Here is a 115343-nt window from a genome sequence, read left to right as displayed (position 1 = left end):
TAATGAAGAAGAATAAAATTGATGTTATTGAAGGCTATGGAAAAATAAAACCTGGGAAAAAGGTTGATGTTGATGGTACTGAGTATAGTGCAGATAATATTATTATAGCTACAGGTGCTCGATCTCGTGAGTTACCAAGTTTACCGCAAGACGGTGAAAAAGTTATTGGTTATAGACAAGCCATGAGCTTAAAGAAACAACCTAAGAAAATGATTGTTGTTGGCTCTGGAGCTATTGGTGTAGAGTTTGCATATTTTTATAACTCTATGGGAACTGAGGTTACTATTGTTGAATACTTACCCGGTATTGTTCCTGTTGAAGATGAAGACGTTTCAAAACAATTGGAACGTTCTTTTAAAAAGTCTGGAATTAACATCATGACTTCTGCCGAAGTTACTAAAGTTGATACTTCTGGTAAAGGTGTAAAAGCCACTGTTAAAACTAGCAAGGGCGAAGAAGTTCTTGAAGCAGATATTATTTTAAGTGCCGTTGGTATTAAAACAAATATTGAAAACATTGGTTTAGAAGATGTTGGTATTGTAGTTGATAGAGATAAAATTATAGTGAACGATTTTTATCAAACAAATATTCCAGGTTATTATGCTATTGGAGATGTGACTCCTGGTCAAGCTTTAGCGCATGTCGCTTCCGCGGAAGGCATACTTTGTGTTGAAAAACTTGCTGGACAACATGTTGAAGCCTTAGACTATGGCAACATTCCTGGGTGTACTTATTGCTCTCCTGAAATTGCTTCTGTGGGTTTAACTGAAAAGCAAGCAAAAGATAAAGGTATTGATATTAAAGTTGGAAAATTCCCTTTCTCAGCATCTGGTAAAGCAAGTGCTGCTGGAACTAAAGATGGATTTGTAAAAGTGATTTTTGATGCTAAATATGGTGAATGGTTAGGTTGCCATATGATTGGTGCTGGTGTTACCGATATGATTGCTGAAGCCGTTTTAGGTAGAAAATTAGAGACTACAGGTCATGAAGTTTTAAAAGCAGTGCATCCGCATCCTACAATGAGTGAAGCTGTTATGGAAGCTGTTGCCGATGCTTATGATGAGGTGATACATTTGTAAACGCCCCTCCAAGCCTCTCCGAAGGAGTGGAACACTTACTCAAATTATAAAAACAAAAATGCGATTCTTGAATTTAAGAATCGCATTTTTTATTTAAAACTTATAGCCAACCCCAACGCTTATCCTATTATCTCTAAAATTATTACTCGATCTTTGCACATCAAAATCATGCCTAAAGCGTGTATCAAAAAACAGGTTTTTTGTTATGTAGTATTCTATACCTAGAATACCATTCCATTTTTTGAATCCAGAAATATCATTCACTAAAGATGCCGATAAGACTTGCGTTCCAGCATATATTTTAAACTTCTTACTAAGATGGCGCTTTAATAATACAGGAACTGTCAAATAAAACTCATCAACAGATTCTTTAAAGCCATTATTAAAGAGTCTTTCTCTTTTTTCAGACCTCAAATTTAATTCTAACTGTAAAGACCAATTGTCACTGAGCTTAAAATCTGATAAAAAACCTATATAGGGTAAACTAGGCGTATAATCTAAATTACTGTTGTTGGCTTGAAATTCATAACCAGTACGCAATCCAAAAGTTACTTTTTCATCTTTTTGCTGTTCAGATTCTGTTTGAGCTTGTAAAGAAAGTATGGAAATAAGACATGCAAATAATAAAATAGTTTTTTTCATAATTTGTTGATTAATTTAATTATGGTTCTAAACTATCTTAGAAGCTCGTTAATGAATCACAATTCAGTCATAAACAAATTATAAAATCTGGTTAATTATTTCTTAAAAAACTTAAAGAAATTATAAAAAACTCTGAATAGCCAACTCATAACTTTGTAAGCCAAAACCAAGAATCACGCCTTTTGTATTGGGAGATATATAAGATTGATGCCTAAACTCTTCCCTACTAAACGTATTGGATATATGCACTTCAACTGTGGGCGTTTCAATAGCTTTTACAGCATCGCCTATACCAACAGAAGTATGTGTATATGCCGCTGCATTTAAAATGATCCCGTTATAAGTAAAACCTACTTCATGAAGTTTGTCAATCAACTCCCCTTCTATATTTGACTGAAAATAATCAATTTCTATATTGTTATATTTACCTTTAATCTCTTCTAAAAATTCTGTAAACGTAAGGCTACCATATATATTAGGCTCACGCTTACCTAATAAATTGAGGTTTGGACCATTTATGATGATGAGTTTTTTCATGCCGTAAAGATATTACTTTTTCGTTTTCAAAATATCAATTTGTGTGGTTTCATTCAACTTCAAATTAGAAAGCGCCTTTATTGAAGTATTCCGATCTTGAATTTCTACAACCACCGTATTAGGAGCAATATTGCCTTCATTCAAGGCCTTAATAACAACGGAAGTTTTGTCAGTGTCCACGTTCACGATGAAAGTTTTCTTTTCTCTACTAGCCTTATAGCCTTTTAACATCTCCTTTTTGTTTACCCAAATAGATATGAGGTCTCCATCTTCTTTACCACCGTCATAAACCGTAAATTTTATTTTATCAGATCTTGTAAATAAACTTAAAACTTCATCTTTACGCAATATATTCATATTCAAAGAATCCATCATCTTTCGTAAATTGAGTTTTTGTTTTAGACTATCTGGAACTCTTTTCGACTTTTTAATCTTATCGGTAACTTTCGTTAATCTCTTTTCTAATTTATCATATGCATTCAATAATATTTCACCATCAATGCATTTTGTGTTGTCAGAAAACAAGCCAATAAAATTGGTCTTAATCTTTTTACTTTTACCAAAAACAAAGTTCTTTACTGAAGCATTCAAAAAACAAAAATCGTTTTGAGAAATTGGAGATTTGGTATATACAATACCCGTTTCTTTAAAGTTTAATTCTTTTTTATTTCTATCATATTCCCCAAAAATATTGGATCGCGTTTCATGAATGCCTCCAATATCTGTTATTGAGTATCCTTTTACGTCTTCTTTATTAACTAAAAAATTAACTCTATAAGATATTATTAATGTGTCATTTAACTTAACCCCACCTACATACTCATATTTTTCTTGTGATAAACTTGTATGGTTGAATATAAAAGCAAACAAAATAAGCAAGCAATATCTTATCATTAAAGTATTTTTTTATAAATTGTACTCACAAACATAAACCAATTAATTATGAAAATTAAATTATTACTTTCATTCTTGCTTATCGTTTTGGTCTACTCTAGTAGCTATGCCTCTTTCCCAGTTAAAAGAACAGTTAAAACGCAAACAAATACTGAAATGAATTCTTCTGAAAATAATGAAGAAATTTATACGCCTCTTGCAGTGGCTGCTGGTCAGGACTTGACAGTTGGTATAATACTTTGGTTCTTCTTAGGATGGGCAGCTGGACATAGATGGTATTATGGAAAACCTACAGGTTGGAATATTTTATTTATTCTAACTGCCGGTGGACTTGGCGTATGGTGGGTAATAGATTTAGTTAATATGATTCAAGGTGATTTTTAAAAGATTATATAAAAAAACTCATTCTATTTTAGTAAATAGAGCTAGTTTATTAGAATATAAAAAAGCAAAAATAGAATTTCAAACAATTTCATAAATAAATTAACTCAAGCCCCATATTATCCTTAAAACATTCCCAATAAATGTTATTTTTGTTTTAATGAAATGGCAAAACGCGCTTAAAGATTATCAACTTTATTTAAAAATAGAACGAGGCCTATCGGATAATTCTATTGATAATTATTCTCGAGATGTTAAGAAATTAATCGATTATCTAGAAAACAACGAAATTATAATTTCTCCAATATCAATAAAATCAAATGCTATTCAACAATTCATTTATGAAGCTGCTAAAAAGGTTAATGCACGTTCTCAATCACGTTTAATTTCAGGTCTACGAAGTTTTTTTAGTTATTTAGTTTTTGAAGATTACAGAAAAGACAACCCTCTAGAATTGATAGAATCACCAAAAATTGGTCGAAAATTACCAGACACATTAGAAGAAGTAGAAATCGATCAACTTATTGCTGCCATAGATTTAAGTAAACCAGAAGGTGAGCGTAATCGAGCAATTCTTGAAACTTTATATGGCTGCGGTTTACGGGTTAGTGAATTAACCAATTTAAAAATTTCAGACCTATATTTTGATGAAGGCTTCATTAAAGTTACTGGCAAGGGAGATAAACAGCGATTTGTGCCTATTGTTGGTTCAACTCAAAAATACATCAATATCTATCGCAAGGAAATAAGGTTACATCTGAATATCCAAGCTGGTCATGAAGACACATTGTTTCTAAATAGGCGGGGTAAACAACTTTCTAGAGCTATGATTTTTACAATCATAAAACAACTCGCTGAAAAAATTGGACTTAAAAAGAACATCTCACCTCATACATTTAGACATTCATTTGCTACGCATTTATTGCAAAATAATGCTGACTTAAGATCTATTCAGCTTATGTTAGGTCATGAAAGTATTACAACTACAGAAATATATGTTCATCTTGATAAAAGCCATCTAACGTCTGTTATAGAGAAATACCATCCAAGGAAATAGTTGTTGTGCGAGAAACAAAAAATCCAGCTTACGCTGGATTTTTTACCCTTGTAATTTATTAAAAATTATTTTGCAATATTAACCGCTCGTGTTTCACGTATTACAGTAACTTTAACCTGTCCTGGATAAGTCATATCTGTTTGTACCTTTTGTGAGATACTAAAAGACAAATCGGCTGCTTTTTGGTCGTCAACTTTTTCACTTTCTACTATAACTCGAAGCTCTCTTCCTGCTTGAATAGCGTAAGCCTTTTTTACACCTTGGAAACCAAATGCAATATCTTCTAAGTCTTTAAGCCTTTGTATATAACTATCTAACACTTGACGTCTAGCTCCTGGTCGTGCTCCAGAAATAGCATCACAAACCTGTATGATTGGTGCTAACAATGATTTCATTTCAATTTCATCATGATGTGCTCCAATGGCATTACAAACATCTGGTTTTTCACCATGCTTCTCTGCCCATTGCATACCTAAAATAGCATGTGGTGTTTCCATATCTGCTTCAGCATCTGGCACTTTTCCTATATCATGAAGTAAACCTGCACGTTTTGCTAATTTTGGGTTTAGTCCTAATTCAGCAGCCATTACACCACACAGTTTGGCAACTTCACGTGAATGCTGTAATAAGTTTTGACCATAAGAAGAACGGTATTTCATTCTACCAACAACTTTAATAAGCTCTGGATGTAAGTTATGAATACCTAAATCGATAACCGTACGTTTTCCAACTTCAATAATTTCCTGATCGATTTGCTTTTTTGTTTTCTTTACAATTTCTTCAATTCGTGCAGGATGAATTCTACCATCTGTTACTAATTTGTGTAAAGATAAACGCGCTATTTCACGACGTACTGAATCAAAACATGATAGAATAATAGCTTCAGGAGTATCGTCAACAATAATTTCTACACCAGTAGCAGCTTCTATTGCACGAATGTTACGCCCTTCTCGACCAATAATACGCCCCTTAACATCATCAGATTCAATATTAAAAACTGACACACAATTATCCACAGCTTCTTCTGTCCCTATTCTCTGTATAGTGTTAATAATGATTTTTTTAGCATCTTGCTCTGCAGTTAGCTTCGCTTCTTCAAGTGAGCTTTGAATAAAAGCCATGGCATCATTCTTAGCTTCACCTTTCAAAGATTCTACCAATTGCTCTTTAGCGTCTTCTGCAGAAAGACTCGATATAACTTCTAGTTGCTCTACTTGACTTTTATGAAGTCTATCAAGCTCAACTTGTTTCTTTTCTAAAAGATCTTGTCGGTGATTATAATCTTTAATTTTATTCTCAATATCAGAATTCAGCTTTTTATTTTTTGCTACTTCACTTGAAATTTGAGACTCTTTATCACGTGTTCGCTTTTCAGCCTCTGCCATTTTTTTATCCCGCGACAAAATAACTTTTTCATGTTCTGCTTTAAGCTCAAGAAATTTTTCTTTAGCTTGAAGAATCTTGTCTTTCTTCAAAGCTTCACCTTCATTATTGGCCTCTTTTAAAATAGCCGTAGCGCTTCTTTTAGCATCTTTAATAAGTTTTGATGCATTATTTTTCTCTAAAGATTTGGCTATAATAAAGCCAATTATAAGTCCAAGCAGTATGCCTCCGATAATTAATATAATAGGGTTCTCCATTATGTTTAGTTAAATTGTATATATAAAAAAAGCCTACACCGGTATAAAGTTTTGTATAAACTCCTTAAAAACAAGTTTAGGGCTAACAAGCTGATCAAGGATCTGCGACTAAGGCAGCATGCTTTTACAACTTAAACTCACCCTTTTTAAAGAATTAACGTTGAGTTTATCAAAAAAAATAACCAATGTAGGCAGTAACTTTTAGTTTATTTTAAAGAACGTTAAGAGACTAAGTGTGAATGTAGCAATTCGTTAAGCGCATTTAATTTTCCTTCTAAATGCTCACTCACATGCTCTTTATCTATAGACTTCTGTTCAACTTGAGAAGCAAATTGTAAAGCACACATGGCCAATACATCTTGTTTATCACGAACAGAATAACTTTGCTCAAATTGCTTTATCATAACTTCAATGTTCTTTGCCGCTTTACGCAACCCCTCTTCTTGAGTTGCTTCAATAGTTAAAGGATACACCCTATTCGCTATAGATAGCTTTATTTTAAGCTTTTCTGACATTGAATTTATTTTACATTAATTTGCTAATTGCCCAATACAATGGTCAATATCTCGTATTAATGCATTTATTTTAAGCTTAGTTTCTCTTTTATTATCGTCACTACCAAGCATTGAATTAGCAATTTTTAAAGCTTCATATTTTTCTTCCCAAGATGCCACATGCATTTTTTGGGTTTCTATTTCTTGCTTCGAGTATTGTAACTCTTCATTCAATTTAGAATTAGTAAGCTTTAAGATCTCTAGTTTGTGTAATACTTTACTAATTTTGTTTTCTAAAGAATCTACAATATCTTCAATATTACTCATTTACTAAAATCAATACTTATCTCACAAAGTTAACATACCTAGCTATAAATTACAATTGTTTTTCAATAAAATTTCTATTGTTTCGGTTATGACTGATTATTAGTGCTATGGCTTGATTTTTGAAGAATACTTTGCAAATTCGAATCAAATTAATATTTTAGCTTTAATCCTTTCCTATGAGAATAATCCTAATTGTTTTATATTTTTTACCAGTATTCACAAATGCTCAAAACAACTATCCTCAAGAATATTTTGGAAGCCCTTTAGAAGTCCCTTTGGTTTTATCTGGCACATTTGCTGAGTTGCGATCAAATCATTTTCACTCTGGATTAGACATAAAAACGCAACAGCGCGTTGGGTTAAACGTTCTAGCATCTGCAGATGGATTTGTTAGCAGAATTAAGGTTTCTCATTATGGTTATGGCAAAGCATTATATATTACACACCCAAATGGTTATACAACGGTTTATGCGCATTTATTAAAATTCTCTCCAGAAATTGAAGCCTATGTTAAAAAAATGCAATATGAAAAAGAATCTTATGAAATTGAATTGTTTCCAAAAGCTGAAGAGTTAGTTGTCAAAAAAAATAGTATTGTAGCTTTTAGTGGTAATACTGGAGGTTCTGGAGGCCCGCATCTGCATTTTGAAATTCGTGATAAAGCAGAACGCCCGATAAATCCAATGCTTTTTGGTATTGACATAAAAGATACCATCAATCCATTTGTAACTGCAATTTATGCTTATCCTTTAGACGAACATGCTCACATAAACAATGTAACTTCTAAACAGAAATTACGTTTAATTCCTTTACAAAATGGCGATTATACACTTGAAAATATTGAAGCCTTTGGCAAAATAGGTTTTGGTATTGTGACTAACGATCGACAAGATATGGCAGCAAACAAAAATGGCGTTTATAACATTCAAACTTTTTTTAATGGTAGTAAATATTATGAATTAGATTTTAAACGCTTCTCATTTGATGAAACCAAGCACATTAATAGGTTAGTTGATTATCAACATTACAGAACAAAAAAACAGCGCATTCAAAAATTATTTAGCGATAAAAACCCTTTAAGCATTATAAATACAGAGCCTCATAACGGTTATTTATCTATTGAAGATAGCACCTATTCTGTTTTTAAAATTAAAGTGAATGATTATAAGAATAATGCCTCTTGGATTACTTTAAATATAAAAGGAAGCAAAAACGACTCTTTAAAACCTTTAGAAAAAAAAGTTACCCCATATTTTATCAAAGCAGACCAAACTACGAATTTAAAAGAAGGTAATATCTCTGTCGATATTTATCAGAATACATTCTACGAAGATTTCTACCTAGATTTTAATGCTAAAAATGACACCCTAGTACTACACAAAGATATTATACCTACACAAAAAAGATTAAAAATTAGTTATGATATAAACAACTATCTAGAAGCTGATAAAAACAAACTTTACATAGCGAAATTAATAGGCTACAAAAAGTATCCTTCATATTCGTCTACAAAAAGAGAAAGCAATATACTATCAACCTACACAAAAACGTTAGGGACATTTGCCCTTGCCCTAGATTCTATTAAACCCAAAATATATAGTCCAAATTTTAAAGATGGGAATTGGTTAAGCAAGTACCGATACTTAAAAATAAAAATTAGCGACAAACATTCTGGCATTTCAAATTATAGAGCCACTGTAAATGGGAAATGGATTTTAATGGAGTATGATTATAAAAAAAAGACCTTAACCTATGATTTTAATGACGGCATTATTACAGATACCAAAAATAATTTAAAGCTAATTGTAACAGATAATGTTGGAAATAGTTCTACTTTTGAAACACAATTCTACAGAAAATAAATTTATTGACTTTTGAATACAAAACATTTATTAACTATTGTCCTAACAACTATTTTCTCCTTTTTTGGATATTCTCAAACAGCAACGATTAAAGGTGTTATTTTAGATGAACAAAATAAAGCGGTAGTTGGTGTAAGTATAAAAGCAGGTTTAGACGGAACCGAAACAAATGATAATGGTTTTTACATAATAAAGATCCCTGCAAATCGGGATGTAGAAATTGAGTTTTCTCATATTTCTTATAAAAAAATAGTGAGTGCTTTTAACCTAAAGAATGGTGAAGAATATGAGTTCAATCCTGTAATGAATGCTTCAATTGAGCAAATTGCGCCAGTGGTTATAACTGGTAATAGACAAAAGGAGGTTGAAGGTATTACAACCTTAAAGCCAGAAACTATACGAAAAATACCTGGTGCTAATGCAGGAGTTGAAAACCTTTTATTAACACTTCCAGGAGTAAGCAACAATAATGAATTAAGTACCCAATACTCTGTTCGTGGGGGAAATTATGATGAAAATTTAGTCTATGTAAACGGTATAGAAGTCTATAGACCTTTCTTAATTCGTTCTGGACAGCAAGAAGGATTGAGCTTTGTAAATACCGATTTGGTTCAGAATGTCGATTTTTCATCTGGTGGTTTTCAAGCTAAATATGGAGACAAATTATCATCTGTTTTAGATATCACCTATAAAACACCTTATCAATTTGAAGTAAATGCAGATTTAAGTTTGTTAGGTGGAAGTCTATCGGTTGAAAATATTAGCAAGGATTCTAAATTCTCTAGCATTGTTGGCGTTCGTTATAGAGATAATGGATTATTAGTAAACGCTAAAGAAACCGAAACTAATTACGATGCTGCATTTGCTGATGCTCAAGCATTTTTTACATACAAATTTACAGATAAATTTCACCTAAGTTTTCTGGGCAATGCTTCTTTAAACAAGTATGGGTATGAGCCTCAAACTAGACAAACCAACTTTGGAACATTATCAGACCCAATTGCGCTGTTGGTGTTTTATGAAGGGCAAGAAAAAGATCAATATCAAACCTTATTTGGTGCTTTTAAAGGAACTTATTTCGTAAACGATAATCTTAACTTAAAACTTATTGCTTCTACCTACCATACTACTGAAGAAGAATATTTCGACATTTTAGCACAGTATCGCTTAGGGGAAGTAAACTCAAATATTGGAGATGAAAATTTGGGAGAAGTTGAATTTAGTGAAGGTATTGGAAGCCAACTTAACCATGGTCGAAACGACCTAGACGCCTTAATAACCAATATTGAGCATAAAGGTGATTTCAGAATCGATGACAATCGTATTGAATGGTCTGTTAAATATACTAATGAAGACATTCAAGATCGATTAATAGAATGGGAAGTTATCGATTCGGCAGGCTTTTCAATAAGACCCCCTAGAACAACACCAATAAACGAACAACCTTATGAATCTTTCAGCGGACCTATTGAACCATTCCAAAATGTTAGATCAACTAACAATGTTAAAATTGACAGACTCCAAGCTTATGCGCAATGGAGTAAACGATCTACTTTAGGTATTAGTGATGTTTGGTATAACGCAGGAGTTCGAGTTCATAATTGGTCAGTTAGTGGTGATGGTATATCATCTTCAAATCAAACTGTTTTTAGTCCACGTGCACAATTTACAATAAAGCCTTATTGGCAAAAAGATATGCTATTTCGTTTGGCTGCAGGTTTATATTACCAACCTCCGTTCTACAGAGAATTAAGAGATTCGTTGGGGATTGTTCAACCAAATGTAAAGGCGCAAAAGTCTATTCATTTTGTTTTAGGAAATGACTATAGCTTTAAAATGTGGGATAGGCCATTTAAACTTACTACGGAAGCATATTATAAAAACTTAAGCGATGTAAACCCATATACGCTTGAAAATGTAAGAATTAGATATAGGGCAAGAAATAATGCTAAAGCCTATTCATATGGTTTGGATATGCGCTTAAATGGTGAATTTGTACCTGGAACAGAATCATGGTTTAGCTTTGGGTATTTAAAAACTGAAGAAAACATTGAAAATCGCGGTTATATAGCACGACCAACTGACCAGCGTTTAAAATTTGCTGCTTTGTTTCAGGATTATGTGCCTAACATTCCTAGCATGAAAATGTATTTAAACTTAGTTTACAACACGGGGCTTCCAGGAGGTTCACCGAGTTACGCAGACCCTTATGTATATCAAACTAGGTTGTCAGATTACAAACGTGCCGATGTAGGTTTTCAGTTTGTTTTGGTTGATGAGAACAAGCAATTTAATAGTGGTTGGAAAAAATCATTTAAGGAGCTTTCCTTTGGGGTTGAAATCTTCAACATGTTCGACGTTCAAAATTCTATTACCAATACTTGGGTTAGAGATGTATATAGTAAACGTCAATATGCTATTCCAAACTTTTTAACTCCTAGAGTTTTTAATGTGAGAACAACCATGAAGTTTTAAAAATAAAATGCTCAAAACAATACTAAATATTTTCTTCTGTATTTGTTTTATCAATATTTCCCTTGGTCAAAAATCAATATTTAGAACAGGTAACGCCACATCAAAACGTTTTTATTCTGAAATTAAATACAAGAATTTAAACGGTAAAATCATAATCCCTGTTGTTATAAAAGGAGAGACATATCAATTTCTCTTTGATACCGGTGCTCCAAATCTAATTTCAGAAAACTTATGGAAAGAATTAAATTTCAAAAAAGGCAAAGACATATCAGTATCTGATGCGAATCAAAAAAAGGAGCAAATGAGACTTACCACACTGCCGCTAATAACAATTGGAGATGTCTCTTTTAAAAATACCGGTGCTTTAGTATTTAATAATAAAGACAATTTAGTATTTGATTGTTTTAAAATCGATGGTATTATTGGTAGTAATTTACTCAGAAAATCTATCGTTCAAATAAAATCGAAAGAAAGTAAATTAATAATAACTAACGATTACAGAAAATTAAATCTTAGTAAAAAGAATGCCTCAAAACTAACATTAGTTGGTAATCAAAGTAGTCCATACATAAATATAAAACTTAAAGGAGAAGAAACGGCAACAGAACTCCTATTACTTGACACTGGAGCAAGCGGGTTTTATGACTTAAATAAAAAAAACTTTCAAGTCATGATGCCCAAAGACTTAATTAAAACAATTTCGGAAGGACAAGGAACGTCAAGTATTGGTATGTTCGGCAATGCAGATAATAGTATACAATATCGGGTACTTGTACCCGAACTTATTATTAATAGCCAATCATTCAAGAATGTAATAGCCATAACTGGCGATGATAATAATTCCAGAATAGGGTCTGATATTATTAAATACGGAAACATAACTATAGACTTTAAAAAAAGAATGTTTTATTTTGATGCTTTTAAAATGATAACTGATCTCAATGAAAAATTATTAGGTTTCACTCCTACTATTCAAAACAATAAACTGGTAGTTGGAATTGTGTGGGATGAAAAATTAAAAAACAAATTGAATTTTGGTGACGAAATTTTAGAAATAAATGGTGTTGATTTTTCTAATGTAGATTTATGCGATTTAATCACCGAAGAATCAATCTTTAAAAAATCCGATTCCCTTAATATTTCGATAAAGAACAACAATGGCGATATTAGCCATTTGATTTTAGAAAAACGTTGAAATGCTCAAATAATCTAGCTCCAGATATTAGGCGTTTACCAATTCCTTTAATACATCAACCACATAATCAACCTCTTCTTTTGTGTTATAAATACTGAAAGAGAAACGTATAGAGGGTTTATCTAAATCTTCATCGGATAAAACTTCAGCTAAAACATGAGACCCCTGACTGCTCCCACTTTGGCAAGCACTACCTTTTGAACAAGCAATACCTTTTAGATCTAGTTGAAAAAGTAACATAGCTGATTTTTTAGCATCAACTGGTAATGATATATTTACTAAAGTATAGGTGCTTTTTTCAAGATTACCAGAAGTTCCATTGAATTTAACACCTACTAAATTACTAGTAACTTTATCAATAAAATAAGCTTTCAAGTCCTTGATATAATTACTTTCATTAATCATATTTAAATTAGAATAATGAAAAGCTTTATCTAAAGCCGCTATATTATGAATGCTCTCAGTTCCAGCACGAAGCCCTCGCTCCTGCTCTCCTCCAATAATTAAAGGTTTTAGTCCGGAGTTCTTTCTAACAAAAGCGAACCCAACACCTTTAGGTCCATGAAATTTATGAGCGCTTGCCGCTAAAAAATCGACTTGGATTTCTTGTAAATCGAGCGGATAATGCCCAACAGATTGCACCGCATCGCTATGAAATAAGGCATTATTAAGTTTACATAAATCTGCAACACGTTTAATATCTAGAATATTACCTATTTCATTATTAACATGCATTAAACTTACCAACGCTTTCTTTGAACTAGCTAGCAATTGTTCAAGATGTTCATAATTGATCTCTCCATTATTATCTAAATTCACAAAAACAACTTCTAAATTATACTCTCTTTGTAATTGTACAACAGTATGCAAAACGGCATGATGCTCAATTCTTGAAGTGATAATATATTCTATTTCTAAATCTCTAACAGCGCTTCTTAGCACTAAATTATCAGCTTCTGTCCCTCCAGAAGTGAACACAATTTCTGATGCAGATATATTTAAATGCTTAGCAATGTCTTTTCTTGATTTTTCAATTAAAGATTTAGATGATCTACCAAAACTATGTGAAGATGAAGCGTTTCCAAAATTATTTTTAACAACATCAATCATGGTGTTAATAACCTCATCTCTAATTTGAGTGGTTGCTGCATTATCAAAATAAATATGTTGCATCTGTTTTTATTTGTAGCAAAAATACTTGAAATAAAATTATTACCAATAAGGAGCGTTATAAATAACAATTCTATTATTTTTGCCTAAAACCCAGATAATGCGAAAGATTTTTTTTGTTTTAATAAGCCTTGGATTCTCTCTACTGTTTTCATGTGATGATGGTGACATATTGACCGTTGAATTCGATTTTGATGAAGCCTTTCAAGCTTGTGGGGATTTAGTCTTTTACAAAACTAAAAGCGATCCATCGGAGTCGCTGTCATTTGAGGTTAATGATGTGGATTTTGAAGATTTATTTGCTGTTACGGCTGGTGAATCAGTTGAAATCACCTCTAATTCCAATACTTTTAACTATCGCACATACAGCAACACCACATTACCTTCAGACTTATTTTGTAATAATATTCCATCTTCCGAAATTAATATAACGCAAGATTTTGAGAGCACCAATGATTCTGCCATCTTTACAACTTCGCTGATGGAAGATGATAATGATGGGATTCCAGCAGAGTTTGAGGACATTAATGAAAATGGCGATTTAGAGGATGATGATACCGATGGTGATGGCATTCCCAATTATTTAGATGAAGATGATGATGGTGACAATGTTTTTACAAAAACAGAAAACCCAGATTATACTGAAACTGATGGCCTTTTGAATGCGCAGGACACTGATGGAGACACCATTCCAGATTATTTAGATACAGACGATGATGATGACGGGGTTTTAACCAGAGATGAAGAAAGTGTTGACCAGGATCAAAATCCAACCAACGATATTAGAGACCCAAATGTTGGTCCCGATTATTTAAATAAAGACGTGGCTTTAACCGAAACAGCTATTGCATATAGAGAGCATACTATATTTCAAACTTATTCCATAAGCTTAACTATAGAAGGCGTAGATTTAGAAATAATAAGTCAAGACTTTGATTTTGGAAATTTAGAAAACAGCAATTTATCTACAAGTAGAAAGTTGACTCCAACGTTTTAAGAAGTAGGCAAAACATTTTGATAAATATAGACTTCTGTTGCTCCGAAGCCGTATTTTTTATATTCAGCGTCGTAAAATTTCACATTGTTATAGCGTCCAAAAAGATAATCTAGCTCCATTTTTAAAACGCCTTCACCTACGCCGTGAATAAATACTATTTTTTGAAAATGCTTCTTTATTGCAAAATCTAATTGTTTCCTAGCTGTATCTAATTGAAGGGTTAGCATATCATGGTTTGTCATCCCTCTTGAAGATTTAACCAGTTGGTTAATATGCAAATCCACCTCCATAGTGGGCAAATATTTATCTTTTACTTTCCTTTTCACCTGCTTTCTTTTACCAGATCCTTCCTTCTCAGATATAATGTTACTTAAGTTATCCGATGCAGATAACATAGGTTTAAGCGATTCCTTAGTAGCATCAATAACTAATTCATGTTTAGTAAACTCTAGTGAAAATCCATCAGACGTTTCGATGATGATGATGCTATTAGAAGCTATATTTTTAACGATTCCTGATAAATCCTCATCTAATACTAAAACCGCGTCGCCTATTTTAAAACCCACAACCTTTATTTTTCATCATTATAAGTATCTTCATCCTTATCATTCTTACTAGGAATAGTTCTAGCTATCCTATAAACTCCTATCATTAAAACAATTATACCCATAATTAAAACATATTGGTTCTGATCGGCTCCAACTTTCGAATACATGGCTATAATAGCTCCTAAAAATATAAGAATGTAGTTTAAATATTTCATAAATGTTAACCAAAAAATTTATCATGCAAATTACGTGAAAATGAATTCTAAATTAAGTAAATAACTATCAAAATTATCGATAAGTGGTCGTTTAAGCGCATTTTTTATCGTTCAAATGCGTATTTCCAATAAAAAAACAATATATTTGCCCCCGTAAATTGTGATGTCTCTCAAATCATGTCTCAAAGGTTAATGACCATTTTACTGTTCGCAGTAAATCTAGCATACGCTCAACTCTCAGTTAGCAATGACAACTATGTCTTTGTTAGTGATCAAGTGGTCTTCGTTGAAGACGATGTTAACCTAAACGAATCTAATAGCCGAATCTATCTTCGAGACGAAGGGCAACTTATACAAGGCTCAGGAACAATAGCAAATTCTGGAGAAGGAGAATTAAGTGTCTATCAAGAAGGCAATGTTGGCGCCTACGAATTTAATTATTGGTGTTCTCCAATTGGCTCTAAAGATGACACATCTACAAATAACAATTTCGGAATATCACTACTTAACGATATTACAGGCTTAACTACTTCCACTCCAGCTACATACAATAGAACATCATCTTACAACGGCACATCTAGCCCTTTAAACATAGAGCCCTATTGGATATGGAAATTCCCAACAGCAAATGGCTTTTCTGGCTGGGTCCATGTACAAGGAAACACAAGTATAAGACCTGGAGAAGGATTTACAATGAAAGGTACAACTGGTTCTAATAACATGCAATCTTATGATTTTAGAGGCAAACCAAATAATGGAACAATTAACAATAACGTTGAAAATGAACAGTATACATTAGTAGGAAACCCATATCCATCCGCTTTAGACACCTTAGAATTCATACATGACACAAATAATGCAACTACTATTAATGGAAGTTTGTACTACTGGGAGCAAGACTTAAATACGAATTCTCACAATCTTAGTGAATATAGCGGCGGTTATGCCACTTACACTATAAATAGTGTCGGAACTCTTGAAACCTATGTTCCTGCTGCTTTTAGCACATACGACAACGATGGTAATATTAATGGCATCGGTGGCGGAGCAGTAAGTGGTAAACGTCCGCGTCGATATATTCCTATTGGGCAAGGTTTTATGGTAGTAGGAATAGCTTCTGGTTCTGTTGAAACTAAAAATAGTCATCGGGTTTTTGAAAAAGAAAGTGGCTCCAATAGTGAATTTTTTAAAAGTTCAAATACAAAAGAAACTAAAACACAACCCTCTTCGCATTTTTCCATTATACCAGAAGATTATAAACGTTTCAGAATTAATGTTGATTTTAATAATTTATATACCAGACAACTCGTTGAGACATTCCATGAGAGTGCAACAGACGGGTTTGATTACGGGCTAGAATGCACAATAAACCCAGAGGGGATTCTAAGTTCTGATGCATATTTATCCTCAGAAAACAATAATTATGTTGCTGAGGCCTTAGTGTTTAATCAAGATTTGCAAATACCTTTAATTATTAAAACAGCAGTAAAAAGCCCCGTAAATATTAGAGTTGTAGATGTCCAAAATTTTAACAGCGCTTCTATTTACCTATACGATAAGGAGAATAACACGTTTACCGATTTAACAAGACAGCCATTTCACATAAATTTAGAGACAGGGACTTACGCTACTCGGTTCGAAATACGATTCAGCCAAAGCACTCTGAGTAATGAAAGTTTAGTGGAACATGTTGACTTGAATGTTTTCCAAAATAATAGGTTATCATTATTAAAGGTTCTAAACCCTAAAAATCTAAATATTCGCTCGATTGTGTTATATGATGTTTTAGGAAAAAGAATTTTTGATAAAAAAGAAACGTATTCTAAACAAACATACAGCTATTCTACCAAAAATCTAAGTAATGGCGTTTACATTGTGAATGTAACACTATCTAACAATCAAAATATCAACAAAAAGATTATGTTTCTAACAGTTATTAAATCATTTAGAGTATTCAAAAAATATTCCTAACCTTTTAGTATTTTAGCTCCTTAATGAAGCCCATGGAAGGATTAAAAGATTATATGTTACCCTGCTTAAACAAAAAGCTGTTTGGCGTTGAGTGCATGGGCTGTGGCTTACAACGATCGGCGTCTTTAGTTTCTCAAGGTGAATTTACCGATGCCTTTCATATGTATCCTGCCGTATATACTTTAATCTTGTTTTTTGGCGTCATTATTTTAAATGCTATTAAAAAAATTAAGTATGCTAATAAAATAATTATTATTTTGGCATTAATTAATACAGCTGTAATAGTAACAAGCTATATTATTAAAACTTTTTTATAAATAAATAACAACAAAAATGGAACAACAAAAATTACCTAATGCTACTATAGCACTTGTACTTGGAATAATTTCTTTTATAGCTTGCTGTTGCAGCGCTGGAATTGGCGGATTACTTTTTTCTGGAATAGCTTTGTTTTTAGTAAAAAAAGACACCAAACTATATGCTGAAAATCCTGAGTTATACAGCAATTTTGGTCAATTAAAAACGGCAAAAATTATCGCTATAATAGGATTAATTCTAGCTGTACTTTCGTTTATACTATCGGCATATCAAATTATGTCTGTTGGTGGATGGGATGCATACATTGAACAACAAAAAGATGTTATGGAACAATTAGGCATTGGAAGTTAAGTCCAAAAATCTATATATAATAAAAAAGCGACCAAATTGGTCGCTTTTTTATTAATTTACAAACTATTAAAATATTTACTTTTCAAATTGTTTTAATGTTTTTACAATTATAGAAACACAGTCTAATAATTGATCTTCTGTCATAACCAAAGGTGGTGCAAAACGGATAATATTACCATGAGTTGGTTTAGCCAATAATCCGTTATCACGAAGTACTAAACAGATATTCCAAGCAGTATCACTATCTTCATCATCATTAATAACTATAGCGTTTAGCAAACCTTTGCCACGAACCAAGTTAACAATTGTACTGTTTTTTATGTATTTATTTAACTCAGTTCTAAAAACTTTACCTAAATATTCTGAATTCTCAGTAAGTTTCTCTTCTTTAACTACTGTTAAAGCAGCAATCGCTACGGCAGCGGCAACAGGATTTCCTCCAAAAGTACTTCCGTGATTACCAGGTCTAATAACATTCATAATCTCGTTATTAGCTAAAACCGCAGATACGGGATACACTCCTCCGCTTAATGCCTTTCCCAAAATTAACACATCTGGTTTTACATTTTCATAATCTACAGCTAACATTTTTCCTGTACGCGCAATACCAGTTTGAACTTCATCTGCAATAAACAACACATTATATTTTTCGCATAATGCCTTCGCTTTTGCTAAATATCCTTCACTTGGAACATACACACCAGCTTCACCTTGTATAGGTTCTACTAAAAATCCAGCGATATTTGATGAGCTTTCTAAAGCTTCTTCCAAAGCATTTAGATTATCATATTCAATTTTAATAAAGCCATCAGTAAAAGGCCCAAAGTTTTTACGTGCAACAGGATCGTTAGAAAATGAAATAATCGTTGTTGTACGTCCGTGAAAATTATTTTCACAAACGATGATTTGAGCTTTATTAATATCGATACCCTTTACTTCGTAAGCCCATTTTCTACAAAGCTTTAAAGCAGTCTCAACAGCCTCTGCTCCTGAGTTAATTGGTAGCACTTTATCAAACCCAAAATATTGTGTTACAAACTTTTCATACTTACCCAGCATGTCATTATAAAATGCACGAGACGTTAATGTGAGTGTTTGCGCTTGATGCGTCATTGCATCAACAATTTTTGGGTGACAATGCCCTTGATTTACTGAAGAATACGCCGATAAAAAATCGTAGTATTGTTTACCTTCTACATCCCAGACATGCACACCTTTACCTCTACTTAATACTACTGGTAATGGGTGGTAATTCTGAGCGCCATACTTGTTTTCTAATGCCATCGCTTCTTGCGACGTAATGTGGTCTAAAACAGCCATTTTAATTTAATTTAAATTGATAAAATAACCATTCCTTCTGCACCTTTATCCTTTCGAAATCCCGATAGTTATGGGGACGAAAATTCAGCGTGGGAGAGAAATCATCCCTAGGAGGGCGCAAATTACTAAATATTAATTGTTCTACAAAAATCTTATTCGCTCATCCTTCCGCTTAAAGAAGATACCTGCAACTCTAATCGTTTAACTTCTCTTATTATAGCATTTTTATCCATTTGCAACCAAGCAAAAACTTTTAACATACTAACACCAAACAAAAATACAAGTCCTCCAACTCCCCACTTAATCATTTCATTGGTAACATCAGTATCAAAAAATTGAATCGTACAATACACAAATAATCCAAAGAATATTAACGTCATAATGTTCATTAAATACATGATCCATTTGTTTTTTCCTTGAAACAAACCACCTACCATTTCGAAAACGTTTTGCTCATCTAATTTATCGTAGAATTTTGCCTCTTCTTGTGTTAATGTTTCCTTTATTAACTTGTCAATGTCTTCCATATTAGTTTTCATAATCTCTATGTTTTATTAATTGTTTTAATTTTTCTCTTGCGTGAAACAATCTTGATTTTGCAGTGCCTACCGATATATTCAAGATGCCACTTATTTCTTTTAATGAATAGTCTTGCACATAAAACAACTTTATGACCATTTGTTGATTCTTAGAAAGTGTTTTAATGGTTTGTAATAATTTGCTTTTTATTTCTTCCGAATTATGTTCTTCAGATTCTAAGATTTCCTCTTCATGCTTCAAAATTTCAAGGTTATCGCGAATGCGCTTATTATTCTTTAGCCAATCTAACGATTTGGTATACACTATTCGCGAAGCCCAACTTCCAAAGCTCTCTGGGTTCTTTAGATTATCTATTTTATTAATAATAACTCCCCAACTATCTTGTGCTATATCTTTAGCAACATCGGCATCTTTAACCAACCAAAAAGCTTTACTACAAAATGATTGGTGCCAATTCTTGACCAATAAGGTCAGTGCTTTTTTGCTACCGTTTTGGTAATCCAATACCAACTTACCATCGAAAAAACGTTGCTTTTTATTCATTAATTAACTTCAACTTACACTTTAAAGACCTGTAAAAACTAAAAAGGTTCATTTTATTTTTAATTAAACTGAAAATCTCTTAAAGTTAATAGAAATAAAGTCATGATTATTTGATGCTATTATTATTTTTGCAGCATGTCTAGAAGAAAAGCAAAAAAACAAGTTTTTGAAAACGTAGAAGTAATTGATGCAGGAGCGAAAGGCAAGACTATTGCCAAAGCACCTGATGGAAAAGTTATTTTTCTTCCTAATGCCGTTCCCGGAGATGTTGTAGATGTTCAAACTTTTAAAAAGCGTAAATCTTATTATGAAGGGAAAGCTACTAATTTTCATAAATTATCAGATAAACGAACTGAGCCTGCTTGCGAGCATTTTGGCACCTGTGGCGGCTGCAAGTGGCAAGACATGGCTTACGAGCATCAATTATATTACAAACAAAAAGAAGTAACTAATAACTTAACACGAATAGGACATATAGAACTACCTGGCGTCACACCCATTTTAGGTTCAGAAAAACAATACTTTTATAGAAATAAAATGGAGTTTTCTTTTAGTGACAGCCGCTGGTTAACACTTGAAGAAATTCAATCTGACGAAGATTTGGGCGAAAGAAACGCTTTAGGTTTTCATATTCCTGGAATGTGGGATAAAATTTTAGACATCAATGCATGTCATTTACAAGCAGACCCTTCAAATGCTATTAGAAATGCGGTGAAGCAATTTGCTATTGAAAACGATTTAGAATTCTTTAATACCAGAAATCAAACAGGTTTGCTGCGCACTATGATGATTCGTACATCTAGCACAGGCGATATCATGGTACTGATTCAGTTTTTTAAAGAAGATAAAACGAAGCGAGAACTATTGTTAGATTTTATTACTGAATCTTTTCCGCAGATAACTTCATTACAATATGTGATTAACCAAAAAGCCAACGATACCATTTACGATCAAGAAGTTATTTGTTATAAAGGTCAAGATCACATTTTTGAAGAAATGGAAGGTTTAAAATTTAAAATAAATGCTAAATCTTTTTATCAAACCAATTCAGATCAAGCTTTTGAACTTTATAAAATAACACGCGATTTCGCAGGTTTAACTGGCACTGAATTAGTTTATGATTTATACACTGGCACAGGCACCATCGCTCAATTTATTGCTAAACAAGCACTTAAGGTCATTGGTGTAGAATCTGTTCCAGATGCTATTAATGCGGCAAAGGAAAATGCACAATTAAATAACATTAATAACGTTGAATTCTTTGTTGGTGATATGAAAAATGTTTTTAATGATGAATTCATCAATTCGCACGGTGAACCAGACATTATAATTACAGACCCCCCTCGGGACGGTATGCACAAAGATGTGGTACAACAAATATTAAACATTGCACCAAAAAAAGTAGTTTATGTAAGTTGTAATAGCGCTACACAAGCAAGAGATTTAGTATTAATGGATGCCCAATATAAAGTAACAAAAACCCAAGCTGTCGATATGTTTCCGCAAACTTTTCATGTGGAAAATATTGTACTTTTGGAAAAAAGGTAAATTAATTAATGAAAAAAATAAGCCTACTTTTTGCGCTGGTATTTTTAATAGCAAATTATAGCTGCGAACGCGACGACATCTGTCCTGAAAGTACTCCTACCACACCCCGCCTTATTATTGATTTATATGACCTTGGAGATCAAGAAACCCAAAAGAATGTTTTCGATTTAAGAATTCAAGGTGTAGGAAATGATAATGCATTACCAGGATTTGATGTTGCATCTTCTGCAAACTCAATTATACTGCCATTAAGAACTGATGCCTCATCAACCCAGTATAAATTGCATATTGATTATTCTTTTGACGACAATGGTACGCCCGAGGACACATCTGATGATATTATTGGAGGAAATGAAGATATAATAACCATAAGTTACACTACCGAAGAAATATATGTGTCTAGAGCATGTGGCTATAAAACAATTTTCAAAAACGTGTCAATTTTACTTGATACTGATGACACAGACCCTTGGATATTATTAAGAGAAGCTATTAACGACAATCAATCTGTAGAAGATGAAACAACGACGCACTTTAATATATTTCATTAGTAGCATTGCTCTTTTGCTTCTATTTAGTGCGTCTGTAAACGCACAAAACGATAGCATTCCTAATACTGTAAATGATTCCATAAAAATTAAGCAGAAATACGGGTTACGTTTTGGCGCTGATATAGGAAAGCTTGCTCGTTCTTTTATTGATGACGACTATACTGGTTTTGAAATTATTGCTGATTACCGCTTAAAAAATCGATTGTACATAGCAGGTGAAATAGGTATCGAAGAAAAAACGACTATAACAGACTATCTTGATGTAACAACTAAAGGCACTTACCTTAAAGGAGGTATAGATTATAATTTATATCAGAATTGGTTAGATATGGATAACATGATTTTTGCAGGGTTCCGCGTTGGAGCAAGCTCATTTAGCCATACAAGAAACAGTTTTCAAGTATACAGCACAGACCAATACTGGCAACCGCAATTCACATCTACAGATGGCGCTAAATTCAATGATTTAACTGCTATTTGGATAGAACTTATTATAGGTTTAAAGGCAGAACTTTTTAACAATCTATATTTAGGACTTAATGTGCAACTAAAAGGGTTAGCTAGCGAAACAGAGCCAGCAGGATTTGAAAACATTTATATAGCTGGCTTTGGAAAAACTTTTGATAGCAGTGGTATAGGTGTTGGCTATGGATATACCATATCCTATAGAATTCCTCTTTATAAAAAAGACAAATAAACTTTTAGAATACGTTGGTTACACATTAAATAAGAAGTGCATGACATCACCATCTTTAACAATGTAGTTTTTACCTTCAACACGCATTTTACCAGCTTCTTTTACCTTGGCTTCGCTTCCATAAGTTACGTAGTCATTATAACTTATTACTTCAGCACGAATAAAACCTTTTTCAAAATCTGTATGAATAACACCTGCAGCTTGTGGTGCCGTTGCTCCAATATCTACTGTCCAAGCACGTACTTCTTTAACACCAGCAGTAAAATAGGTTTGTTGATTTAATAATTTATAAGCCGAACGAATTAATTTCGCAGAACCTGCCTCATCTAAGCCAATATCTTGAAGAAACATTTGGCGTTCTTCATAATCATCCAATTCATTAATATCTGCTTCTGTGCCAACTGCAAGAACTAAAACTTCTGCCTTTTCATTTTTAACTGCTTCCTTAACTAAATCAACATAAGCGTTTCCATTTACAGCAGAACCTTCATCTACGTTACACACATACATAACTGGCTTATCTGTTATAAGTTGAGAAGGTTTTACAAAATCATTATAATCGTCTTCACTAAACTCTAGGGCTCTAACGGATATTCCTGACTCGATACCAGCTTTTATTTTCAATAAAACTGCTTCTTCCTTTTGAGCTTCTTTATTTCCTGTTTTTGCAGCACGCTTTACTTTATCTAACTTTTTTTCAACCGTTTCTAAATCTTTTAGTTGAAGTTCCATATCGATAGTTTCCTTGTCCCTAATAGGATTTACATTCCCATCAACATGGACAATATTATCATTATCAAAACAACGTAAAACATGAAGAATAGCGTCCGTTTCTCTAATATTTGCTAAAAACTGATTCCCTAATCCCTCACCTTTACTTGCTCCTTTAACCAATCCTGCAATGTCCACTATCTCTACTGTCGCTGGCATTACGCGTTCTGGATTCACCATTGACTCTAATTTTTCTAATCTTGGGTCTGGAACATTTACCACTCCAATATTAGGTTCTATGGTACAAAACGGAAAGTTAGCACTTTGCGCTTTCGCATTAGACAAACAATTAAATAGAGTTGACTTCCCAACATTTGGTAATCCTACGATACCTGCTTTCATAATAAAACATTTTTGCGAGTGCAAATGTAATCATTTCCTTAGTTATTATTTGTAACATTTTTTGGCTTTAATCGTTGGATATATACAAACCGTCACAAATGAAAAAAATTGTTGTTTTAACCATCTTCATATTTAGTTTCGTTAATGTTATATCCCAAAATTTAACAGCAAAACTAATTGATAAAAACACTAAAAATCCGATTCAGTACGCTACCATAAAAACAGGTGAATACAGCGGTGTTATTTCGAATGAAGAAGGATACTTCACTATAAATTACGAAAATGACAAGCTAAAATCTGTTATAATATCCTGTTTAGGTTATCAGAATAAAACCCTTAGCATTCAAGATATTAAATCATTAAATTTTGTTATAACTTTAGATGAAGCTATTAACGAACTTAATGAAGTTTATATAAGTAATAGCAGACCCAATGCCGACTCTATTATAGCTAGAGTGAAAGCAAAAATTCACGAAAATTACGACACCGATCTGAACAAATACACTGTTTTTTATAGAATAACAGATTACGTCGATTTTAAAAGCTTAGATTTTGAAATCGAAAAAGCATCACATTTTGAAAAGCAAAGCTTAGAAGATGCAAACACTAGTTTAAGTGCCCTATCGAAGAAAATTAGGGTGAGTGATATTAAAAGTTTTTCTGACTTTAAAGGTGAGTTTTATTGCATTAATAAAGACTCTAGCAAACTAATAATAAACAAAGCAACCAAGTTACTAGATTACAAAAACGATTTTTCCATTGATGATATTCAGAAGAAAGCACAAAAAATTGTACTTACCTATTTAGATACAACCAAAACATATAAGCTTAAAACAGGACTTTTTAAAATTGAAGATTCATTATCTCTTAAAAATGAAGACTTTAAACAAGAAGAAAAGAACGAATATGAAATAAAACACCTTAATAATGACACCCGAAGACTTTTAAGAAGGTCTCAATTCTACAAAAACTCATTTTTGAATAATATTTTACAAACAGATTTATACAATTACACATTTGGAGATTTTACCTATAATAATGGAGAACTAACATATATCATCAATTTTGCACCTAGAAAGGGAAAAGCAAAATATGAAGGTAAACTTTTTATTACCGATGAATCTTATGCTATCACACGAGCAAACTATGCATATTACAAAAATCGACATGGTCAAAAACTCAATCTGCGCTTATTATTAGGTGTTAAGTATATTGCTAACGTAAGTGAAGGAACACTTATATATGAAAAAAATAGCAGCAACAAATACTATCCAAAATATTTAAAACGTACAACTGGTAGTTATTTCTATGTGAATAGAGATTTAAAATTTATTGAAAATAGTCGTGCAAAAAACAAAATAGGTTTTAGTTTCAAAATTGAAGGAGATAACCGAAACAAAGAAGAGCTACTTTTCACTTCAAATAGTAAATTAGAATTAACGGATTTCAAATCTATAAAACAGGATAGTATTATCACTTATAAAAAACTTAGCAAGTTTGAAAAAACTATTTGGAAAAATGAAGAAACTTTAGAACCCTTAAAAGAGATGAAAGAGTTTAAAGTAGGCGAATAATATTTAGTTAAATACTACAATCTGCAAGAATAAATTAATCTTTCCTTTTTTTAAATTTTTTACTATTATTAGAAAGATACCGCATCTAAAAAGTTTTAGTAAAATGCCTTTTTATGCAAAAAAACAGTTTATAGATTTTATTTATAGTTAGTTGTTATATTTTTTATTATCAATGTATTACATTACGCATAGTAAACAATTAATTCAATATATTTAAATTTTAAAATTACTAGCACCTCTACCTCTTTTCTACCTAAAACCAATCAATTTAAAACACACTTTACCGATTTTAACTGTTATTTTTAAAGTATTATTTTTACAAGTATGTAACGTTTTTAAAATTTAGACTACTTACACTATAACTAAACCATCGCATTGAATAAAGACCTAGAACATAGCTTTGTTGAATTACTTGAAAAGCATCAAAACATCATACATAAAGTATGCAGATTATACACCAATAATTATGATGCTCATAGCGATTTATTTCAAGAAATAACCATTCAACTATGGAAAGCATATCCAAAATTTAGAGGCGACGCTAAATTTAGCACCTGGATGTATCGTGTGGGTCTTAACACAGCCATAACTCTTTACAGGAAATCTAAACGCTCTATTAGAACGCAAGATTTTGAAGGTGTTGAGTTTAAAATGAAGGCCGAGGATTATGATGATACCGAAGAACAACAATTAAAACTGCTTTACAAAGCAGTACATAAATTAAATGATATTGAAAAAGCCCTTGTTTTTCTTTACTTAGAAGATAAGGACTACAGAGAAATAAGTGAAACAATGGGGATTAGCGAAGTTAATGCACGCGTGAAGATGAATCGCATTAAAAACAAACTAAGAACCATACTAAATCCGTAAAATTATGGATGAATTAGATTTATTAAAAAAAGACTGGAATAAACAGCAGCCTGAAGATAAACAATTTTCAAGCAAGGACATCTACCCAATGCTTCAAAAAAAGTCATCTTCAATAGTTAAAACCTTGTTTTACATAAGTATTGCTGAGCTTATCTTATGGATATTAATCAATACCCTGCCCTATATTTATTCGGAAGAATACAGAAACAAACTAGACGCTGTTTATACAAACGAATACGTATTCACAGGAATTACAATTTTTAGCTACGGCATTATTTTGCTATTTATTTACTTGCTTTTCAAATCACACCGATCAATTTCAGTTACAGATAGTGCGAAAAAATTAATGGAAAGTATTTTAAGAACTAGAAAAATAATCAAGTACTATGTGCTTTATAATCTAATCATTGCTGGCATTTCATTATTAATCGGTTTTTACTATGCCTTTAAATTAGACCCAAAAGCCTCAGAAGCATTCGAAAACCTTAACAACACGCAATTAGCGCTTATAAGCCTCTTAATCATTGGAATTACAGCAATATTCATCCTTGTTATTTGGCTATTTTACAAACTTATTTACGGGCTACTACTTAAGCGTTTAAATAAAAATTACAAAGAACTCAAGAAACTTGAGATCTAAAAGAACTTATCAACTTGAATAACATCACCAACCTGCATGTTATTTAATTGAACCTCACCCACCCTAACCCTAACCAGGCGCAAAGTTGGGTAACCAACCACAGATGTCATTTTTCGCACTTGCCTAAATTTTCCTTCGGTCAAAGTGATAGAAACCCAAGAGGTTGGTCCATGCCTATCATCGCGTATCTTTTTTAATCGCAAAGGTAAATTTGGCACACTATTCAAAATAAAAACGCTACACCGTTTGGTTTTGTATTTCGCACCGTTTAAACCAATATCAACACCTTTAGATAGTTGATTAACAGCTTCCTGAGAAACAATTCCATCTATCTGAGCATAATATTCTTTCTCAACCTTTCTACTATTAATATAGTCACTCATTTTACCGTCTGTTGTAAGCAACAATAAGCCCTCAGATTTTTCATCTAATCGACCTATAGACATAATGCCTTTTGGGAAATCAAAAAGATCCCCCAAAAACTTTTTGTTTTGTTGTTTTGAGGCATTACTCATAAACTGGCTTAAGTAACCATAGGGTTTATAAATGATAAAATTATTATGAATTATTTGTTTAAATGATTCCATTTAAAATATTATGAATCAATTCTTTGGTTGGTTTATTTTCGTTTATCTTATTTCTTACTAAATCATAAGTCATTTTAAAATCACAACCTGTTTTATAATGACTACAACCGTACGCCGTTTTACCTTTTATTACAATTCCTCTTTTACATTTTGGGCAAGACAAGTGATTTGAATTTTCTTTTTCAGTCGTTTTTTTAAGTTCAATTTTAAGTTTGAAATCATCATCGAAACGAAGCAATCCTTCAATAATTTCGGAATCTTTTTTAAACCCTTTTAAATTAACTGTAGTACCTTTTGTAAGCAATCTTAAGTACTGTTTGTCCGAAATTTTTTTATCTAAAAACTTAAAAGGCAAGACAAAGTCGCATCCTGATTTATATTGGCAACACCCATACCCTGTTTTTCCTTTTAAAAGCGCGCCTGTTTTACACTTTGGACAAACTTCTGACGTAACTCCTGCAACTTTTTTAACAGCTGCTTTAGATTCACGTTTTTTAATCGTTATCGCATGCGAAATATTAGCACGCTTAGTTTCACTCCGAACTTCATACACCAAAGCGTCCACCATACGCTTCATATTTTTTATAAATGCACCAGCACTATAGGTGCCTTTTTCAATATCTTTTAATTGCTTTTCCCAAGAACCTGTTAATTCTGCCGATTTCAATAAATCGTTTTGAATAGTATCTATCAACTGAACACCAGTAACCGTGGGCAATACTTGCTTCTTGTTACGCTTGATATATTTTCTTTTGAAAAGAGTTTCAATAATATTAGCACGTGTTGATGGACGTCCGATACCGTTTTCCTTCATTAAATCCCTTAATTCATCATCTTCTACTTGCTTGCCTGCTGTTTCCATAGCACGTAATAAAGATGCTTCTGTAAACTGATTTGGAGGTTTGGTCTCTTTTTCTAAAAACGACGGTTCATGTAGTCCCTTTTCACCTTTTACAAACTGAGGCAGCAATTTATCATTAGCCACACCTGATCCCGTAGAGTTTTCAAACACAATACGCCACCCTTTCTCTAAAATCTCTTTTCCTGTGGTTTTAAACAGCACCTTAGCGGCATCACCGATAACAGTGGTATTCGACACTACACAGTCATCATAAAACACCGCAATAAAGCGTTTTACAATAATATCGTACACCTGTTGTTGATTGTACTGCAAATTGGTTTGCATTCCCGTTGGAATAATAGCATGGTGATCGGTTACTTTTTTATCATTGAAAACTTTAACTGACTTTTTTATTTTCTTCCCGAGCAACGGTTGTGTTAACCTAGAAAAGTTTTTGAGCTTCTTTAAAATGCCCGACACTTTAGGGTAGATATCGTTTGGTAAAAATGTTGTATCGACTCTTGGGTAAGTCACCACCTTCCTTTCATACAATGCTTGAACAATCTTTAAGGTTTCATCTGCCGAAAATCCAAACTTGGTATTACAATACACTTGTAAGCCCGTTAAATCGAACAATTTAGGTGCATATTCTTTTCCTTTCTTGTTCGTAATAGATCGAATTTCAAAGTCACTTTCTTTTACCTTATTCGCTAAAACCTCACCATCTTCCTTTTTCAAAAACCTCCCTTCTTCATAGCTAAACAAGGTATCTCGATACATGGTTTGTAATTCCCAATAAGGTTGTGGTTTAAAATTTTCGATATCTTTAAACCGATTCACCACCATAGCTAAGGTTGGTGTTTGTACGCGACCAACTGATAGTACTTGTTTATATCCACCATGCTTAACCGTATACAGTCGTGTAGCATTCATACCCAATAACCAGTCTCCTATTGCTCTGGAAAAACCAGCATAATACAAATTATCGTAATCTGAAGCTGGCTTTAAGTTTTCAAAACCCTCTTTAATAGCCTCTGTAGTTAAAGATGAAATCCATAAACGAAGTACTTCACCCTTATAATTCGATTCATTCATTACCCATCTTTGGATAAGCTCTCCTTCCTGCCCTGCATCACCACAGTTTATAACGACTTCTGCTTTATCGAATAAACTTTTTACAACTTTAAACTGCTTTTGTATACCCGAATTTGCAACCACCTTAGTTTCAAATTTTTCTGGAAGCATGGGTAAATTATTTAAATCCCAACTTTTCCAATAAGGCTTATAGTCATTAGGCTCTTTTAAAGTACATAGATGTCCAAAGGTGTAAGTAACCGCATATCCATTACCTTCGTAATAGCCATCACGTTTGGTGTTTGCTCCCAAAACCGAGGCAATCTCCCGTGCTACACTAGGTTTTTCTGCGATACAGACTTTCATTCCTATTTAATAATATGAACTTGCAAAATAGAAGTTTTGACATGGATTTTAAAGTGTAGTTATCAAGAGTTATTAACTACTTTTATGTAATGAATGCTTCAATGCCGATGAAGTAATTTATATCAATAAATGCGAGATTATTTAATAAGTAATGAACCCTGAAACATCAGTTAATGTTTCCATAAAAACTATTATATCTGCTTTTTCTTGAGTAGTTAAGCCTAAAGGTTCGCTTGAGAGTGTTTGATTTTCTATATTTAAGCCCATTCCAGCACCGCCTCCGTGGTTATAAAATTCCATAACATCTTCCAAAGTATTAAAAGTACCATTATGCATGTAAGGTGCAGTTACTGCAATATTTCTAACAGTTACTGTTTTAAATGAGTTTTCAAAAAACGGATATTTATCCACCATTAAACCATTAGCCATCCGTCCAGGATCAGAATCTTTTATGGGATTAATAGTATCTAAGCCCATTGTAACACCCAACACTTCAGATTCTGATTCGGTATAAAATGGAGGCACTGTGCCATTAAACATGGGTGCAAAATGACATGTTCCACAAGCTCCCTTACCCATAAATAGATTAAAGCCTCTTTTGGCTGCTTCTGGATAATTGGCAGTTTGGTTTCGAACGTACTTATCGAAATCACTATTAAAAGACTTTAGCGAGTTAACATAAGCGGCTATAGCATTACTTATTGAACGACTATTAATATCTTTCTTACTAATGCCCCCGTAAGCTTCATTAAAAAGCTTTCTGTACTTAGGCTTTCTATTAAGTTTTCTCTCAATTTCTGGGAAAGTTGTATTAAATTCTACATCACTTTCAATAACATGTGCCACCTGTTTTTCTAAATTATACTCACGCATATCCCAAAAATAACGTGTTGAATAACCCGCGTTAATAATTGAAGGCGAGTTTCGTTGTGTAAAAACATCTTCTTTATTTGTTTTACTTTTAGGTAATCCATCGCCAAAACCTTTATTTGCATCATGGCAGCTAACACAAGACATCTCTCCTACTTTTGATAGTTGGGGGTCTTCAAATAACAATTTCCCAAGTGCTACCGTCTTAGGGTTTTCTAATGGGAGATATACAAATTCTGAGTAAAAATCGGTGTTTAAAAAATCTTCCGCGAATAAATTATCAGCTTTATAATTCTGAGCATGAAACTTGAACTTATTGACTTTAATTTTATTTAAATTTTGAAATTCTAAAAGGTTTGAATACAACGGATTTATAGTCTCTTTTAAGAAAGTTAATCGGTCAAATTCATTAAAATTGGATGTTTTTTTAAGTGTCTTTGCTCCTTTTTTAAATAACTTTTTTATTTCGGCATACTTTTGTTTACCATTTTGATTCAAAGTCGCTTCGAAATAAAGAAAAACTGTTTCCATACTTTTAAAACTCTCATAACTCTCTTCTAAAGCGTTCCCGCAACCTGGTGTGTCAAATCCAGTTAAGCCTAAAGTAAACACTCTAACCATACCAGATCGAATAGCTTCAATTATCTGGTTCTCTTTCAAATTGCTTGGAAACTGAATTTTCTTGATATAAGCAACCCGTTCTTCTAGCTCTTGCACCAATTCTTTAATTTCTGGCAAACTTTTAATAGCTTCATCATCAAAAAGATGTTCGTCTAAGGTTTGTAATCCTTTTGGTTCTAATATTTTACCACCACCAAAACGTTCACTAAATTTAGGTAACGGCCCACCGTTAATAAAGGCATAATTATAAGATGGGTTATAGTAATCGAATAAAAATTCAATCTTTTTATAAGCCAAGCGTGTGTTAATGAGCTGTTCTCTAAGATTATCAATTGTCTCATTGGTAGTAACCTTTTCTGTTAAAACAACTAGATTTTCGAGTTCGCTTTGAAAATTATTCAAATATAGTAGATAATAATCAGATGTTACAGATACAGTAGGAGAAACACCTACATAGACTTCAGATTTACTACTTGAAATTGTAAAAAAACAGAATAGACTAATTATAATAACTAGAATAACTTTTTTCATGTTATTTATTATTAAGACTTTAGGGTATCAGTTTACCACTCGCGTTTTTTATTCAACTCTTCCAAATCTTCAAGTTCTTTTTGAGGAATCACTTTGAGAAATGACGGATGTTGCTCAATAGCATATTCAATTCTTTTTACAATTTCTTCTGTGGTTTCGTTGTCGTAATCAATCTCTAAAGGTTCCTTAATTTCAAAGGTTTGTAGTATATTCTTCTTTTTAATACGCAATCCTTTTTTATCAAACGAACGTCGAAATCCATCTATAACAATTGGTACGACTACTGGCTTATACCGTTTAATAATATGTGCTGTTCCCTTTCTAATAGGTTTAAAAGGCGTGGTAGTTCCTTGCGGAAATGTAATAACCCATCCATCATCCAGCGCTTTTCCAATATTAGAAATATCGCTCATTTTTACTTGTCTTTTCACATCTTGCCCTTCGGCTCGCCACGTACGTTCAATACTAACAGAACCCACATACGCCAGTATTTTTGGCAATAAGCCCGCTTTCATGGTTTCTTTAGCCGCTACATAATAAATATTCAATTTAGGGTTCCAGAGATACCCCACATTTTTAATTGAATCTACGCGACCACTTAAACTTGCATTAAATACATGGAACATAGAGACGACATCTGCGAAATATGTTTGGTGATTAGAAATAAATAAGACGTTTTCATTTGGTAAGGTTTTAATGATTTCAGACCCTTCTATTTGTAATTCATTAAAGCCTCGAAAGCGACTATGAGTTATAGCTCCTAAAATACGAATGAGCCACTTTTTTACAATTAGTATATGTCCGAATGGATTTTTTTTAAACAATCCCATAAATCACGCGTCAAATTAGTTAGTTGATGCAAATGTAATAAAACTATCAATTTAGATACCTTCTTTTAACAGGTCTTTAATTTCACTTAGCATCATTGCAGTCGCACCCCAAACAGTATAGCCATTTAGTTTAAAAGCTGGTACCTCAACATCAATATTGTATGATGTACTTACCTTTTTATTAATAATAGACATATCATCTAAAAAATGTTGTAAAGGCACTTCAATTATTGATTCCACCTCATCCTCTTGCAATATAAATTGGGGTGTCTTTTTTGTAATTCCAAGGAATGGTTGTACATAAAAATTACTTGGTGGAATATAAACTTGAGTTAACTTCAAAACTATATCTATTTGGTTTTGAGGAACACCAACTTCTTCAAAGGTTTCTCTTACTGCCGCAGCTTCTATCGAGGCATCTTGCGTTTCTAATTTACCTCCCGGAAACCCAACCTGAGCAGAATGAACACCTTCGTAAGTCTTTCTTAAAATTAAAACAAAATGAGTTTCATCTTGACAATCCGGATAAAACAAAGCGATTACACCTGCCTTTTTAGCTTGCTTAATTGCTTCTTTTTGCTTTCTTAAAAGTGCTTGACGGAATGGAGGAACCATTTTAAAATGAGAAGTTTCGCCATTAAGCGTTATATTTTTTACTTTTGATACCGATTTCAAAAATTTATCAAAATTCATTTATGCGCCTGCTATTACTTTTAAGTATTTTCTTTTTACTTCTGAATTGTGAAGATAAACAATCTAAGCAAAAAACTAATCACGAAACTACGGTCACAAAACCTGAATTAAGCAAAAAAGACACGTTGATTCCTGATACTTCCGAGCCTGAAAGAGCATTTCTAAAACTAGATTCTAAAAATGCAATGGAATTCTTTCTACATTACGAAAAAGAGAATAAGGAAAACAAAGTGCGTATGACTACCGATTTTGGAGTTATTGACATTTTATTATTTAATGAAACGAAATTCCATCGTGCCAATTTCATCTTTTTAACAAAACAAAACTATTTTAATAACACACAATTTTACCGTGTAATAAATAATTTTATAGTGCAAGCTGGAAATAGTGATGACAAAAAAACAGCTCGAAAACGTGCTAAAATTGGTAGATACTTACTACCTACAGACACAAAACGAGGGTTCAAACATGATAGAGGTGTTATCTCAATGCCAAGTGGCGAAATAGACAATCCGCATAAACTAGCATCACCATTTGAGTTTTTTATAGTACAACAAAAAGGTGGCGCACATTTTCTAGATGGAGACTATACCATATTTGGAAAAGTTATTAGAGGTATGGATGTAGTAGATAAAATAGCAGCGGTTGAAACAGATGATGGAGATTGGCCTGACAAAAATATATTTATTAGGAAAGTTGAAATTTTAGATTAGCTTATTTTGCTATTACCATATATGGTTGGCAAGGCAATTTTAAATTTTACAGCTAATAACCTAACAGTTATAACGACCAATCCCGCAATTACAAACACCCAATTATCTTGAATTGGTAACAGGCGAAGTAAAAAATAAGTCATACCGCCTAAAATACACGCAGTGGCATAAATTTCTTTTCTAAAAATTACAGGAATTTCATTACAAAGAATATCCCGAATAACGCCACCAAAACTTGCGGTCATAGTTCCTAATGCAATACATATAATAGGGTGTAAATCGGCATTTAATCCTTTATCTATACCAACAACGGTATAAAGCCCTATACCAATGGTATCGAATAAAAACAATGAAGTTCTTAGATAATTTATTTTACTTCTAAATATCATGGCAAAAATTGCTGAAGCTATAACGACATAGGAAAATGTCATATCTTTCATCCAACTTACCGGAGTGTCCCCTATGAGTAAATCGCGAAGTGTTCCGCCTCCAACTGCTGTTACAAATGCAATTATTAGAATACCGAATAAATCCATCTTTTTATTTATGGCAACTAGAACGCCAGAGATAGCAAAAGCAATGGTTCCTAAAATGTCGATTGCGTAGAACATATTTCGTTTTTATAATAAATAGATCCCTCGACTATGCTCGGGATAAGTGACCTCTAAAACTTTGTTTAACAAAGTCAAGAGTCTACTTACATGTTTTGAGTGTAGTAATTATAATCTTTTAAAATGACATCGATAAATTCCATGTCCGTTTTTTGTTTCATTTCTTTTATATCTACTACTTCTACTAATTTCTTTCTTAGCTTTATTAAAGTTTGATAATCTTTTGAAGCTTTTGCAGTTGTAAAAGTGTCTTTTATAATGCGTGCATCATTATCTGAAAGCTTAATAACGTTTGGATAAGTAGGTTTATAATCACTATGCAAATTTTCTAAAATGGTATGACTAATATTAACATTGTTTTTTAAAGTGATAACGGATGTTCCTGCTGTCATGTCTCCCAATCTCTGATTTTTTGAGCTTGTTATAATTGCAATTAATGCTACAACACCAGACATCATATTTAAGTCTATTATTCTAAAAAACCAACGAATCATAAAATCGGCAAAAGATGCTTGATAGCCATCAATTTTAACCACTTTAATTTTCATAATTCGCTTACCAGGCGTCTGCCCATCTAAAAGCGTTTCAAAAGTTAAGGTATAAACAATAACAGGTAAATAAAACGTTACATAAACAGCTGCTTGCGACCAACTATCCATATCCTCAATAAGTTCATTTATTTTGAATAAGTTAAATATTAATTGATAAACAACAATGATATATGCTATCTTGATTATCCAATCAATGCCATAAGCAAGTATGCGCTCTCCTACGCTTGCCGCATTAAAATTTATATTAACATTTTGAGTCGTTTTTATTTGTAACTCTACCATGAATTATTTTAAAATTCTATCGACAAATCTAGTATAAATTATTGTAAGCGCTAAACCACATTTCACCATTAAATATTAATTCTGAATAAAAAAAATTATGTAGTTTTGAATCTGCATGAGAGAAGTTGCTTTTATTAAACAAAACAAGGAAAAATGGCTGAATTTCGAAAAAGCTATTTTTGGAAAAACTTTAAAAAATCCAGATGAATTAGCCTCTCTTTATATTCATTTAGTTAACGATCTTTCTTATGCACAAACCTACTACCCCAAAAGTAAAACAATTCTATATTTAAACAACTTAGCCGCTAAAGCTTTTCAAAAAATTTATAAAACCAAACGTGAAGACACTAATAGGTTTGTTCATTTTTGGAAAATTGAAGTCCCTCTAATCGTTTATCAATACAGGCGTTATGTATTGTATGCTTTTATCATATTTTCAACTTTTGTTAGTATCGGTGCTTTATCGGCAGCTTACGATGACACCTTTGTTCGTATTATTCTAGGTGACCATTATGTAAATATGACGCTTGAAAATATTGAAAAAGGAGATCCAGTTGCTGTTTACAAAAGCGGCAGTAATTGGGGAAGTTTTATAGGCATTACACTTAATAATTTATACGTTGGCATAAAATCTTTTATCTATGGTGTTTTTGGAGGCTTAGGCACTGGACTCGTTATGCTGTATAATGGGATAATGCTTGGCTCGTTTCAATACTTTTTTTATAGAGAAGGTGTGCTATGGGAAAGTGTACGTGGTATATGGATACATGGTGCCATGGAAATATTTGCCATTGTTATTGAGGGTGCTGCAGGTTTAATGCTTGGAGCGAGTATTTTGTTTCCTATAACGTATTCCAGAATGACATCTTTCAAAATGGGTATGAAAGATGGTGTGAAAATTTTAATAAGTACCTTCCCTTTTACTATAGCAGCTGGATTTTTAGAAGGCTTTGTAACTAGATACTCTAATACAATGCCCAATTGGTTATCGATTGGTATTATAATTACCACACTAAGTATTATTTCATTTTACTACTTAATATACCCCTTTATATTAAACAGAAAACTTAAAAAAACGCATGCAATTATATAAGACAAGAGGTTTTAGCGATTTTTTTCAAGATACATTCGCATTTCTAAAACAGGACGGTAAACATTTTTTTAAACACTATTTTATTATAAATGGTGCATTCTTACTAATCTTAGTTGTACTTGGATATTTCTTTACAAAATTTTACACCGATTTTATCTTTGGTGGTCTTTTAGAGGGTAAAAGCACAACGCTAGTGGATGAATATATTAATGAAAACCTCGGCCTTTTTATTGTCATGCTTTTAGTATTTGTAGTAGTGGCTCTAGTTGCTGGTATGGTTTCCTACGCATATCCAGCTATATATTTAAAATTATATTCTAATAAGGATGGTAGTCACTTTGAAACCTCCGATATTATAAGTTCATATAAGGCAAATTTAGGTAAACTAATAATCTATATATTAACTAGTATTCTTATCGCTATACCTCTATTTATGGGTTTTATTATTGGAGCATTTGCTCTAGCGATTACTATTATAGGCATTTTAGCCATTCCATTACTTATCGGTGCTTTTATGCTTTTCTATAGTATGACACTTATGGAATATATCGAAAATAAAAAAGGAATCTGGGATAGCTTTGGTTATTCATGGCAATTATTAAAATCTAAATTCTGGGCAGCAGTTGGTTGTGTAGGCTTATTTTATTTAATAAGTTACATAGTGCAAAACATTATAGGCTTGATTCCTTACTTATTTGGTATGGCTAGCTTATTTACAACTGTTGATTCTGGAGGGCCAAGTCAAGAAGAACTAGGTTCTACCATGACAGTTATCATGCTAATAGTTTTCTTTTTAACCTTTATTGTTAGTGCTATTTTAGGAAGTATTGTACAATTAAATCAAGGTATTATTTTTTATAGTTTAAAAGAAGACAACGAAAATATTAATACTAAAAGCATAATAGATCAAATAGGGTCTGGTGAATAAAACTGTTAGTCTACATATCATTATTTTGCTTTTTGGGTATTTCTGCCTTGCAAATACTTCAGAATTTAAAGCACTAGATGCGAGGGTTATTATTGTTGAACAAGACAGCTTACAGGTAGACACATCAGCTATCTCTCCGCGGTATTTTGAAAACCTAAATGATATTTATACAGGTGAAGATTATATTTATGAACGCTCTGTTGAAAGTTCTGGGTGGTGGACACGTTTTAAACAATGGCTAAGCGACTTTTTTAGAGATTTATTCAGTATTAAAAACAAAGGACAAGCTTCAGACATTACAGATATAGCCATTAAAGTAGCGGGGGTTATTATTTTTTTGCTTGTCATCTACTTTATTTTTAAAGCGGTTATGAATGATGAAGGTTCTTGGGTCTTCGGAAAATCTTCAGATAAAAATATCATTCCTGTAACAGATATTGAAAATAACATTCATGTTACCAATTTTAAATCACTAATAAAAGCTGCTGAAAAAGATCAGGATTATCGTTTAGCAATACGGTATTACTATCTATGGCTTTTAAAATCGTTAACTCAATCTGAAATTATTGAATATGATGTTGAAAAAACTAATAGCGATTATCACAACGAAATTTCTTCAGAAAATATAAAAAATGAATTTGCATATACCTCCTACTTATACAACTATATATGGTACGGCGAGTTTGATGTAAATGAAGAACAGTTCAGTAAGGCAAAAAAAGCTTTTATTAAATTTTTAAATTTTATAAAAGCATGAGCAAAACCGTAAAAATATACGTTGGTATTCTTGTGGTACTTTTTATAGGGATTTTAGCCATCGAATTTTCTAAACCAAAACCTATAAGCTGGATAAAAACCTTTAATGAAACTCATAAAATTCCATATGGGACTTATATTTTACGCAGTGAATTAAATAAATTATTTCCCGATACTGAAATTAACAATATTAGAGTCACACCATACGAATACTTTGATGAACTCTATAACTGGGAAGACAGCACTTATACTACTTCTGGAACTTACATGCTCATAAATGGATTTGCTGATTTAGATGATGTTTCCTCACAAGAATTACTGGACTATACATCACATGGAAATGATGTTTTCTTATCATCAAACTATCCGCCTCAAAAAATATTAGACTCCTTATTTATAGACGTTAGCTACGATTATAATTTTAAAGGAAAGGCGCAATTTAGTTTTGCAAATCCTGTGTTTAAAAAAGATTCTATTACTATTGAAAAAGGTATAAGCAACTACTATTTTTCAAAATTAGACTCAATAGCAACCACAGTATTAGGATATCAAAAATTTGATTCTATCAATCATATAAACTATGTGAAAGTAAGTCACGGTTTAGGGAATTTTTATTTACACCTGCAACCTGTTACATTCACTAACTATCATTTACTAAAAGGGAATCACAAAAATTACGCGGCTTCTACATTATCATATATTGAAGATGACACTATTCATTTCGATTCTCGAAATAAAATTGGTGCCGATTTAGGGCATTCACCGTTACGATTTATACTTGGCGAACCTGCTTTAAGATGGGCTTGGTATTTGGCTTTAATAAGCTTATTATGCTTTATGATTTTTAATGCTAAACGAAAACAACGCATAATTAAAGTTATAAAGCCGCTAGAGAATACCACTGTTGCCTTCACCAAAACTATTGGTAATTTATATTATGAAACCAAAGACCATAATACCATAATTGACAAAAAAATTACTTACTTTTTGGAATATTTAAGACGCGTATTTTACTTAGATACTCAAATTTTAGATGATAAATTCATTAAGAATTTAAGTTTAAAATCTGGTAAGAAACAACCTGAAATTAAAAAATTAATAACCATAATTAGACAATTAAAAGCAAAACGCGAATGTTATGAAGGTGATTTGCTAAGATTAAATAGAGCTATTGAAGATTTTTATACCAAATAAACATGGAGGATTTAAATAAAGACCAAGAAACTAACTTAGAAAAGAATAAAGCACAACAAGATTTTGAAGAAACTTTGGCTGGTAATGACGCGCCAATTGAAGAAAATTTAGATTTTAAGAATCGAATTGATTTAAGCGAATTACTAGAAGGCATTAACCTTATTAAAAATGAAATAGGCAAAGTTATTGTTGGTCAAAAAGCGATGATTGATATGCTTATTGCTTCTATTCTCGCGAACGGACACTCTCTAATTGAAGGAGTACCTGGAGTTGCTAAAACTATTTCGGCTAAACTTCTTGCAAAGTCTTTAGATATTGGTTTTAGTAGAATACAGTTTACACCAGATTTAATGCCTAGTGATATTTTAGGGACTTCGGTGTTCGATATGAAATCGTCGGAATTTGAATTCAAAAAAGGTCCTATATTCTCTAACATGATTTTAATTGATGAAATAAATCGAGCACCCGCAAAGACCCAAGCCGCTTTATTTGAAGTTATGGAAGAACGTCAAATTACTATAGATGGTCATAAATATGAAATGAATTTACCATTTATTGTCTTAGCAACACAAAACCCCGTAGAACAAGAAGGAACGTATAGACTACCAGAAGCACAGCTAGATAGGTTTCTTTTTAAAATAGATATTGACTATCCAAATATTGATGAAGAAGTTGAAATTATTAATAGAGAACAGGCTTTACAAGGTGGTGTGAAAACTGATAAAATAACTGCACATCTTAGCAAAGCTCAAATTGAAAAATTTCAAGCATTGGTAAATCAAATTATAATTGAATCGCATCTAGTAAAATATATTGCCGATATTATTGTAAACACGCGAAGCAATCCATTTTTATACTTAGGGGCATCACCAAGAGCATCTATAGCTATATTAAAGGCAAGTAAAGCTTTTGCAGCCATGAACGGTCGTGACTTTGTAACTCCAGAAGATATTAAACAAGCTGCAATTCCTGTATTACAGCATCGTGTTATTGTAACACCAGAACGCGAAATGGAAGGAGTTACAACCAAACAAATTATAAAACAAATTATTGAGGCTGTTGAAATACCTAGGTAATGACTAATGGCTAATGACTAATGACTAATGAAATCAATGTCATTCAGAACATTCCGAATATATTCGGAGTTGAAGAATCTCACTTTTAACTTTTAACTTTTAACTTTTAACTTTTAACTTTTAACTTTTAACTTTTAACTAAATTAGTGAAACGCCTTAAACCATTCTACATACAAAATCGCTTTTTTTATATCTGCATTGGTATGATGCTTTTGTTTGTTATTGGTTTCGTTTTCCCTAGATGGTTTAATATTGCCAAAATACTTTTATTAATTTTCCTTGCTGTTACTCTTTTAGATGCTTTTATTCTTTTTTTTACAAACAGGGGAATTAATGGAACTAGATCGCTTCCTGAAAAATTTTCTAATGGTGACCAAAACCCCGTTGCTCTTAAAATTGAGAATTTCTATACATTTTCAGTTTATACTTTAATTATTGATGAAATCCCAGAACAATTTCAGGTTAGGAATTTTCAAATAGAAAGAAAACTAACCGCTTCCAGCATCACAGAATTACAATACAAATTAAGACCAACAGAGCGCGGCGAATATCATTTTGGAAAACTAAATATTTATGTCTCCTCTGTTTTCGGACTAATTTCCAGACGTTTTAGTTTCGACGATGCCGCAATGATTCCCACCTACCCTAGTTTCGTTCAATTACGTAAATATGATTTATTAGCTATAAGCAATAACTTGCATCAATACGGTATAAAAAAAGTACGCCGATTAGGTCATACCATGGAGTTTGAGCAGATAAAAGACTATGTTTTAGGAGACGATTTACGGACTATTAATTGGAAAGCAACGGCAAAGAAAAATCAGTTAATGGTTAATCAATTTCAAGATGAAAAATCACAGCCAGTTTACTCTGTTATTGATAAAGGACGCGTTATGAGAATGCCTTTTGATGGCTTATCTCTTCTAGACTATGCCATCAATGCATCGCTTGTTATTTCTAATGTAGTCTTAAAAAAACAGGATAAAGCTGGAATTTTTTCATTTTCTAAAAAAGTGGAGAACCGTGTGGTTGCTGAACGCAGAACCTCACAAATGAATTTAATTCTTGAAAGTCTTTATAATATTAATACAGATTTTTTCGAAAGTGATTTTGGCCGTCTCTATGCAGACATCAAAAGAAATATTACGCAGCGCAGCCTAATTTTACTTTATACCAATTTTGAAACTTTAGATGGTTTACATAGACAAATGCCGTATCTAAAAGGTATTGCAAAGAATCATTTACTAGTGGTAATATTCTTTAAGAATACAGAGCTTAATAATTTAATTATAGAAAAAGCCGAGACTATACAACAAGCCTATGACAAGGTTATAGCAGAAAAATTTGCTTTTGAAAAACGCCTAATAGTAAATGAACTAAAAAAATATGGCATCTATTCCATATTAACAGCTCCAGAAGACCTAACCATTGATACCATCAATAAATATTTAGAGATTAAAGCTCGAGGATTGTTATAAAATTCAATTTAAATTTTATAGTTTTTTAGTGCATCTTAAATTTCTTTAATCCATTTGTACCTTTTATTCTATCATTTTCATTAAGAGATAATACTTTAAAATTGCTCTTCATAAAAAAAGAGAACTAACCCATTTGGTTCAATGATAGAAAAGCTTCTATGTCCCCAGGCTTGATTTACTATTTCTTGTTTAAATGGAATACCCTTTAATTTATATTTTTCGTATAGCTCATTAATGTTCCAAACTTGAGTGCACATATAAACGCCTTGCGGTATTCTATAATCTAAGCCAGGGTTTTTATTTTCTTCATTGCTTGGACGGTGTAATATTTCAACTAGTCCCTCGCCAATTTCGAATAGAGTTCCTTTATCATTTTCATTTCTGTCCCAAGAATGTCCTATACTAAATTCTAACGTGTTCTTGTAGAAACTATGTGTTTCTTCATAATTATTGGCAAAGTAAGTGAATCGAAATTTTCCTTTATTCTCTTCCATAATATTATCATTTAACTATGCTTGCATTCCAATATTTACTCTTATTATATATTTGAACGCTATTTTTATCATAGTTTTTGTTTATCATAAATTTAATTTTTAATTAACATTACTTATCATAGTTTTTATTGATAGATTTTATATTTTTATAGCCTTAATTTATTACTATGACAATCACCCAATTATATTATGTCTTAGCTGTAGCTGAAAATCAAAATTTCACAAAAGCTGCGGAAAAGTGTTTTGTGACTCAACCAACATTGAGTATGCAAATTCAAAAACTTGAAGATCAGTTAGATGTTCAGATATTCGATAGAAGTAAAAAACCAATTGAGTTAACTGACGTAGGACGAAAAATTGTGAACCAAGCAAGAAATATTGTTAACGAATCTTACAGAATACAAGATATTGTAGATCAGCAAAAAGGGTTTATTGGTGGCGAATTTAAATTAGGTATTATCCCTACGGTTATGCCAACGCTACTTCCAATGTTTCTAAAAGCATTTATAAAGAAGCATCCTAAAGTAAAATTAAAAATAGAAGAACTATCAACCGAAGAAATTATTGCTAGAATTAAAGATGGTCATTTAGATGCGGCAATTGCTGCTACACCACTAGAAGAAGACGTTATTAAAGAGCGTGTGCTTTACTTCGAACCATTTGTTAGCTATATTCCTAACGGCCACCGATTACATACCAATAATAAAATTGATGTTGCCGATTTAGACATTAATGACATGCTACTTCTTGAAGATGGTCATTGTTTTAGAGACGGTGTTATTAATTTATGCAAAGTTTTTAAAAATAATCCTGATGATAAATTTCAATTAGAAAGTGGTAGCATAGAAACACTAGTAAAATTATCAAACGAAGGTTTGGGCATGACGCTTCTACCCTATTTACACACTTTAGATATTAACGATAAAGAGAAAGAAAATTTACATTTCTTTAATGAACCTACACCTGCAAGAGAGGTAAGTATTATCTACCACAAAAGTGAATTAAAAATGCAAATAATTGAGGCGCTCCAAGATGTTATATCTGGAATAATTCGAGGTGCCATCGCTTTTCAAAATGTAAAAATTATAAGCCCTCTACCCAAATAAGGGATAAAAAAAGAGCGACCCGTGGGTCGCTCTTTCTATGGTTTTAAATAAATTAAACATTGATTTAATTCCGGGTTTTGCTGTACAAGAGATTGAATAAACAATTTTAGTTCTTCAATTTCATAAGGTAATAATCGGGTTAAAGCCTTCTGTACTTCTTTGCAAAACAACGATACGTCAAAACTAACTTTATTAAGCACTGTTTTGGTATACTCTAGCATTGCTCTTGCCATAATTAATATTTAGGAATTTGGTTTGAAAAAGTAATGATATACTATAGGCAGCGAATTTAAAGATTTAACTCCTAAATTTAAGAAAAAATTGCTTGCCAATTAAAACTTTGTTAAACTTTAACAGTTTAAAATCTATTATCACCATCCAACAAATCTCCTAAACCTCCCAGAATACTACCTTCTCCTTTGTCCTTGCCTCCAACTCTTGGTGCAGAAGCTAAAACTCTACCTGCCAATCGACTAAATGGCAATGACTGTACAAAAACGGTTCCTGGTCCTTGAAGTTTAGCAAAAAACAAGCCTTCACCACCAAATACAGTATTCTTTATCCCTCCAACAAATTCAATGTCGTAGTTCACGGTCTGATCAAAACCCACAATACACCCAGTATCAACTCTTAATGTTTCTCCTGCCAATAGTTCTTTTTTAGCCATAGTACCCCCAGCATGCACAAAAGCCATTCCATCACCTTCTAATTTTTGCATAATAAAACCTTCACCACCAAAAAGACCTCGACCTAATTTTTTAGAAAACTCAATACCAACGCTTACCCCTTTAGCAGCACATAGAAATGCATCTTTCTGACAAATAAATTTACCGCCAAACTCGGTTAAATCTATTGGTATAATTTTACCGGGGTACGGCGATGCAAACGACACATTTCGCTTACCTACTAAATTATTATAAAAAGCTGTCATAAATAAGCTCTCGCCAGTTAATATACGTTTTCCTGCCCCAAGTATTTTTCCCAGAAAACCACTATCTTTTTGAGATCCATCACCAAATATGGTTTCCATTTTTATACCATCATCCATCATCATAAAACTTCCTGCTTCGGCTACCACACCTTCTTGCGGATCGAGTTCAATTTCTACGTATTGCATTTCTTCTCCGTAAATTCTATAGTCAATTTCGTGTGCTGTCATTTTTTATGTTTTTTGTTAATTTGCTTATATGTTGATTTGTTTTGTATTTTGTTACAAAGTTTTACAAATTCCAATTAGCGCTAAAAAGTATTTCATAGAATTTTCTTAGAGATACGTGAGGTTTTTATGGAACTAAACAACTTAATACTGCGACTGAATTCTGGCGACTTAAAAGTAAAAAGCTAGCTTTTTACTTTTATACTCCATTCAAAATTAAATGTTGAAACTACAATGCCATTCTCGTTCACGCCAACTGATTTCATCCAAATTGTTACCCCTTCGCCAGTTTCAATGGTTTTTTTCAATGCCTCATCTATTAAATGTCCGTCTTCACATGTAAAAGTGATTCTACCTGTTGCCTTTTTTGTAAAGGTGCTGTTGTTAGAGGCTACAAGCATAGAAATTCTTTCGTTACATTCCTGAATCTTAGCCATGACAATTGCACCTGTAGATAATTCTGCTGCCATACCTTGTACTACCCAATACATTGATTTAAAAGGATTTTGATTAATCCATCTATGTTTAACTGTTACTGTACATTTCTCAGAATCTAAATATTTTGCCCTAACTCCACAAAGGTAAGCTGAAGGCAATTTAAATATATTGAAAGTATTTATTTTACTGGGAGTCATCACCATAATTCATATATTTTATTCGAATGTATTGAAAAAAATTCAATCTAAATAATGTTAAATTTATGTTAAATTTTAGTACTATGCGTAACAAAGTACCTTTTTTTAGACATATATTTGCATAAGAAACTATTATATGTTTTAATCAATCATAAAAAATCATGCTAGATAATCATCAAAAAAACATCGCTACTTTTATTCACCTTTCTACATTTAGTAGGTTTATTATTCCTTTTGGAAACTTTATTGGCCCTATTATATTGTGGGTCGCTAATAAAGAAAAATCCGAATTTATAGACAGCCATGGGAAACAGGCTATCAATTTCCAAATGAGTATTTTTCTATATGCTGTTATTATAGGTACACTTACTATTCCATTTTTTATTTTTAAAGTATTTAATGGAATCGATTTTATTGATTTTAATAGCTTTCATGATTTCCATATTAATATAGGCAAACCCTCTCCTCTACTTTACATTGGTGGTGGATTAGGTGTATTAGCTATAATCGGTTTTATTATAGAATTAGCTTTAATAGTAGTTGCAAGTCTAAAAGCAAGAGATGGTCAGCTTTACAAGTATCCTTTAACAATCAATTTTTTAAAATAAATTTCATCAAAATAATCATCAATCACATCAATCAAAAAATGAACAGTTTCACAATATTAAAACGCTTTAGAATATGAAATGAGCCACTAAAACCTTTAAATAATTAATCAAAGTTTAATGCGAGTTACATTTTACTTCTAAAACAATAAAATACAACAAATGAAAATAGAAAACACAAAAGCACAAATGCGTAAAGGAGTTCTTGAATTCTGCATACTATCGGTGTTAAAAGACAATGACGCGTATGTAGCAGAAATTTTGGACACACTTAAAGACGCTAAGTTGCTAGTAGTTGAAGGAACTATTTATCCTTTGCTCACGCGACTTAAAAACGCGGGACTTTTAAATTACAGATGGGAAGAATCCACATCTGGACCACCAAGAAAGTATTATGGTTTAACCGAAACAGGTAAACTATTTTTAAAAGAATTGAATACAACTTGGAGTGAATTACACAATGCAGTAACAATAGTAACAAGTCAAAAAACAACAAAAAAATGAATAAAACAGTCAACATAAATTTAGCAGGTATATTTTTTCACATAGATGAAGATGCGTACTTAAAATTACAACGCTATCTTGAGGCTATAAAACGTTCATTTACCGACTCTCAAGGTCGATCTGAAATTATAGCTGATATAGAGGCTCGTATTGCCGAACTCTTTAGTGACCGTGTACAAAACGACAAACAAGTTATTAGAATAAAAGAAGTAGACGAAGTCATTTCAATTATGGGACAACCAGAAGATTATTTGGTTGACGATGAGATTTTTGAAGATGAACCTAAAACTTCATATAGAGCCAAATCGGCACCTTCAAGAAAATTATTTAGAGACACAGACAACTCTTATATTGGTGGTGTATCCTCTGGATTAGCACATTATTTTGGCATCGATACTATTTGGGTGCGTCTTGCTTGGATTGTATTAATTTTTGGAGCTGGAACAGGTATCCTATTATACATTTTGCTTTGGGTATTAGTACCTGAAGCAAAAACTACTGCTGAAAAAATAATGATGACAGGCGAACCTGTGAACATTAGTAACATCGAAAAAAAAATTAAAGATGGATTTGAAAGCGTAACAGATGTTGCCAAAAATGTAGGCGACTCTGTTGGAGCCGCAGCAAAAAATGTTAGTGATACTGTATCAAATGCGGCCAAAAATGTCGATTTAAAAAAACCAGCAAATTCAATAAAATCGTCATCAAAAACTTTTTTTGATACACTAGGAGATGTTATTATGTTTTTCTTTAAGGTATTCGCCAAATTTATAGGTGTTCTCTTAATGATTATTGGAGCTTCTACTCTAATAGCCTTAATTATAGCTTTATTTTCTTTAGGTGTTGCAGACATAATTCATATCCCAGGTCTTGACATGGTAGATATTGTGAATGCTGGAGATACACCCGTGTGGCTAGTTTCTTTATTAACGTTTTTTGCAGTGGGTGTTCCGTTCTTTTTCTTATTCTATTTAGGATTAAAGATTCTAATTAACAACTTAAAATCTATTGGTAATATTGCGAAATTCACCTTACTTGGGGTTTGGCTTATTTCAATTATAGGTTTAGTGGTTGTTGGTGTGCGTCAAGCAAGTGAACACGCTTTTGATGAGTCTGTAATTGAAAAAAACGAACTCAATATAAAAGCAAATGATACCCTTAGCGTAAAAATGATAACAAACGATTTATTTGAGACATCTGGGTATAGGAATAATGATTCTTTTAGAATTGCACATAATGAAGATGGCGAAAAGACTATTTATTCTTCAGATATAAGAATTGTTGTTAGATCAACTTCCGACTCAATTGGGAAACTAATAATTGATAAAAATGCAGATGGAAGAAGTTATGAAACAGCTATAGAGCGAGCTAAAAATATTAATTATAATTATACGATTAATGATAATGAAATACAGCTTGATTCTTATTTAAACACAGACACTAAAAACAAATTTAGCGATCAAGAAGTTGTTGCTTTTTTATATCTACCAGAAGGTGCTATTGTTAATTTTAGCAACAATACAAAGTCATATCTACACTACCGAAGATATAATAATACCATTGTAACTTCAAATGATGTAAATCAGTATTTAAAAATTCTTGATGAAGATATTGAATGTTTAGATTGCCCAGAAGAAGATACGTTTGAAGTAGATGTCGATATTAAAAATGAGGGCTCTGGTCTAAAAATAAACAATGAAGGGGTTGAAGTTAAATTAGATAGTGCGAGTTTAAAGATTAACGCAAACGGAATAAAAGGAGAAACCGAAAATGTTAATATGAAAATTAGCGAGGAAGGCGTTTCCATAAAATCTGAAGACAACTAACAATTCATCATAAAAAATCAACAGCTCAGAAATTTATGCTTTAAGCTAAACGTAATAGTATAGATATTTGAACAATAAATTAATAATCATCAAAAAACGAACAGTTATGACAACTCTAGCCAAAATTATAGTAACCACATTACTTAGTTTAACATTATTTTCCTGCAACTTCGATATGAACTTCAACACTGGGGTTCGAGGTAATGGAAACGTTGAAACCGAAGAAAGATTAGTAGACAAATCTTTTACAACTATCCATGCATCCGAAGGTCTAGATGTATATTTAACCCAAAGCGATGAAGAGAGTATCGCAGTTGAAGCAGACGAAAATCTTCATTCACTTATTTTAACAGAAATTGAGGATGGAATTTTAAAAATTCACACTAAAGAAAATATAGGAAAGGCGTCAGCTAAGAAAATACATATAAGCTTCAAAGATATTTCTAAAATTGTTTCCACAAGTGGTAGTGATGTTCATTCAACAAACACCATTTCCGTGGAGCGTTTAGAATTAAAATCAACGAGTGGTAGTGATATGAATTTAGAGATTAATACAAATACTTTAGATTGTAAATCAACGAGTGGTAGTGATATGCGACTTTCAGGGCAAACAGAAAAGCTTATTGCCGAAGCAACCAGTGGAAGTGATATAAAGGCAGGTGATTTAATGGCTGAATCTAGCCAGGTAAAAGCCACAAGTGGTGCAGACATTACAGTAAATACCTCTAAAGAACTTACAGCAAAAGCTACCAGCGGTGGTGATATTAAATATTATGGAAATCCAGAAAAAGTAGATAAATCTGATGGTGTTTCTGGTAGTATCAAGAAAAAATAACCAACAACCAATAACCAACTAGTTTTAAGCCATTTCAAACTTTATCTAAAGTTTGGAGTGGTTTTTGTTTTATATTTGTTATAATCAATTCATTATTATGACAAATAAAAAAGTACTCTTCACATTTCTTATGCCTTTATTATTTTCTTCTACAGTAATAGCTCAAAATGGAGAAAAAATAAAAGGTAATAGAAGCGTTATAACCAAACAGACTGATATAGGTGCATTCCATACCATTGTACTAGATGAAGATTTTAAAGTTGAAATTATTTACAATAAAAACCCATCTGTTGAAATTGAAACAGATGAAAACCTACACGATGTTATTGAATTTAAAGTTAGTGACAGTATACTTACTTTCAATAAGAACATGAGAATTGTATCTAAAAAACGATTAAATATACGAGTAGCTTACAACAATATTTTTAGACATATTGAAACTACTGATAATGCAGAAATAAATTCACTCACAACAGTCAACATAAAAAATGGTACTTTAAAAACTACCGGATCTTCAAATGCTGCCTTAACGATTAGCACAAATAGTTTTGACTTTGAGGCAAGCGAAAAGTCTAAGGTTAAATTAAATCTCACATCCAAAAGTTGTTCTATTAACATGTTTGGAAGTTCAAAATTAGAAGCTCTAATTAATGCTCCAAATACAAAGGCTACTTTATTTCAACGTGCCGATGCGAATGTAGAAGGTGTAAGTAAAACTGCAGACATCGATTTAGATAATAACGCACGATTTAATGGTAAAAACTTCACTATTAATACTTGTAATATTATTTGTGAAATAAGTAGCGATGCTTATCTGGAAGTGTTAGACAGTATAACTATTGAAGCTGCTGGTTCTAGCTCAATTTACTTATACGAAAACCCTAAAATTATTATCAATAAACTTACAGATACCTCTAAGCTTCAAAAGAAAATTAAGTAAACTTAGATTAGTCGGGATGACAGAACTAACTAGTACAATATAAAGCATTCAATATCAATATTTTAACGCTATTAATTCAGTATGATTCACCGAAATGTACACTAAAGTCAAAAAGAACTATTTAAAAACAAAATTGTTTGTTTTTGCTATCATAAAGATACAAATTTTATTAATACTAATGAAATTATGTCTTTTGATAATATTTACTAAATACTAAAAACAAAATCCCACATAATAACCATGCTGGCAGTGTTACAAAAGACAAAAAAACATCAAATTGAACAGATATAAAATAAAATATTCCGAAACTAATCAACCATGCATAGAACACGGACTTATTAAAAGTAATGCCAGTTACTTCTGCGTAATTTTTAGTAATACCAATCTTTTTAGCAAAGAAATGCTCAAACACGATGATCGCTCCAAACGGTGCTAAAATGAAACCATATAGTGCTACAAAACCTAAAAGCTTCATTGCGAAAGCAGGAAATAAACCCGCTATTGTAGCTACTGTTCCTGCAAGTATTGTCACTTTAGCTGTTGATAGTTTTGGCAAAATAGCCTGAAATGCTAATCCAGCTCTATAAATTGTTGGGTTAGCTGTTGTCCAACCTGCTAATACTACGGCAATAATTCCAAAAATACCTATGGCATTATTTGCTAGAGGTCCTGGAGCTACTGGAGGCGCATCGCCTACACTTAAAAAAGCTTGTGCTTCTGGAGATTTTAAATAAACTGCATATAATAAAGCTGCAGCTATCCAAGCCATATAATGCCCTACATACATTCCTGCCGCTGTTGCCCATCCTGCTTTTGCTTTTTTAGCAAATCTAAATACCGATAAATCAGACATTCCAATATGCATAGCCCCATTAGCAAACCATGACCAGATAACGACATGCCAAAATGTGAATTTTATTTGTCCTGGAAATGGATCCGCGCCTTCTCCCCAAATATTCCAGAAATCAGAAAAACTACTTACACCCAATTGATTAAGTGCTACAATACCACAGACTATAAACGCAACAACAATAAATGGAGACATCCAGTTAGCTGCTTTTGTTACGGTATCATATCCACGTGCCGCAATTATTGATATAACAGCACCAATGAGTATAACTATAATAACCCAAGTAAGTCCATTGGGCATGGTATCAGTTAATTTAGGCATGGGCATATCAAATGGAATACCAACCGCAGTAGCTGAAACAGTAATCATAGAGCCTGCCAAAAAACAGAACAGAATACCGTTGGCTAAATTATAACCAGTAACTAATTTTTTTCCACATATTTTTTCTAATTGAAAATATAACGTCAATCTGTTTTTAACTCCGATTTCTGCCGTTAAAAACCGCCAGCTTAAAACAGCAAGCAAATTTCCTATCAGCAATCCTATAATCAAATCAAAAGCACTAACACCAGCAGTTAAAAATAATGGGCCAATCATAAATTCTGTTCCAGCTGCATGCTCTCCTGCGTACATACCTATAAAACTTTTCCAACCTTTTAATTTTGACTGTGGTACTGGGATTCTTTCAAATTCTCCTCCAGACATTTCTTCTAAAATGTCTTCTTCTCTATGATATTGTGTCATAATTTTGGTTTAGTTAGTTTTTTACTAATTGTTGAATATTATATATCTACTTATGAAATTAATTAAATCGTTTTTACGAAAGTATACCGTACTAATTAAAACTCTATCCAGTACTGTGCCGTATATATTGACTAGGAAACAAAAAAGCACAACCAAAATACTTAGTTGAGCAATAATATATGTAATTGGATATTAATAATACTTTGCATACACTACACGTGTATGTAAATACTCCTCCATACCATGTTTTCCATCAGCACCACCTACTCCAGATTTTTTCCAACCAGCGTGAAAACCTTGAATAGCTTCAAAGTGCTCTCTGTTTACATAAGTTTCACCAAAATGCAAACCATTTGTCGCACGCATAATATTATTATAACTTTTTGAAAATATGGATGACGTTAATCCAAATTGACAATCATTAGATAATGCAATAGCTTCATCTAAGGTATCAAATTTCATAACTGGTAATACGGGTCCAAAAACTTCTTCTTGAATAATTTCGGACTGTTGTGAAACATTCGTTAAAAGTGTTGGTTCGTAGAAATAACCTCTATCAAATTTTTCATGACGCTTACCGCCTACTAAAACTTCAGCACCTTCCTTTTTAGCAAATTCAACCATCTCAGAAATTTTATCGATCTGAGATTTAGATACTAAACTACTCATGTCTGCATTTACACCTGTTAAAGCATCTTCAACAGTAACTTGACTCATTTTTTTAGTTATTTTATCAACAAACTCGTCGTAAATACTATCATCTACATAAACGCGTTCTGCACAGTTACAAACTTGTCCGCTAAAAATAACTTTTGATGCTACTATTGAGTTAACCGCTAATTCCATATTCGCATCTGCACAAACAATTGCTGGCGCTTTTCCTCCTAATTCTAAGGATACTTTAGTAATATTTTCAGCAGCTGCTGTTATAATTTGCTGACCTGCACCAACACTTCCTGTTAAGCTAATAATTCCTGTAATGGGGCTTTTTGAAAGTGCGTTACCAACCGTTCTTCCTGCTCCACAAACAAAATTCAAAACACCAGCAGGTAAATCAATTTTTTGAATAAAATCTGCAAACTCCATGACTGTATTTGGTGCTTCAGAACTAGGTTTTATAACACATGTGTTTCCAGTGATTAAAGAGGCCGCCACTTTTCTAGCCATTACGAAAAACGGGAAATTCCAAGGACAAATACCTACAGCGACTCCAATTGGCACTTTATGAAGGTAAATGTGTTCTTTTTCACGATCACTTTGAATAATTTCTCCTTCAATACGTCTTGCCCAACCGGCATTATAGTCAAAATAATCTGCTGTTACATCAATTTCAACTTGAGCTAAACCAATAACTTTGGCTTGCTCTTTTGACAATGTCTCAGCTAAAAACACTCTATTTTCTCTAATAACATCAGCCATTTTATGTAAAAAACTCGCTCTTTGTATTGCTGGTAATGCTTCCCATGCTGGCTGAGCTGCCTGAGCTGCTTCAAGTGCATGATTTGCATCTTCAATGGTGCCTGTAGAAATGGTACTTATCACTTCTTCGGTACAAGGATTTAATATTTCAATTACTCCTGTAGCCTTCGAGTCTACAAATTGCCCGTTTATAAATTGCTTGTAATGTTTCATGTTGTTTTAGTTGAATTAATATTTTTTTAATGTGTCATCTAATGGTTAAAAGCCCATTTAAATATTTGGTTTCATCATTTACGTACGCTAATCAAATAAAATACAGGTTATTTAATCAAATGATTAGGGAAATCCGTTGTCTGCTCGCAGCACAGTTGTTCCATGACCTGTTGAAGTTCTGTTTTTAATAGTGATATAGTATGATTTCCTCCTTTTTTACCTAGCGCAGATACGCCGTACATAAAAGAGCGCCCCATAAAAGTAAACTTAGCACCACTAGCCATAGCTCTTGCTACATCAGGACCTGAGCGGATACCACTGTCCATCATCACTTCTATTTGATCGCCATATTTCTCAGCAATTGTTGTTAATGGTTTGATGGTTGATTGTCCAGCATCCAATTGACGTCCGCCATGGTTAGACACTATAATACCGTCAATACCTAAACGTATGGCTTCTTCAGCATCATACTCCGAAGCCACGCCTTTAAGCACTAGCTTTCCTTTCCACATATCGCGAATTGGTTTTATTTTTTCTTCGTTTAATCGACCACTAAACGTGTCATCCATAAACTTACCCAATTGGGTTAAATCTAAACCTTTAGGCATATAAGGTTTTAAAACCTCAAAATTTGGAATACCGTGTTTTAGGGTTTGTAAACTCCAATCTGGTCGTCCAATAGCTTGTAAAATATTACTCAGATTCATTTTTGGTGGCATGGCCAATCCGTTTCTTATATCCCTTGGTCTAAAACCAAACGTCGGTACATCGCAAAGAATAACTAAAACTGGACATTCTGCAGCTTGTGCACGGTTAATAATATCATCTCTTAAAGCATTCTCTGTGGGATGGTATAATTGAAACCAAGCCTTACCTTCAGTAAGTTCACTCGCACGTTCTATACTGGTAGTAGTAACCGTACTAAGAATAAAAGGAATATTATGCTCAAAAGCTGCTTTAGCTAAAATTTCTGGTGCATTAGGCCACATTAAACCTTGCAGACCTACAGGTGCTATTCCAAAAGGAGCATCATACTCTATACCAAACAATTTTGTTTTTAAGGATGATCCATGATGCGTTCTTAAATAGTTTGGCTTAAGTTGAACGTCTCTTAATTCTGAAGTATTTCGAATGAGGTTAACATCCTCATTGCACCCACCATCCAAATATTCGAAAGCAAATTTAGGTATCTTCATTTGAGCTTTGATTCTCAAGTCATCAATAGAGGGGTAACGCGTATCAATCTTTATAGCCATAGTGTTTTTTTATGATAAAAACTTTTTTCTTAAATCTTCTACTTGTTCGTCATTAATAGGCACCATTTCTCCTAAAGAATTCCCTAGAACAATTGATTTAGCACTAAACTCAGCAACTTCCAAATAATCAAAAGTTTGCAATAACTTATCACCAGTTATAATCACTGAGTCATTTTCAATAATTAAAGCGGTAGCACAGTTATCAACGATTTCTGAGTTGTTATTTTTTCTAAAATGGTCACCGTATTTTACAGTATTAATATCTTGTAAAAAGATCCAACTTTCAGGAATGGTACGTACATTTAAATATTCTCCTGTAACCCCAAAGGCCATTAAATATGGTGATTGTGTCATGATAATAGAATTTACTTCCGGGTTACGATTGTAAATTTCTTGATGAATCCAAGTGGCTCTACTCGGTATTTTTCCAGCTTCTCTTTTTCCATCCTTAATTTGAACAATATCATCAATATCTAAGTCCCAACGGTTAATACCTGTTGGCGTAATAAGGAAGTCATTATCTTTCCAACGCATAGATACTGTTCCATAAGAACTAATCATTAAACCTTGCTGACACGAACGTTGTACAATCTTACTTATTTCTAAACGTTTCTCAACCTCGTCAGAAGTATATACCGTACTTTCCATTTCTGGTAAAACTCCTGTAGCTTGGGCTTCAAATTCATCAATTTGAGCATCACTTAAATACTTAGGAGTACCTATTTGAGAACCATATAAAATGGTGCTTGCACAAAATTCTAAAGCTTCAAAACGCTCATAAGCATCGGTTAAATCAGTACCACCTAAAACAGTACCATGATTTTCCATGATAATGGCCATATAGCCTTTTTTAAATTCATCGCCAATAACATCTCCTAAATCTTCACTACCCGGAAGTCTATATTTAGCGTAGCCTATTGGCCCACAAATATGTCTTGCTTGAGAGATGATGTTGGTATTAGGAATTTGACGTACAATACTAAAAGAGACTAATGCCGGTGGATGTGCATGTATTACAGATTTTATATCTGGTCTTGATTCATAAATCGCCTTATGAAATGGAAACTCTGAAGAAGGCTTGTGCTTTCCAACGATGGTACCATCTTTTTTAACGCAAATAATATCTGATGCTCTTAAAGATCCTTTATCTATTGCAGACGGCGTTACCCAAATATCTCCTTTATCATCAATTATAGAAATATTACCACCTGAAGTTGTGGTCATGCCTCTTTTATAAATTCTATCTATAATAACAGTAATCTGATCTCTGGGATGTATTAATTTTATGTTCTTAGACATGTTAATGGATTTGGAAATGAAATTTTTTGAGACTATTATACCTCAATATTGTTTGTTGTTATTTATAATAAATTTACCCACTTACAATAAAAGGCACATGCTTTTTAAGAGCATAATTCTCTTTTAAAAATTTTGAGTTCAGTTTATTATCAGAAATTGAAATGGCTGCGCCTAAGGCAGAACCAAGCGATGCATCTGTGGTACTTAGTTTTTTGTCTCTAAAGTGATGAGATAATAACTTGATATAAATATCATTATTACTGAATCCCCCGTCTACATATATTCGTGCTATACTATTCTCGCCTAAAGCTTCTTTGATGCATTTCATTTGTAAAAACACCAACTCAATCATTAACTGATGATAGGCGTGCTCATACTTATGATAAGATATTTGGGTTGTCGAAGGCATATTTTCATCTACAATACTTTCCCATTTATAACAATGTTTAAAGTCTTGCATGATTTCAAAATACGTATCATAATCAAACTTAACGGTGCGATGGTGATCATCATTAACTCCAAAATGTTTATCAAGCTTAGCTACTTGAAGCTTGTATTCATTACCCAAAAATATACGCGAGGCCTTAACAGGTTTCCCGTTAATCCGCATATAATTAATGGTGTCTTTACTAAAAAGATCATCTGAAATAGGGTTTTCTGTGAACGGGTTGAAAACAATACTCCATGTGCCAGTGGATACTAAAACAAATTTTTTCTTGATGCTTCTTACATAAGGAAGCAATGCTGAAGAACTATCATGAATACCAACACCAATTTTTATGCGATTGCCATTGTAATTCATGTTAATACTTGTTTCGGTAGAAACAATTGGTGGTAATATTTTATCAAAACCTTCATGATATACCCAACTGTGGTAATCCTTTTTTCCATAATCCCATAATGCGGTATGGCAACCTATACTAGTGTATTCGCTTAAAGGAATGCCTGTAAATATGTAACTGAGGTACTGCGGTAAATGCAACGAATATTTTATTTTATTATATACCTCTGGTTTCGTTTTTTTTAACCAATACAACTGCAATCCAGAGTTTAACATACTCAAGTCTACGCAACCGGTAGCTTTAAGAAAAGCTTCTTTTGGACCATAGTCTTCAAAAAATGAAGTTACTACTTCCTCTGGTAACGGTTTGGTATAATTGTATAATGGTGTTAAAGGATTCCCATGTTCATCAATATGCACCAAACTAGCCCCATACGTTGAGAAATTAATAGCTTTAACCTCGTACTCATTTGATTTTAAAATACTATTAAAAACTGCTTTTAGCCATTCTTGTAATGCTGGAAGGTTTTCTGTAGGGTGCCCATTTTCATCTTCTATTTCTTCAAAAGAAATGTACTCTTTATGCACTTCCTTAAAGTTTTTATCAAATAGAAAAAACTTCTTATTGGTTTTACCAATATCAAAAACTGCGGTGACCTTTTTTTTCATACCACAACCATTAAAGTCCTGTAGCTACAGTGTTTTTACCTCTTTCTTTAATAAGCCCGCCTCTAATATCTAAAGCTCTATAAGCCTGTATTGGACTTAAAACACCTCCCGTATTTAAACGCGCTTTTTCAAGTAAAGGTCTCACATCTGTTCTATAAGCTTCTTGCAAAATTTCTTGACATTTTACTACATCATTATTTTCTTGTGCGGCTTTTAATGCGGCTTGATCAATAAGTAATGCTTTGGCATACGCCTCTTGAATAGCTTCCAAAGATTGAATTAAATCTTCCAAAGGATCTTTTACATTATGACTGGCGTCAATCATCCAAGCTAAATCTGGATTTTGAGGATTGTTTTCCATGCCGTATACCAATTCATTAAAAATTAAAAACAAGGCATAAGGTTTGATACTGCCAACCGTCAAATCATCATCGCCGTACTTGCTATCGTTAAAATGAAAACCTCCAAGTTTACCCTTCAATTGCAAAATAGATACAATTTGTTCAATATTACTGTTTGGCAGGTGATGTCCTAGATCTACTAATGTATAGGCTTTTTCACCACATTCATTAGCAAGCATCAAAGAAGCTCCCCAATCTTGAATTACAGTGCTGTAAAAATTAGGTTCGTAAGGCTTGTACTCAATCAGCATTTTCCAGTCATCAGGCACACCTTTATAGATGTCTTTCAAACTGTCTTGTGTGTTTTGAAAAGCGGTTTGAAAATTATTTTGACCAGGAAAACAAGAACCATCTGCCAACCATACGGTCAACGCTTTTGATCCTAATTGGTTTCCAATATTGATGACGTCTAAGTTGTGGGCAATAGCTTGTTCTCTAACAGCCTGACTTGTATTGCTCAATGAACCGTATTTGTAACTCTCCTTTGCGTTTTTTTGATCTTGAAACGTATTTGAATTTACAGCATCAAATGTAATATCTAATGATGATGCCAATTCTTTAATAGCCTTATAATCTTCTGGAACATCCCATGGAATGTGTAAAGAAACAGCCCCTGCAGTTTGCGTAAGCGCATGCAAAACCCCAACATCTTCAATTTTTTGTTCCAAAGTAGAAGGTTCTCCATAACATGAAAAACGTCCAAATCGTGTTCCTCCTGCTCCTAAGGCCCAACTTGGAATGGCCACTTGAAATTTCGCCAATTTTGAAACAATAGTTTCAACATTATGGCCTTTGTTGGTAAGCTGATTCGCTAAAAAGTCGTAATTGTCTTTATGTGAATGAATACCAGAATTATTAAAATCAAGTAATTGTTCTTTTTTTATTTTCATTATTTTATTCTTAAACATTTTAAAAAGACTCCATAAATCTACTCAAAATTCATGAAGCCTCTACACTAAACTGAACTGAACTAACGCTATTAATCTAATTCAAAATAATTATCTTACAAATGCATTGGCCATACCGCCATCTACATTAATTATATTTCCTGTTGATTTATCTAAGATTGCAGCTACTGAAAATACCCCGTTTGCAATATCATCTGGTGTTATTATAGCATGCAATAAATTTCTTTTTGCATAAAAAGCAGGCAATTCTTCCACGGTAATTCCGTTAGCTTTTGCTCTTCCTTCAGCCCAAGCACCTTCCCAAATTTTACTACCTACAATAACGCCGTCTGGATTTACAACGTTCACTCTTATCTTATCTTTACCTAATTCGGCTGCTAATAATCTCGACATATGTTGTTGCGCTGCTTTTGCTGTTCCATAAGCCACGTTATTAGGACCAGCTACCAAACCATTTTTACTTGCAATTGGAATAAAGTCGCCTCCTAAGCCTTGTTTGCGCATAATAGCAGTGGCTTGTTTGGCCAAGTCAAACTGTCCTTTTACCAAAATATTTTGTAAGATACTCCAATCTTTATCTGTGGTATCTTCCAAAGGTTTTGAAATGGCTAATCCAGCACTGTGAACCACAATATCTACACCACCAAACTCTAAACATGCTTTTTTATAGGCTTCAGCTATTGAATCTGTATTGGTTACATCACAAACCGCATAGGTAGAAACATCTCTTTTATAAGTAGCATTTGCAGCAACCAATCTATCTTCAGCAATATCTGTAAGCACCACATTGGCACCTTCTGCAGCTAATTTATCTGCAATGGCTTTTCCTATACCACCACCAGCTCCTGTAACTAATGCCACTTTTCTTGATAAGGGTTGCTCTTTAGGCATACGTGATAATTTGGCTTCTTCTAACAACCAGTATTCAATATCAAAGGCTTCTTGTCTTGGCAAAGACGTGTATGAGGTAATGGCTTCTGCCCCTCGCATCACATTAATAGCATTAATATAAAATTCGCTAGCAACTCGTGTGGTTTGTTTGTTTTTTGCAAAACTAAACATACCAACTCCTGGATAAATAATGATTACGGGATTAGCATCACGTACGGCCGGACTGTTATCTTTTTTACAGGTATTATAGTAATCTGCATATTCAGCTCTATACCCTTCAAAGGCAGGTTCTAATTTTTTTAAGATGGCATCAGCGTCGCTTAAATCTTCGTTCTTCTCTAAAGTTAAAACTAGTGGCTGAATCTTTGTTCTCAAGAAATGATCTGGGCAAGAGGTTCCCATAGGAGCCAATCTTTCTAAATCATAACTATTAATATACTCCATAACCACAGGATCATCTGTAAAATGGCCAATCATTCTATTTTCTGAAGAACACAATCCTCTTAATAAAGGCATTAATTGTGCTGCTTTATCCAAACGTGCTGCTTGTGGCAAACTTGTAATACGTTGTCCCCCAAAAACAATCCCTTTTTCTTTTATTTTTTCTTCGATATAGTCAGAAGCCATTTCAATTACCTCTAAACTATTCATATAACATTCATACGACGTGTCTCCCCAAGTAAATAAACCGTGAGAACCTAAAACGATTCCGCGGATACCTGGATTATCTGCTAAGCATTTTTCCAATTGCAAACCTAAGTCGAAACCAGGACGTTGCCAAGGTACCCATCCCATAGTATCTCCCCAAATTTCTTTGGTTACTTGCTCGCTATTTTCAGCGGCAGCTACAGCAATCAAAGCATCAGGATGTAAGTGATCTATATGTGCAAATGGTAATAAGCCATGCAAAGGGGTATCTATTGATGGTGCTTTACTATCTAAATCGTAAATACAATGATTAAATAAACCAACCATTCGATCTTCATCTTCTAAACCTCCATATACATTTTTTAAATCGCGCAACCTGCCAGTATACAACCCTGCAATACCCGCTCTGTTTAAAGTACCAATATCTCCACCTGAACCTTTTACCCACATCACTTCAACGTCTTCATTTGTTAAAGGGTCTTTTTCAATAGTTTTACAACTCGTATTTCCTCCTCCGTAATTCGTGATTCTTAAGTCGGCTCCTAGTATATTAGATCTGTATAAAAATAATCCTACTTGATCATCTCCGTATGAATCTGCTTGTTTAGCATCCCACAAATAATCTACATGGTTGAATTTGGCTACTGTATTTTTCATAAAAATTAAGTTAAATTCTAAATTATATAACAAAAGTAATACTACCTTTTAGTCTTTCTATCCTGTAGTGTCATGCTTACATGATTTTTTATTAATAATAAATAACTTTACGTTGAATAATTTTTATAAACCATTACAACGCAGTACTAATGGATGCAATTGGTAAATTTTAATACAGTACACTACAGGATACTTTCCGTATAAATTAAGATTAGTTTTGAAGTCTATTAGTGTTCAGGTTTGAACTAAATTAATTTCTACAAAAAATATATGGAGAAAAACAATCTTACATTGGGTGAATTTATTATTGATAATCAAAAACATTTTAAATATTCATCAGGAGAACTTTCCCGATTAATAAACTCCATACGATTAGCAGCCAAAATAGTGAACCATGAAGTTAACAAAGCAGGCTTAGTAGATATATTAGGTACTGCTGGTGATACCAATATCCAAGGAGAAGATCAGCAAAAGCTTGATGTTTATGCAAACGAAGTATTCAAATCCGCATTGATAAATCGTGAGATAGTGTGTGGTATTGCAAGCGAAGAGGAAGAAGATTTTATTACCGTACAGGGAAAACACAATGCAAATGACAATAAGTATGTTGTTTTGATCGATCCTTTAGATGGTTCTTCAAATATTGATGTTAATGTATCTGTTGGAACTATTTTTTCTATATACAGGAGAATAACGCCTTTAGGCATGCCTGTAAAAAAAGAAGATTTTTTACAAAAAGGAAATGAACAGGTAGCAGCTGGTTATATTGTTTATGGCACATCCACCATGCTTGTTTATACTACAGGACATGGTGTAAACGGCTTCACACTTAATCCTGCCATTGGAAGTTTTTATTTATCTTACCCAGACATGATGTTTCCAGAAAGTGGTAATATTCTTTCTATAAATGAAGGTAACTATGCCCATTTCCCTCAAGGTGTAAAAGATTACATTAAGTATTGTCAAGCTGAAGCTAAAGATAGACCTTATACATTTAGATATATAGGCTCTATGGTCTCAGATTTTCATAGAAATATGATTAAAGGAGGTATTTATATGTATCCAGCAAGCTCCAAGACACAAAAAGGGAAGTTGCGTTTGCTATACGAATGTAACCCAATAGCGTTTTTAACAGAACAAGCTGGTGGTAAAGCAACTGATGGATTTAAAAGAATTATGGACATTGAGCCTACTGAACTACATGAACGAGTTTCATTTTTCTGTGGTAATTCCGAGATGGTAGAAAAAGCTGAGGAATTCTTGAGTAACTATCAAGAAGATTAGGGAAAAATTTATATTAATAAAAATATTTAACTTATGTATTTTAGCAGGGTTAATCAATTAAGTTAACTTGTGTAATTAAAAGAAGGTCAACATGGACATTTTTAAATACTTAGATATTGATGAAAACTCACGAAAACCAAAATATATCCAAATCGTAGATTCTGTAACACAGAATATTTCTCTGGGGAATTTTTCAATGGACGATAAAATGCCGTCCATCAACATGTTAAGTGAGGAGTTTTATTTATCCAGAGATACCGTTGAGAAGGCGTATAAAATTTTAAAAGAACGTAAAATTATTACTTCTGTAAGAGGGAAAGGATTTTATATTGCTAGAACAAATTTAAATTCAAAAATCAATATTTTGTTTCTTGTTAATAAATTAAGTTCTTACAAATTGCAAATTTACAATGCGTTTAATCGCAGTATTGGCGCGAATTCACATACAGAACTCCAAATTTACCATTGCGATGAGACTGTATTTTTGAATTTATTAGAAAAAAATAAAGGAGCATATGATTATTATGTTATCATGTCTCATTTTAAAAGTGATGCTTTTAAACATATTAGTGCGCCGGATAACGTTCTACAAGCCATCAATAAAATTCCGAAGGATAAGTTGATTATGCTAGACAACCTTAATAATAAAATTGAAGGACAAATAGTTAAAGTTTATCAAGACTTTGAAAATGACATCTACGAGTCCCTAATTAAAGGCTATAAAAAAATAGTAAAATACAAGAAACTGATGCTGGTATATCCTGCTAAATCTGTGTACCCATATCCTAAAAGAATTGTACATGGATTTAGAAAATTTTGTATTGCAAAGTCCTTAGATTTCGAAGTTATTGATGAAATATACGATTATATGATTCTTAAAAATGGTGATTTATTCATCACCATTGTCGAGGATGATCTGGTAAATTTAATCAACCAAATACGAGACAATGAATTTGAAATAGGAAAAGATATTGGAGTGCTTTCTTATAATGACACGCCTTTAAAAGACCTTCTTGGAATTTCAGTACTGTCTACAGATTTTAAAACGATGGGAGAAACTGCAGCTCAAATGATTTTGAATAAGGAAAAAGGGAGTGTAAAGAATCCTTTTAGGTTTATTGATAGAGCTTCTATGTAATTATTCTTAAATAGAAATTAAAAGAATCTAATTTAAGGATCTGTTCTTTTGTTTACACTAAACACTAATAACATTATATTTATAATAATAAGTAAAGAAATAATTTTTATAATTATCATGGTTAGAAACGTCTTTTATTATATAAAATTAAACTAAAATAATCGTATTCCCATCCTGTACTATCCTGCCTATCATAATCACTTTTTATATGCTCTTCACTGTTACTAAATTTTGCATCTTATAGGCTTCTTTAATGGTAAACTGATATCTAGAAGCGTTCTCTCTTACAAACCAAAACCCAGCGGTTGGCAAATTCAATTTCCATGGCTAGTTGTTCGATTTAAAATAAGATGGTACAGAATAAAAAGATAGCTATTTAGTCTAGAAATAATTTTTAAATAAAAAAACCCATGATTAAAATAAATCCTGAGTTTTAAACTTTCACGGTGTTAATACCTACTATTAATACGCTGTGAAAAATATAGATTCATTAGAAATAACAACTATTCTTTTACAATTTTAAAGTTTCTTACAGATTCATTTATAACTACTTTAACTATATAAATACCTGTTTTTAAACTAGAAATATCTAACGAAAAGTCTCGACTGTTTACAGCAGATTTTAGTACCTTTTGTCCTAATAAGTTATAAATACTTATGTCTTTAATTTCGTTGATTGCTGATAGGTTTATGATATCTTTTACAGGGTTTGGATACACATTTAAACCTTCTAAACTCAATGCATTATCATCAAGCCCTAAAGTTGCACTTCCATCAAAGTTGTAGTTAAAACGTCTGTCTGGTGCGGCTTCTCCATCTGTAAAAAAGGCGCTCACATCGTTTAAATTTTGTGGATTATCAGCCCATTTAAAATGGAATTCTGGTATGGTTCCTTGAGAAATCCCCAAGAGTGCAAATGGGATCGCTATCTCTATTTCATTTCCACTAACATGGTAACTAATAGTAGTTGCAGTATCCCAACTTCCTCCTTCATATTTTTGTAAACTCGTTTCACTTGATGAGACTGGTGATTTATTGAGCATCCAATCATAACCTTCCCAACCGGTATCGTTATTTTTATCTATGTCAATAAAAAGCAGCATCCAATTTTGATCCGTATTGGCCGTAATACTATTTGCTGTTTCAGCATAGAAATAAATGTTATCATTGTCGTATGTAACTCTTGATGCAATAATATCATTTCTTCCTGTAGTATTTGTATAGGTTACCGTAGGGTCATAACCAGCAAAATCTCGATGCGTTACATCACCTGTTGGGTCTTTAAAGAGTGGCGTTACATCAGTCCATTCGTCAAACGATCCGTCTATAGTAATTGTTTGTTCACCAGAAAAAGTTTCTGGTGCCGCCATTCCTTTAAATTTTCTGATATTTGAGATTAATTGGTAATAGAAATTATCGGTATGTCCACCCTTCATAGGTGCCATATCTCTGTTGAACTCTTCGGTAAAAGCATCAACAAAATAGGAGTCACCATTCTTTATAGGGCGTCCGGCATAGGTACTATTTCCTTGATTCCAAATAAATCGTTGTGCTAACCATTCGTTCCATTGTGTAACCATAATTATAGACGGATCTACATCTAAAGCTCGTGCCCATTGTTCGCTAGCATGAAGCCCTTCACCAGTATTATCTGTCAAGTAATCTGAATTAACAGTAGGTTGAGAACCACCGCTATAACTTGTACCCTTCGTATTATTAGGATGAGAAGCAACAGCAACAGGTATTTGATCAGCAACTCCTGGATCGGTACTCCAACCATAGTCTTGAGGATAGGTATCGAGCCATTGCCATTGATTAGGTAGTCTTGGATTAGTCCAAGCCCAACTGTTTTTTGTAGTGAAAAATGACTTAACTTCTGGTCTTAATTCAGCATCATTTTCATCACCGAGTATCAGTGGTTTTCCTTCCCATTGAAACCAGAGATCTTCATACAACTGACCTGCGTAAAAGTCGTCATACAATTCGTTCATTACTCTACCACTAGAGAAATGAGTTGTAAATACGATCTTTGGCGTAGCGATGCCTTCCAATCTCATTTGAAGTGAAATGTCACATATCGCTTTTACAGTTTCGAGATAGGTATACCCATTGGTCACATCAAAATAGAGAAAGTCGACTTTTGCATTGCTAAGCATCTGTAGATCTCGACGTATTACCCAAGGATCTTCAGAACGATAATACCCAACTTCTGGTTCTCCCCAAAAATGAAAATGATTTTGAGGTCCCCATGCATTGTTACTATCACTTAATGGATCGGATGGATAATTAGGAAGTATCTTTGTAATATCATATACTTTATCGTCATGGAAACCATGCCAGGTATAGTAAAAAACACCTACTAGTTTATCGCTTCGTTTTGAGCCTACATCGTCATAGGTTGGTAATTCTCTGCCTAGCCCATCAGTAACCACCCAATTGTCTACATAATCTTGATTTGATGCAGGAAGATTTCCTATAGCAGGATCTTCTACATAAAAGCTATTGATTACTTCTGGTGCAGCAGCATAGTCATCATTTCCATATTGATTGGCAGTAATACTCACAACCCCAGGTAATCCTGTGAGCGTAACTATATTTCCAGAAATAGTTGCAGGCCCTGAAACTACCGATAATTCAACCGCTAAACCTGAAGAAGCAGTTGCGATTACTCCAAAAGGAGCATCAGACACTAATTTTTTAGGAATCGGGTCAAAGCTTATGGACTGCTCTCCAGTAGTGGTTTCTATTTTAACATAATACAACTGTAAATTTGCGTCGCGTTGTGCAATGGCTATTTTTCCTTTTTCTGGAACATGTCTCTCTGTAAAAGTTCCAAGAGTCGACTCATCTGGAGCAATGATACTTCCCGAAGTGTATATACCTGTATCTAAACTACTAAGGTCAACTCGAAAGAAAGGTTTGTCATTGATGAATACATAGATAGAACTACCATAATCTTCGGCTATTAAATTATATTTTGTTCCTAAAACGTTGAGTACATCCGTGGGTAACGGAACGTTTATTCTAGTCACAGGCATAGGGTCGCTAATACTTCTTGGAGCGCCTGTAAACTGCACAATCATCTCACTTCCACCTGAACTCGGATAAATAGCAATTCCTGTTCTGTTAAAACCCGGATCGCCAGTTGCTGGTTCTTGCGGGTCTTCAATACTCCCGGCACCAATTGCACCAATACGAAGCACAAGACCACCTCTATTAGAACCGCCAGCCAACATCATCTCCGCTTCAATACGGCTTGGTGTATCATATTGACTTATTGATTTCAGTATGCGTTTGGTTACCCACTCATATTTCAAGTAGCCATTTGCTATGTCGCTTGCCTCGAATATATTTTCTTGTATTGCTTCCCATTGTCCATAAAATGCAGAATCATCCCAAGTACCAGAACCTCCGGTAAAATCTTGTTCATATCCTGGTTTAAAAGTTGTAGGTGGGCGTTGATCCCATTGTGCGTTTAGCCCTAATGTACAAGCAAACACAAAATATAATGTTAATTTAAATCTATGGTTTTTCATTTTTCTCACGGTGTATCTATTTACAGCAATTCCATTGAGTATCGAATTTTTAGTTATGGATGTTTCATGGGATTCTTACTTTCAAGTATTAAAAATAAATCCTTTTTATTTGCCCCCTAATTATCGTCATATTTAATCAAAAAAACCCAAGATTAAAATAAATCCTGAGTTTTAAACTTTCACGGTGTTAATACCTACTATTAACACCGTGAAAAATATAGATTAATTAGAAATAATAACTATTGCTTTACAATTTTAAAAGTTCCCACATTATCATCAATAGCCACTTTAACTAAATATATACCGCCCTTAAGGCTAGACATATCTACAGAATATTTAATACTGTTTACAGATGTTCTCAAAACCTCTTGTCCTAATAAGTTATAAACACCTATGTTTTTAATTACATTGGTTGCAGATAAATTTATTCTATCATTTACTGGGTTTGGAGCATAACTAAATCCAAATTTTGTTAAGTCTTCAACACTCAAAGAAGAAAGATCAATTCTATCAGTATTACCTGCTGCTACGTGCGCTTCTATAGCCGCTTTGTGTTGTACATAAAGCGCTTTTTCTGCCGGGTACCAGTTCAAATCTCCCATAGGTAGGCCTTCTAAAGAAGCCGTAAGCATTTCTGCATTGGTATACACTCCGTTAAATACAGGCCATACTAACGTTTCCCATGGTTTATCACCGTTATCTGGATACCAGTGCCATTGTGCCCATTCGGTTACAGGAGGAAAACCACCTACATCTTTACCCATAGCATGAATTTGAGTTGCTGGATTGGTCCATTGAACATACCTGTCTGAGTGCTCATAAATCTTAGCATCTACGAATTGTGGATCTAGATCTTTAGTTTCATTTCCAAATTTAAAGTTAGGGTAATTGGTTTTATCTGCAAATAAAATCGTTTCTCTAGATCTCATAGTTAATTCTGGATTCGTTTCATCATATGTTGAATCCCATAATAAAGGCATATAAGTTAATGGAGGAACACCATCAGCCTCTTGAATTACATTCAATTCATCAAGCAATGTATAGAAACCAGGATTTCTATAATGCAAGTTATATTGTGCATATTGCACTCTTGATGAAGGTAAGGTCTCCCCTGGTATCAGCCTATCAGCATAGATCAATCCCGGTTTTGGAGCATTTGCATCTCCACCTGGCATTGGCTGCCATGCTTGCGACCATGGTTGTGTTTGGCCATCGAAAATAATATTATTGGTAAAAATCCAAGTGTCTTCCCAAAGATTCCAGTCAAACTGACTTTTTTGCATAACCCAAGTATTGTGATCCCATTTAACCAATCCATCTTTTGCTTTAGTAAAACCTGCGGCATACATTCCTGTTGGAGCAGCTACGAATGTGTTGTTTTCTACAATCAATTCTTTCATTCCATCTCCTGTTGGAGCTTCTTCTGTTGTAAAGAAGTGTCCGTCGTTTGGACTGAGTTGATTTCCGCAATTAACCGCTAAATTATTAGTGAAATGCACGCTCGCATTGGATTGATATATCCTAAACCCAGTACCCGACGAAACTGGGTATAACACACAATTGTCTATCACAACGTTTGCAGCCTCACCAGACACAGCCATGAAAGTAGGTGGTATGTTACCAGAAAAATCAGCATTGATGATATACACATTTTTAAGGGTAATATCTCCAATGGCATTAAACATCTGTGGAAAAACAGCACCGCCATTAGCGCCTGTTTGCAATTGTGCTGGAGCAGCACCACCAACTGGTTCTTCACCAATAATTTGTAAATGATAGCCGCTATTCTCTATGGTTGCGTTAAGTTGATAAAACGCTCCGGCTTTTAATTGATAGATTCTATCGCCTCCGTAGGTGTTAATGGCGGTATTCAAGGTTCCAATACCCGGATCTACAATAAGCACTTCTTGTGCATTTGCCGTTGTTATTGCAACAAAAGTTACAAATAATAAAAATTTGGTAATTGTTTTCATACTTATATAGTTTTAGTTAAAAATTAAAATGAATGTTTAAAATGAGTAGCGAAACCCTAGATCTGCTGTCCACCCATAATTTTCTGCAGACAGGGGGCGTTGATCCCCTCTATATGATTTAGTTTCAATAATATCGTTTAGGTTTGCAAAATTTCCTATTATTTGGAAACCTTTGAACTTCCCAAATAGTTTTTGAGATATTTGTAAGTCCCATCTATAAAATTCCCTTTTAAGAATATCCTGCTCTGGAAATTGTGGATGGGTAGATTCTAGAATGCCTCCATTAAATTGGAATGACAGCCAAACATTTAAGCCTTTTCTATTAAAACCAAGCGATGTATTAATAACGTGTTTTGGTTGCAAAAGCATCGGGCCAGAAATTAAAGAATCAATACGTACAGTTTCAACAGTAGGTCTCCCTCCATTAGGATCTTCTATAACAATGTCTTCTATTCTTGATACAGGAAAAAAGGTTTTTGATTCAGTATAGGTATAATTAGCCGATACAGTAAAATACCTTAAGAAATTTGAGAGATACCCAAAAGAAGCTTGCAAATCGAGTTCAAAACCTTGCAATGTGATTTCATTAGGATGGTTTTCCGGACGACTCACATTAACTTGTGATGCATCTGGAAAAGGATCTATTATAGGATCCCCTTGTATTCTTGTAAACGACCTATTCCAAATTTGATTATTCACATTTTTATAAAAGCCACTGATGGATAACAACCCTAGTTTTCGATCATGAAAAGTGAATTGTGCATCAAAATTTTTCCATTGTTCTACTTCTAAATCTGGAGATTGCGATTGATATGAAAAAGGTTGAAAACCTGTATTTGTATAAGAACTTGGAGATATTTGACTAAAAAGAGGGCGGCTTAACGTTTCTGTATAGGCCAAATGGGTGTAAAACCATTTTGTTGGACTTATACGCAAATGAACCATGGGTAATATAAAATCATTTGCTCTTGTGGCAGTTGAATCTCTTCCAGGAAGTGGATCGTTGACAGGACCAGGAAGCGTGGGTTGAAACGCCAAAAACCCCTTCATAGACGTATTTGTTTTTTCATACCGTACACCTGGCAAGAACATAAGCCAATCGCCTACATTAAACTCTGCCATCACATATCCTGCATGGTAGGTTTCTACTATATCTTGATCATTTAATGCTGAAGATGCAATATTCTGACTAAAACCTAACTTTTCTTTAGGGTAAAATTCAGACCAAACTTCTTGACCCTGATCATACCAGAAATTTGAAGTATTTACCCATGAATCCGTTATTTGATTTAAACGATCAAAATTAAACGTAGATCCAAAATTATAACTCCCGTTTAAAAAGTCATCTACCCTACCGCTTTGCATGCCTTCAGCAGTAATTTGTTCTGTAATTGGATCTTGAACGATCCAAGGAAGGTTCTCATCTGCAGCTACATCAGCCCTAAAAAATTGGTTTGATTGAGCATTTACAACACCTGAGGTAACATCTCGTAATCTATCTTTCTTGCGGTAAGCGTATCCTGTTTTAACACTGGCTTTAATATCATTACCTAAGTTAAATGGAATCGTTAAATTTAGGTAGGTATCCAAATTTTTATCCGTCATAAACTCAGATGATTTACCTAAACTATTTAATAAAAAGGTATCAATATTTTGATTATTATCATTATACAAAAGTGGTATCTCTGTTGGACGTAAATCTTTTCTAAAAGGTTGGTCAAACACAACACCCTCCTTTACTAATTCTGCTGCATTTGGAGCATCATACCCCCATGTTCTTGAATTTGGATCATTGACTTTTCCAGAAGAAATCGACACCCCATAATCTAACTTTAAGCCCCCCCAATCGGACTCTCCGTTTAGTGCCGTTTGAAATATTTCATTCACTCTAGTCGTATTATAACTAAAATTGTAATTAATAGCACCCGCTCCTACTGAAGTATAGCTTTTTGACTGTGAATCTCCTAAACGATTAGATTTGTTATACAAAACATAATATCCAAATTTTGTGATGGAATCTAGTTTATAATCAAGAGATAACATTACAGATTGTCTCTTGTTAGTCCGATTAACTAAGTTAAGAGCTGTACGTCTTGCAAAAAAATCTAAATTCCCTTGGTTAGCGGCATCAGCTTCATAGCCAATAGCTGCACCCATGGTTTGTGTACTTCTGTTAGCACTTTCTGTACTTAAAGAAATAAAAGCACCAAGTTTATCTTTAAAGAATCGATTTCCTATTTCTGCTTGATACTTATAATTACTATATTCTTTGTTCAAATCGTTATAACCGCCAGTAGCCATTATATTACCATGTAGCCCTTTTCTAGTTTCACGTAATTTAAGGTTGATAGTACCTGCAACAGAATTAGCTTCCATATCTGCGGTAAGTGACTTATATACTTCTGCACCTTGTAAGGCATATTGTGAAACCCCAGATATATTTGTTTCACGACCATTACCTCCAGTTGCCGCCATTTTAACACCATTTAAGGTAACTGCTGTGTATTTTGGTGCAAGTCCACGTACTACGAGTCCATTTCCTTCTCCTCCTGATCTTGTTACAGAAACACCTGGAAGACGACCAATCGCTTCCACTGAGTTCGCATCAGGGTTTTCCTGTAATCTATCTGCAGCGACTACATTTTTTATGGTGTTAGAGTTTAACTGCTCTTGAATAGCCTTTTTTTGCCCTTTTGCCTGTAAGGTTAAAACAACTGCGTCTAATTGGCTTAAATCTGGTATCATTGTAACATTGATAACCTTTTTACCATTTATGTTTATTTCTTGAGCCGCATAGCCTATATAGGTAAAAACCAGTATGGCATTTTTTTCAGAAACACTTAAAGAAAATTTTCCATCAAAATCAGCTGCAGTTCCCGTCGTGGTTCCTTTAACTAAAACACTCACAAAGGGTAAAGGGGCTCCATTTTCGTCTATTATCTGCCCTTTAACCTGTAATTCTTGTCCAAAAGCCATGGCTGATAAAAAAAGTGTTAAAAATGTTAGGTAGTAATATTTCATTAATTTGTTAGTTTGTTAATGTTAAAAGCTTCTTTAAATATTATTATTCAATCTACTGTGCCAAAGATATCAAGCATTTTAAAATATACTATCCTGCACTATCCTGTAATACTCCATTTTTTCAATCGGCCTCCATATCTATTGGTAGCTTCTAGTATTGTGTAATCAATATTGTTCTGCTCAAGTATTTTTGCGGCAGCTAACCCCGATGCTCCAGCTCCTATAATAATTACTTTACCATTATAATTATATGTCTTATCTATGGCCGTTTGTTCTGGTAGTTTTTCTTCTGCTCTTGCTGCCCAATTAACGCAACTTGTGATGGTAATAGATATTGCTAGAAGAAAGAATGCTGCTTGTAAATTTTGTTTACCCATGTTTTTAATTAATAACATTTGTTTGGGTAAATGTAAGTGAGTCTTAATTGAAATCATTTGACATATGTCACAAACTACTTTTTCCCTCTTATTCGGCTTAAAGTTTCTCTACTTACTCCTAAATACGAAGCAATATCAGTAAGAGAAACCCTTTGCAATATTTCTGGTGAATCATCAATTAGTGCATTGTACCTTTCTTGGCTTGTCATAAATTTTAGTTGGTAGAGACGCTCTTCAATACATAATGTATGCTCAATGGTGAGGGCATTCAATAAATGTATGATTAAGAGGTCTGACTTTGACAATTCTTTTATTTGTTTAATATTGAATCTGATAAAACTGGAGTCTTCTAGTAATTCAATTGTTTCTTTTGAAGGGAAACCTTCAAAAGTTGACATCGTTGCAACAGCTTCGTCTTCGAATGCAAACCAAGTACAAACTTCTTTTGAATCTTTTGAGTAATATGATTTAACAGCTCCTTTCAGAAGGATGTAAAAATAGTTATGTGTTTTTCCTTCCGATATTAATTGAGTGCCTTTGGTGGATTTCAAAAAAGAAGAATGATAAGTGACAGAATTCAGAGAATCTCCATTTAAGCTGGGGAAGTGATGTTTTACTACTTTTTCAATCTCTGAATATTTCATTTATTGTTATTGGCTACAACGTTTAGTATAAGAGCAGTAGCGTATTTATACTACTTTCCTTTCGGATTGCAAGATATTGAATTAAAACAAAAAACGGTTCAAGTTTACACCTGAACCGCTATTGCTTTTATGCCTTGTTGTAGCCAGTTATTTATTCATCAGTTAATAATTTGTCGATAGAATAATACCCAGACAGTATGGCTCCTGGCACTCCCATTTGCTTATACGGGTCATTAATTTCTCCGGCAAAATAAACCTTGTTATCTAAAGGTTGATTAAGAACCTTTAGAGTAGATTTTTTTTCTTGAAAAGCCTGAGTCCAAGTACCTTGAGTAAATTCATATTGGCCCCAATTTTCATAGATATATTCATTCATGTAAGTTTGAGATGCTTTGCCATCAAACATTTGGTCTAATTCTTTAATTAATTGGTTGATAATATCTTGTTCTGAATTTAAGGCATAATAATTCTCTGTTTCATCTCCTGCGCACAAAAATCCTAATACATTGGTTTCAGTATTTTTCCCGAGTGCGATGTCATAGAAGACCTTTTCTCCACTTTTTACCTTGCAGTTAATAGCATCAGGATAGAATTTTTCAGAGAATTTAAGGGCGATTTTAAATCCTGTGTTGAAGGTGATGGATTCAATTGCCTTCTTTTTTTCAGAGTTTAACTCAGGAGTAAAGGAAATATTATTTGATTTCAATACGCCTATAGAAACTGTAACTAGAACTTTGTCTGCCTCATAGGTTTTACCATCTGATGTTATTATTACAACCTTTTCTCCAGAATAGTCGATGGATTTTACAACTGAGTTATAAACTATATTTTGGGTAACATCTTTGGCAATATTGTCATTTACAAAATCATACCAAGTCGAGTTTTTGAATTTGGATTCAGGCATGAAACTGTACATGAAATTTCTAGTGAATTTAGATACTGGCTTTAGTTTTTTACCATTCCATATTGCAGCACTTACAAGTTTGTAAGGTACTAATTCTTCATCGATTTGATCTCCAGTTTTTCCTTTGAGTACATTTAGAACTCTTGGATTACTGTGAATCCATTCTGCACCTATATCAATAGGGAAGTCAGCAAGAGTAGTGTCTTTTTTTAATAGACCTGCAAAAACAACTAAAAATATTCTCGAATTTTTTGCTTGCGGTACTTTTTAAAAGTTGTAAAGGTGTTAATATTATAATAAAAACACAATTATAATAAAAACACAAGTTGCTTTTTCAGAATTTAGTATAGTGTGCAGAGATTTTTAATAAAAGCATGACAGTACAGGACACAATCTTTGCGAGTATTTATTTAATTTGCTAATATATTTCGAAGAAAACAATTTAAATGAAAATTAATAAACTTTTCAGTCCGTATTTCTATTTACTTGGGCTGGCCATCATACTTGCTGCTTGCAATAGCCAAACCCAAGGAATCCAGACTCCAATTTCAAGAGAAACACTTGCTCAAGGTTTTGTCAATCCTGCTGACTCCGTACAAACTGCGGTTTACTGGTACTGGATTTCAGACAACATCTCGAAAGACGGTGTGGTAAAGGATCTTCATGCCATGAAAAAAGCGGGCATCAACCGGGCTTTTATTGGAAATATTGGTCTGAATGATGTGGCTTATGGCAAAGTAAAAATGCTCAGCGAAGAGTGGTGGGAAATTCTCCATCTCGCACTAAAAACAGCCACGGAATTAAATATAGAAATCGGAATTTTTAATTCCCCAGGTTGGAGTCAATCGGGTGGGCCTTGGGTAAAAGCAGCCAATGCAATGCGTTATCTTACGGCTTCTGAAACAAAAGTAAAAGGACCTGCACAGTTCTTTCAAAAATTAGAAAAACCCATTGAACTGTTTCAGGATGTAAAAGTATTGGCTTATCCGGCACCAAAAGACAATAATTTGGTGTTGTCTCACAAAAACGCAAGCATAAGTACTTCTCCTCAAATTGACAATATAAAATCGCTTACCGATAGCGACACCACAACTGGTGTGGCATTTCCCGATGGAGATACTTTTACTATTAACTTTGAAGCAAACAAAGCATTTACCGCTCGTAGTCTCTCTTTGAAAAGCACAAATAACTCAATATACAGCAATGTGCAATTACAAGCAAAAGACTTACATGGTAAGTATATCACAGTCAAAGACTTTACATTTAATCGTGTCAATGACAATATAAGTGTTGGATTTAAAGCCTATGCTCCTTTGTTGATTTCTTTCCCTGCTGTTACAGCCAAAAGCTTCCGTTTGATCTTTAAAGATGCAACCCCAACTGGTTGGTCTTTTCCTCAAGCCAATACGAATAGCGGATTGGTAGATATAAAACTAATGACTGCACCACGTCTTGAAAATTATGCAGAAAAGACCTTTGCAAAAATGTATCATACCCCATTGCCAAGCTGGTCTGATTACCAGTGGGCACAACAGGATGAAGTGCACGACAAAGACTTTCTAATAGACCCAGAAAAAATAATGGACATTAGCCAATTCATGGCGGCCGATGGTACGCTTAACTGGCAGGTACCCGAAGGAGATTGGATCATCATTCGAACAGGTATGACCCCAACAGGAACAAAAAACTCGCCTGCTTCTCCTGAAGCAACAGGATTCGAAGTAGATAAAATGAGTAAAGAACACGCTGCCTTGCATTTCGATGGGCATATGGGTGAAATATTAAGACGAATTCCAGCAGCAGACAGAAAATGCTTTAAAGTGGTGGTTCAGGACAGCTACGAACAAGGAGGACAAAATTTTACAGATGGTTTTTTGGATCAATTCAAAGAGGTTTATGGTTATGATGCACTCCCCTATCTTCCAGTTTACCAGGGTATGGTAGTCAATAGTCAACAAGCTTCCGATCGCTTTTTATGGGACATGCGTCGCTTAGTAGCCACCAAAATCGCCTATGACTATGTGGGCGGCTTAAGAGACATCAGTCATGAAAACGGATTGACCACTTGGTTAGAAAACTACGGACACTGGGGATTCCCCGGAGAATTTCTGATGTATGGAGGCCAATCGGATGAAATAGGTGGGGAATTCTGGAGTGAAGGTACTTTAGGCGATATTGAAAACCGGGCTGCTACTTCTTGCGGACATATTTATGGAAAATCAAAAATATGGGCAGAATCAAATACCTGTGGTGGACGCGCCTTTAGTCGTTATCCAGCAATGATCAAGCAACGTGGCGACCGCTTTTTTGCCGAAGGCATCAACGCCACCTTATTACATGTATACATACACCAACCTTATGAAGATAAAAATCCGGGTATAAATGCAGGTTTTGGAAATCCTTTTAACCGCAAAAACACCTGGTTCTCACAATTGGACGTGTATACTCAATATCTAAAGCGTACCAATTACATGCTACAGCAAGGATTGAATGTAGCAGATGTTTGTTATTTTATTGGCGAAGACACCCCTAAAATGACTGGTGTAACAGATCCGGCGCTTCCTGTAGGTTATCAGTTCGATTATATGAATGCCGAAGTCATTGAAAGAGACATGACCGTTGAGAATGGTTTGATCACCTTGCCACATGGCACACAATACAAAATGATGGTGCTGCCTAAAATGGAAACCATGCGTCCTGAATTATTGGCGAAAATCAAAAAATTGGTCAATGAAGGCATGGTTGTTTTAGGGCCCGCACCTAAGCGATCCCCAAGTTTACAAAACCAGCCTCTAGCAGATCAACAAGTTCAGGAAATGGCTTCCGAGTTATGGGGTGATGTAGATGGCGTAAACATGAAATCACGCAAATACGGAAAAGGAAGTATCCTAAATGGAATGGATATGACTGAGGCCTTGGCTTTGATTAATGTTGCGCCCGATTGTAAATTACCAAATGACAATCTAGTCCATTACGGTCACCGTACCTTAGGTAATCAGGACATCTACTTTCTGACGAATCAAACAAATGAGGAGCAAATTATTACTCCAGAATTCAGAGTTACAGGAAAACAACCTGAATTGTGGGAAGCGACAACAGGTTATTTCCGTGATCTTCCAGCATACGAACAAAAAGGAGAAATTACTGCAGTACCACTAAAGTTCGCACCAAACGAAAGTGTATTTGTGGTATTCAGTAAACAAGCTGGCAAAGCAGAAACAACAAGACTGGAATCCAATTATCCAAAGGCTGAATTAATAAGCAATTTCAACACACCCTGGACCGTCAATTTCGATGCTACACAAAGAGGCCCCGAAAAACCTGTGGTTTTTGAAACGCTGTCCGATTGGTCTATTTCAACTGATGAACGCATTAAGCATTATTCAGGAACTGCTTTTTACAACAACACTTTCCAAATCGATGAACGCACTAAAAACGAAAAGATCACTATTGACCTAGGTGCATTAACCGCCATGGCTAAAGTGTCCATAAATGGCAACTATGTAGGTGGTGTGTGGACAGCACCGTATCGTTTGGATATCACCGATTTTGTAAAAAAAGGTAAAAACATAGTTAAAATTGAAGTAGTGAATACCTGGGTAAATCGCGTTATAGGTGACATGAAATTGCCTGTGGAAGAACGCCAAACATGGGCACCACATCTTCCCTATAATGCCGAAAGTCCTTTGCAAGCTTCTGGATTGTTTGGGCCGGTTAGAATTTCTAGTCAAGAATAGTATAAAACATTAGAAGTATGCGTAAAAAGGGCCTAATTCTTATTATTTACGGTAGATGATGAAAAGTTTTATGCAGTAAGTGTATTCTTGGAGATAATTTTTAAATAAAACAGCAGTCACATAGTACTTTCTATACACTCATCTGTATTATATATAATACAGCAATGGCCGATCGTATGAACGGAAGATTTATGCGCTGATAATACGTATAGAGAGCCGGATAAAAATTATGAGTATTCAAGCTAAACTAGACATTAAATTGACTATTAATAAATCAAACATACTATTCCTACTACTGGCTGTATTAAGCATTACCTGCAATATACAGGCTCAAAACAATATTGCTAAAAATCAAGAAGAGACAACTGGTTTCCGCGATATCTATACCGACACTTGGGTTGGTTCAGATGCCTTGGGACGCACCATGCCCTCTTTTGAAGAAGTAGGTTCACTAAAAAAAAATCAGCGGAGAATAACTGGCATATTTTACATTACTTGGCATACCCAAGACAATGCAAAATTAGCAGCACCCTATACCGCAAATGTTACTGAAATTCTAAAAAAAGACCCATCAGCTAGATTCGATGCTCATCATGAATTATGGAAGGATAAGATGTATCATTGGGGAGAACCTGAAATGGGCTATTTTCTGAGTCAGGATGCATATGTAATCAGAAAGGACATGTCCATGTTGGCCGATGCAGGTGTAGATGTCATCATATTTGATGTTACCAATGCAGTTCGTTACTGGGATGAGTGGGAAGTTACTTTTAAAACCATGCAACAAATGAAAGCAGAAGGGAATAAGGTTCCGAAATTCTGTTTTTGGGCATTTAATGGACCAGTCATTACGGTGGTTCAGGAGTTATACGAAAAGATCTACAAAGAAGAAAAATATCCAGACCTATGGTTCTATTGGGATGACAAACCGCTTATACTCTATAACGGAAATCCTGAATTGGATGCCAATCAAAAAGGTACCAAACAACACCCCAACCCAAATTACGATCCTCTAGCAAAAACAGATCCAACACATCTTCACTATAAAGACCCAGATTATACTGCGGAATTCTATTTGGACTATACCAAAGAAGTAAAACAGTTTTTTACGCAACGCACCATGTGGTGGGGTTATTATGAATGGGGCGGAGAACGTTTTGTGGGAACAGAAGACAACTGGAGTTTTGGCTACAATCTCGATGACGATAAAGTAAAATCATTGCCTATCGAATCCTTGCTTTCTACACATAAAGGAAAGCGGGAACAGGCCGCAGTAACGGCAGCCCAACACCCGGTTACCATGGGTGATGGCGGTATTGGTGTAGGAAAGTCGTGGTCTCGACAAAATGGTCAGCCAGCATTGAATGCATATGACATGCCCGAACCAACGTATGTTCCTTGGTTAGGAAAAACCGTGGAGCATCCTGAAGACTATGGTATCTATTTTCAAGAACGTTGGGATGAGGCCATTGAAGCCGATCCCGAATTTTTGTACATCAACGACTGGAACGAATGGACGGCTGGTAAATATTTTCCCAATGGTGAAGGAGGAATTACGCGCGATACTACCCAACATACCATGCACTGGCTTGGAAGAGAAAATGACTTTGTTTTTGTGGATCAGTACAATGCTGAATTCAACAGAGGGATTCATCCTGGAAAAGGAGGCTATACCGACAATTATTATATGCAAATGGCGCAAAATATCCGTCGTTACAAAGGAGTACGCCCAATCCCTGTTAATCATGGATACCAAAAGGTTAAAATTGATGGAGAATTTGAAGAGTGGAATAAGATTGAAGTAGAATATCGTGACACCAAAGGAGACGTGTTTCACCGGGATCATCCCGGATATGGAGGATTGCATTATACCGATAACTCAGGAAGAAATGATATAATTGCCAGCAAGGTAGCAGTAAGCAAAAAAGACATAGCCTTCTATGCCGAAACCAATCAGGATTTAACTTCACACCAGGATGAAAACTGGATGCTCCTGTTCATTGATGCCGATAATAACCCCGAAACGGGGTGGTTTGGTTACGATTATTTGGTGAATAAAGAAGTTGTTGACAAAGAGAATACAGTGCTGATGCGATATGATGAGAATGAGAACAAATGGATAACGCATAGCACTGTAGAGTACGCTTATAAGGGAAATCGCTTAGAACTCAATATCTCTCGCGAGCAACTGGGACTTACCGAAAATCAATTCACATTCGATTTTAAATGGAGCGATAATCCTGCTGCTCTGAGCGATCCTATAGCATTCTGTACCGGAGGCGATACGGCACCTAATCGAAGGTTTAACTACCGTTGTATTTGGAAATGAAGCAAACTACAAGATTGAAACTATATTTAATAAAAGAATTGGAAACACTTAAATAAAACACTTAAAAATGAAAAAATGAAAAACATATTACTGGTTTTTGTACTGTTATTTAGTACAACCATAGCAAATTGTCAGAAGAACTATCTTGAAGAATCAAATGAAGATATTGTCCAGCGCATGAAATGGTTTACCGATGCTAAATACGGTATGTTTATACATTTTGGCCTGTACAGTCAACTTGGGGGAGTCTGGCAAGGGGACATTGTTGAAAATTATGCCGAATGGATACAAGCCCATGCAGATATTACCTCACAAGAATATGCTATGTTAACACATACGTTCAACCCCACTGATTTTGATGCCGATCTTATTGTTTCAACAGCAAAAAAAGCAGGAATGAAATATCTTGTTGTTACAGCAAAGCATCACGAAGGATTTTGTTTATGGGATAGTAAGTACACCAATTTCGACATAGCAAACACACCTTTTAAACGTGATATTTTAAAAGAGCTGGCAGATGCCTGCAGCAAGTATGACATCCACTTTGGCACATATTACAGCATTATCGATTGGCATCACCCGTCTCAGGAAAGAAACTTAGACAATTCAGGGCAAGAGCGCTGGGCTAATATTCGAATGAAAACCGGTAAGAAACAGCAGTATATTACCTACATGAAAAACCAGATTAAAGAACTCATAGAGAATTACGACACAGAACTCATATGGTTTGATGCAGATTGGGTACAATGGTGGGACATGGCTTCGGGCATCGACTTGTACAATTATATCAGAGAACTAAAGCCAGAAATTATAATAAATAACAGAGTAGCAAAGAGAGAGATGGGTTTTAAAATGGATTTTGGAACTCCCGAACAGTTTCACCTTGAAAATAAGGTGGAGTATGTATGGGAGGCTTGCTACACCATGAATAATTCATGGGGCTATAAAGAAAGTGACAAAAACTGGAAGGATGCGCAAACTGTATATGATAAACTTATAGATATCAATCACAAAGGCGGCAATCTTTTACTAAATGTGGGACCTGATGGAAATGGGAAGATCCCCAAAGCCTCAGTCGATATTTTATTGGAGGTTGGCAAAATGTTAAAGGAGTAATAAAAATACAAGGTATTTGAAAAATGGAGAAAGCCCAGTGCCTAACAAAATGTATAAAAATAAAAACAGAACAAAATGTATAAAAAGATTAATTTAATTATTATTTGCGTATTTATGTATGCTGTTGCATACACACAGGTCGATGAAAATGTTTTTCGGGAAGAGAACAGTGAAAATACCAAGGCTGGAGTAAAAACAGGACAGGTAATGGATATGCACCTGAATTTTAATGCTGACTGGCATTTTTATTTAGGTGAAATCCCCGGGTTCTATGTTCCTGAGTTTGATGATACAGACTGGCGTGTTTTGGATGTTCCGCATGACTGGTCTGTTGAAGGTCAATTTTCGAAAGATAATCCCAGTGCCAGTTCCGGAGCTTATCTCCCGACAGGTATAGGTTGTTATCGCAAAACTTTTGTGTTGCCCAAAGGGTCTGAAGGGAAACGAATAAAAATCCGTTTCGATGGAGTGTACATGAACTCTTCGGTCTATGTGAATGGTGTGTATCTTGGTAACCGACCTTATGGATTCAGTACTTTTGAATATGATTTAACCCCTCATTTAAAATATAATGGTGGCACCAATGTAATTGCCGTAAAAGCAGATAACTCCCTGTTGAATAACAGCCGTTGGTACACCGGTTCCGGCATTAACAGAAACGTTCATCTTTTTATCACAGAACAACAGCACTTTAAGTCTTTTGCCACGTTTTTTCGCACCGCCTCAATTAGTGATGGTGTTGCCCGGTTAAAGGTCGATTGTGAAATTATCTCTAACAATTACCCCGAAAGTATGGGCATTAAGTTTCAGCGTTTTCCCGAAGACTGGAAAAAAGTGATTAAGGATACAGAGATAAAAGTTCTTTTAAAAGATAAAGATGGGAAGATTGTAAATACAAGCACAGATAGCAGAGAGCTTAGTGATTATACTTCAATAAAATCTTCTCTGGAATTTGAAGTGAAAAACCCAATGCTTTGGTCGGATAAAAGTCCTTATCTATACACACTGGAACTTCAATTATGGATTGAAGGCGAACTAATTGATACAGAACAGCAGAAAGTTGGTATTAGAACCATTGAGTTCAATAGCAAGCAGGGTATGTTGGTAAACGGCGAGAAGGTTATCGTTAAAGGGCTTTGCTTGCATAAAGGTGCAGGTTCGTTTGGAACAGCGGTACCCAAAGACGTTTGGCGTTACAGGTTTGAAAAACTGAAAGAAATGGGCTGTAATTCCATCCGCACACACGGTCCAGTTGACCCTGTGTTTATTGATGTTTGCGATGAAATGGGCTTTTATTTGATGACTGAAGCCTTCGATGAGTGGAACAATACCTGGCAATTTGGCTGGTCGGAAGACCCGGCTGGTAAAATGACCAATACTTACCATAAATTCTTTAATCAGTGGGCTGAAACTGATTTAAAAGACATGATAAAACGCGACCGTAACCATAGCTCCGTTTTTATGTATTCGGTGGGTAATGAGATACCTGACCAACGGTATGCCGATGGTGTGCAAACATTGAGAAAGTTGATAAACTGGGCTAAAGAGGAAGATGATACCCGGATGGTTACCGCGACATGCGATTGGGCACCCTGGGCCAATTCAAGCGGTTTACTTGATAGTATGGACATTGCCGGTTACAACTATCCCGACCGTTATTTCAAAGAACATTACAGGGAGGAACACGCCCGCTATCCTGACCGCATTTTGTTGGGTGCAGAAAATTACGAAACACTTGAAAACTGGTTGGCAGTACGCGACAATCCCTATGTTGTAGGCCTGTTCCTATGGGTCGGTATCGACTATTTGGGAGAATCGCTGAACTGGCCTCGCCGTGGATGGGAATGGGGACTGATAGATATTGCTTCCTTCGAAAAAACGATGTACTACTATTGGCAGGCTTTCTGGTCTGAAAAGCCCATGGTACACATTGCAGTAAACCTGAAAGAAAAAGATACTTTTAAATGGCGTTGCTACAATGTGGCTTCGCACTGGAATTTTAATCCCGGCGATGTAGATACGGTTTTTGTTTACAGTAATACCCAAAAAGTGGAGCTGTTTCAAAATGGCAAAAGCCTTGGCGTAAAAACAGTAAACCCCGACACTTATCAGGCAATTTATACTGTAAATTATAAAAAAGGGGAACTGACAGCAAAAGCCTATAAACAGAAAAAAACTGTGGCAAGCCATACTTTAAAAACTGCCGGTGAACCCAAACAGTTATCATTAAAAAATGAACGAAAATCAACAACAAATCTAGAAGACAGTCTAATCTTTTTAACACTTGAGGTACAGGATAAAAAAGGGATAAGACACCCCTTTGCTGACAACGAAATAACTGTTGAGGTCAGTGGAGCAGGTGAACTGATTGGATTGGATTCCGGAGATCAATTTAGCCATGAACTGTATAAACAGAATGTCCGTAAAGCTCATCAAGGGCGTTTACTTATAACCATACGCCCAACAGGAACAGGAAAAATTAATGTGGCATGTAAAACAGACGGAATATCATCTGCAAATATAAATATAACAAATTAAGCACTAAGGAGCTGTTGAGAAATAGTCAGCTTAATTCGGGACAGTCCCTAAGTGCAATTTATAGTTGCTTACGCAATAGTGCTGATATTCAAACAATAATCGCAGACCTGTCAGGTCTGCGATTATTAAACTTTTTCGACAAATGAAACGAGCCATGAGAATAAGGTTCTCACACACGAGAATCGTGAGATCGACGAAGTCAATGACTATTCTGGCGAGTTCCATGTGGCAGTTGATGAAGATTATATGACAGAAGTAACATCAGAGGGTAAACATTTTAAAGAGCAGTGGAGTAGAGTATTTCAATTAGATCCGGAAGTTGTGATGGTAACTCAATGGAATGAGTGGCTGGCACAACGTTTTATATGGACAGAAGAACTCCAAATTGGGTATGGCGGTTCTTATGCCGGAAGACCAATGGCTGTGGGCAATACTTGGTTTGTCGATGTTCTTTCTCCAGAATTTAGTAGAGATATTGCACCAATAAAGGGGGGGGTATACAGATAACTACTATTACCAGCTGGTTTCAAACATCCGAAAGTATAAAGGTATGGTAGCCCCGGATGCAATATCAGACGGAAAAACAATTACCGTTGACGGAGATTTTGCCGAATGGACTGATGTCACCCCTGTATTTAAAGACCCGGTTGGTGATATAATGCACCGCAATTTCGCCGGATACGACCCTACGGTAACTTATACCAACACCACCGGACGTAATGACATTATAGAATCCAGAAGCATCTACGACAACAATAACATTTATTTCTATGTTAAAACATTGGATAATCTAACAGCCTACACCGATCCCAACTGGATGCTACTGTTCATTGATGCCGACAGAAATAAATCAACAGGCTGGGAAGGTTACGATTTTGTAATTAACCATTCCGTAAATTCCGAAAGTGAAACGACTGTTAAAACATGGGATGGAGCCGCATGGGAAGTTTTAGGAACAGGGGCATATATTGTTAATCAGAATGAGATGGAAATCAGTATCCCGCGCTCTGCCCTGAATATGACAGAAAATACTCCTGAAATTTATTTTCATTGGGCAGACAATCCACAACACCTTAATGATATAACTGCATTTTTTACCGATGGAGAATCTGCTCCCGACCGCCGTTTTAACTACAATTACAGCAGCTCTGATATTGTAATTACCGAACAATCGCCCTACAAGGAATTGAATATACCCGGAACTGTTGAGTTGGAAGATTTTGACAACGGAAGCGCGGGTATCGCTTATGCCGATGCAGTTATGGGCAATAGCGGAGGTGCATATCGAACAGATGAATCTGTTGACATAAAAGAAAAGACCACCAATGCGTATTATATTACGGACATTTATAATAACGAATGGTTAGAATATACAGTAAATGTAAATGCCACCGGGCTATATACAGCTGAGATACATTATTCGGCCGATGGAGATAATCAGAGCATCTCATTGCTGATGGATAATGAAAAAATTTCAACGCTTTCCTTGGCCAAAACCGGAACAGAAAACGACTGGTCGGTTTTAGAAACGGATGTCAGAATAAAAACAGGAACTCAGGTTTTTAAACTAATGGCTGAGAATGTCACTGGAGGCTTGCATATTGATAAAATCGTTTTCACCGAAAAAGATGTTGTTTATCCTGATGATGGAACTGGTCTATACCGTACTTTTTATAATGGCGATATCGGGGGACGAAATTGGTTCACAGAAACTTTCTGTAGCGAGGTTGATCCGATGGTAAACCATGATTGGAACGCAGATGAATCACCGGGATGTGGAACTAGAGGTACGTTTTGGAATGCCCGATGGGAAGGAGAACTCGAACCTCACTTTACAGAAGCATATACACTTAGTTTGACTGCCAACCATATGAGCAAACTTTGGGTAAATGAGGAATTGATTGTAGATGCCTGGTCATATTCAGCAGCCCCTCAAACAAATGAAATAACGATCAACTTGACAGCAAACCAAAAAGTGCCTATTAAAATAGAATACGCTAATTATTCGGGAGATGGAGGTATTAAACTTGAATGGGAAAGTGCCAGTCAGGTAAAGGAAGTAATTCCTCAAAGTCAATTGTTCCCGGGCGAGGGATTGTCAATAGGGGATTCGGAATTTGCCAAATCACTAGTGCAAATCTATCCTAACCCAGCCAATAACAAGCTATATATCGAAACAGCTGAACAATCAAAAATCGAAATATTTAATCTGCTCGGTCAAAAAGTATATCAACTGAAAGCGAGAACTGGAGTTAATGAGTTGAATATTAGCGACTGGAAATCTGGAATGTACCTTATAAATATTGAATATAATCAAGAAGTATTTAGACAAAAATTAATTATTAAATAAAAAATATTTATCAAAATCCCGCTGCTCCTGATAACCATCAGGAGCGGGAATAGTGCTTTCTGTCAGGTCAACTGTATTATATATAAACCTCAGAAAAAAATAAACCTAAAAAAATTCTACTCTTTGCACTTGTTACCCTAATAACGTCCTGTGTAAAAGTTAGTATTGGATTGCAAGATCATATCAACCGTTTGCTATACCGAAATATTTGGGTACTTGAGAAGTGATTTGAGGTGAATTGATACGCGCAAAGTGTACAATTCTATTTACAAATAATAGAAAACAACAGAATTCAATAATTAAAAAATCAGACTCTTTTCTTTTAAAATAGTTCAATGTCTTTTATTTATATTTGTGCAAGGTTGAAAATAGTCCGCGAAATTAATTCCTGAACTATTCCCGTTTCGTAAGCTAATCGTAAACATGAGAATAGTAAACTCAAGTAGTAAATACATTCAAAAAACAACCATGCTGTTATTAGTAATTATAGCATGGACTAATAGTGCAATAAGTCAGGACATGACTCAGGCAAATAATGCCTATGTATTCGAAAACATATCCATAAAGGAAGGTCTTTCTAATTTGCAGGTGAGCAGTATTTGTCAAGATAGATTAGGGTATATTTGGGCGGGGACGGCACGTGGTCTTAATCGTTATGATGGAGAAAACATGGGGCATTTCTTTTTCTCTTCTAGCGACAAAAATCAACTCTCACACGATGACATAAAGGGTTTATACCCGACATCAAATGGCGTGGTCGTTTCCACAATAAAAGGGCTACACTATTACGATTTATACAAAGAAACCCTGAGACAGATACCTGATAGTAATTACGTATGGCATGGTGCTACTATGTGGAAAAATGATTTTTACACCATCAGAGAACGCAACCGTCTTTTGCGCTTAAACACAAAAAAACTTAAACTAGAGGCTGTTAAACAATTTTCAGATAGCATTAAAATCGATCAACTTTTTTCCAATTCTTTAAATGGAATTTGGTGTGTGCAATCAGACAGAAAAGGTTTGTTATTGTACAATCCGACAGAAGATAGTTTTCAACACCACACTATTTTCAAAAATAGACCATCTGATGAGTTAGCCGACATAACTGATATAAAGCAGATTGGTGATATATTGTGGATAGGAACAAAAAAAGGGTTGCTATTATATGATTATCAGCATAAGAGAATTATCGACAACATAAAATACAAGAAACTATTATTCGCATTAAAAGAAAGGGTCATTAGTTTTGTTGTTCACAAACAAGACGAAGTCTGGATAGGCACATGGGACAATGGACTGTATATATATCATACCCAAAATAATAATTTTGAAAATGTTGTGGCCGATGACAATACTAAATTAACAACAAATAATTTTGAAACAGCATATATCGATAGGGATCATAATATTTGGTTGGGCACTTTTAATGAAGGGCTTCAGGTACTCTATAGTAAACGCAAGTTGTTTAATCCTAACAAATATTTTAATAGAATAAGTAAGGATAAGTTTACAAATTGTATAACATCTGATAGCACCGGAATATTTTATTTAGGGAGTAGGTACGAGGGACTTATCAAAGCAGACCCAAAAACATTGATTACCACAAATTACAATGCAAGCAATTCAAACTTAAAAAACAACCTTATTACATCCTCTCTTTTAGACTCAAAGGGTCTATTATGGTTGGGCCAGACTGGCGTAGTACAAACATTTAATCCGATAAGCGAAGAATTCAAAACGCTGGAAATCCCTGCCAATTATGGTGAAATGATTTCAATGACGGAATTCAATGGGAACATTTATATTTGCTCTAGACCTTCCATATTGGTGTATGATCTTAAGGGACAATTGTTAGAGGAATTAAAAGTGGCGGGGTACCATACCCAGCAAATAATACCATTGAATAAGGAAGAATTATTAATATGCACCTATGAAAAAGGAATTTTTATTTACAGTCCCCAAACCAAAAATATTAGGGAAATTATGCCTGAGACTCCTCCACAGGCATGGTTAGAAAAAGAATTTATTACAACTTTCGTTGATTCCGATAGCATTCTTTGGATTGGCAATTTCAGATGGGGCTTATTTTCCTTTGATTTAAAAACTAAAGAAGTAAGCATTTTTAATAAAAGCAACGGTTTACCAAGTAATGATGTTGTTGGGATTGAAGAAGATGATATGGGCAACCTATGGCTTAGCACCTCTTATGGCCTGTCTTGTTTCGACAAAAAGAACACCTTTATTAATTATTTTCAGGATGAAGGTGTAAATAATCAACAATTCCATCAAAAATCGGTTTACAAACAGCCTGACGGAACATTATTTTTTGGAGGCAACAAGGGTATTACACATTTCAAACCCAAGGAAATTTTATCAACACACAACAGTGCACCTCGTATTATATTGAGATCGCTCAATATAAATTACAAACCTGTTTTAGCGGGCGATGAACATGGGGTACTGGAACAGAGTCTCCCTTATACATCGTCTGTCACATTATCACATTTGCAACGCTCTTTTAGTATAGATTATGTGGCGTTTAATTTTGATGTTGTTCAGAAAGAAAAATATGCATACCTACTTGACGGTTACGATAATGAATGGCGGAACGTTGATAAAAGTACACGGGCTGTTTTTTCTAACCTTAATCCGGGCGACTATACCTTTAAAGTTAGAGCCAGAGACGCAGAATCAAATTGGTCTAATACGGCTACACTTAAAATAAAAGTTAAACAGGCTCCCTGGCTCACTGTATGGGCTATTTTATTCTATATTGTTGTTGTGCTTGCTATTATTGTAACCGCATTTAGGCTGACACTAAAAGCCAAACTCTACCGGAAAGACCTAGAAGTAGCCCAAGCAGAGCGACAAAGAGAACAGGAAATAAACCAGATGAAATACCAGTTTTTTACCAATATCTCACATGAGCTAAGAACACCGCTTACTGTTATTTCAGCGATGGTTTATATGATCCATAAGCAGTTCAATCCTTCAAAGAAATCAAAGGAGCTATTCGATAGTTTACGCCTAAATGTAGATCGTTTGCTTAAGCTAATAAATCAGTTACTGCTCTTTCGCGAAATGGAAACCGACACGCTGAAATTGCGCTTGAAAGAAATGTCACTCAAAAATGTTTTGCAACAAACCTACAAGGAGTTTTCTTATTTTGCCGATATCAAAAAAACAAATCTCGTCATTGATGATAGAACAGCTGTTGAAAGTGGCAGATTCTACTTCGACGATGATAAAGTAGAAAAAATAGTAGCCAACCTTATTTCTAATGCCCTGAAAAACACAGAGCAGAATGACTCCATTACAATAACACTATGCGAACGGAGTAAAAATGAGGCGCTGACAGATTATCTGGATTTGAAAGCATACGACTTCCCCGTTTCCGAAAAAGGATACATGGAGATACGTATAACAGATACCGGAAAAGGGATTGATGAAAAAGATATTCAGACCATATTTGAACGCTACAAGCAGACCGACTACGACTCCATAAAATCAGATTATTCAGGTACCGGAATAGGCCTCGATTTCACCAAACGCTTAATAAATATTCATAAAGGCGATATTCGTGTTAAAAGCAAACCCAATGAAGGAGCCACATTTTCCTTTATTTTACCCCTTGACAAAAGTGTGTTTTCTCACGAAGATATCGTTGAAGAGACGATTGAGGATACGGCAGGTATACAGATCCCAACTGTAGCACAAGAAAAGTTCATCAATGAAAATAACGCTGACACCAAACAGGAGGTTGTTAAAGAGAATTATAAAATTGCAGTGATCGAAGACAATGTGGAATTGTGTAATCTGATTGTGAAAATAGTATCGCATAAATATCAGGTTGTGTCCGCTTTTAACGGTCTGGAAGGCTACAAGTTGATTGAAAAAGAAATGCCTGACCTAATAATCAGTGATGTAATGATGCCCGAAATGGATGGTATGACATTATGTGGAAAAATAAAAGAAAACAATTTACTAAACCACATCTACTTCATACTGCTCTCGGCAAAAAGCGAAACCGGAGATCAAATACAGGGTTTTGAAAAAGGAGCAGATATGTACATTTCTAAACCCTTTAATGTAGATTACCTACTGTCTGTTGTTGATGCACATTTTGTGCGCCGTAAAAACTTAAATCATATTTTCAGTCAAGGTAAGACGCCGGCTTTAAAAACAAGTGAAATAAACAATGAGTTTAGGGAGTTTGTTGAGAGGGTAGAAAACATCCTTGGAAAAGAGATGGCCAACGAAAATCTCAATGTAAAACTACTTGCAAGTGAAATGCATATGGGACTATCATCTTTTCACAATAAATTTCTTTCCGTAACAGGTAGCACCCCTAATGCTTTTATTATTAAATATAAAATAAACAAAGCACTTGAACTCCTTGGAAATTCTAGTAGTACAATTTCTGAAATCAGCGAAATGCTTGGTTTTAAAAGTCTGTCCTATTTTTCCACATCCTTTAAAAAAGAAAAAGGCATTTCACCTAGCCAGTTCTTAAAAATAAACCGCAAGTAACTTTGATGTTTGTTTTCTTAAAAACGTACTTTTTATTTTTAATTACAATTCTTATTTCTCTCTGACTCCAATGAAAATAAAGGCTTTTCGGATTCAGCAATGAATGAAACTCGTAGTATTCATCAAACATCCCTCCTATCCTAAATGAGTTCCTACTAATGGTATAAAATAAGTATTCACCCTGTTTTTAATGAATATCTAAAGTTTTTTAAAGGATTTCAAAACAGCTTATCCTGCCCTTAGGCCTAATTTTGTTAGAGTTATCTTATAGAAGAACGAGAAGTATAATAATTAATTAGTAATTATAAATTTAAAGAATATGAAACAAAATAGACTCTTATTATTTATGGCTGTGTTTTCCATTGCTTTCGGGCTAAAGGCACAAACGGTTATTGAAGACTTCGAAGGTGATTTAAGTAATTGGACAGTGACGGGTAATGCCTTTGAGATATATAGCTGTACGGGTATTACCTCCGGGTTTGAGGGAAACTCAGCATTGACCAGTTTGGCAGGCCATTGTGCTGGTTACGGTGGAAATCCAATGGAAGATCTTACAGGAACCTTAACATCTCCTGAGATTGATTTAACAACGAATCGTATGCGTTTCCTTATTGGTGGAGGAAACAATCCCGGTGTAACAGGTATAAAACTGACGGTTGGCGGAGTTGAGGTGCATTCAGCAGCAGGACCTCATAACGGAGCGATGGTCGAAGTTGTCTGGGACATTACCGCCTATAAAGGGCAGAAGGGCATCATAGAGATTTTTGACAATGCAACAAGCCCTACGGGATATGCACATATACATATCGACCAGATTGAATTGTTCGAAATTGTGGAATCAGTTCCTGATGCACCAACAACTGTGTCTGCTTTGCCCGTGAATGAGGGGGCTACTATATCATTTGCAGCACCTGCTTCCGATGGCGGTTCTCCAATTACTTCCTACACGGCAACTTCTAATCCGGGTGGCATTACAGCAAGTAGCGCAACAAGTCCTATTTCGGTAAGCGGACTTACCAATGGTATATCATATACGTTTACTGTTACTGCTACGAATGCCTTAGGCACGAGTGTGGCAAGCGTAGCATCAAATGCTGTTATTCCAGAGTTATTGATATGGGACGAACGTCCAACAACAACTTTTGAAACAGATTACGAGCAGGATTTTACTGGGGGTGCATGGGATCAGACTACATTCGACAACCAGTGGCAACAAGTTATGGCGATGGATGCGACAGCTATTGCCAATGGTTATTTAAACCTTATGTGGGTAGATAGACGTATTATAGTGGCGAATGAAAAACAAACGACATCTTATGTTGTAGAAAGCGAAATTCAAGCTATTCCAGGTGATGCAACTTATTGTGCCACGCCAATAGTTATTAGAGCAAATGTTGATGACAACCAGGAGAATCCACAGGAACCTGCAACGGGTGGTGTAGTGAATAGAACAGGTATTGCATTATACCCTAAAGAAGGAGACTATAATAATACGATGATCGTTCAGTTTACCAATGCTGACTATACAAGTTCGGCGAGAATTGAAGTGCCTAAACCAGCAGCTCTTACAAGCTTAACAGATAAATACACTTTAAGAATTGAGGATTACGAAACATCGGTTTATATATATATTAATACCGTTCCATTTGTTAGAATAGATCTTGGAGGTCTAAACGAAGGTGTTTATTCTTCAGGAGTTGTGTACGATGCCAATATGGTTGTGATGGGGGCTTTTTCAGGAATGAAAGTCGATGCTTCCGGTAAAATTGCATTCGCTACAAGAGGATCACAATTAAACATCTATAATATGAAAATCATGAGTGAATCAGGACCTTTAGGGCTAGATGAACTAAACAGGCAAGATGCATTAGAAATTTACACAACAACTTCAGAAAAAGTAGTGTATATTAATGGTGTTTTAAACGATGCAACAAGCGTGGAGATCTTTGACATACAAGGTAGAAAAATAGTAAGTCGAACATTGAATCAAAATAGCAGTAGCAACCGTATCGATTTATCGCATATAAAAACAGGAATTTATATTGTTCGCTTAAGTAGTAATGGAATTAACCAAACAAAAAAAGTGTTTTTATTCTAAAAACACAGAGGGAATAGGGAATCTATCAAAGTAACATATTCCTGAAACAATAATAGTATTTGGAAAACAGGGGTGAATTGAATTCACCCCTGTTACCATATAAAAATATTTCAATAAAAAGTAATTAAAACCATGAAAAACAAATTAACAATAGTTCTCGTCGCACTTCAGTTAGTACTGTTAATTGCGCCTACAAAAATGAATGCAGGGGAACCCCTTTGCCATGTATTAGTTTGTTGCAGGGGGTGTAATGGCGGCGTTTCATTTCTGATTAACGGTGAGTGGAAATCAAATCACGACTATCGGAATATTGACACGACCAGAGATATAATGCAAAACATAAAGGATGCTGGCATCAATACCATTATTATAGATCTTACAAACGCATCGCAATGGGGACAGTTCTGGAATGACTGGACTTTGCCGACCATGCAGAATATTCAACAGGTATGCCGCGAAAAAGATATGCAATATCTGATTCATATGGGTGGGGCACTTAATCCTGATATTAAAGAACAAGAGGATATTCCCGCCGAAATATCCGCTACCCAATTCTGGAATGAAAAGGCGCAATACATTTGGGAGAACTGGGCATCAGACCCTATCTACCGTAAATACGGCTATGGTGATGACCGTCCTATGTTGGTAATCTTTAGTCCTGCAACACATTATTGGCCTGTAGATGATGCAGCACCCGATGAGCATAAAAACTATCTAACGAAATTCTACAGAGGTAACGCACAGGTAAACAATACAATGACCGAGGAACAGCACCTTGAAACTTCGGGTTGGGGCTATCGGAAAACGAATTGGAATGCATCAAAGACCATACGCTACACTTCACCACAGGGAGGCGTAGCACCGCCATCATGGTATAAACTCAGTCCCGAAGCATTCAAAACGGAAGTACAATGGGTAAAAGAGGCCGAACATTATAGCGTATACGGTTCCTACGATGACACCTGCGATGGCATACTATGGGGCATTGCTGATACTAAATATTCCACAGCAACAGTTGACGGAGAGCTGTATTGGAACAAATACCCTAACGATGATCCCTTTGTTTATTACGATATCTTAAAGGAAGCGTTAAACCCCGGAACAGAAACAACACCGCCGGCCCATTTATTTGCAAATGCAGGAGAGCAGACCGTTAAGTTAGCATGGGCAAAGAATACCGAAGCGCAATTTTCGGGTACCTATAAGGTGTACCGAAGCGAACAGTCCGGTGGTTCCTATTCTTTTATCACCGAAACCGCCACAAGCAACTATACCGATAATACCGTCGAGAACGACAAAATTTACTTTTATGTGGTAACGGCATTGAATAGTAGCAATGCAGAAACAGAATATAGCAATGAAGTAACAGCCCGACCAAAGGCAGTGACTGAATATGTCTATAAATTTGATTTTAACACTCTAGGTGATGTGGAAAGTTGGATAGCAAACGACCATCTGGGCGGTCTGATACAGTCAACAAGTGCTAATGGTGTCGATGGCGTTCTCAAATCAGAACAGGGCATACAGGATATTGACCCCCGATTAATTAATATTGGTGGGATGCCACTACTCGATAATTATTTGTTATGGGATGGCTTGGAAATACGCCTGCGACAGCTTGATGCCGATGGAAACCCACAGCCTTTTGACCCACAGGGTAGCCTCGTGCTATTTATAACATCCGAAGTGTATTCGCCCGGCGAAATAATCCCTCAATCATTTCAAATGGAATTTGAAGCTGAGGGGGAGTGGATAAATGCATATCTTGATATCTCACACCTAAACCAAAAAGCCATTAGTACAATATATATTGACCCTATTGGGAATGCTCCCGGCATAGGCAAAAATTTTGAAGTGGATTATATTTATCTTACCGGAATAAAAAAACAGGAACAACTTCCTTTTACAACTATAAACATACCCGGCACCCTTGAATTTGAAGATTTTGATATGGGGGGCAAGTTAATCGCTTATATGGATATAGATAATGAAAATAAAGGAGGTGTTTACAGGGAAAGTGAATCGGTTGATATTGGTGAAATAAATCATAGCGAATATTATGTGGGCTGGTGCGAAGATGAGGAGTGGCTGGAATATACAGTCAATGTGGATGCCACTGGTATCTACAATGCAAGCATCACTTATGCTGCCGACCTACTTGCCCAAAAGCTGATTGATGACTTTGAGGACGATTTAAGTTTTTGGACCGAAACAGGCAATGCTTTTGGTATTGCCCCAAACGGCAAATACCAAGAACTGTCGGTTACCGGATTAAAAGGCAGTGGTGTGGTAAGCAGCTATATCAAAGCAAAAGATCCTGGTATCGGAACCCTTACATCACCTGAGATTGAAATAACAGGCGATAAAATGAGTTTCTTAATCAGTGGAGGAAAACTTGATGGTAAACTATGTATGAACCTCATTGTCGATGGGCAAGTTGTAAGAACAGCAACAGGTGAAAACCATAGCACCATGAGAACTGTAATCTGGGATATTTTAGAATATAAAAATAAAATGGCAACCTTAGAAATTGTTGACAATTATAGCGGTGCCTGGGGACATATCGACATCGACCATATTTCAATGTTGGGTGTACCCTCCGAAGCCGGTGCAGAGAACGCCGAAATACTGATTTCTCTCAACGAGGGTGCAACGCCAATTCAAGTCAAGCTCCCATCAACTGGAAATGAGCAAACTTGGGATGCCTTCGATGTGGAAATGGCACTTCTAAAAGGTCAAAATCTGATAAAAGTATCAATGCAAAAAATATCGGGTAGCCTGAATCTGGATAACATTGCTTTTACATTTAAAGAAGCAATTGAGCCTGATAATGGAACCGGACTCTTCCGCACTCTTTATAATGGTGATATCGGTGGAAGAAATTGGTTCACAGAAACTTTCTGTAGCGAGGTTGATCCGGTGGTAAACCATGATTGGAACGCAGATGAATCACCAGGATGTGGAACTAGAGGTACGTTTTGGAATGCCCGATGGGAAGGAGAACTCGAACCTCACTTTACAGAAGCATATACCATTAGTTTGACCGCCAACCATATGAGTAAACTTTGGATAAATGAGGAATTGATTATTGATGCCTGGTCGTATTCAGAGGATCAAACGAATGAGGTAACGATCAACTTAACAGCAAACGAAAAAGTGCCCATTAAAATAGAATATGCCAATTATTCAGGAGATGGAAGCATCAAATTGGAATGGGAAAGTGCCAGTCAGGTAAAGGAAGTAATTCCTCAAAGTCAATTGTTTCCTAAAGACGGGACGTTGGCATTGGGCGATTACCAATTAACCGAATCGCCAGTACGCATCTATCCAAATCCAGCCAACAACATGCTACATATCGAAACTTCGGAACAATCAAAAATAGAAATATTCAATCTGCTCGGTCAAAAAGTATATCAACATGAAGCGATATCTGGAGTTAGAGAAGTGGATGTGAGTACTTGGAGATCTGGAATGTATATCGTGAATGTTGTGAGTAATCAACAAGTGTATGTTCAAAAATTGATTGTAAAATAATATTTACCGAATCGAACAAAGAAAATGACAGGACAGTACAGGACACATTCATGATTGCATTGAGTTAAATTTGGATTTAAGTAAGGTGATCATCAAAAAACGATTTTAAGGATCCCATTTCACGCTGTACAGAATGCGATATTGCCCCGTATCGAAGATTTAATTTTCGATGTATTTAAAAAAAAAATTATACCTAAAAAATGAAAATTATACAGTTCGCCTTATTACTTGCCCTATTTTCCTGTTCGGATCGGACACCACAGCAAAACAATCGTGCACTCAACTCAGAAGTACTTTCAGAAACACAAGATTGGAAATCTGAAGTAGCGGAAACGCTAAAACTGTTTGGCCATAGAAATTGGATCGTTGTTGCCGACGGTGCTTATCCACAGCAAAGCAATCCGGCCATTCAAACCATTACCGTTGCTGCGAGTCAATTGGAGGCCGTTGCGTTTGTAAACCAATTAATTGAAAAGACCGAACATGTAGATGCTAACATTTTTGTCGATAAAGAATTGGAATTTGTGACGGAGAAAGATGCAAATGGTATTGATACTTACAGAACGGATCTGAATGAATTGTTAGCGGGAAAACCAGTAAAAAAAATACTGCATGAAGCCATTATCAAGGACTTAGATGCCTCGGCAAAATTGTTTAATGTACTCATCATTAAAACAGATTTGGCGATTCCTTATACCTCAGTTTTTTTTCAACTGGAATGTGGTTATTGGAATGCCGCAGCTGAAGAAAGTCTAAGAGCGAAAATGAGTAAACAATGAAAAATACAATTAAAATGACAATGCCAATTAAAAGAAATATAATTCTATTGGTTCTGGGTGTAATATTCCTCGTTCCAGAAAACATAATTGCCCAGCAAGCTATTTCCGACAAAAAAGAGCGTGTGACACAAGTCTCTAACTGGCCCGTGCTAAAAACTTATACAGGTGAAAATCTCAGCGAAGTAGCCATGCCCCTAGGTGGTATTGGTACAGGTACTGTTTCGATTGGTGGTAGAGGGGATTTAAGAGACTGGGAATTGGGTAACCGCGGAGCGCTAGGCTGGACACCAGGAGTAAAGTTGGTGGAGCCTACCATTGCCAATGCACCATTTTTTGCCCTCTATTTTAAAGAGAAAGGAAAAGAAAAAGGTCAACTCCGATTGTTAGAAGGTCCCATCGCAGAATCGAAATTCTATGGCGATTGGGGATGCGATATTTACAATGCAGGTTTCCCTCGATTCGAAGAAGCAGAATTTAAAGCAGCCTACCCCCTAGCGCAATTGAGTTTCAAACACAGAGATGTACCGCTTGATGTTAAACTAAAAGCGTTCAACCCAATGATTCCGGGAGACGAAGACAACAGTAGTATTCCTGTTGCCATTCTAACTTATTCCGTGAAAAACAACACAGATAAAGAAATGGAATTTGCTGTGTGCGGCATGATTCCAAATTACATTGGAATAGATGGTTGGGGTGGCAAAACCAACCAGAACGAAAATAAATTCAAGGACGAACCTACTTTAAAAGGCCTTAACATGTTCTCCAATGGCGTTGATTCCACCGATGTAAACTGGGGTACCATGGCCCTTTCTACCAATTCAAAAGGAAAAGTAACTTATCGTACATCTTGGGCTAAGCTTGGCTGGAACTGGACTTTCCGCGAATTCATCGATGATTTCACCAACGATGGTGAACTGGTAAATTTAGGATATGATGCATCAGGAAAGGATTTTACTACTGGTGATATGCAAGGGAAAGAAATGATCAACAAAGAGGAATTTAGCATCCCCACTCCACCTGCAACATTATCTGTAAAAGAAACCATTGCGCCTGGAGAGGAAAAAGAAGTTACTTTTTACATCACCTGGAATTTCCCCAACCGTCGTGCATGGGATCATGGCAATGGAGCAGGTGAAATAGTTGGAAATTATTATTCAACTCAATACAAAGACGCCTGGGAGGTGGCTCAAAAAGTAAATAACAATATTGCTTCACTTGAAAAGAAAACCGTTGATTTTGTAACTGCCTTTTGCAACAGCGATGTGCCTACGGCTATTAAAGAAGCGGCACTTTTCAATTCCTGCAATTTACGTAGTCAAACCGTCTTTCAAACTGCCGATGGTTATCCATTTGGATTTGAAGGAACTGGAAGTGTGACTGGAACCAAACTAGGTGCCGCCAAAAGTTCAGGCTGGGGATTTGGTACTTGTTTTCATGTTTGGAACTACGAATCAACAATACCTTTTCTTTTCGGTGATCTGTCTATGAAATTCCGAGAGGTTGAATTTTTATATGCTACCCATGATAATGGTGCAATGAGCCACAGAGTGAGTTTGCCACTTAAAGAGAAGGCAAAGAGTTTTAAGAGCTGGGCAGCTGATGGTCAGATGGGAACCCTTATCAAAGTATACCGCGATTGGCAACTTTCTGGCAACGATGAGAAACTGAAAGAGATGTGGCCTTTCATTAAAAAGGCGATGAGCTTTGCATGGACAGGCATCTGGGACCAAAACAAGGATGGGGTAATGGAAGGTTCTCAACACAATACAATGGACATCAATTATGAAGGCCCAAATCCACAAATGTCGGCTTGGTATCTTGGCGCCCTTAAGGCATCGATTGAAATGGCAGATTACATGAACGACAAAGCCTTTAAAAAGGAATGTGAAAGATTGTATAAGAAAGGAAGTACGTGGGTAGATGCCAACCTATTTAATGGAGAATATTACGAACATATCATTCCTGAAGGTCACGACAGAGTGGCTCAGTTGGGTAAGGGATGCTTAGTGGATCAGCTGGTGGGGCAATACCTTGCACATACAGCAGGATTAGGTTATGTGCTTGATGAAAGTCATGTCAAAACAACTTTAGAGAGTATTATGAAATACAATTGGGTGGACGATTTTAACGACCATACTAATACATTTAGAAGTTTTGGTGTAGGAAACGAAGCCGGATTAATTATGGCCTCTTATCCAAAAGGCGAATTATTGGACTTCCCCTTCCCCTACTACACCGAAATAATGACTGGTTTTGAATACAGCACAGCCATCCACATGATCTACGAAGGTCAGGTAGAAAATGGGGTTAAAGTATTTGAGGCCATCCGAGATCGTTTCGATGGTAAAAAACGAAATCCATTTAACGAAGGTGAATACGGACACCGGTACGCACGTGCCATGGCTGCTTGGGGTGGTGTGGTTGCATGGACTGGATTCGGATATTCTGCTGTTGCTAAAAGCATGCGTTTTAATGCAATTAATGGAAACTGGTTTTGGTCTAATGGATATGCCTACGGAACGGTAAATATTAAGGATGCGAATATAAATATTAAAGTGTTGGGAGGGAAAATTGCCTTAAATGAATTTGTTCTTAAAAACGGAAAAAGAATAAAGTTTAAAGAAGAGCGGGTTTTAAGTAGTGGAGATAATTTAGCATTTGAGGTGAAATAATCTTCCGTATGGAAATGGTTATCTCCCGAATCCTTGAATTGGATTTAAATATATAATTACCGAAGATCCATTTGACGATGCAATCTACATTGCTAAAAAACAGAAAATTAAAATTTAAAATAGAATAGAATAGAATAGAATAGAATAGAATGAAGAACAAATTTTTACCAATAATAAGCGCAGTTATATTCTTATTACTTGCTCAAAGTTGTCAACAAACAACCACAGTTACTGAACAAACGCTGTTTGCGAAGAAAGCCGCTATCGATCCACCGGTAACTTATTCGGGGAAGAACTTGACAGGTATAGATTTTCCTGTTGGTGCAGTAGGTGGAAGCGTTATTCGTATGAATGGAAAGGCTGAACGCCAATGGTGGCAGATATTCAACAATTTTGAAGAACGTGCAGGATCTGGAATTGTTCCCAATAGTTTTTTTGCACTCCGTACCACAACAAAAAACAACACCGTAGTAAGAGCACTTCAAACGTCATCAGTAGGTGCTTTTACCGCCATGGACAGCTTGAACTTTCAGGGAGAGTTTCCACTAGGATGGTATCATTTTGGGGATGCAGCTTTACCTGTTGCAGTAAGCCTAGAAGCCTTCAATCCTTTGATCCCGATGGATTTGAAAAACTCAGCCATTCCCACTGGAATTTTTAACATTAAAGTAAAAAACACTTCAGACAGCAAAGTAGCCATTAACCTTTTAGCAACGCAACAAAATGCTGTTGGATTTACAGGGTATGATACCATTGTTGGGCCAAATAGTAGAAGTGCAAAAGGGTACGGACAAAACAAAAACACCATTTTAAAACAAAACGACAGAACCAGTTTACAAATGACAGGTCCCGCAGGTAGTATGCAACTATCTGCTCATGCTGGAAATGTGAGTTCCGCAGCCTCTTGGGAGGATGTAAGTGCTTTGTATACTGATTTTTCAGAAGATGGAGAATTGACAGGAGAAAAAACAGCATCAAGTCCCGAAGCAGGAATGACAGTTGATGGTGCGCTTGCTACAGGTTTTTCATTACAACCCGGAGAGGAGAAAACAATCACCTTTGTGCTGAGTTGGCATTTTCCTAAGGGTACTTTTGGTAGAAGCGATATACCAGAATGGACTTTTATAGAAGGCGGTAGTATGTACGAAAACTGGTGGGAAAATGCTGATGAGGTGGATGATTATGTTACTGAGAACATCGATTACCTAGACAAAACCACTCGCCTGTACCACGAGACTATGTATTCATCAACAGTTCCACGTTATGTCTTAGATCGCATTTCATCTAATCTGTGTGTGTTAAAATCACCTACTACCTTTTGGACTAAAGATGGTTATTTTGGGATATGGGAAAGTACATCCAATAAGGAGGAATGGTTTGGAAACTGTAAGCACGTCATTCATTACGCACAGGGACATGCTCGTGTATTTCCTGAATTGGGACGTACCCTTAGAAAACAGGATTTAAATACATTAACAAGAGAAGGTTTTCTTCCTAACAGAGATGGTGAATGGAATGATGCCATGGATGGTCATTTTGGTTCAATACTTGGCGTGTACAGAGAACACCTCATGTCAGATGATAAGGCGTTTTTATCGAGTGCATGGCCACGTACACGAAAAGCGATGGACTTTGCCATTTCAACATACGATAGTGACCGCGATGGAATGATGTCTGGCGCCTACCACAATACATTGGATTGCCATTCTTCAGGCACCTCACCATGGATTGGATCGCTCTATATTGCAGCACTTAGGGCCAGTGCACAAATGGCTTTGTTAATGAGTGAAGAGGAAGTGTCGGCTGAGTATGCAAATCTGGCTAATACAGCAGCAAAAAACCAAAATGAAGAGTTGTGGAGTGAGGAATTGGGCTATTACATTGCCAAACCAGAAAACCTGCCTAACACACGCGTGATGGATAAGGCCTGTGGACTTGATATGTTATTGGGTCAATGGTGGGCCAACCAGCTTAATTTAGGTCAAATCTATCCGCTAGATCGCAGCCTCAAAGGACTTGAAGCCATACACCGTATTAATCGCTTTACCGAAGATGGTAATCCACGTCCTTACCGCGATTTCCTCGGTAACGGTGATACAGGTTGGCAGATGTTCGTTCACCCTGGCACAGTGCCTAGTAATTCGATTCATTACTATTGCGAGGTTATGAGTGGTTTTGAGTATTCCGCTGCTGCTACCATGATGCAACACGGCATGGTGGATGAGGGGCTTGAAATTGTGGAGGAAATTTCGAAACGTTACGATGGCCGTTTTCGTGGGCCAGATGAGGTAACCGCTGCAAACAACGCTCCTGTATTCGGAAGTGGAAGCCCCTTTGGTGAAGATGAGTGTGGTGATTTCTATGCCCGAGCAATGAGTAGTTGGTCGGTGTTGTTAGCTTTACAAGGGTATATTTACGATGGACCACAACAAACCATTGGTTTCAAACCAGAAATAACTCCAGAAGATCATGCTTCTTTCTTTACCACATCAAACGCTTGGGGCTTGTTTACACAAACGCAATCCCAATCGGCTCAAAAGGCTGAAATAGCTGTTAAATTTGGTAGTACACAGATAAAGAACATTGTACTTGCAACTCCTAACAATAAAACAGGAAGCAATATTAGCGTCAAACTGAATGGCGTTGAACAGGAAATTGAAAATAGCAAACAGGATGGAAATACCCTTAGCATTAATTTGAAATCGGCCAGCGAAGTCAAAGCAGGATCAACGTTTGGAATTTCTTTCGGTTTTGCTAACTAAAATTATGAAGCTTCAACATTTTTTATTTTCCATATCCATTTTTATCTTGTCCTTGCAATCAATCCAAGGGCAGCATTCACTAAGAGTACTCAATTTCCAGGGTGACAACGGATTTCAACATGATTCCAAAAAAGCGGCCTTGGACATGATCGAAACTTTGGGTGCCGAAAACAATTGGGAAGTGGTCACTTCGAGTGAACCCACAGATTTCACACCACAAAAATTGCAGTCGTTTGATGTGATTGTTTTTAATAACAATTGTGGAAACGAGGGACGCATATTTTCGGATGCACAACAACTAGCCTTACAAAACTACATCCGAAGTGGCGGAGGTTTTGTTGGAATTCATTGTGCCGGAGCGATCTGGCAGGAAGAAGGCGCATTTCAAAGTTGGTATGAGCAATTGGTTGGGACACGTTTGGTGGCACATCCAAAGGTACAAAGTGCCAAATTAATTATTGAAGACAAGCAACATAGTTCTACCAGTCATTTGCCCGATACTTGGGTAGTGAGGGATGAATGGCACACATTTTCTCACAATCCCCGCAATAATGTGAATGTATTGCTATCGCTAGATGAATCTTCTTATGAAGGCGCACCAAAAATGGGTGGCGACCATCCATTTACCTGGTATCAACATTATGACGGTGGGCGGTCATTCTTCACTTCTCTGGGGCATACCGTAGAAATATATGCAGATGAAAATTATACAAAATTGGTTCAGGAAGGCATTGTTTGGGCGTCAGGTCTAAGTGATGAAAACACCAAATTGACAGTTACCGAGGGCTTAATCCTTGATTTGGATGCCGATCATGGCGTTGTTATTGAAAATGGCAACAATATCAGTTCTTGGAAAAACAACGTAGAAAATGACATCAAATCGTTTGACAAACAAGATGCAGGAAGAGAAAAAACAGGATCGGGCATGCCTCGTTTAGCACTTGGCGTAGCTCAACTGAATGGCCACAATTCAGTCGTTTTTCACCGTCAAGAATTATTGAATGAGCAAGAAGATGCATTCGACCATTTAAGTACAGGGAGTGGTTACACCTGGTTTTCCATCATGAGCGTTTATGAACAAATAGGTACCGTACCAGATGTCAATTCCTTTTTTGGCAACCTACGCAATTCCAGTATCGACGGTAAAGGAAAATATGAAGGATTTTGGGGAGGTTTGAGTGATCAAAATCTGCCTTGGATGGGGTCTAGAAATGCGATAACTATGGGACGATGGGATGATAATAATCCATACGTAGTGGCAACCAAACCATTGAAAATAAAAAAATACTACTTGGTTGCCGGTAGAATGGGCGCAGGAACTGGAACCGTCCAACTTGAACTTTTTGTGAATGATATACATCCAGTGGCTCAAAGTGATTTTCCAGTAAATCCGAATACAAATCCTTCTAAAATGGCCATCGGTCAGGAAAGAGATGCCACCAATCATCCGGGAGCAGAATCGTTTGATGGGGAGATCGCTAGATTTTTAATCTATGAAAGACCTTTGTCTGACCATGAATTCAAAACGGTAATGAAATATCTAACAGCATATTATCATATTCAAGAATGATAACGTATTTAATTCTCCAGTTAAGTCAAAGAAGACTTAGCGTTTGCAATTTAATCTAAAAACAAACTATGAGCAATACGATGGAAGATTTACTATACGAAGCACACAAACAAGGCAAAAGAGAAGTTCTCATAAAAAGCCTAGATGACATTCGAAAAACAAACCCAAATTTGAATCTAGTAGACCTCTATCAATTGGCATATGAACAATTGGGAAAATAATGCAACGAATCGCTTTTAAAATGCAACTCAATGAAGGGCAGAAAGTCGAATATAAAAAACGACACGATGAAATTTGGCCTGAACTGAAACGATTGCTCAAAGAATCTGGTGTAAGTGAATATTCTATTTATTTGGATGAAGAAACAAATATCTTATTCGCTTTTCAGAAAGTAACTGGTAATGCAAGTTCTCAAGATTTGGGACAAACAGAAATTGTAAAAAAATGGTGGAAGTACATGGCAGACATTATGGAAGTAAATGAAGACAATTCTCCTGTAACAGTAGCCTTAGAAGAAGTCTTTTATCTGTATTCGTGAAAACCAGCACAGTACAGGATAGAACGATATTATATTTTTAGTTTCTTGTAATTTTAAAAAAAAGTATGAGCAATACGATAGAAGATTTACTATACGAAGCACACAAACAAGGCAAAAGAGAAGACTTACTAAAAAGTCTGGAGGCAATTCGAAAAACAAATCCAAATGTGAATCTTGCAACCCTTTATCAATTGGCATATGAACAATTGAAAATAAATAATAATTATAAATCAGACAAATGAAAAAAAGTTTTAAAATCTTAGGAGTATTGGGTGTAATGATTGCATTTTCTTCATGCGAGACAAAGAAAAAGTTGGAAGAATCAAAAACTAACATTTGGGCGATTATTCGCTTAGCAACTTTTGTATTCTTGTCGGTAACGTGCTTTATTGGATGCCAGGAAGAGGCAATGGTTCATGTTACCAATCTAAGATGCGAATACATCACCAACCCTAAAGGTATTGATGAGACTGAACCACGATTGAGTTGGCAATTAGTATCAGACCAACGTGGACAGAAACAAACGGCATATCGCTTATTAGTGGCAAGTTCGAAAGATAAGTTGGAGCATGGTGAAGGTGATCTTTGGGATACTGGGAAGGTTAAATCTGATCAATCCATTCATGTGGCTTACAATGGCGTACCACTCCAATCACGGATGCATTGTTACTGGAAGATCCGCGTATGGGATAAAGACGGAAAAGTATCTGCCTGGAGTGAGGTGAATGAATGGTCGATGGGATTGCTTCATCCTGAAGACTGGCAAGCGAAATGGATTGGTTATGATGCCATTCCCCAAGCAAATGAAATCACAGAAATGCCGATTCGTAATCATAAAAAAGGCCAAGTTAAGGTCAAACAATATCTTCCCTCCCCTTACCTTCGAAAAGATTTTAATATCTCTAAAGAAATATCGAGTGCATCTCTTTATGTTACCGCACAAGGACACGTAGAAATGCATCTCAACGGCAACCGTGTTGGCGACGAGTACTTTACGCCCGGTTGGACCGACTATCGCAAACGAATTTATTACCGTACCTATGATGTAGCATCCATGCTTACACAAGGAGCTAATGCTATCGGAGCCATTCTTGGTGACGGGTGGTTCCGCGGCAATATCAGTATACTTGGCCAAAATCAATATGGTGATAAATTACGACTTATGAGTCAACTTCATATTGACTATGTCGATGGGAGTAGTGAGATCATTTCTTCGGAGGAAACATGGAAAGCAGCGTTTGGACCAATTATCCTATCGGATATGTTCGAAGGTGAAACCTATGATGCACGCAAGGAGATCACTGGCTGGGACACATCTGGCTTTGAGGATAAAACATGGATGTCAGTCGACACTGGTAGCAGCATCAAACCTCTAATACAGGCCTATCCTGGGGTTCCTGTACGACCTACTCAAGAACTTTCAACGGTAAAATTAAGCGAGCCAAAGCCAGGAGTTTTCGTTTTTGATTTTGGACAGAACTTCTCTGGATGGGTCAGACTAAAAGTTAAGGGTAAAGCGGGAGAAAAAGTAAATATGCAATTTGCAGAGATGCTCAACGCTGATGGAACAGTTTATACAGAGAACCTGCGTTCTGCCCAAGCAGCAGATAATTATATTCTCAAAGGAGGTGGGCAAGAAGTTTGGGAACCCCATTTTACCTTCCATGGGTTCCGATATGTTGAGCTCACAGGTCTGACCGAAAAGCCTACAACAGAAACAGTAACTGGAATCGTTGTTCATTCCGATGCACCGATTACAAGTTCTTTTGAATGTTCCAATCCGATGCTAAACCAGTTATACAGCAACATCATTTGGGGCCAGCGTTCCAATTATCTGGAAGTTCCCACAGACTGCCCGCAGCGCGACGAGCGAATGGGTTGGACGGGTGATACGCAGGTTTTTATGCGTACTGGAACCTACAATCAGGATGTGGCTGCGTTTTTCACAAAGTGGAATACTGACTTGATGGACACGCAAAATGACCAAGGTACATTCGGACAACAGGCTCCTGTATTCCATGGCCACGGTTCTCCAGCATGGGCCGACGCGGGTATTATCTGCCCTTGGACTATGTATAAAGTTTATGGTGATGTTCGTACGGTAGAGAAGTATTATGACGAGATGACACAGTTTATCGATTATTGCGGATCAAAAGGATTAATTGGTCCGGGTGGTGGATTTGGTGATTGGTTGGCAATTGGTTCCACGACACCTAAAGAGCTTATATCAGCCGCATATTTTGGCTACACCACCAGCTTGATGGTAGAGATTGCGGAAACCCTTGGCAAAAAAGAAGATGCTGAAAAATACAGAAAACTGTTTGAGGATATTCGCAGCAATTTCCAGAATACCTTTGTTCAGGAAGACGGAAAAATTGCAGGTGAGTCCCAGACCAGCTATTGTTTGGCACTGCATTACAATTTGCTAACCCAAAAACAACGTGAAAAGGCAGCCATGCATCTAGTTGATCGAATCAAGGCTAAAAAATATCACTTATCAGTTGGTTTTGTTGGCGTATCGATACTTCTACCCACCCTAACGGAAATTGGACGTAGTGACTTGGCATACCGTCTTATTCAAAATACGAGCTATCCTTCGTGGGGCTACTCCATTGAGCAGGGAGCTACCACAGTATGGGAACGCTGGAACAGTTATACTAAAAAAGATGGTTTTGGTGATGTGGGAATGAATTCATTCAATCATTATGCCTACGGTGCTTGCGGCGAGTGGATTTATAAGAGTATGCTTGGCATTGAGACCAATGGTGTGGGCTATAAGAAAATCACCATGAAACCGGAGTTGGGTGAAGGTGTGACTTGGGCTAAAGGGCATTACGTTTCAATTCATGGACGAATCGCTAGTGATTGGAAGGTGAATAAAAACATCTTTCAATGGAATATTACCGTGCCGCCTAACACCACAGCGACAATATATATCCCGGCTATAGGAACTGAAGATGTCACAGAAAATGGCATAGATATTAGCAAAAACAAAGCTGTACAATTTATAAAATCGGAAAACAACAGAATTGTTTTGCAGGTGGGCTCTGGAGACTATGAATTTGTGAGTAAAAACAATAAAGTCGTAAACCTATTTTAGGATTAAGTTTAAATATGTAAACTTTTTTTAGAACAAGATTTGTGAGTTTTTATCAATTTAAATAGCGAACACAGGAAGTATTGCCTTTGAAAAATTAATATTATATCGAGACAAGATCTGGAATTGGCTACTAAATAGCACTTGATTTTAAATTTCTCAGGACAGTACAGGACAGAAAGCTTTTCTGTTTTTAGTTTCTTGCCTCGTTTCATACGCATAGCTATCATTGCCTATTCGTTTTCAATTTATACTAAACAACATAAATTATATGCAAGCACTATTAGGAGTACTATTCCATTCTTTAGGAGGAATCGCATCGGGAAGTTTTTACATGCCTTACAATAAAGTAAAAGGATGGGCCTGGGAAAGTTATTGGATGGTTGGTGGTGCCATTTCTTGGTTGATTTTACCTCCTTTGGCGGCATGGTTAACCATTCCTGGATTTCTAGATATCATTCTTGCAGGTTCAAACGATATTTTGACCTTTACTTTTCTTATGGGATTGTTATGGGGTGTTGGAGGTTTGTCATACGGTTTGGGAATTCGCTATTTGGGAATGTCTTTAGGAAACTCGGTTGTACTTGGTTTTTGTGCGGCATTTGGAGCTATTGTACCTTCTATTTATTACAATATCAATCCGACAGAAGGCAAAGTCTCTTTTACAGACATGTTGGCTTCTACTGGAGGACAAGTGGTACTTCTTGGGGTGATGGTTTGTCTATTAGGAATTGTTATTTCTGGTAAAGCCGGCATGCTCAAAGAAAAGGAACTTTCGGACGAAGAAAAGAAAAAAACAATTGCGGAATTCAATTTATTCAAAGGACTTTCCATTGGAGTGCTTTCCGGAATTTTAAGCTCTTTTTTTAGTTTTGGAATTGAAGCAGGAAAACCTTTGGCAGATGCAGCCGTGGAAGCTGGCTTTGATCCTTTGTACCAAAACAATGTAACCTTTGTCGTAATTCTTTGGGGAGGTTTGACTACAAATTTGATTTGGACAACGATATTAAGCATCAAAAACAAATCGTATACCGATTTTACAAATAAGTCGACCCCTATTGCAAAGAATATTCTGTTTTCTGCTATTGCAGGAGGCATCTGGTTTTTACAATTCTTTTTCTACGGCATGGGAGAAAGCAAATTGGGTAACGGTGCGAGTTCGTGGATACTGCATATGTCAACCATTATTTTAACGGCCAATATGTGGGGCATTTACCGCAAGGAATGGAAAGGCGTGGCAGCTAAAACAAAATGGACAATTACCATTGGTATTATGGTTATTCTGCTCTCTGTTGTGTTGGTAGGAATTGGTAACTCGATGTAAGTAATCAGAGGTTACATATACTGGTGTTTTGAAAAAGCATCCTTTATAATATTCATAAATAAATAGAATAAATATGAAAAAAAAAAATATAACAGTCGGTCTGTTTGGAATCGGACTAGATACCTACTGGCCACAATTTGATGGACTACTTGATAAACTGACCGGATATCAAGAACAGATTAAAAACAAAATTACTGACTTTGGTGTTGAAGTGGCAAATGCTGGAATGGTGGACAATCCGGTAAAGGCTCGAGAAGCAGCCAATTTTCTAAAATCTCAAGATGTAGAAATCGTATTTCTGTATGTCTCTACGTACGCCCTATCCTCTACCGTATTACCCGTGGCTCAAAAACTAAAAGTACCCGTAGTGATACTCAATTTGCAGCCGACTGCAAAATTAGATTATGAAGCATTTAATAATTTAGGGGATCGTGGTACTATGACAGGTGCTTGGTTAGAAAATTGCCAAGCGTGTTCAGTTCCAGAAATTGCTGCAGTATTTAACCGAGCTAATATTCAGTACGATTTTGTAACAGGCCATTTACAGGACAATGAAGCCTGGAATGATATAAAGGGATGGACAGAAGCAGCCGTAGTGGCAGCAGCGATGCGTAATAATCGCTTGGGAGTTTTGGGGCATTATTACAACGGCATGTTAGATGTATACTCAGACCTTACACTGCAATCGGCCGTATTTGGCACCCATATCGAATTGTTGGAAATGTGCGAATTGAAAAAGTACCGAGATGAAGCAAGCGAAGAAGCTATACAAAAGAAGATAGAAGAATTCAACACTGCATTCGATGTATCAGAAGAATGTGAAACCTCAGAAATTAAACGCGCCGCGCAAACTTCGGTAGCCTTAGACAGACTAGTTGCTAGTCGTAATCTTGGTTCCATGGCTTACTATTACGAAGGAGAATCTGGCAATGAATATGAAAATATAGTAACCTCGGTAATCGCAGGAAACACATTACTTACCGGAAAAAATATTCCTATATCAGGAGAATATGAAGTGAAAAATGCGCAGGCTATGAAAATTATGTCAGCGTTTGGCGTTGGTGGTTCCTTCTCTGAATTCTATTTGATGGACTTTAAGGATGATGCTGTATACCTTGGACATGATGGCCCAGCACATTATGCCATTGCAGAAGGTCGTGTAAATCTTGTACCTCTGCCCGTCTATCACGGAAAGCCCGGAAAAGGATTGTCCATTCAAATGACGGTAAAACATGGCCCAGTGACTTTGTTATCTGTAGTAGAAGGGGTTGACAACGTGTTTTTATTAGTTGCCGAGGGCGAATCTGTAGAAGGACCGGTGCTCCAAATAGGAAATACGAACAGTCGTTATAAATTTTCAATTGGCGCAAAACGCTTCATGAATGAATGGTCGAAACAAGGGCCTTCTCACCACTGCGCTATTGGTGTTGGACATATTGCGGATAAGATAGAAAAGCTAGGTCAGATATTACGTATTGATGTGGTGAAGATTTGTTAAACCTAAAATAAACCATACGCTCTTAGTACTTTGTCCAACCTCACCTGTATATTAAACACCTCTGTACATCATTCTTAAAAAGCAAAAAAATGAACTTTAAAAACGCATTAATAATTGCACTCGTTACCCTATTGTCATCATGTGCAAAAGAACAAACGAATGCATCCTACAACACATTAAAATCTTCATTTCTCAACCCTCCAAACTCTGCCAAACCTGGTGTATACTGGTATTTCATGGATGGAAACATGGATAAGGATGAGATGACAGCCGATTTGGAATCTATGAAAGCAGTGGGCATTGCACATGTGTTATTTTTAGAAGTGAATGTAGGTGTCCCACAAGGTCCTGTAAAATTTTTGAGCCAGGAATGGCAAGATAATTTTGTACATGCTGTAAAAGAATGTGAACGACTCGATATTGTATTGACGCTGGGTTCCGGTCCGGGATGGACAGGAAGTGGTGGTCCATGGGTAAAGATGGAAGAATCCATGAAACACCTGGTAGCCAGCAAAGCTGAATTTGCAGGTCCAGCTAAAGTATCGCAGATTTTAGAAGTCCCCGAAGGACGTAATCCATTTTTTGGATTGGGTGGATTTACTCCGGAATTAAGAGAGCGATGGGAAAAATATTATGAGGATGTAGCAGTTATTGCTTTCCCTTCAAGTGAAAATAATGATGTAATTGCCGACTCCGATGAGAAAGCATTGTATTACAGACCACCGTATAGCTCAAGTGAAGGGGTAAAACAGTATATCCCGGAACCTGCATTATTAGCTAAAAATTTTGAAGGCGATCTAACAGGTATACATAGCAAAGATGTCATCGATATTACTGAATTTATGACTGAAGATGGTACTTTAAACTGGGAAGTTCCAGAAGGTAAGTGGACCATAATGCGTTTTGGAAGCCGCAACAACGGTGCTATAACCCGTCCGGCTCCCATGCCCGGTTTGGGTTTTGAAGCCGATAAAATGAGTAGTGATGCCATGAAGCACCACTTAGAGAATTTTATGGTTCCGCTCATCAAAAAAGTGCAACCCGATTCCACAAAACAAGGCGGTTGGAAAATGATCCATATGGATAGTTGGGAAATGGGTGCACAAAACTGGACTGATGATTTCAGAAAAAAGTTTGAAGCCTTGAAAGGCTATGATCCATTACCCTATTTACCAGTGTATACCGGTATGGTTGTAGGTGATGTCGAAACAAGCGAACGGTTCTTGTGGGACTTACGAATGGTTTCTCAAGAATTAATATTGGAGAATCATGTGCAATATTTCAAAGATTTTGGACGAAAATACGGCATGGGTCTATCCATTGAACCCTATGATATGAATCCGAATACAGACCTAGACCTCGGTTCCTATGCCGATGTGCCAATGGCTGAATTTTGGAACAAAGATTTTGGTTTCAGCACGGGTTTTAGCACCTTTGAAGCGACTTCAATTGCCAACTTATATGGTCGACCTGTATTAGCGGCGGAGGCTTTTACCTCCTATCTTGTGGCCTGGAAAAGCCATCCAGGATCTATTAAAAACCAAAATGATTGGGCATTCTGTTCCGGCATAAACCGTTTGATGTACCACACTTTTGCACACAAAGCTATTCCCGGAGATCATTTGCCAGGCATGACCATGGGACCCTATGGTGTACATTGGGACAGAGGACAAACTTGGTGGGATATGTCAAGTGCATATCACAAATATGTTGCCCGTTCTCAAGCGATACTACAGCAAGGCATTGGTACAGCAGATGTACTGTATTTAATTGGAGAAGGTGCGCCGCATGTGTTTCTTCCTCCCGCATCCGCAGTCGACGGCAATGACTATCTAGAACCCTATACAGAATATGGATTTGATTCTGATAAAGATGCCATCGCCGAAGAAAAAGGAAAGGGTGAAAAGGAATTTATGCCAGACAGAAAAGCATACAATTTTGATGGCTGTAGTCCGCGTATTCTTATGAATCGTGCATCCGTAAAAGACGGAAAAATAGTTTTTGAAGGTGGTGCTTCTTATGAAGTTTTGGTATTGCCACAAATCAATTCGATGACACCTGAATTGATTTCAAAAATTGAATCCTTGGTAAGTCAAGGCGCAACGATTATCGGACATCCTGCTTTGCAATCTCCAAGTTTGGCCAACTTCCCTAGCTCTGACAATAAGGTAAAATCACTTAGTAAAAAAATGTGGGGTGGATTTGACATTCCTGCACAAGCAACCGAAACAACTTACGGAAGAGGTAAAATCCTATGGGGAGGTGACTATTCCAAACCCGATGGAAACGAATTGTACCCTAACTATAAGACAACCGCAAACTACTTAAACAGTATAGGGATCAAACCTGATTATACAACCAAAATACCCGCAGGTGAACGAGAAGGAACGGTTCGGTATATCCATAAAAAAATGCCATCAACAGATGTTTACTTTGTATCGAACAGAACCAGCAAACCCATTGATGTAACGGGCGAATTTCGTATAGCAGAAGGTTTTCCAGAGTTGTGGAATCCTATGAATGGAGCAACCCGATCATTACCTGAATATACTGTGAAAGACGGAATCATGAGCATTCCATTGCATTTTGAAGCATACGAAGCCTATGTTATTGTGATCACACCTGCGAAACAAAATAATATAAAAGGTGGTGACAAAAATTTCTCTACCAAGCAAACAGTAGCAAGCATAGAAGGAAGCTGGGAAGTAGCATTTGATCCGAATTGGGGTCCTTTCGAATCCACTCATAGCAAGAAGCCAGGCGAATTTACATTCGAAAAGCTAGAGGACTGGATTGACCGACCAGAAGAAGGCATCAAATACTATTCAGGAAAAGCCGTTTACACGAAGTCTTTCGATTGCGCACAAGCTGGAAATGGAACAAAACTATTCCTAAACCTCGGGAAAGTTAATAATCTGGCACGCGTAAAATTGAATGGTAAAGAGCTGGGTATTGTCTGGACAACTCAATTGGAAGTTGAAATTACAGGGGCTGTACAGGAGAAAAATAACCAACTAGAAATAGAAGTCGTAAACCTATGGGGGAATCGATTGATTGGGGATGAAGGGTATAAAGATGATGGTATTGTCGATGGAAAATGGCCGGAGTGGGTACTTAAAAATAAAGCCCGACCAAGCAAACGATACACCTTTACTTCTTTTAATCATTATACCGCAGCATCTCCGTTACAGAGTTCGGGATTGTTGGGTCCTGTGACGATTTTAAGTCAGAAATAGAACGAACCTTTAAAAACATGAGAAGCATGAGTATTCAACCTAAACTAGACATTAAATTGACTATTAATAAATCAAACATACTATTCCTATTATTCGCTATATTAAACAGTACCTGCAATATAAAGGCTCAAAACAATATTTCAGAACATCAAGAAAACCTCAGTGAGGTTCGTGATATCTACGCTGATACTTGGGTTGGCGCTGATGCCTTGGGGCGAACGATGCACCCACAGACACAAGGGAAAATTGAACGCTATCATCGTTCAATGAAGAATGTTGTTAAATTAGATAATTACTTTAATCCTGGTCAACTCGAAACGAAAATGGAAGAGTTTGTCAAGTACTATAATTATCAGAGATATCATGAATCATTACAAAATTTAACACCAGCAGAAGTGTATTTTGGGACAGGACAAAAGAAATTGAAACAAAGAAGAGTGACTAAAAACAGGACGCTAGAAGCAAGAAAAAAGCAGTTCCAGAAAAATCATTTAAATTTGTGAAAGTACTCTCTTAATTTTTAACCCGTAAAGTTCAATTTAGGCTGAAGACATACACTAAAAAAACTCTTTTTAAAGTGTATTTATAAAACAAGGAGAAGGATTTCCACGTTAAAACCAAGAAAAAAATAAAAAAATTGATAAGTGAAAAAATGAATCAATTAAGCCACTCTCTTTTGATAGGGTTTTTGCCTTTTAACCACGGCACAAACTCTCAAAACCAATTTGTTTCTGACATTGTTGAGCACCAGCATTTTATTTTTTCCTTCTTCAGCCTTACGTTCATAATAGACTTTAAGTTCTGGGTCATGGCGAACTGCAGAGAGTGCGCACATGTGCAGGTGTTTTTTCATGGTTTTATTAGCCATATGATGCACCCTGGATCTTTTCTGGACGGAAGAACCAGAGGTATGCTCAAAAGGAACGACACCACAATAACAAGCCAGTTGTTTGGCTTCTTGATATCGTGTAAAGAAGTTAGTAAATATCACAAAATATAATGCAGTCATGGTTCCAATTCCAGTAACAGAGGTAACAAGTCCTACAGTTTTGTTAAGTTTTTCGTCAGAAAGTATGAGAGCCTGCAGTTCTGCTTCTATCCGTTTAATTTCATCGGTAAAGCATTTATTGGTTTTTCTAATCTGCTTTTGTGCAAGTTTTCCAAGCTCTGGTGCAAAGCGTTTAGCTTCATTGGGGTATTTGTTCAAATCTGCCTTAAAATTAACAAGTTGCTCCCTAGCCTTGATGAGTATCTTTACTTTTTCAAGTATCTCG

At 35.4% G+C, this 115343-nt stretch carries 90 protein-coding genes and 1 other RNA gene (2 of these 91 running past the window's edge); 52 read left to right on the top strand and 39 right to left on the bottom strand.

Annotation, left to right across the window (positions count from 1 at the left end; all coding sequences use genetic code 11):
- Positions 1–1079, top strand: partial view of a dihydrolipoyl dehydrogenase gene (gene lpdA, locus AC2D6V_RS09080; protein WP_484647813.1) — the 3' portion only. Its footprint begins 298 nt before the window's first position; the window shows 1079 of its 1377 coding nt (coding positions 299–1377); its start codon lies off the left edge, out of view; its stop codon occupies positions 1077–1079.
- A 93-nt stretch (positions 1080–1172) separates the two neighbouring features.
- Here the strand turns inward: lpdA and AC2D6V_RS09075 are convergent, their stop codons facing one another.
- The 3 genes from AC2D6V_RS09075 to AC2D6V_RS09065 form a co-directional block, all read right to left on the bottom strand.
- Positions 1173–1721, bottom strand: a complete 549-nt coding sequence (locus AC2D6V_RS09075; RefSeq protein ID WP_484647812.1) for a porin family protein — start codon at positions 1719–1721, stop codon at positions 1173–1175.
- 120 nt (positions 1722–1841) lie between these two features.
- Entirely contained in the window at positions 1842–2258 is a 417-nt protein-coding gene (aroQ, locus tag AC2D6V_RS09070; protein ID WP_484647811.1) for a type II 3-dehydroquinate dehydratase, read from the bottom strand.
- A 12-nt stretch (positions 2259–2270) separates the two neighbouring features.
- Entirely contained in the window at positions 2271–3152 is an 882-nt protein-coding gene (locus AC2D6V_RS09065) for a hypothetical protein (protein ID WP_484647810.1), read from the bottom strand.
- Between the two features lie 156 nt (positions 3153–3308).
- Here AC2D6V_RS09065 and AC2D6V_RS09060 point away from each other — a divergent pair, with 156 nt between their 5' ends.
- Both AC2D6V_RS09060 and xerD read left to right on the top strand, forming a co-directional pair.
- The gene (locus AC2D6V_RS09060) at positions 3309–3536 is read left to right on the top strand and encodes a TM2 domain-containing protein (RefSeq protein WP_484647809.1); all 228 of its coding nucleotides are present in this window, start codon (positions 3309–3311) and stop codon (positions 3534–3536) included.
- Positions 3537–3693: 157 nt separating this feature from the next.
- Positions 3694–4590, top strand: a complete 897-nt coding sequence (gene xerD / locus AC2D6V_RS09055) for a site-specific tyrosine recombinase XerD (RefSeq protein WP_484647808.1) — start codon at positions 3694–3696, stop codon at positions 4588–4590.
- Positions 4591–4655: 65 nt separating this feature from the next.
- Here xerD and rny read toward each other — a convergent pair whose 3' ends face one another.
- The 4 genes from rny to AC2D6V_RS09035 all read right to left on the bottom strand — a co-directional run bounded on the left by rny (position 4656) and on the right by AC2D6V_RS09035 (position 7051).
- Positions 4656–6230: a ribonuclease Y gene (gene rny / locus AC2D6V_RS09050; protein WP_484647807.1), complete on the bottom strand. Its 1575-nt coding sequence runs from the start codon at positions 6228–6230 to the stop codon at positions 4656–4658.
- Between the two features lie 57 nt (positions 6231–6287).
- A non-coding RNA gene (gene ssrS, locus AC2D6V_RS09045) (6S RNA) lies at positions 6288–6396 on the bottom strand.
- Positions 6397–6451: 55 nt separating this feature from the next.
- Positions 6452–6745, bottom strand: a complete 294-nt coding sequence (locus AC2D6V_RS09040) for a cell division protein ZapA (RefSeq protein ID WP_484647805.1) — start codon at positions 6743–6745, stop codon at positions 6452–6454.
- A 15-nt stretch (positions 6746–6760) separates the two neighbouring features.
- Positions 6761–7051 (bottom strand): hypothetical protein, encoded by a 291-nt coding sequence (locus AC2D6V_RS09035; RefSeq protein WP_484647804.1) that lies wholly within the window; start codon positions 7049–7051, stop codon positions 6761–6763.
- Positions 7052–7227: 176 nt separating this feature from the next.
- On the opposite strand from AC2D6V_RS09035, the gene AC2D6V_RS09030 reads away from it, so the two are divergent.
- From AC2D6V_RS09030 to AC2D6V_RS09020, 3 genes are read left to right on the top strand one after another with little or no spacing between them, the layout of a single operon-like run.
- Positions 7228–8913 (top strand): M23 family metallopeptidase, encoded by a 1686-nt coding sequence (locus tag AC2D6V_RS09030; protein ID WP_484647803.1) that lies wholly within the window; start codon positions 7228–7230, stop codon positions 8911–8913.
- Positions 8914–8925: 12 nt separating this feature from the next.
- On the top strand, positions 8926–11388 hold the full coding sequence (locus AC2D6V_RS09025) for a TonB-dependent receptor (RefSeq protein WP_484647801.1): 2463 nt from the start codon (positions 8926–8928) through the stop codon (positions 11386–11388).
- 7 nt (positions 11389–11395) lie between these two features.
- Positions 11396–12583 (top strand): aspartyl protease family protein, encoded by a 1188-nt coding sequence (locus AC2D6V_RS09020; protein ID WP_484647800.1) that lies wholly within the window; start codon positions 11396–11398, stop codon positions 12581–12583.
- Positions 12584–12610: 27 nt separating this feature from the next.
- On the opposite strand, the gene AC2D6V_RS09015 is transcribed toward AC2D6V_RS09020, so the two are convergent.
- Positions 12611–13756, bottom strand: a complete 1146-nt coding sequence (locus AC2D6V_RS09015; protein ID WP_484647799.1) for a cysteine desulfurase family protein — start codon at positions 13754–13756, stop codon at positions 12611–12613.
- Between the two features lie 97 nt (positions 13757–13853).
- On the opposite strand from AC2D6V_RS09015, the gene AC2D6V_RS09010 reads away from it, so the two are divergent.
- Entirely contained in the window at positions 13854–14750 is an 897-nt protein-coding gene (locus AC2D6V_RS09010) for a hypothetical protein (RefSeq protein WP_484647798.1), read from the top strand.
- Here AC2D6V_RS09010 and AC2D6V_RS09005 read toward each other — a convergent pair.
- Together AC2D6V_RS09005 and AC2D6V_RS09000 are read right to left on the bottom strand one after the other, a co-directional pair.
- A complete protein-coding gene (locus AC2D6V_RS09005) occupies positions 14747–15316 on the bottom strand; it encodes a Smr/MutS family protein (protein ID WP_484647797.1) in 570 nt (189 codons plus the stop codon). The genes AC2D6V_RS09010 and AC2D6V_RS09005 overlap by 4 nt on opposite strands.
- Before the next feature lie 5 nt (positions 15317–15321).
- Positions 15322–15513: a hypothetical protein gene (locus tag AC2D6V_RS09000; RefSeq protein WP_484647796.1), complete on the bottom strand. Its 192-nt coding sequence runs from the start codon at positions 15511–15513 to the stop codon at positions 15322–15324.
- Positions 15514–15690: 177 nt separating this feature from the next.
- On the opposite strand from AC2D6V_RS09000, the gene AC2D6V_RS08995 reads away from it, so the two are divergent.
- Genes AC2D6V_RS08995 through AC2D6V_RS08985 form a run of 3 tightly spaced genes read left to right on the top strand, consistent with a single transcriptional unit; the run spans position 15691 to position 18153 of the window.
- Positions 15691–17484 (top strand): T9SS sorting signal type C domain-containing protein, encoded by a 1794-nt coding sequence (locus AC2D6V_RS08995; RefSeq protein ID WP_484647795.1) that lies wholly within the window; start codon positions 15691–15693, stop codon positions 17482–17484.
- 32 nt (positions 17485–17516) lie between these two features.
- On the top strand, positions 17517–17801 hold the full coding sequence (locus AC2D6V_RS08990) for a DUF2752 domain-containing protein (RefSeq protein WP_484647794.1): 285 nt from the start codon (positions 17517–17519) through the stop codon (positions 17799–17801).
- A gap of 16 nt (positions 17802–17817) precedes the next feature.
- On the top strand, positions 17818–18153 hold the full coding sequence (locus tag AC2D6V_RS08985) for a CCC motif membrane protein (RefSeq protein ID WP_298238213.1): 336 nt from the start codon (positions 17818–17820) through the stop codon (positions 18151–18153).
- Positions 18154–18228: 75 nt separating this feature from the next.
- Here the strand turns inward: AC2D6V_RS08985 and rocD are convergent, their stop codons facing one another.
- The 3 genes from rocD to AC2D6V_RS08970 all read right to left on the bottom strand — a co-directional run bounded on the left by rocD (position 18229) and on the right by AC2D6V_RS08970 (position 20556).
- Positions 18229–19473: an ornithine--oxo-acid transaminase gene (gene rocD / locus AC2D6V_RS08980; protein WP_484647793.1), complete on the bottom strand. Its 1245-nt coding sequence runs from the start codon at positions 19471–19473 to the stop codon at positions 18229–18231.
- A 152-nt stretch (positions 19474–19625) separates the two neighbouring features.
- On the bottom strand, positions 19626–20012 hold the full coding sequence (locus tag AC2D6V_RS08975; protein ID WP_484647792.1) for a DUF6768 family protein: 387 nt from the start codon (positions 20010–20012) through the stop codon (positions 19626–19628).
- Positions 20002–20556 carry an RNA polymerase sigma factor gene (locus tag AC2D6V_RS08970; RefSeq protein ID WP_484647791.1) on the bottom strand — a complete coding sequence of 185 codons (555 nt, stop codon included), beginning with the start codon at positions 20554–20556 and terminating at the stop codon, positions 20002–20004. The genes AC2D6V_RS08975 and AC2D6V_RS08970 overlap by 11 nt, the downstream gene beginning before the upstream one ends.
- A gap of 135 nt (positions 20557–20691) precedes the next feature.
- On the opposite strand from AC2D6V_RS08970, the gene rlmD reads away from it, so the two are divergent.
- The 3 genes from rlmD to AC2D6V_RS08955 are packed head-to-tail and all read left to right on the top strand — an operon-like array spanning position 20692 to position 23352.
- Complete coding sequence (gene rlmD / locus AC2D6V_RS08965) at positions 20692–22104, top strand: 23S rRNA (uracil(1939)-C(5))-methyltransferase RlmD (protein ID WP_484647790.1); 1413 nt, start codon at positions 20692–20694, stop codon at positions 22102–22104.
- Positions 22105–22112: 8 nt separating this feature from the next.
- Positions 22113–22655, top strand: a complete 543-nt coding sequence (locus AC2D6V_RS08960) for a DUF6452 family protein (protein WP_484647788.1) — start codon at positions 22113–22115, stop codon at positions 22653–22655.
- The gene (locus AC2D6V_RS08955) at positions 22621–23352 is read left to right on the top strand and encodes a DUF6048 family protein (protein ID WP_484647787.1); all 732 of its coding nucleotides are present in this window, start codon (positions 22621–22623) and stop codon (positions 23350–23352) included. Before AC2D6V_RS08960 ends, AC2D6V_RS08955 begins: the two co-directional genes overlap by 35 nt.
- An 18-nt stretch (positions 23353–23370) precedes the next feature.
- Here AC2D6V_RS08955 and ychF read toward each other — a convergent pair whose 3' ends face one another.
- Positions 23371–24465 carry a redox-regulated ATPase YchF gene (gene ychF / locus AC2D6V_RS08950; protein ID WP_484647786.1) on the bottom strand — a complete coding sequence of 365 codons (1095 nt, stop codon included), beginning with the start codon at positions 24463–24465 and terminating at the stop codon, positions 23371–23373.
- A gap of 98 nt (positions 24466–24563) precedes the next feature.
- Here ychF and AC2D6V_RS08945 point away from each other — a divergent pair, with 98 nt between their 5' ends.
- The 3 genes from AC2D6V_RS08945 to AC2D6V_RS08935 all read left to right on the top strand — a co-directional run bounded on the left by AC2D6V_RS08945 (position 24564) and on the right by AC2D6V_RS08935 (position 27549).
- Complete coding sequence (locus tag AC2D6V_RS08945; RefSeq protein ID WP_484647785.1) at positions 24564–26039, top strand: carboxypeptidase-like regulatory domain-containing protein; 1476 nt, start codon at positions 24564–24566, stop codon at positions 26037–26039.
- A gap of 375 nt (positions 26040–26414) precedes the next feature.
- Positions 26415–26909 (top strand): RNA polymerase sigma factor, encoded by a 495-nt coding sequence (locus AC2D6V_RS08940; RefSeq protein WP_484647783.1) that lies wholly within the window; start codon positions 26415–26417, stop codon positions 26907–26909.
- Between the two features lie 4 nt (positions 26910–26913).
- On the top strand, positions 26914–27549 hold the full coding sequence (locus AC2D6V_RS08935; RefSeq protein ID WP_484647782.1) for a hypothetical protein: 636 nt from the start codon (positions 26914–26916) through the stop codon (positions 27547–27549).
- On the opposite strand, the gene AC2D6V_RS08930 is transcribed toward AC2D6V_RS08935, so the two are convergent.
- From AC2D6V_RS08930 to AC2D6V_RS08910, 5 genes are all read right to left on the bottom strand, one after another.
- On the bottom strand, positions 27546–28136 hold the full coding sequence (locus tag AC2D6V_RS08930; RefSeq protein ID WP_484647781.1) for a pseudouridine synthase: 591 nt from the start codon (positions 28134–28136) through the stop codon (positions 27546–27548). The two genes, AC2D6V_RS08935 and AC2D6V_RS08930, sit on opposite strands and share 4 nt — an antisense overlap.
- A complete protein-coding gene (locus tag AC2D6V_RS08925; RefSeq protein WP_484647777.1) occupies positions 28123–30417 on the bottom strand; it encodes a type IA DNA topoisomerase in 2295 nt (764 codons plus the stop codon). The genes AC2D6V_RS08930 and AC2D6V_RS08925 overlap by 14 nt, the downstream gene beginning before the upstream one ends.
- Positions 30418–30558: 141 nt before the next feature.
- Positions 30559–32439, bottom strand: a complete 1881-nt coding sequence (locus tag AC2D6V_RS08920; RefSeq protein WP_484647776.1) for a cytochrome c peroxidase — start codon at positions 32437–32439, stop codon at positions 30559–30561.
- A gap of 32 nt (positions 32440–32471) precedes the next feature.
- Positions 32472–33269: a lysophospholipid acyltransferase family protein gene (locus tag AC2D6V_RS08915; protein ID WP_484647774.1), complete on the bottom strand. Its 798-nt coding sequence runs from the start codon at positions 33267–33269 to the stop codon at positions 32472–32474.
- Positions 33270–33320: 51 nt separating this feature from the next.
- Positions 33321–33962: an NUDIX hydrolase gene (locus tag AC2D6V_RS08910; RefSeq protein ID WP_484647771.1), complete on the bottom strand. Its 642-nt coding sequence runs from the start codon at positions 33960–33962 to the stop codon at positions 33321–33323.
- Positions 33963–33964: 2 nt separating this feature from the next.
- On the opposite strand from AC2D6V_RS08910, the gene AC2D6V_RS08905 reads away from it, so the two are divergent.
- Positions 33965–34675, top strand: coding sequence for a peptidylprolyl isomerase (locus AC2D6V_RS08905; protein ID WP_484647768.1), 711 nt, complete (start codon positions 33965–33967; stop codon positions 34673–34675).
- Here AC2D6V_RS08905 and AC2D6V_RS08900 read toward each other — a convergent pair.
- Positions 34672–35286, bottom strand: a complete 615-nt coding sequence (locus AC2D6V_RS08900) for a trimeric intracellular cation channel family protein (protein WP_484647764.1) — start codon at positions 35284–35286, stop codon at positions 34672–34674. The two genes, AC2D6V_RS08905 and AC2D6V_RS08900, sit on opposite strands and share 4 nt — an antisense overlap.
- Positions 35287–35372: 86 nt before the next feature.
- Positions 35373–36119, bottom strand: coding sequence for an RDD family protein (locus AC2D6V_RS08895; RefSeq protein ID WP_484647760.1), 747 nt, complete (start codon positions 36117–36119; stop codon positions 35373–35375).
- A 115-nt stretch (positions 36120–36234) separates the two neighbouring features.
- On the opposite strand from AC2D6V_RS08895, the gene AC2D6V_RS08890 reads away from it, so the two are divergent.
- The 6 genes from AC2D6V_RS08890 (at position 36235) to AC2D6V_RS08865 (ending at position 42644) form a co-directional block, all read left to right on the top strand.
- Positions 36235–37212 (top strand): stage II sporulation protein M, encoded by a 978-nt coding sequence (locus AC2D6V_RS08890; RefSeq protein ID WP_484647756.1) that lies wholly within the window; start codon positions 36235–36237, stop codon positions 37210–37212.
- On the top strand, positions 37199–38140 hold the full coding sequence (locus AC2D6V_RS08885) for a hypothetical protein (protein ID WP_484647752.1): 942 nt from the start codon (positions 37199–37201) through the stop codon (positions 38138–38140). The genes AC2D6V_RS08890 and AC2D6V_RS08885 overlap by 14 nt, the downstream gene beginning before the upstream one ends.
- Entirely contained in the window at positions 38133–38897 is a 765-nt protein-coding gene (locus tag AC2D6V_RS08880) for a DUF4129 domain-containing protein (protein WP_484647747.1), read from the top strand. The genes AC2D6V_RS08885 and AC2D6V_RS08880 overlap by 8 nt, the downstream gene beginning before the upstream one ends.
- Complete coding sequence (locus AC2D6V_RS08875; RefSeq protein WP_484647745.1) at positions 38894–40090, top strand: DUF4350 domain-containing protein; 1197 nt, start codon at positions 38894–38896, stop codon at positions 40088–40090. Before AC2D6V_RS08880 ends, AC2D6V_RS08875 begins: the two co-directional genes overlap by 4 nt.
- A gap of 2 nt (positions 40091–40092) precedes the next feature.
- Positions 40093–41166: an AAA family ATPase gene (locus AC2D6V_RS08870; protein ID WP_484647743.1), complete on the top strand. Its 1074-nt coding sequence runs from the start codon at positions 40093–40095 to the stop codon at positions 41164–41166.
- 146 nt (positions 41167–41312) lie between these two features.
- On the top strand, positions 41313–42644 hold the full coding sequence (locus AC2D6V_RS08865; protein WP_484647741.1) for a DUF58 domain-containing protein: 1332 nt from the start codon (positions 41313–41315) through the stop codon (positions 42642–42644).
- 95 nt (positions 42645–42739) lie between these two features.
- Here AC2D6V_RS08865 and AC2D6V_RS08860 read toward each other — a convergent pair whose 3' ends face one another.
- Positions 42740–43138, bottom strand: coding sequence for a VOC family protein (locus AC2D6V_RS08860; protein WP_484647739.1), 399 nt, complete (start codon positions 43136–43138; stop codon positions 42740–42742).
- Positions 43139–43305: 167 nt separating this feature from the next.
- Here AC2D6V_RS08860 and AC2D6V_RS08855 point away from each other — a divergent pair, with 167 nt between their 5' ends.
- Entirely contained in the window at positions 43306–44244 is a 939-nt protein-coding gene (locus AC2D6V_RS08855) for a LysR substrate-binding domain-containing protein (protein ID WP_484647737.1), read from the top strand.
- A 35-nt stretch (positions 44245–44279) separates the two neighbouring features.
- Here AC2D6V_RS08855 and AC2D6V_RS08850 read toward each other — a convergent pair whose 3' ends face one another.
- From AC2D6V_RS08850 to AC2D6V_RS08840, 3 genes are all read right to left on the bottom strand, one after another.
- Positions 44280–44477 carry a hypothetical protein gene (locus AC2D6V_RS08850; protein WP_298236655.1) on the bottom strand — a complete coding sequence of 66 codons (198 nt, stop codon included), beginning with the start codon at positions 44475–44477 and terminating at the stop codon, positions 44280–44282.
- Between the two features lie 125 nt (positions 44478–44602).
- Complete coding sequence (locus tag AC2D6V_RS08845) at positions 44603–45403, bottom strand: TIGR00266 family protein (protein WP_484647735.1); 801 nt, start codon at positions 45401–45403, stop codon at positions 44603–44605.
- Positions 45404–45585: 182 nt separating this feature from the next.
- Positions 45586–46041, bottom strand: coding sequence for a DUF4442 domain-containing protein (locus AC2D6V_RS08840; RefSeq protein WP_484647734.1), 456 nt, complete (start codon positions 46039–46041; stop codon positions 45586–45588).
- A gap of 155 nt (positions 46042–46196) precedes the next feature.
- Here AC2D6V_RS08840 and AC2D6V_RS08835 point away from each other — a divergent pair, with 155 nt between their 5' ends.
- From AC2D6V_RS08835 to AC2D6V_RS08815, 5 genes are all read left to right on the top strand, one after another.
- Positions 46197–46643 (top strand): DUF4870 domain-containing protein, encoded by a 447-nt coding sequence (locus tag AC2D6V_RS08835; RefSeq protein WP_484647733.1) that lies wholly within the window; start codon positions 46197–46199, stop codon positions 46641–46643.
- A gap of 159 nt (positions 46644–46802) precedes the next feature.
- Positions 46803–47144: a PadR family transcriptional regulator gene (locus AC2D6V_RS08830; RefSeq protein ID WP_298236659.1), complete on the top strand. Its 342-nt coding sequence runs from the start codon at positions 46803–46805 to the stop codon at positions 47142–47144.
- Positions 47141–48970 (top strand): PspC domain-containing protein, encoded by a 1830-nt coding sequence (locus tag AC2D6V_RS08825; protein ID WP_484647732.1) that lies wholly within the window; start codon positions 47141–47143, stop codon positions 48968–48970. The genes AC2D6V_RS08830 and AC2D6V_RS08825 overlap by 4 nt, the downstream gene beginning before the upstream one ends.
- A gap of 106 nt (positions 48971–49076) precedes the next feature.
- Entirely contained in the window at positions 49077–49805 is a 729-nt protein-coding gene (locus tag AC2D6V_RS08820) for a head GIN domain-containing protein (RefSeq protein ID WP_484647731.1), read from the top strand.
- 97 nt (positions 49806–49902) lie between these two features.
- The gene (locus AC2D6V_RS08815) at positions 49903–50745 is read left to right on the top strand and encodes a GIN domain-containing protein (protein WP_484647730.1); all 843 of its coding nucleotides are present in this window, start codon (positions 49903–49905) and stop codon (positions 50743–50745) included.
- A gap of 184 nt (positions 50746–50929) precedes the next feature.
- Here AC2D6V_RS08815 and AC2D6V_RS08810 read toward each other — a convergent pair whose 3' ends face one another.
- From AC2D6V_RS08810 to AC2D6V_RS08780, 7 genes are all read right to left on the bottom strand, one after another.
- Positions 50930–52339, bottom strand: a complete 1410-nt coding sequence (locus AC2D6V_RS08810) for a purine-cytosine permease family protein (protein WP_484647729.1) — start codon at positions 52337–52339, stop codon at positions 50930–50932.
- A gap of 192 nt (positions 52340–52531) precedes the next feature.
- Positions 52532–53971, bottom strand: a complete 1440-nt coding sequence (gene aldA / locus AC2D6V_RS08805) for an aldehyde dehydrogenase (RefSeq protein ID WP_484647728.1) — start codon at positions 53969–53971, stop codon at positions 52532–52534.
- Between the two features lie 107 nt (positions 53972–54078).
- The gene (locus AC2D6V_RS08800) at positions 54079–55227 is read right to left on the bottom strand and encodes an alpha-hydroxy acid oxidase (RefSeq protein WP_484647727.1); all 1149 of its coding nucleotides are present in this window, start codon (positions 55225–55227) and stop codon (positions 54079–54081) included.
- Positions 55228–55236: 9 nt separating this feature from the next.
- Positions 55237–56526 carry a class II aldolase/adducin family protein gene (locus tag AC2D6V_RS08795; protein WP_484647726.1) on the bottom strand — a complete coding sequence of 430 codons (1290 nt, stop codon included), beginning with the start codon at positions 56524–56526 and terminating at the stop codon, positions 55237–55239.
- 73 nt (positions 56527–56599) lie between these two features.
- On the bottom strand, positions 56600–57976 hold the full coding sequence (locus AC2D6V_RS08790) for an FGGY-family carbohydrate kinase (protein WP_484647725.1): 1377 nt from the start codon (positions 57974–57976) through the stop codon (positions 56600–56602).
- A gap of 10 nt (positions 57977–57986) precedes the next feature.
- Positions 57987–59267 (bottom strand): sugar isomerase, encoded by a 1281-nt coding sequence (locus AC2D6V_RS08785; RefSeq protein WP_484647723.1) that lies wholly within the window; start codon positions 59265–59267, stop codon positions 57987–57989.
- Positions 59268–59375: 108 nt separating this feature from the next.
- Entirely contained in the window at positions 59376–61481 is a 2106-nt protein-coding gene (locus AC2D6V_RS08780; RefSeq protein ID WP_484647722.1) for a bifunctional aldolase/short-chain dehydrogenase, read from the bottom strand.
- A gap of 270 nt (positions 61482–61751) precedes the next feature.
- Here AC2D6V_RS08780 and fbp point away from each other — a divergent pair, with 270 nt between their 5' ends.
- Together fbp and AC2D6V_RS08770 are read left to right on the top strand one after the other, a co-directional pair.
- A complete protein-coding gene (fbp, locus tag AC2D6V_RS08775; RefSeq protein ID WP_484647721.1) occupies positions 61752–62765 on the top strand; it encodes a class 1 fructose-bisphosphatase in 1014 nt (337 codons plus the stop codon).
- A gap of 91 nt (positions 62766–62856) precedes the next feature.
- Positions 62857–63903, top strand: coding sequence for a GntR family transcriptional regulator (locus AC2D6V_RS08770; RefSeq protein ID WP_484647720.1), 1047 nt, complete (start codon positions 62857–62859; stop codon positions 63901–63903).
- A gap of 503 nt (positions 63904–64406) precedes the next feature.
- On the opposite strand, the gene AC2D6V_RS08765 is transcribed toward AC2D6V_RS08770, so the two are convergent.
- The 6 genes from AC2D6V_RS08765 to AC2D6V_RS08740 all read right to left on the bottom strand — a co-directional run bounded on the left by AC2D6V_RS08765 (position 64407) and on the right by AC2D6V_RS08740 (position 74370).
- Positions 64407–67439, bottom strand: a complete 3033-nt coding sequence (locus AC2D6V_RS08765) for a T9SS type A sorting domain-containing protein (RefSeq protein ID WP_484647719.1) — start codon at positions 67437–67439, stop codon at positions 64407–64409.
- Positions 67440–67678: 239 nt separating this feature from the next.
- Entirely contained in the window at positions 67679–69412 is a 1734-nt protein-coding gene (locus AC2D6V_RS08760) for a T9SS type A sorting domain-containing protein (protein ID WP_484647718.1), read from the bottom strand.
- A 36-nt stretch (positions 69413–69448) separates the two neighbouring features.
- Positions 69449–72433, bottom strand: a complete 2985-nt coding sequence (locus AC2D6V_RS08755; protein ID WP_484647717.1) for a carboxypeptidase-like regulatory domain-containing protein — start codon at positions 72431–72433, stop codon at positions 69449–69451.
- Positions 72434–72531: 98 nt separating this feature from the next.
- Positions 72532–72810 (bottom strand): NAD(P)-binding protein, encoded by a 279-nt coding sequence (locus AC2D6V_RS08750; RefSeq protein ID WP_484647716.1) that lies wholly within the window; start codon positions 72808–72810, stop codon positions 72532–72534.
- 74 nt (positions 72811–72884) lie between these two features.
- The gene (locus AC2D6V_RS08745) at positions 72885–73454 is read right to left on the bottom strand and encodes a Crp/Fnr family transcriptional regulator (protein ID WP_484647715.1); all 570 of its coding nucleotides are present in this window, start codon (positions 73452–73454) and stop codon (positions 72885–72887) included.
- Positions 73455–73605: 151 nt separating this feature from the next.
- The gene (locus tag AC2D6V_RS08740; protein ID WP_484647714.1) at positions 73606–74370 is read right to left on the bottom strand and encodes a flavin monoamine oxidase family protein; all 765 of its coding nucleotides are present in this window, start codon (positions 74368–74370) and stop codon (positions 73606–73608) included.
- A 434-nt stretch (positions 74371–74804) separates the two neighbouring features.
- Here AC2D6V_RS08740 and AC2D6V_RS08735 point away from each other — a divergent pair, with 434 nt between their 5' ends.
- The 21 genes from AC2D6V_RS08735 to AC2D6V_RS08635 all read left to right on the top strand — a co-directional run bounded on the left by AC2D6V_RS08735 (position 74805) and on the right by AC2D6V_RS08635 (position 114572).
- The gene (locus AC2D6V_RS08735; RefSeq protein WP_484647713.1) at positions 74805–78095 is read left to right on the top strand and encodes a glycosyl hydrolase; all 3291 of its coding nucleotides are present in this window, start codon (positions 74805–74807) and stop codon (positions 78093–78095) included.
- Positions 78096–78507: 412 nt separating this feature from the next.
- Positions 78508–80424, top strand: coding sequence for a glycoside hydrolase family 71/99 protein (locus AC2D6V_RS08730; RefSeq protein WP_484647712.1), 1917 nt, complete (start codon positions 78508–78510; stop codon positions 80422–80424).
- 75 nt (positions 80425–80499) lie between these two features.
- Positions 80500–81540: an alpha-L-fucosidase gene (locus AC2D6V_RS08725; protein ID WP_484647711.1), complete on the top strand. Its 1041-nt coding sequence runs from the start codon at positions 80500–80502 to the stop codon at positions 81538–81540.
- A 75-nt stretch (positions 81541–81615) separates the two neighbouring features.
- Positions 81616–84078, top strand: coding sequence for a glycoside hydrolase family 2 protein (locus tag AC2D6V_RS08720; RefSeq protein ID WP_484647710.1), 2463 nt, complete (start codon positions 81616–81618; stop codon positions 84076–84078).
- Positions 84079–84324: 246 nt separating this feature from the next.
- The gene (locus AC2D6V_RS08715; protein WP_484647709.1) at positions 84325–84585 is read left to right on the top strand and encodes a hypothetical protein; all 261 of its coding nucleotides are present in this window, start codon (positions 84325–84327) and stop codon (positions 84583–84585) included.
- 43 nt (positions 84586–84628) lie between these two features.
- Complete coding sequence (locus AC2D6V_RS08710; RefSeq protein ID WP_484647708.1) at positions 84629–86428, top strand: PA14 domain-containing protein; 1800 nt, start codon at positions 84629–84631, stop codon at positions 86426–86428.
- A 423-nt stretch (positions 86429–86851) separates the two neighbouring features.
- Complete coding sequence (locus tag AC2D6V_RS08705; protein WP_484647707.1) at positions 86852–90961, top strand: hybrid sensor histidine kinase/response regulator transcription factor; 4110 nt, start codon at positions 86852–86854, stop codon at positions 90959–90961.
- A gap of 319 nt (positions 90962–91280) precedes the next feature.
- Positions 91281–93059, top strand: a complete 1779-nt coding sequence (locus AC2D6V_RS08700; protein ID WP_484647706.1) for a T9SS type A sorting domain-containing protein — start codon at positions 91281–91283, stop codon at positions 93057–93059.
- A gap of 132 nt (positions 93060–93191) precedes the next feature.
- Positions 93192–96593: a PA14 domain-containing protein gene (locus AC2D6V_RS08695; protein WP_484647705.1), complete on the top strand. Its 3402-nt coding sequence runs from the start codon at positions 93192–93194 to the stop codon at positions 96591–96593.
- 200 nt (positions 96594–96793) lie between these two features.
- Positions 96794–97372 (top strand): RbsD/FucU domain-containing protein, encoded by a 579-nt coding sequence (locus AC2D6V_RS08690; protein WP_484647704.1) that lies wholly within the window; start codon positions 96794–96796, stop codon positions 97370–97372.
- Entirely contained in the window at positions 97369–100044 is a 2676-nt protein-coding gene (locus tag AC2D6V_RS08685; RefSeq protein ID WP_484647703.1) for a GH116 family glycosyl-hydrolase, read from the top strand. Before AC2D6V_RS08690 ends, AC2D6V_RS08685 begins: the two co-directional genes overlap by 4 nt.
- 149 nt (positions 100045–100193) lie before the next feature.
- A complete protein-coding gene (locus AC2D6V_RS08680; protein WP_484647702.1) occupies positions 100194–102806 on the top strand; it encodes a GH116 family glycosyl-hydrolase in 2613 nt (870 codons plus the stop codon).
- A gap of 4 nt (positions 102807–102810) precedes the next feature.
- Complete coding sequence (locus AC2D6V_RS08675) at positions 102811–104376, top strand: ThuA domain-containing protein (RefSeq protein ID WP_484647701.1); 1566 nt, start codon at positions 102811–102813, stop codon at positions 104374–104376.
- A gap of 68 nt (positions 104377–104444) precedes the next feature.
- Complete coding sequence (locus tag AC2D6V_RS08670; protein WP_484647700.1) at positions 104445–104597, top strand: hypothetical protein; 153 nt, start codon at positions 104445–104447, stop codon at positions 104595–104597.
- Positions 104597–104914: an L-rhamnose mutarotase gene (rhaM, locus tag AC2D6V_RS08665; RefSeq protein WP_484647699.1), complete on the top strand. Its 318-nt coding sequence runs from the start codon at positions 104597–104599 to the stop codon at positions 104912–104914. The genes AC2D6V_RS08670 and rhaM overlap by 1 nt, the downstream gene beginning before the upstream one ends.
- A 65-nt stretch (positions 104915–104979) precedes the next feature.
- On the top strand, positions 104980–105156 hold the full coding sequence (locus AC2D6V_RS08660) for a hypothetical protein (RefSeq protein WP_484647698.1): 177 nt from the start codon (positions 104980–104982) through the stop codon (positions 105154–105156).
- Positions 105153–108014: an alpha-L-rhamnosidase gene (locus AC2D6V_RS08655; RefSeq protein WP_484647697.1), complete on the top strand. Its 2862-nt coding sequence runs from the start codon at positions 105153–105155 to the stop codon at positions 108012–108014. The genes AC2D6V_RS08660 and AC2D6V_RS08655 overlap by 4 nt, the downstream gene beginning before the upstream one ends.
- Before the next feature lie 268 nt (positions 108015–108282).
- Complete coding sequence (gene rhaT, locus AC2D6V_RS08650) at positions 108283–109335, top strand: L-rhamnose/proton symporter RhaT (protein WP_484647696.1); 1053 nt, start codon at positions 108283–108285, stop codon at positions 109333–109335.
- 73 nt (positions 109336–109408) lie between these two features.
- On the top strand, positions 109409–110833 hold the full coding sequence (locus AC2D6V_RS08645; RefSeq protein WP_484647695.1) for a hypothetical protein: 1425 nt from the start codon (positions 109409–109411) through the stop codon (positions 110831–110833).
- Positions 110834–110922: 89 nt separating this feature from the next.
- Entirely contained in the window at positions 110923–114069 is a 3147-nt protein-coding gene (locus AC2D6V_RS08640; RefSeq protein ID WP_484647693.1) for a glycosyl hydrolase, read from the top strand.
- A gap of 26 nt (positions 114070–114095) precedes the next feature.
- Positions 114096–114572 (top strand): integrase core domain-containing protein, encoded by a 477-nt coding sequence (locus tag AC2D6V_RS08635; protein ID WP_484647692.1) that lies wholly within the window; start codon positions 114096–114098, stop codon positions 114570–114572.
- 158 nt (positions 114573–114730) lie between these two features.
- Here AC2D6V_RS08635 and AC2D6V_RS08630 read toward each other — a convergent pair whose 3' ends face one another.
- Positions 114731–115343: the 3' portion of an IS110 family RNA-guided transposase gene (locus tag AC2D6V_RS08630; protein WP_484647691.1), read on the bottom strand. Its footprint extends 383 nt past the window's final position; 613 of the gene's 996 nt are visible here — the last part of the coding sequence; its start codon lies beyond the right edge, outside the window — the gene reads right to left on this strand; the stop codon is at positions 114731–114733.

The sequence above is a fragment of the Algibacter sp. YIN40 genome, assembly GCF_057219435.1.
The sequence above is the reverse complement of the archived record's forward strand: the minus strand, read 5'-3'. Positions and strand labels throughout refer to the sequence as shown.

Coding starts and splice junctions, on each gene's coding strand:
- AC2D6V_RS08825 (WP_484647732.1), top strand. CDS start 47,141: ATGAATAAAACAGTCAACATAAATTTAGCAGGTATATTTTTTCACATA.
- AC2D6V_RS08860 (WP_484647739.1), bottom strand. CDS start 43,138: ATGGAAGAGAATAAAGGAAAATTTCGATTCACTTACTTTGCCAATAAT.
- AC2D6V_RS08815 (WP_484647730.1), top strand. CDS start 49,903: ATGACAAATAAAAAAGTACTCTTCACATTTCTTATGCCTTTATTATTT.
- AC2D6V_RS08685 (WP_484647703.1), top strand. CDS start 97,369: ATGAAAAATACAATTAAAATGACAATGCCAATTAAAAGAAATATAATT.
- rlmD (WP_484647790.1), top strand. CDS start 20,692: ATGTCTAGAAGAAAAGCAAAAAAACAAGTTTTTGAAAACGTAGAAGTA.
- AC2D6V_RS09035 (WP_484647804.1), bottom strand. CDS start 7,051: ATGAGTAATATTGAAGATATTGTAGATTCTTTAGAAAACAAAATTAGT.
- AC2D6V_RS09040 (WP_484647805.1), bottom strand. CDS start 6,745: ATGTCAGAAAAGCTTAAAATAAAGCTATCTATAGCGAATAGGGTGTAT.
- AC2D6V_RS09010 (WP_484647798.1), top strand. CDS start 13,854: ATGCGAAAGATTTTTTTTGTTTTAATAAGCCTTGGATTCTCTCTACTG.
- AC2D6V_RS08770 (WP_484647720.1), top strand. CDS start 62,857: ATGGACATTTTTAAATACTTAGATATTGATGAAAACTCACGAAAACCA.
- AC2D6V_RS08995 (WP_484647795.1), top strand. CDS start 15,691: ATGTCTCAAAGGTTAATGACCATTTTACTGTTCGCAGTAAATCTAGCA.
- AC2D6V_RS08705 (WP_484647707.1), top strand. CDS start 86,852: ATGAGAATAGTAAACTCAAGTAGTAAATACATTCAAAAAACAACCATG.
- AC2D6V_RS08870 (WP_484647743.1), top strand. CDS start 40,093: ATGGAGGATTTAAATAAAGACCAAGAAACTAACTTAGAAAAGAATAAA.
- rny (WP_484647807.1), bottom strand. CDS start 6,230: ATGGAGAACCCTATTATATTAATTATCGGAGGCATACTGCTTGGACTT.
- AC2D6V_RS08840 (WP_484647734.1), bottom strand. CDS start 46,041: ATGGTGATGACTCCCAGTAAAATAAATACTTTCAATATATTTAAATTG.
- AC2D6V_RS08635 (WP_484647692.1), top strand. CDS start 114,096: ATGAGTATTCAACCTAAACTAGACATTAAATTGACTATTAATAAATCA.
- AC2D6V_RS08675 (WP_484647701.1), top strand. CDS start 102,811: ATGAAGCTTCAACATTTTTTATTTTCCATATCCATTTTTATCTTGTCC.
- AC2D6V_RS09030 (WP_484647803.1), top strand. CDS start 7,228: ATGAGAATAATCCTAATTGTTTTATATTTTTTACCAGTATTCACAAAT.
- AC2D6V_RS08970 (WP_484647791.1), bottom strand. CDS start 20,556: ATGAATAAAAAGCAACGTTTTTTCGATGGTAAGTTGGTATTGGATTAC.
- AC2D6V_RS08820 (WP_484647731.1), top strand. CDS start 49,077: ATGACAACTCTAGCCAAAATTATAGTAACCACATTACTTAGTTTAACA.
- AC2D6V_RS08890 (WP_484647756.1), top strand. CDS start 36,235: ATGAGAGAAGTTGCTTTTATTAAACAAAACAAGGAAAAATGGCTGAAT.
- AC2D6V_RS09000 (WP_484647796.1), bottom strand. CDS start 15,513: ATGAAATATTTAAACTACATTCTTATATTTTTAGGAGCTATTATAGCC.
- AC2D6V_RS08740 (WP_484647714.1), bottom strand. CDS start 74,370: ATGTACAGTTTCATGCCTGAATCCAAATTCAAAAACTCGACTTGGTAT.
- AC2D6V_RS08935 (WP_484647782.1), top strand. CDS start 26,914: ATGGATGAATTAGATTTATTAAAAAAAGACTGGAATAAACAGCAGCCT.
- AC2D6V_RS08895 (WP_484647760.1), bottom strand. CDS start 36,119: ATGGTAGAGTTACAAATAAAAACGACTCAAAATGTTAATATAAATTTT.
- AC2D6V_RS08765 (WP_484647719.1), bottom strand. CDS start 67,439: ATGAAAAACCATAGATTTAAATTAACATTATATTTTGTGTTTGCTTGT.
- AC2D6V_RS08850 (WP_298236655.1), bottom strand. CDS start 44,477: ATGGCAAGAGCAATGCTAGAGTATACCAAAACAGTGCTTAATAAAGTT.
- AC2D6V_RS08640 (WP_484647693.1), top strand. CDS start 110,923: ATGAACTTTAAAAACGCATTAATAATTGCACTCGTTACCCTATTGTCA.
- AC2D6V_RS08785 (WP_484647723.1), bottom strand. CDS start 59,267: ATGAAAATAAAAAAAGAACAATTACTTGATTTTAATAATTCTGGTATT.
- AC2D6V_RS08930 (WP_484647781.1), bottom strand. CDS start 28,136: ATGGAATCATTTAAACAAATAATTCATAATAATTTTATCATTTATAAA.
- AC2D6V_RS08875 (WP_484647745.1), top strand. CDS start 38,894: ATGAGCAAAACCGTAAAAATATACGTTGGTATTCTTGTGGTACTTTTT.
- AC2D6V_RS09020 (WP_484647800.1), top strand. CDS start 11,396: ATGCTCAAAACAATACTAAATATTTTCTTCTGTATTTGTTTTATCAAT.
- fbp (WP_484647721.1), top strand. CDS start 61,752: ATGGAGAAAAACAATCTTACATTGGGTGAATTTATTATTGATAATCAA.
- AC2D6V_RS08670 (WP_484647700.1), top strand. CDS start 104,445: ATGAGCAATACGATGGAAGATTTACTATACGAAGCACACAAACAAGGC.
- AC2D6V_RS08660 (WP_484647698.1), top strand. CDS start 104,980: ATGAGCAATACGATAGAAGATTTACTATACGAAGCACACAAACAAGGC.
- AC2D6V_RS08645 (WP_484647695.1), top strand. CDS start 109,409: ATGAAAAAAAAAAATATAACAGTCGGTCTGTTTGGAATCGGACTAGAT.
- AC2D6V_RS08925 (WP_484647777.1), bottom strand. CDS start 30,417: ATGAAAGTCTGTATCGCAGAAAAACCTAGTGTAGCACGGGAGATTGCC.
- AC2D6V_RS09015 (WP_484647799.1), bottom strand. CDS start 13,756: ATGCAACATATTTATTTTGATAATGCAGCAACCACTCAAATTAGAGAT.
- xerD (WP_484647808.1), top strand. CDS start 3,694: ATGAAATGGCAAAACGCGCTTAAAGATTATCAACTTTATTTAAAAATA.
- AC2D6V_RS08915 (WP_484647774.1), bottom strand. CDS start 33,269: ATGGGATTGTTTAAAAAAAATCCATTCGGACATATACTAATTGTAAAA.
- AC2D6V_RS08795 (WP_484647726.1), bottom strand. CDS start 56,526: ATGTCTAAGAACATAAAATTAATACATCCCAGAGATCAGATTACTGTT.
- AC2D6V_RS08700 (WP_484647706.1), top strand. CDS start 91,281: ATGAAACAAAATAGACTCTTATTATTTATGGCTGTGTTTTCCATTGCT.
- AC2D6V_RS08680 (WP_484647702.1), top strand. CDS start 100,194: ATGAAGAACAAATTTTTACCAATAATAAGCGCAGTTATATTCTTATTA.
- AC2D6V_RS08910 (WP_484647771.1), bottom strand. CDS start 33,962: ATGAATTTTGATAAATTTTTGAAATCGGTATCAAAAGTAAAAAATATA.
- AC2D6V_RS09060 (WP_484647809.1), top strand. CDS start 3,309: ATGAATTCTTCTGAAAATAATGAAGAAATTTATACGCCTCTTGCAGTG.
- AC2D6V_RS08900 (WP_484647764.1), bottom strand. CDS start 35,286: ATGTTCTACGCAATCGACATTTTAGGAACCATTGCTTTTGCTATCTCT.
- AC2D6V_RS08985 (WP_298238213.1), top strand. CDS start 17,818: ATGGAACAACAAAAATTACCTAATGCTACTATAGCACTTGTACTTGGA.
- aroQ (WP_484647811.1), bottom strand. CDS start 2,258: ATGAAAAAACTCATCATCATAAATGGTCCAAACCTCAATTTATTAGGT.
- AC2D6V_RS08790 (WP_484647725.1), bottom strand. CDS start 57,976: ATGAAAAAAAAGGTCACCGCAGTTTTTGATATTGGTAAAACCAATAAG.
- AC2D6V_RS08975 (WP_484647792.1), bottom strand. CDS start 20,012: ATGAAAACTAATATGGAAGACATTGACAAGTTAATAAAGGAAACATTA.
- AC2D6V_RS08715 (WP_484647709.1), top strand. CDS start 84,325: ATGACAGAAGTAACATCAGAGGGTAAACATTTTAAAGAGCAGTGGAGT.
- AC2D6V_RS08835 (WP_484647733.1), top strand. CDS start 46,197: ATGCTAGATAATCATCAAAAAAACATCGCTACTTTTATTCACCTTTCT.
- AC2D6V_RS08755 (WP_484647717.1), bottom strand. CDS start 72,433: ATGAAATATTACTACCTAACATTTTTAACACTTTTTTTATCAGCCATG.
- AC2D6V_RS08905 (WP_484647768.1), top strand. CDS start 33,965: ATGCGCCTGCTATTACTTTTAAGTATTTTCTTTTTACTTCTGAATTGT.
- AC2D6V_RS08735 (WP_484647713.1), top strand. CDS start 74,805: ATGAAAATTAATAAACTTTTCAGTCCGTATTTCTATTTACTTGGGCTG.
- AC2D6V_RS08955 (WP_484647787.1), top strand. CDS start 22,621: ATGAAACAACGACGCACTTTAATATATTTCATTAGTAGCATTGCTCTT.
- rhaM (WP_484647699.1), top strand. CDS start 104,597: ATGCAACGAATCGCTTTTAAAATGCAACTCAATGAAGGGCAGAAAGTC.
- AC2D6V_RS08710 (WP_484647708.1), top strand. CDS start 84,629: ATGGTAGCCCCGGATGCAATATCAGACGGAAAAACAATTACCGTTGAC.
- AC2D6V_RS08885 (WP_484647752.1), top strand. CDS start 37,199: ATGCAATTATATAAGACAAGAGGTTTTAGCGATTTTTTTCAAGATACA.
- AC2D6V_RS08750 (WP_484647716.1), bottom strand. CDS start 72,810: ATGGGTAAACAAAATTTACAAGCAGCATTCTTTCTTCTAGCAATATCT.
- AC2D6V_RS08920 (WP_484647776.1), bottom strand. CDS start 32,439: ATGAAAAAAGTTATTCTAGTTATTATAATTAGTCTATTCTGTTTTTTT.
- AC2D6V_RS08830 (WP_298236659.1), top strand. CDS start 46,803: ATGAAAATAGAAAACACAAAAGCACAAATGCGTAAAGGAGTTCTTGAA.
- AC2D6V_RS08990 (WP_484647794.1), top strand. CDS start 17,517: ATGGAAGGATTAAAAGATTATATGTTACCCTGCTTAAACAAAAAGCTG.
- AC2D6V_RS08745 (WP_484647715.1), bottom strand. CDS start 73,454: ATGAAATATTCAGAGATTGAAAAAGTAGTAAAACATCACTTCCCCAGC.
- AC2D6V_RS08960 (WP_484647788.1), top strand. CDS start 22,113: ATGAAAAAAATAAGCCTACTTTTTGCGCTGGTATTTTTAATAGCAAAT.
- ychF (WP_484647786.1), bottom strand. CDS start 24,465: ATGAAAGCAGGTATCGTAGGATTACCAAATGTTGGGAAGTCAACTCTA.
- AC2D6V_RS08760 (WP_484647718.1), bottom strand. CDS start 69,412: ATGAAAACAATTACCAAATTTTTATTATTTGTAACTTTTGTTGCAATA.
- AC2D6V_RS08720 (WP_484647710.1), top strand. CDS start 81,616: ATGTATAAAAAGATTAATTTAATTATTATTTGCGTATTTATGTATGCT.
- rocD (WP_484647793.1), bottom strand. CDS start 19,473: ATGGCTGTTTTAGACCACATTACGTCGCAAGAAGCGATGGCATTAGAA.
- AC2D6V_RS08695 (WP_484647705.1), top strand. CDS start 93,192: ATGAAAAACAAATTAACAATAGTTCTCGTCGCACTTCAGTTAGTACTG.
- AC2D6V_RS08945 (WP_484647785.1), top strand. CDS start 24,564: ATGAAAAAAATTGTTGTTTTAACCATCTTCATATTTAGTTTCGTTAAT.
- aldA (WP_484647728.1), bottom strand. CDS start 53,971: ATGAAACATTACAAGCAATTTATAAACGGGCAATTTGTAGACTCGAAG.
- AC2D6V_RS08690 (WP_484647704.1), top strand. CDS start 96,794: ATGAAAATTATACAGTTCGCCTTATTACTTGCCCTATTTTCCTGTTCG.
- AC2D6V_RS08800 (WP_484647727.1), bottom strand. CDS start 55,227: ATGGCTATAAAGATTGATACGCGTTACCCCTCTATTGATGACTTGAGA.
- AC2D6V_RS08655 (WP_484647697.1), top strand. CDS start 105,153: ATGAAAAAAAGTTTTAAAATCTTAGGAGTATTGGGTGTAATGATTGCA.
- AC2D6V_RS09065 (WP_484647810.1), bottom strand. CDS start 3,152: ATGATAAGATATTGCTTGCTTATTTTGTTTGCTTTTATATTCAACCAT.
- AC2D6V_RS09075 (WP_484647812.1), bottom strand. CDS start 1,721: ATGAAAAAAACTATTTTATTATTTGCATGTCTTATTTCCATACTTTCT.
- rhaT (WP_484647696.1), top strand. CDS start 108,283: ATGCAAGCACTATTAGGAGTACTATTCCATTCTTTAGGAGGAATCGCA.
- AC2D6V_RS08810 (WP_484647729.1), bottom strand. CDS start 52,339: ATGACACAATATCATAGAGAAGAAGACATTTTAGAAGAAATGTCTGGA.
- AC2D6V_RS08845 (WP_484647735.1), bottom strand. CDS start 45,403: ATGACAGCACACGAAATTGACTATAGAATTTACGGAGAAGAAATGCAA.
- AC2D6V_RS08725 (WP_484647711.1), top strand. CDS start 80,500: ATGAAAAACATATTACTGGTTTTTGTACTGTTATTTAGTACAACCATA.
- AC2D6V_RS08780 (WP_484647722.1), bottom strand. CDS start 61,481: ATGAAAAATACAGTAGCCAAATTCAACCATGTAGATTATTTGTGGGAT.
- AC2D6V_RS08855 (WP_484647737.1), top strand. CDS start 43,306: ATGACAATCACCCAATTATATTATGTCTTAGCTGTAGCTGAAAATCAA.